The 114,083-nt window shown below is 45.1% G+C and carries 103 protein-coding genes; 49 read left to right on the forward strand and 54 right to left on the reverse strand.

Annotated elements, in window-relative coordinates:
• Positions 1 to 475: 475 nt before the first annotated feature.
• The 7 genes from GF309_11505 to GF309_11535 form a co-directional block, all read right to left on the reverse strand.
• Positions 476 to 613, reverse strand: coding sequence for a hypothetical protein (locus GF309_11505; GenBank protein ID MBD3159407.1), 138 nt, complete (start codon positions 611 to 613; stop codon positions 476 to 478).
• 43 nt (positions 614 to 656) lie between these two features.
• On the reverse strand, positions 657 to 1,163 hold the full coding sequence (locus GF309_11510; protein ID MBD3159408.1) for a hypothetical protein: 507 nt from the start codon (positions 1,161 to 1,163) through the stop codon (positions 657 to 659).
• Between the two features lie 2 nt (positions 1,164 to 1,165).
• Positions 1,166 to 1,984: an ABC transporter permease subunit gene (locus GF309_11515; GenBank protein MBD3159409.1), complete on the reverse strand. Its 819-nt coding sequence runs from the start codon at positions 1,982 to 1,984 to the stop codon at positions 1,166 to 1,168.
• The gene (locus GF309_11520; GenBank protein ID MBD3159410.1) at positions 1,977 to 2,549 is read right to left on the reverse strand and encodes a hypothetical protein; all 573 of its coding nucleotides are present in this window, start codon (positions 2,547 to 2,549) and stop codon (positions 1,977 to 1,979) included. Before GF309_11520 ends, GF309_11515 begins: the two co-directional genes overlap by 8 nt.
• A 2-nt stretch (positions 2,550 to 2,551) precedes the next feature.
• Entirely contained in the window at positions 2,552 to 3,466 is a 915-nt protein-coding gene (locus GF309_11525) for an ABC transporter permease subunit (GenBank protein ID MBD3159411.1), read from the reverse strand.
• Positions 3,351 to 4,292: an ATP-binding cassette domain-containing protein gene (locus tag GF309_11530; protein MBD3159412.1), complete on the reverse strand. Its 942-nt coding sequence runs from the start codon at positions 4,290 to 4,292 to the stop codon at positions 3,351 to 3,353. Before GF309_11530 ends, GF309_11525 begins: the two co-directional genes overlap by 116 nt.
• Before the next feature lie 381 nt (positions 4,293 to 4,673).
• Positions 4,674 to 5,282 carry a hypothetical protein gene (locus GF309_11535; protein ID MBD3159413.1) on the reverse strand — a complete coding sequence of 203 codons (609 nt, stop codon included), beginning with the start codon at positions 5,280 to 5,282 and terminating at the stop codon, positions 4,674 to 4,676.
• A 574-nt stretch (positions 5,283 to 5,856) separates the two neighbouring features.
• Between GF309_11535 and GF309_11540 the strand changes: the two genes are divergently transcribed.
• Positions 5,857 to 6,345: a hypothetical protein gene (locus GF309_11540; GenBank protein ID MBD3159414.1), complete on the forward strand. Its 489-nt coding sequence runs from the start codon at positions 5,857 to 5,859 to the stop codon at positions 6,343 to 6,345.
• Between the two features lie 218 nt (positions 6,346 to 6,563).
• Here the strand turns inward: GF309_11540 and GF309_11545 are convergent, their stop codons facing one another.
• Positions 6,564 to 6,920, reverse strand: a complete 357-nt coding sequence (locus GF309_11545; protein MBD3159415.1) for a hypothetical protein — start codon at positions 6,918 to 6,920, stop codon at positions 6,564 to 6,566.
• Between the two features lie 377 nt (positions 6,921 to 7,297).
• Here GF309_11545 and GF309_11550 point away from each other — a divergent pair, with 377 nt between their 5' ends.
• From GF309_11550 to GF309_11580, 7 genes are all read left to right on the forward strand, one after another.
• Positions 7,298 to 8,716 carry a hypothetical protein gene (locus tag GF309_11550; protein ID MBD3159416.1) on the forward strand — a complete coding sequence of 473 codons (1,419 nt, stop codon included), beginning with the start codon at positions 7,298 to 7,300 and terminating at the stop codon, positions 8,714 to 8,716.
• Between the two features lie 23 nt (positions 8,717 to 8,739).
• Positions 8,740 to 9,609 (forward strand): hypothetical protein, encoded by an 870-nt coding sequence (locus tag GF309_11555; protein ID MBD3159417.1) that lies wholly within the window; start codon positions 8,740 to 8,742, stop codon positions 9,607 to 9,609.
• A gap of 220 nt (positions 9,610 to 9,829) precedes the next feature.
• Positions 9,830 to 10,108: a hypothetical protein gene (locus tag GF309_11560; GenBank protein ID MBD3159418.1), complete on the forward strand. Its 279-nt coding sequence runs from the start codon at positions 9,830 to 9,832 to the stop codon at positions 10,106 to 10,108.
• Positions 10,095 to 10,535 (forward strand): PIN domain-containing protein, encoded by a 441-nt coding sequence (locus tag GF309_11565; GenBank protein MBD3159419.1) that lies wholly within the window; start codon positions 10,095 to 10,097, stop codon positions 10,533 to 10,535. The genes GF309_11560 and GF309_11565 overlap by 14 nt, the downstream gene beginning before the upstream one ends.
• A 437-nt stretch (positions 10,536 to 10,972) precedes the next feature.
• A complete protein-coding gene (locus GF309_11570; protein ID MBD3159420.1) occupies positions 10,973 to 12,700 on the forward strand; it encodes a hypothetical protein in 1,728 nt (575 codons plus the stop codon).
• Between the two features lie 378 nt (positions 12,701 to 13,078).
• Complete coding sequence (locus GF309_11575) at positions 13,079 to 13,525, forward strand: hypothetical protein (protein MBD3159421.1); 447 nt, start codon at positions 13,079 to 13,081, stop codon at positions 13,523 to 13,525.
• A gap of 343 nt (positions 13,526 to 13,868) precedes the next feature.
• Positions 13,869 to 14,207: a hypothetical protein gene (locus tag GF309_11580; GenBank protein MBD3159422.1), complete on the forward strand. Its 339-nt coding sequence runs from the start codon at positions 13,869 to 13,871 to the stop codon at positions 14,205 to 14,207.
• A 122-nt stretch (positions 14,208 to 14,329) separates the two neighbouring features.
• On the opposite strand, the gene GF309_11585 is transcribed toward GF309_11580, so the two are convergent.
• The 3 genes from GF309_11585 to GF309_11595 all read right to left on the reverse strand — a co-directional run bounded on the left by GF309_11585 (position 14,330) and on the right by GF309_11595 (position 16,500).
• Positions 14,330 to 15,046 carry a hypothetical protein gene (locus tag GF309_11585; GenBank protein MBD3159423.1) on the reverse strand — a complete coding sequence of 239 codons (717 nt, stop codon included), beginning with the start codon at positions 15,044 to 15,046 and terminating at the stop codon, positions 14,330 to 14,332.
• A gap of 224 nt (positions 15,047 to 15,270) precedes the next feature.
• Entirely contained in the window at positions 15,271 to 15,945 is a 675-nt protein-coding gene (locus GF309_11590; protein ID MBD3159424.1) for a hypothetical protein, read from the reverse strand.
• 141 nt (positions 15,946 to 16,086) lie between these two features.
• Entirely contained in the window at positions 16,087 to 16,500 is a 414-nt protein-coding gene (locus GF309_11595; protein MBD3159425.1) for a transcriptional repressor, read from the reverse strand.
• A gap of 66 nt (positions 16,501 to 16,566) precedes the next feature.
• Between GF309_11595 and GF309_11600 the strand changes: the two genes are divergently transcribed.
• Together GF309_11600 and GF309_11605 are read left to right on the forward strand one after the other, a co-directional pair.
• Positions 16,567 to 17,124: a DNA protection protein DPS gene (locus GF309_11600; protein MBD3159426.1), complete on the forward strand. Its 558-nt coding sequence runs from the start codon at positions 16,567 to 16,569 to the stop codon at positions 17,122 to 17,124.
• A 402-nt stretch (positions 17,125 to 17,526) separates the two neighbouring features.
• On the forward strand, positions 17,527 to 18,060 hold the full coding sequence (locus GF309_11605; GenBank protein MBD3159427.1) for a PIN domain-containing protein: 534 nt from the start codon (positions 17,527 to 17,529) through the stop codon (positions 18,058 to 18,060).
• Positions 18,061 to 18,168: 108 nt separating this feature from the next.
• On the opposite strand, the gene GF309_11610 is transcribed toward GF309_11605, so the two are convergent.
• Positions 18,169 to 18,765 (reverse strand): hypothetical protein, encoded by a 597-nt coding sequence (locus tag GF309_11610; protein ID MBD3159428.1) that lies wholly within the window; start codon positions 18,763 to 18,765, stop codon positions 18,169 to 18,171.
• Positions 18,766 to 18,887: 122 nt separating this feature from the next.
• Between GF309_11610 and GF309_11615 the strand changes: the two genes are divergently transcribed.
• The 4 genes from GF309_11615 (at position 18,888) to GF309_11630 (ending at position 21,338) form a co-directional block, all read left to right on the forward strand.
• Positions 18,888 to 19,202, forward strand: a complete 315-nt coding sequence (locus GF309_11615) for a hypothetical protein (GenBank protein MBD3159429.1) — start codon at positions 18,888 to 18,890, stop codon at positions 19,200 to 19,202.
• Positions 19,203 to 19,484: 282 nt separating this feature from the next.
• On the forward strand, positions 19,485 to 20,327 hold the full coding sequence (locus GF309_11620) for a DUF362 domain-containing protein (GenBank protein MBD3159430.1): 843 nt from the start codon (positions 19,485 to 19,487) through the stop codon (positions 20,325 to 20,327).
• A gap of 7 nt (positions 20,328 to 20,334) precedes the next feature.
• Positions 20,335 to 20,952: a SagB/ThcOx family dehydrogenase gene (locus GF309_11625; GenBank protein ID MBD3159431.1), complete on the forward strand. Its 618-nt coding sequence runs from the start codon at positions 20,335 to 20,337 to the stop codon at positions 20,950 to 20,952.
• A gap of 143 nt (positions 20,953 to 21,095) precedes the next feature.
• The gene (locus GF309_11630) at positions 21,096 to 21,338 is read left to right on the forward strand and encodes a hypothetical protein (GenBank protein ID MBD3159432.1); all 243 of its coding nucleotides are present in this window, start codon (positions 21,096 to 21,098) and stop codon (positions 21,336 to 21,338) included.
• Positions 21,339 to 21,420: 82 nt separating this feature from the next.
• On the opposite strand, the gene GF309_11635 is transcribed toward GF309_11630, so the two are convergent.
• The gene (locus tag GF309_11635; GenBank protein MBD3159433.1) at positions 21,421 to 22,185 is read right to left on the reverse strand and encodes a hypothetical protein; all 765 of its coding nucleotides are present in this window, start codon (positions 22,183 to 22,185) and stop codon (positions 21,421 to 21,423) included.
• A gap of 381 nt (positions 22,186 to 22,566) precedes the next feature.
• Here GF309_11635 and GF309_11640 point away from each other — a divergent pair, with 381 nt between their 5' ends.
• A complete protein-coding gene (locus tag GF309_11640) occupies positions 22,567 to 23,787 on the forward strand; it encodes a hypothetical protein (protein MBD3159434.1) in 1,221 nt (406 codons plus the stop codon).
• A 255-nt stretch (positions 23,788 to 24,042) separates the two neighbouring features.
• Here the strand turns inward: GF309_11640 and GF309_11645 are convergent, their stop codons facing one another.
• On the reverse strand, positions 24,043 to 24,807 hold the full coding sequence (locus GF309_11645; GenBank protein MBD3159435.1) for a hypothetical protein: 765 nt from the start codon (positions 24,805 to 24,807) through the stop codon (positions 24,043 to 24,045).
• A gap of 310 nt (positions 24,808 to 25,117) precedes the next feature.
• Positions 25,118 to 26,509, reverse strand: a complete 1,392-nt coding sequence (locus tag GF309_11650) for an amidohydrolase (protein MBD3159436.1) — start codon at positions 26,507 to 26,509, stop codon at positions 25,118 to 25,120.
• A 153-nt stretch (positions 26,510 to 26,662) separates the two neighbouring features.
• Between GF309_11650 and GF309_11655 the strand changes: the two genes are divergently transcribed.
• From GF309_11655 to GF309_11670, 4 genes are all read left to right on the forward strand, one after another.
• On the forward strand, positions 26,663 to 27,160 hold the full coding sequence (locus GF309_11655; protein ID MBD3159437.1) for a hypothetical protein: 498 nt from the start codon (positions 26,663 to 26,665) through the stop codon (positions 27,158 to 27,160).
• Positions 27,161 to 27,535: 375 nt separating this feature from the next.
• A complete protein-coding gene (locus tag GF309_11660; protein MBD3159438.1) occupies positions 27,536 to 27,682 on the forward strand; it encodes a hypothetical protein in 147 nt (48 codons plus the stop codon).
• Positions 27,683 to 27,722: 40 nt separating this feature from the next.
• Positions 27,723 to 28,424 (forward strand): MarR family transcriptional regulator, encoded by a 702-nt coding sequence (locus GF309_11665; GenBank protein MBD3159439.1) that lies wholly within the window; start codon positions 27,723 to 27,725, stop codon positions 28,422 to 28,424.
• A 27-nt stretch (positions 28,425 to 28,451) separates the two neighbouring features.
• A complete protein-coding gene (locus tag GF309_11670; protein ID MBD3159440.1) occupies positions 28,452 to 30,083 on the forward strand; it encodes a hypothetical protein in 1,632 nt (543 codons plus the stop codon).
• Between the two features lie 35 nt (positions 30,084 to 30,118).
• Here GF309_11670 and GF309_11675 read toward each other — a convergent pair whose 3' ends face one another.
• Entirely contained in the window at positions 30,119 to 32,542 is a 2,424-nt protein-coding gene (locus GF309_11675; GenBank protein ID MBD3159441.1) for a tetratricopeptide repeat protein, read from the reverse strand.
• Positions 32,543 to 32,931: 389 nt separating this feature from the next.
• On the opposite strand from GF309_11675, the gene GF309_11680 reads away from it, so the two are divergent.
• The 3 genes from GF309_11680 to GF309_11690 all read left to right on the forward strand — a co-directional run bounded on the left by GF309_11680 (position 32,932) and on the right by GF309_11690 (position 36,577).
• A complete protein-coding gene (locus tag GF309_11680; protein MBD3159442.1) occupies positions 32,932 to 33,012 on the forward strand; it encodes a hypothetical protein in 81 nt (26 codons plus the stop codon).
• A gap of 526 nt (positions 33,013 to 33,538) precedes the next feature.
• Positions 33,539 to 35,365: a hypothetical protein gene (locus GF309_11685; protein ID MBD3159443.1), complete on the forward strand. Its 1,827-nt coding sequence runs from the start codon at positions 33,539 to 33,541 to the stop codon at positions 35,363 to 35,365.
• Positions 35,366 to 35,368: 3 nt separating this feature from the next.
• The gene (locus GF309_11690; protein MBD3159444.1) at positions 35,369 to 36,577 is read left to right on the forward strand and encodes a hypothetical protein; all 1,209 of its coding nucleotides are present in this window, start codon (positions 35,369 to 35,371) and stop codon (positions 36,575 to 36,577) included.
• A gap of 115 nt (positions 36,578 to 36,692) precedes the next feature.
• Here the strand turns inward: GF309_11690 and GF309_11695 are convergent, their stop codons facing one another.
• On the reverse strand, positions 36,693 to 36,842 hold the full coding sequence (locus GF309_11695; GenBank protein ID MBD3159445.1) for a hypothetical protein: 150 nt from the start codon (positions 36,840 to 36,842) through the stop codon (positions 36,693 to 36,695).
• 157 nt (positions 36,843 to 36,999) lie between these two features.
• The gene (locus GF309_11700; GenBank protein MBD3159446.1) at positions 37,000 to 37,179 is read right to left on the reverse strand and encodes a hypothetical protein; all 180 of its coding nucleotides are present in this window, start codon (positions 37,177 to 37,179) and stop codon (positions 37,000 to 37,002) included.
• Positions 37,180 to 37,374: 195 nt separating this feature from the next.
• On the opposite strand from GF309_11700, the gene cadA reads away from it, so the two are divergent.
• A complete protein-coding gene (gene cadA / locus GF309_11705; GenBank protein ID MBD3159447.1) occupies positions 37,375 to 39,318 on the forward strand; it encodes a cadmium-translocating P-type ATPase in 1,944 nt (647 codons plus the stop codon).
• A gap of 103 nt (positions 39,319 to 39,421) precedes the next feature.
• Here the strand turns inward: cadA and GF309_11710 are convergent, their stop codons facing one another.
• Positions 39,422 to 45,316 (reverse strand): hypothetical protein, encoded by a 5,895-nt coding sequence (locus tag GF309_11710; protein MBD3159448.1) that lies wholly within the window; start codon positions 45,314 to 45,316, stop codon positions 39,422 to 39,424.
• A gap of 259 nt (positions 45,317 to 45,575) precedes the next feature.
• Positions 45,576 to 50,276 carry a hypothetical protein gene (locus tag GF309_11715; protein MBD3159449.1) on the reverse strand — a complete coding sequence of 1,567 codons (4,701 nt, stop codon included), beginning with the start codon at positions 50,274 to 50,276 and terminating at the stop codon, positions 45,576 to 45,578.
• A gap of 221 nt (positions 50,277 to 50,497) precedes the next feature.
• Here GF309_11715 and GF309_11720 point away from each other — a divergent pair, with 221 nt between their 5' ends.
• The gene (locus tag GF309_11720; GenBank protein MBD3159450.1) at positions 50,498 to 51,571 is read left to right on the forward strand and encodes a GTP-binding protein; all 1,074 of its coding nucleotides are present in this window, start codon (positions 50,498 to 50,500) and stop codon (positions 51,569 to 51,571) included.
• A gap of 132 nt (positions 51,572 to 51,703) precedes the next feature.
• Here the strand turns inward: GF309_11720 and GF309_11725 are convergent, their stop codons facing one another.
• From GF309_11725 to GF309_11735, 3 genes are all read right to left on the reverse strand, one after another.
• Entirely contained in the window at positions 51,704 to 51,991 is a 288-nt protein-coding gene (locus GF309_11725; GenBank protein ID MBD3159451.1) for a helix-turn-helix domain-containing protein, read from the reverse strand.
• A 194-nt stretch (positions 51,992 to 52,185) separates the two neighbouring features.
• Positions 52,186 to 52,437: a hypothetical protein gene (locus GF309_11730; protein ID MBD3159452.1), complete on the reverse strand. Its 252-nt coding sequence runs from the start codon at positions 52,435 to 52,437 to the stop codon at positions 52,186 to 52,188.
• A gap of 117 nt (positions 52,438 to 52,554) precedes the next feature.
• Positions 52,555 to 53,415 carry an epoxyqueuosine reductase gene (locus GF309_11735; GenBank protein MBD3159453.1) on the reverse strand — a complete coding sequence of 287 codons (861 nt, stop codon included), beginning with the start codon at positions 53,413 to 53,415 and terminating at the stop codon, positions 52,555 to 52,557.
• Between the two features lie 117 nt (positions 53,416 to 53,532).
• Here GF309_11735 and GF309_11740 point away from each other — a divergent pair, with 117 nt between their 5' ends.
• Positions 53,533 to 54,396 (forward strand): hypothetical protein, encoded by an 864-nt coding sequence (locus GF309_11740; protein MBD3159454.1) that lies wholly within the window; start codon positions 53,533 to 53,535, stop codon positions 54,394 to 54,396.
• A 54-nt stretch (positions 54,397 to 54,450) separates the two neighbouring features.
• Here the strand turns inward: GF309_11740 and GF309_11745 are convergent, their stop codons facing one another.
• The 5 genes from GF309_11745 to pdhA form a co-directional block, all read right to left on the reverse strand.
• Positions 54,451 to 55,215 carry a glucose 1-dehydrogenase gene (locus tag GF309_11745; GenBank protein MBD3159455.1) on the reverse strand — a complete coding sequence of 255 codons (765 nt, stop codon included), beginning with the start codon at positions 55,213 to 55,215 and terminating at the stop codon, positions 54,451 to 54,453.
• Between the two features lie 139 nt (positions 55,216 to 55,354).
• Positions 55,355 to 56,764, reverse strand: a complete 1,410-nt coding sequence (lpdA, locus tag GF309_11750) for a dihydrolipoyl dehydrogenase (protein MBD3159456.1) — start codon at positions 56,762 to 56,764, stop codon at positions 55,355 to 55,357.
• Between the two features lie 3 nt (positions 56,765 to 56,767).
• Entirely contained in the window at positions 56,768 to 58,000 is a 1,233-nt protein-coding gene (locus tag GF309_11755) for a hypothetical protein (protein ID MBD3159457.1), read from the reverse strand.
• A 14-nt stretch (positions 58,001 to 58,014) separates the two neighbouring features.
• Positions 58,015 to 58,992, reverse strand: coding sequence for an alpha-ketoacid dehydrogenase subunit beta (locus GF309_11760; protein ID MBD3159458.1), 978 nt, complete (start codon positions 58,990 to 58,992; stop codon positions 58,015 to 58,017).
• A 5-nt stretch (positions 58,993 to 58,997) separates the two neighbouring features.
• Positions 58,998 to 60,101: a pyruvate dehydrogenase (acetyl-transferring) E1 component subunit alpha gene (gene pdhA, locus GF309_11765; protein ID MBD3159459.1), complete on the reverse strand. Its 1,104-nt coding sequence runs from the start codon at positions 60,099 to 60,101 to the stop codon at positions 58,998 to 59,000.
• Between the two features lie 306 nt (positions 60,102 to 60,407).
• Between pdhA and GF309_11770 the strand changes: the two genes are divergently transcribed.
• Positions 60,408 to 66,248 carry a hypothetical protein gene (locus tag GF309_11770; GenBank protein ID MBD3159460.1) on the forward strand — a complete coding sequence of 1,947 codons (5,841 nt, stop codon included), beginning with the start codon at positions 60,408 to 60,410 and terminating at the stop codon, positions 66,246 to 66,248.
• Positions 66,249 to 66,334: 86 nt separating this feature from the next.
• Here the strand turns inward: GF309_11770 and GF309_11775 are convergent, their stop codons facing one another.
• Together GF309_11775 and GF309_11780 are read right to left on the reverse strand one after the other, a co-directional pair.
• Entirely contained in the window at positions 66,335 to 67,300 is a 966-nt protein-coding gene (locus GF309_11775; protein ID MBD3159461.1) for a hypothetical protein, read from the reverse strand.
• A 128-nt stretch (positions 67,301 to 67,428) separates the two neighbouring features.
• Entirely contained in the window at positions 67,429 to 68,268 is an 840-nt protein-coding gene (locus GF309_11780) for a hypothetical protein (GenBank protein MBD3159462.1), read from the reverse strand.
• A 90-nt stretch (positions 68,269 to 68,358) separates the two neighbouring features.
• On the opposite strand from GF309_11780, the gene GF309_11785 reads away from it, so the two are divergent.
• The gene (locus GF309_11785) at positions 68,359 to 69,306 is read left to right on the forward strand and encodes a hypothetical protein (protein ID MBD3159463.1); all 948 of its coding nucleotides are present in this window, start codon (positions 68,359 to 68,361) and stop codon (positions 69,304 to 69,306) included.
• A gap of 16 nt (positions 69,307 to 69,322) precedes the next feature.
• Here the strand turns inward: GF309_11785 and GF309_11790 are convergent, their stop codons facing one another.
• Entirely contained in the window at positions 69,323 to 70,123 is an 801-nt protein-coding gene (locus GF309_11790; GenBank protein MBD3159464.1) for an SDR family oxidoreductase, read from the reverse strand.
• A 164-nt stretch (positions 70,124 to 70,287) separates the two neighbouring features.
• Between GF309_11790 and GF309_11795 the strand changes: the two genes are divergently transcribed.
• The 3 genes from GF309_11795 to GF309_11805 all read left to right on the forward strand — a co-directional run bounded on the left by GF309_11795 (position 70,288) and on the right by GF309_11805 (position 73,963).
• The gene (locus GF309_11795; protein MBD3159465.1) at positions 70,288 to 71,280 is read left to right on the forward strand and encodes a hypothetical protein; all 993 of its coding nucleotides are present in this window, start codon (positions 70,288 to 70,290) and stop codon (positions 71,278 to 71,280) included.
• Positions 71,281 to 71,345: 65 nt separating this feature from the next.
• Entirely contained in the window at positions 71,346 to 73,070 is a 1,725-nt protein-coding gene (locus tag GF309_11800; protein ID MBD3159466.1) for a 2-oxoacid:acceptor oxidoreductase subunit alpha, read from the forward strand.
• Between the two features lie 14 nt (positions 73,071 to 73,084).
• On the forward strand, positions 73,085 to 73,963 hold the full coding sequence (locus tag GF309_11805) for a 2-oxoacid ferredoxin oxidoreductase (GenBank protein MBD3159467.1): 879 nt from the start codon (positions 73,085 to 73,087) through the stop codon (positions 73,961 to 73,963).
• Positions 73,964 to 73,981: 18 nt separating this feature from the next.
• Here GF309_11805 and GF309_11810 read toward each other — a convergent pair whose 3' ends face one another.
• Both GF309_11810 and GF309_11815 read right to left on the reverse strand, forming a co-directional pair.
• A complete protein-coding gene (locus GF309_11810) occupies positions 73,982 to 75,328 on the reverse strand; it encodes a reductive dehalogenase (protein MBD3159468.1) in 1,347 nt (448 codons plus the stop codon).
• 107 nt (positions 75,329 to 75,435) lie between these two features.
• Positions 75,436 to 75,918, reverse strand: a complete 483-nt coding sequence (locus GF309_11815; protein MBD3159469.1) for a hypothetical protein — start codon at positions 75,916 to 75,918, stop codon at positions 75,436 to 75,438.
• Positions 75,919 to 76,108: 190 nt separating this feature from the next.
• Here GF309_11815 and GF309_11820 point away from each other — a divergent pair, with 190 nt between their 5' ends.
• The 4 genes from GF309_11820 (at position 76,109) to GF309_11835 (ending at position 78,682) form a co-directional block, all read left to right on the forward strand.
• On the forward strand, positions 76,109 to 76,537 hold the full coding sequence (locus GF309_11820) for a hypothetical protein (GenBank protein MBD3159470.1): 429 nt from the start codon (positions 76,109 to 76,111) through the stop codon (positions 76,535 to 76,537).
• A gap of 233 nt (positions 76,538 to 76,770) precedes the next feature.
• On the forward strand, positions 76,771 to 77,115 hold the full coding sequence (locus GF309_11825) for a 4Fe-4S dicluster domain-containing protein (protein ID MBD3159471.1): 345 nt from the start codon (positions 76,771 to 76,773) through the stop codon (positions 77,113 to 77,115).
• A gap of 23 nt (positions 77,116 to 77,138) precedes the next feature.
• Positions 77,139 to 78,416, forward strand: a complete 1,278-nt coding sequence (locus GF309_11830) for an acyl-CoA dehydrogenase (protein MBD3159472.1) — start codon at positions 77,139 to 77,141, stop codon at positions 78,414 to 78,416.
• Positions 78,417 to 78,511: 95 nt separating this feature from the next.
• The gene (locus GF309_11835) at positions 78,512 to 78,682 is read left to right on the forward strand and encodes a hypothetical protein (protein MBD3159473.1); all 171 of its coding nucleotides are present in this window, start codon (positions 78,512 to 78,514) and stop codon (positions 78,680 to 78,682) included.
• Positions 78,683 to 78,690: 8 nt separating this feature from the next.
• Here GF309_11835 and GF309_11840 read toward each other — a convergent pair whose 3' ends face one another.
• Positions 78,691 to 79,248 carry a nitroreductase gene (locus GF309_11840; GenBank protein ID MBD3159474.1) on the reverse strand — a complete coding sequence of 186 codons (558 nt, stop codon included), beginning with the start codon at positions 79,246 to 79,248 and terminating at the stop codon, positions 78,691 to 78,693.
• Between the two features lie 107 nt (positions 79,249 to 79,355).
• Between GF309_11840 and GF309_11845 the strand changes: the two genes are divergently transcribed.
• The 4 genes from GF309_11845 (at position 79,356) to GF309_11860 (ending at position 82,727) form a co-directional block, all read left to right on the forward strand.
• The gene (locus tag GF309_11845; protein ID MBD3159475.1) at positions 79,356 to 79,718 is read left to right on the forward strand and encodes a hypothetical protein; all 363 of its coding nucleotides are present in this window, start codon (positions 79,356 to 79,358) and stop codon (positions 79,716 to 79,718) included.
• Between the two features lie 65 nt (positions 79,719 to 79,783).
• Complete coding sequence (locus tag GF309_11850; GenBank protein MBD3159476.1) at positions 79,784 to 80,929, forward strand: hypothetical protein; 1,146 nt, start codon at positions 79,784 to 79,786, stop codon at positions 80,927 to 80,929.
• Positions 80,930 to 81,067: 138 nt separating this feature from the next.
• Positions 81,068 to 81,802 carry an MBL fold metallo-hydrolase gene (locus GF309_11855; GenBank protein MBD3159477.1) on the forward strand — a complete coding sequence of 245 codons (735 nt, stop codon included), beginning with the start codon at positions 81,068 to 81,070 and terminating at the stop codon, positions 81,800 to 81,802.
• A gap of 22 nt (positions 81,803 to 81,824) precedes the next feature.
• Positions 81,825 to 82,727, forward strand: a complete 903-nt coding sequence (locus GF309_11860) for a hypothetical protein (GenBank protein ID MBD3159478.1) — start codon at positions 81,825 to 81,827, stop codon at positions 82,725 to 82,727.
• Here the strand turns inward: GF309_11860 and GF309_11865 are convergent.
• From GF309_11865 to GF309_11900, 8 genes are all read right to left on the reverse strand, one after another.
• Positions 82,724 to 83,752: a hypothetical protein gene (locus GF309_11865; protein MBD3159479.1), complete on the reverse strand. Its 1,029-nt coding sequence runs from the start codon at positions 83,750 to 83,752 to the stop codon at positions 82,724 to 82,726. The two genes, GF309_11860 and GF309_11865, sit on opposite strands and share 4 nt — an antisense overlap.
• Positions 83,753 to 83,769: 17 nt before the next feature.
• Positions 83,770 to 84,432 carry a DUF47 family protein gene (locus GF309_11870; GenBank protein ID MBD3159480.1) on the reverse strand — a complete coding sequence of 221 codons (663 nt, stop codon included), beginning with the start codon at positions 84,430 to 84,432 and terminating at the stop codon, positions 83,770 to 83,772.
• 203 nt (positions 84,433 to 84,635) lie between these two features.
• Positions 84,636 to 86,417 carry an alanine--tRNA ligase gene (locus GF309_11875; protein MBD3159481.1) on the reverse strand — a complete coding sequence of 594 codons (1,782 nt, stop codon included), beginning with the start codon at positions 86,415 to 86,417 and terminating at the stop codon, positions 84,636 to 84,638.
• 123 nt (positions 86,418 to 86,540) lie between these two features.
• Positions 86,541 to 87,056, reverse strand: a complete 516-nt coding sequence (locus GF309_11880; GenBank protein ID MBD3159482.1) for a hypothetical protein — start codon at positions 87,054 to 87,056, stop codon at positions 86,541 to 86,543.
• Positions 87,057 to 87,267: 211 nt separating this feature from the next.
• Positions 87,268 to 88,569 (reverse strand): hypothetical protein, encoded by a 1,302-nt coding sequence (locus tag GF309_11885; GenBank protein MBD3159483.1) that lies wholly within the window; start codon positions 88,567 to 88,569, stop codon positions 87,268 to 87,270.
• A gap of 97 nt (positions 88,570 to 88,666) precedes the next feature.
• Positions 88,667 to 90,142, reverse strand: coding sequence for a hypothetical protein (locus tag GF309_11890; GenBank protein ID MBD3159484.1), 1,476 nt, complete (start codon positions 90,140 to 90,142; stop codon positions 88,667 to 88,669).
• Between the two features lie 153 nt (positions 90,143 to 90,295).
• A complete protein-coding gene (locus tag GF309_11895; protein MBD3159485.1) occupies positions 90,296 to 91,600 on the reverse strand; it encodes a hypothetical protein in 1,305 nt (434 codons plus the stop codon).
• Positions 91,601 to 91,757: 157 nt separating this feature from the next.
• Positions 91,758 to 92,651 (reverse strand): hypothetical protein, encoded by an 894-nt coding sequence (locus tag GF309_11900; protein ID MBD3159486.1) that lies wholly within the window; start codon positions 92,649 to 92,651, stop codon positions 91,758 to 91,760.
• Between the two features lie 134 nt (positions 92,652 to 92,785).
• Between GF309_11900 and GF309_11905 the strand changes: the two genes are divergently transcribed.
• The gene (locus GF309_11905) at positions 92,786 to 94,450 is read left to right on the forward strand and encodes an FAD-binding protein (GenBank protein ID MBD3159487.1); all 1,665 of its coding nucleotides are present in this window, start codon (positions 92,786 to 92,788) and stop codon (positions 94,448 to 94,450) included.
• A 9-nt stretch (positions 94,451 to 94,459) separates the two neighbouring features.
• Here GF309_11905 and GF309_11910 read toward each other — a convergent pair whose 3' ends face one another.
• The 6 genes from GF309_11910 to GF309_11935 all read right to left on the reverse strand — a co-directional run bounded on the left by GF309_11910 (position 94,460) and on the right by GF309_11935 (position 97,559).
• Positions 94,460 to 94,753 carry a hypothetical protein gene (locus GF309_11910; protein ID MBD3159488.1) on the reverse strand — a complete coding sequence of 98 codons (294 nt, stop codon included), beginning with the start codon at positions 94,751 to 94,753 and terminating at the stop codon, positions 94,460 to 94,462.
• A gap of 124 nt (positions 94,754 to 94,877) precedes the next feature.
• A complete protein-coding gene (locus tag GF309_11915; protein MBD3159489.1) occupies positions 94,878 to 95,261 on the reverse strand; it encodes a hypothetical protein in 384 nt (127 codons plus the stop codon).
• 147 nt (positions 95,262 to 95,408) lie between these two features.
• Complete coding sequence (locus GF309_11920) at positions 95,409 to 95,771, reverse strand: 4Fe-4S dicluster domain-containing protein (protein ID MBD3159490.1); 363 nt, start codon at positions 95,769 to 95,771, stop codon at positions 95,409 to 95,411.
• 7 nt (positions 95,772 to 95,778) lie between these two features.
• Positions 95,779 to 96,741 carry an NADH-quinone oxidoreductase subunit H gene (locus GF309_11925; GenBank protein ID MBD3159491.1) on the reverse strand — a complete coding sequence of 321 codons (963 nt, stop codon included), beginning with the start codon at positions 96,739 to 96,741 and terminating at the stop codon, positions 95,779 to 95,781.
• Positions 96,742 to 96,748: 7 nt separating this feature from the next.
• Complete coding sequence (locus GF309_11930) at positions 96,749 to 97,222, reverse strand: NADH-quinone oxidoreductase subunit B (GenBank protein MBD3159492.1); 474 nt, start codon at positions 97,220 to 97,222, stop codon at positions 96,749 to 96,751.
• Between the two features lies 1 nt (position 97,223).
• The gene (locus GF309_11935) at positions 97,224 to 97,559 is read right to left on the reverse strand and encodes a hypothetical protein (protein ID MBD3159493.1); all 336 of its coding nucleotides are present in this window, start codon (positions 97,557 to 97,559) and stop codon (positions 97,224 to 97,226) included.
• A gap of 186 nt (positions 97,560 to 97,745) precedes the next feature.
• Here GF309_11935 and GF309_11940 point away from each other — a divergent pair, with 186 nt between their 5' ends.
• The 8 genes from GF309_11940 to GF309_11975 all read left to right on the forward strand — a co-directional run bounded on the left by GF309_11940 (position 97,746) and on the right by GF309_11975 (position 105,190).
• On the forward strand, positions 97,746 to 98,000 hold the full coding sequence (locus tag GF309_11940) for a hypothetical protein (GenBank protein ID MBD3159494.1): 255 nt from the start codon (positions 97,746 to 97,748) through the stop codon (positions 97,998 to 98,000).
• A complete protein-coding gene (locus GF309_11945; GenBank protein MBD3159495.1) occupies positions 98,000 to 98,287 on the forward strand; it encodes a hypothetical protein in 288 nt (95 codons plus the stop codon). The genes GF309_11940 and GF309_11945 overlap by 1 nt, the downstream gene beginning before the upstream one ends.
• A complete protein-coding gene (locus GF309_11950) occupies positions 98,284 to 98,598 on the forward strand; it encodes a hypothetical protein (protein ID MBD3159496.1) in 315 nt (104 codons plus the stop codon). Before GF309_11945 ends, GF309_11950 begins: the two co-directional genes overlap by 4 nt.
• Positions 98,599 to 100,053 carry an NADH-quinone oxidoreductase subunit M gene (locus GF309_11955; GenBank protein MBD3159497.1) on the forward strand — a complete coding sequence of 485 codons (1,455 nt, stop codon included), beginning with the start codon at positions 98,599 to 98,601 and terminating at the stop codon, positions 100,051 to 100,053.
• Between the two features lie 14 nt (positions 100,054 to 100,067).
• Complete coding sequence (locus GF309_11960; protein ID MBD3159498.1) at positions 100,068 to 102,101, forward strand: NADH-quinone oxidoreductase subunit L; 2,034 nt, start codon at positions 100,068 to 100,070, stop codon at positions 102,099 to 102,101.
• Complete coding sequence (locus tag GF309_11965; protein ID MBD3159499.1) at positions 102,102 to 103,589, forward strand: NADH-quinone oxidoreductase subunit M; 1,488 nt, start codon at positions 102,102 to 102,104, stop codon at positions 103,587 to 103,589.
• A 222-nt stretch (positions 103,590 to 103,811) separates the two neighbouring features.
• Positions 103,812 to 104,621 carry a 2-oxoacid:ferredoxin oxidoreductase subunit beta gene (locus GF309_11970; protein ID MBD3159500.1) on the forward strand — a complete coding sequence of 270 codons (810 nt, stop codon included), beginning with the start codon at positions 103,812 to 103,814 and terminating at the stop codon, positions 104,619 to 104,621.
• Positions 104,622 to 104,626: 5 nt separating this feature from the next.
• Positions 104,627 to 105,190, forward strand: a complete 564-nt coding sequence (locus GF309_11975) for a 2-oxoacid:ferredoxin oxidoreductase subunit gamma (protein MBD3159501.1) — start codon at positions 104,627 to 104,629, stop codon at positions 105,188 to 105,190.
• Between the two features lie 142 nt (positions 105,191 to 105,332).
• Here GF309_11975 and GF309_11980 read toward each other — a convergent pair whose 3' ends face one another.
• The 5 genes from GF309_11980 to GF309_12000 form a co-directional block, all read right to left on the reverse strand.
• The gene (locus tag GF309_11980) at positions 105,333 to 106,553 is read right to left on the reverse strand and encodes an NADH dehydrogenase subunit (GenBank protein MBD3159502.1); all 1,221 of its coding nucleotides are present in this window, start codon (positions 106,551 to 106,553) and stop codon (positions 105,333 to 105,335) included.
• 1 nt (position 106,554) lies between these two features.
• Positions 106,555 to 107,175 (reverse strand): hypothetical protein, encoded by a 621-nt coding sequence (locus GF309_11985; GenBank protein MBD3159503.1) that lies wholly within the window; start codon positions 107,173 to 107,175, stop codon positions 106,555 to 106,557.
• A 239-nt stretch (positions 107,176 to 107,414) separates the two neighbouring features.
• On the reverse strand, positions 107,415 to 108,185 hold the full coding sequence (locus GF309_11990; protein ID MBD3159504.1) for a 2-hydroxyglutaryl-CoA dehydratase: 771 nt from the start codon (positions 108,183 to 108,185) through the stop codon (positions 107,415 to 107,417).
• 10 nt (positions 108,186 to 108,195) lie between these two features.
• Positions 108,196 to 109,413: a 2-hydroxyglutaryl-CoA dehydratase gene (locus tag GF309_11995; protein MBD3159505.1), complete on the reverse strand. Its 1,218-nt coding sequence runs from the start codon at positions 109,411 to 109,413 to the stop codon at positions 108,196 to 108,198.
• 3 nt (positions 109,414 to 109,416) lie between these two features.
• Entirely contained in the window at positions 109,417 to 110,619 is a 1,203-nt protein-coding gene (locus GF309_12000) for a hypothetical protein (GenBank protein ID MBD3159506.1), read from the reverse strand.
• A gap of 174 nt (positions 110,620 to 110,793) precedes the next feature.
• On the opposite strand from GF309_12000, the gene GF309_12005 reads away from it, so the two are divergent.
• Positions 110,794 to 112,542, forward strand: coding sequence for an AMP-binding protein (locus GF309_12005; GenBank protein ID MBD3159507.1), 1,749 nt, complete (start codon positions 110,794 to 110,796; stop codon positions 112,540 to 112,542).
• Between the two features lie 133 nt (positions 112,543 to 112,675).
• Here the strand turns inward: GF309_12005 and GF309_12010 are convergent, their stop codons facing one another.
• Positions 112,676 to 112,846 (reverse strand): hypothetical protein, encoded by a 171-nt coding sequence (locus tag GF309_12010; GenBank protein ID MBD3159508.1) that lies wholly within the window; start codon positions 112,844 to 112,846, stop codon positions 112,676 to 112,678.
• A 452-nt stretch (positions 112,847 to 113,298) separates the two neighbouring features.
• On the opposite strand from GF309_12010, the gene GF309_12015 reads away from it, so the two are divergent.
• A partial coding sequence (locus tag GF309_12015) for a hypothetical protein (GenBank protein MBD3159509.1) occupies positions 113,299 to 114,083 on the forward strand: 785 nt, incomplete at its 3' end.

The raw sequence follows: 114,083 nt of genomic DNA on the forward strand, positions 1-114,083 counted from the left end.
AAAAGTTTGCACGTCGTTTTGTTGATACAGTTGTTAAGCCCAAGAGCGTAGAATCTCGGAAGATTTGGATAGACCGCGTAATCAATGATTTTGATTATGTAATGCATGAAATCATCGGAGTGGAGCGATCGAAGTAGCGCTTCATTATCTAAGGAAAAACTAGGCTATATGATTAACATATTCTTTCCTCTCTAATCCCCAAAGAAATCAGAGTAAGACTAGGCTTTACCATTGCACACAGACCGAAAGTATGACTCGTGCTGCACCTAGAGTTGTCAAGATTTGAGCGTAACCTCAGAAAACAGTACCTCCATCCTCAGCATCTATTTTATTTTAGTAATGCAGTTTCAAACCAAGAAGAGCTGATGTGTCGTATCTTTGTTCATTTCTCATTGATCTGGCTTCAAGATACTTCATGAGTATTGAGAGATGTATGACTATCTCTTGCTTTTTCCATAAGGCCACTTGGTCACCGTCATCCTTCTCGATAATATTGCTCGATTATTTCATAGGTGAGCACTACCTCGCCATCAAATTCTACATAGTTTTCCTGGATGATTCCCTCTTCACAGATTAGCTCTGGTATGTCATCAAAACCGCGCTCGGATAGCAATCTATGAGCTTCGGATACTGCTATGATATCAAGATAGACTGGGTCATCGTTGCAAATCAGGAATCCGAAGATGGCCTTTCACTTTAAGCAATATCATCCCCGCGATTCCTAATGCAGTAACAACTAGCCCAACATGAAAAGCACCGGTGTGAGGGAGCGGCCTACTGATGTGAACATCCCAATAAACAGTCTCGTTATGTGTGGGGGTGAACAGAATGGCATATAATCCGGGGTGAGGAATCTCGATTATACCTGAGTAATTCGAGAGCACTTCAAACGACATAAGTGGGTCAGTCCCTTCTAGAGATCTATTTTCCAATGCGGAGGTCAAATCGTCATAGTCCAATACATAGACTTGAAGTCCGCTGCTATTGTAGGTCGAGATGTTTACATGAATATTCCCAACGGCTCCGAAAACTGTTCCCTCGTAGGTACCATAGTCGACAAAGCTACCTGGACCAAAACTTCCGGATGGGATGAAAGAGACTAGCAAGAAGGTGATCCCAATAATCGTCACCAGTTTGGTTATTCTTCCTATAGCTGACGCCATGCTCAGATTTCCACCTTCTCGAATAGAACGACACTTGCCGCCAAGGCAAGGACGCCAATAAGCATCGCGCCGACTATGCCGACGTACACGTCTGTAATCTGTGGTACTACGAGCCCTCCTGCGACATAGCTGCTCGCTAGGGATATTGGGTTGAGGACAGCCCGTACTGTGCTTGGTGTGGCCTGCGAACCAGCGACCATTTGTGCGGCGTACCAGAGGATAATTCCTATGATTGCAGTGGCCGCACCATTTCTGGTCGCGATTGATATCAGCGTGGTTCCTGACGCAAGGAGTATGATAAACGCCCATAGTGCAGATGTTACAAGCAATATGGAAAAGGCATCTTTGCTGCCAGGAATGAACAGGAATATCATCGAAAGCGAAGCGAACGTTGCAATTGTTCCTAGCACAACAATGACCCCGGAGACCTTGACCATCAATAGGGTGGAACGTTGAATGGGATAGGACAAATATGTTTGCAGCGTCCCATCTTCAAAACGTCCTGCCAGAGTGGATGCTAGGAACAGCGGGATAAGGAAAGCTAGGATCTGGGCGAATCCAAGGGCTGATGATGCATACGCTGATGCCGTAACCGTCCGTCTATATTCGGAAACAGCTTCAATTGCTGCCGTACCATTCCATGTTGGCCCAGTTTCGATATACACCCCAATATGGCTTCCAAATATTCCAATGGTACTGGCAAATGCAATAGCGAGGAAAATCGCAACTATTCCTTCAACAACCGGAAACGAATAGAACTGGTTGAACTCCAGCTCCCAGATTTCTCGCAGGTTTTCAGGTGGTCGCTTCATATTACACATCTCCCCTCACTGTGGGTTCTCCTCTTTTTCCGAGAATGCTAAGTCGTATTTTTCCTGTCGATTCCCCTCTAGGTGTCTCCTCAATCCTATCAGCTCTTCTTGGTATGTAGGAGAGTATCGCACCCCCCGCAACGAACAAAATACCTGGGATTAGAGCGTTCATGTGTGGGTTTGTTCTTTGGATGTCTATACTGACGCTGATTGTGTTGTTATGAGATGGAGTGACAAGGATCGCGTAGACTCCCGGTGATGGAAGCTCAACACGGCCGTTGTAGTGGGTGATGTTTTCCATCATAGCAACAGGATTTGTCTGTTCCAAAGAGCCATTTTCAAGAACGCTCAGGGTATCCTCCGAGTCGAAAATGTAGAGAGAGAAGCTCTTGTTGGTGCGCCCTTCCGCCCGTACATAGATAGCATCAGTCGTTCTGAAAAGGCGTCCTTTGTACATCCCACTATCTATGGAAGTACCGAGCCCGAAACTGCCTGCCCCCAGAAAGGAGACAAGGAGCAAGGTTATGCCAAGAGTTACCATGAGCCAGCCTGCACGGGTTTGCATGGACACCATCGTTACACCTCCATTCTTTCAAAAGCCAGCATGCTCAGAACAAGGATTGCTATGCCGACTAGGAACGGCCCCAACAGTGAGCCAGCAATCTCCCATGTCAGAAGAGTGTTCGCTTCTCCTCTAATCGCTTCTGTAATGATTGCTACTGGGTTTATGATCCTCTTAATCGACTCCGGAACGATATCCATATTGACGATAGCAAGAGCCCCAGTCCATCCTAGCATCCCTGCAGCAGCACTGGGCATGGTCTGTCTTGCAATGAGAGAAATCAGTATACCTACTGAAGTTACGACAAGTACGAACACCGAGAACGCTACACTAAGAGCAAGAAAAGGAAGAAATTGTATTCCGCCAGGGATATAGATGTAAACTGCGGCAAGAGATAGCACCATAGCGGGAATACCGGTTAGAAGCAGTATCATACCAACTTTTGTCAGGAGGATACGAGAGCGGCTTAGTGGATAGCTGAGAAGGGTCTGCAGTATACCGTCTTCGAAGCTTCGTGCCAGGCTGAAAGCAGTTAAGGCGGGAATCAACAGGGCAAAGACTGAGACCAAGCTTGAAAGAGCCATGGCGTACGCAAGTGCCCCTCCTTCCAAGAATGCGTAGTATCGTTCAATCAGTTGAGAGCCATCCCACAGGGGACCTAGACTGAGCTCTAACCCCACAGACGCGTTGCCAACAGATATGCCCCTGCTGGCTGCCATAAACAACGTAATAGCCACGATGCTTTCGAGGATTGGAAAATGATAGGTGTACTTGAATTCAAGTTCGATTATCGGGTGAACTTTCTCGTGTTCCTTACTCACGTTTAGCAAGCTCCTTGAAAGCGACCTCAAGATTGCCAGCTTGTTCAACCGCATAGAGCTTGATATCCAACGAATCTGCAACATTCTCGATATCTGCCTGAATATCATCAATCCCCCTTGACTCTAAAGTAAAGGTGATGGAGCTCCCTCCAGACACTCTGGGTTTTCTTACCCCGGGAATCTGTTTGACAGCCTCGATAAGCCGTACAGCATCTGAGGTTACGATGCGGAACGTATTCGATGTGTACTTCTCGATGACACCTCTGGTGTCACCCTTTTCTATTATCTTCCCCTTGTCTATGAACGCGACCTGATGACAGATCCGCTCAAGGTCGGAGAGGATGTGGGAACATACGAAAAAGGAGATATCACGTTCGTTGTGAAGATTGACAATAAGGTTCATGACATCCTCGCGTCCGGTCACATCCAGATTCGATGTGGGCTCATCAAGAAACACAACTTCGGGAGAACCAATCAGAGCCTGGGCGATCCCCAGTCGCTGATACATACCTGCCGAAAGATTACCGATTTCTCTATTCTTCGCATAGTCAAGACTAACGTTTGTCAGCAGCTCCTCGGCCGATGTGTTGCTTCGGTAAATCTTGGCCACCTTATTGAGATATTCTATAACCTGCATCGACTTGGGATATGCAGGCTTTTCATGAAGGACACCGATTCTCCTCCTAATTTCAAGCGAGCTCTCTGCGATGTCAAGACCGAGTACTTTGGCAGTGCCGCCGTCCGACCTGATGAGACCAAGCAATACCCGAAGCAGTGTGGTCTTTCCGGCCCCATTCGGGCCAATAAGACCGAAAATCCCGGGTTCGACATCTAGATTGATACTATCAAGAGCTCTTACATCAACAAAGCTCTTTACCAAACTCCCAACTGATACTGTTGTTTTTCGCATAACCCAACACCCACATATTTTCATTTTGTGCTTAACTAATAAGCAGTTTGGCTCATCTCTATTGATACAAGCGCATTCATTTTCATTTCAGACAACTCATGACCATCATTATTAATTCTGTAATTACATAGTTCCCTTACCGTCTGCTTTAGTATCTCCACCCGGATAGCACCATGAATATTTTATTATGGATATTTATCCGATTTAGAATTGCGGGATGTTTTCCTAACTTCTCGTTTGGACTACATTTTCTATTTCTTGTGCCTTTCAAATTCGACATACCACTTTTTGAAAAAAGAAAATCGTGGAATTGGAGAAATATGGCATCCTTCAATTCCCCGATAGATAAACTCTATCTGTTTCATCCTCAATGCTTTGCCCATCTATTTGGATTTGGTTCTTCCGTTACCACTGCCAGGTTATCTTGTCAACGTATAATATTGCTTTTTGATCTGGCTTGTCGCCATTCTTGCAGACACGACCATTGAATGATGTATATCCTCTAAACTCCACACAGAATAGGTAATCGTCACTGGGACTATCAATCGAAAAGCTCGAAGGATTCAATTCCGATATTGTCCCAGAAAACGATTTATACTCAAAATTCATCCTGCTAAAGGACCAAACTTTTGCTTTCCAAAGCTCATTCTTGGTATCGGCATCTCGAATCACAAACCACACTTCTACTAGCGCCGTACTTCCAATACCATCTGCCTCTACAAATGCATAGAGTCTGATGTCCGCTGTCATTTTGAAACTATGGCTACCCGATATATCTTCATCGACTGCACCAACCCACGCACCACCGCCGGTTTGGAATCCCAAACCATGAGACCAGACCCCCACCTTCTCGTAGTAGGGCCAATCTTGTGCAGAACTGCCAAATTGCGCCCAATGCCCCCCGTCATCATAGTTACTGCTCATCTGACCGGAACCGGCAAAAACTGGTTGCGGGGTCATTGAAAGGACTACGGCTAGAACTATAATTGTCACTCCAATATTCCTCTTGTTCATATTGTCACTTCGTGGTGAATCAACACGCTTGAAATTATGTTTCCACAATTACTTTGCAAGCTTCTCCAACCCACATCTACCCTTTATTGTAATCTCCATTAAATCTTTGTACGAATAAAGAGAATGCGTTGGTAAGATGCACTATGCTTACGAAGATGATTGATAGAATGCGAAATAGTACTGAATGCAGTTTACCCGTGAAATCAAGTTCTCATTGAATCCTATCTTTCTAGGCTCTAAGTCGCTTTTTTGGTTTCTCAACTCCTGATTAATATTTTTGGCTCAGGTTTTGTCATCAAAATGAGCTCCATTACTTTGATTCTTTGTTCCTCCTTAGTTTGTTGGATACTAATGTCCGAGGCGAGCAGACCGAAAATATAGCTCGTGCAACACCTAGAGTTGTCAAGATTTGAGCGGAACCTCAGAAAAGCAGTACCTCCATCCTCAGCATCTATTTTATTTTAGTAGAGTTGATTTTTGTAAGAAGAGCTGATTTTGCATGTCACGTTGCTTAGAAGCAAACCTCACAAAAGACAGATAACCTGAAACTCCCAATTCTAACCGAGGGGTGCCATTGTCCGAGGAGCGTTCGCCGTGGGATCCGTGTTATTTCTTGGTCATTCCACTGACCATTATGCTGATTATAGGAGTATCCTATGTGATCTATGAATCTACCCGTCCGTACTACTATATCGAGTCGAATCACACCGTTTGGAAAGTTACAGATAGCGAAGCGGACACTGTGCTATGGAATGGGAGTCGGTATTGGACGGGAGAACAACCACGGATTTACAGTACCACATTCCCGGTCGATTCATCAGATCGCATCATCGCCCTGAATGTCACTGTTATCCAAGGCAGCCTTGACATTACTATCTATCCCAGTCTGGGCCATTTTGACAGACGCTCTTTCGACACTGTTGCTGAGTGGCGGAATATCACACACCTAGTATCCTCCGTAGACATTACTGCGAGTTCTCCTGTAATAGCTCTGACTGGTCGTGAGAATTCCACAGAGATTGAAGCCCTCATCATCGGGTACTGTGTGGTAGAGGAAACCTGACTGATAAACCGGAAGTATGACTCGTGCTGCACATGGAAACCTCCCTTGCATCGCCCGATTCTCCTGAGCCTGCTTGTGGGTAATGTCCTTATCAAGATAACCTGTTTCTTACAGTTTTAGGAACTGCGTGAAACTTCTGTGTTCCACCGTTCCCCTGCCAGCGTCACCGCCCCCAAGATACTTCTCAGCTCCTGAGTTAGCAAGGGCTTTGTCCGCGTTCACTGGAATGGGATTCCTCCCGCGGTCCAGGCTTCCGTCTCCTGTCGTTGTCCCGGGTCATCATTCCCGGCGACAGCGAGGTTTTCCACAGTTTTTGCCACGGCGTGGTCATGATCACCCATCCCAGCTTTATCACCGCCGCCGAGATGGCCCATTACAGACGAGGTGAACAGCCGCGGACTCTCCAGAGCTCGATGAAGCTCCTGTATGGAGAGTGGGGACTTCTGTTTAGAAGAACGAGTCTTCCTTGCAGCTTTCGGCCGCTTGCGTCGTGTTACAACACTAGCCCACTTGCCTAGTCCTACTGAAACGAATTCTCGTACCGGGCCTAATAAAGTCCTACCGCCTTCGGTCACAGTAGCACTTACGGGAAATCTTACAGATATCTTACAATCTTCGACTCGGATTTCTTAGGATTTTTGTAAAAATTGCCTATTCTTGATTTTCACTTCAGAAACTTTCATAGCTGTGCTTTGTGGAACGGTAAAACCATGTTCGGTACATGGCTATTGTCTTCACTACCAATTCGCCTTTTCAGGTACTTTCCTGTCGCATTGTCCATTATGAATTGTTGTCCGAATGTTTAGATTAGACTTTGAAGTATTTGATGTCTCTCCAAGTTGTTTCTTCCCTAGACTCAGAGATGGCTTAGATTGGGGCTCTTGGTGGCTTCTAGCGCGACCTTGGAGGCTTTATATTATCCAAATCTAACATCCTACACAGTTTGGTAAAGATGAGTTTCGTATTGAGCAAAAATGATATTATTTCAGTTGTAATGGCCATAATCATCTTCTTTCCCCTGTTAATGGTCGGAGATACTGATTATGGTTTGGAGCCTATTCCCCCTCTAGAAACAAGGGGAAATCAGCAACAGCAGTTGAGCGGCTCTTTGAACACTAGCATGCCGTATGTAATCAACCGTACAGGTGATCGATGCTCGGTTTTGACGAATGTTGAGGATATTTCCTATTTGGAGCAATCTGTTCCGCCACGACTCGAGTTCAAAGAGATTCATTACTCTTATAGTGAATTAACCGCACAAGTGCAAAGAGGTCATGAGGAGCTAGAATCCACCCAGACTACAACATCATATCGTAGTGTCGATATAGTAGTGACCATACCCTCCGTCTGGAGCAGAACCGAGACGATTGACATTCAATATGATATATACTTGGTTGGTTACTATTCTGCGTATTTCACTTTGGCTTTTACAAGCTACGATGAGCCAAACACGCAGGATCAAGAAATTTGTGATAGCAAATCGGTGCATCTAACAGACTACCACAATGCAGAAACTCTTACCGTTACAATTCCCAAAACATCTATCGGCCTCAAGGAAGCAGAAGCAGAAGTATATGGCAATGCCTACTATGATGACGGGGGGATAACCCCGTATTCATCTGATGTTGGGATTGAAATCGCGGGGTCAAGTGATTACATCTCCTATACTGACAACACTGGTTATACTAATATGCAGAGATACGGTGTGGGTGATTGGTATAACCTGCTACCTCCGTTGGATGACATGACCACAGCATCAAGCAATCCTGATTATTATTGGGAAGGCATGTCCGATGACGGCTTCAATATCCATTATTTCAGAAGATTGTACCATCCCGAATACTACGGTGTTTACTATCAAGCTGCAATAATCATCGATGGCTTCGATTACTTTTTCCCTCCTGATGTGGGTCGGTTCCTAAATGAAGAGGTCAATAGTTTGATGACATATGTTCTTGATTCATCGACCAAACACACAAGGAATGCGGACATATATTCCAGAGACCGTGGTTGGGAAGGTGTATGTGATGAATTCGCAATTGTGTTTGTATCGTTTTGCCGTTCTGTTGGCATTCCTGCAAGGTATATCGCCGCTACTGGAGTCAATGCTACTGGACACTCCAAAGGACATGCTTGGGCTGAGTTCTGGGATGGTTATGACTGGATTCATGCAGATCCTACTTGGGATGTGACCGACAATCCTCAGTGCTATGAGAATGGCGGTCTTTATTGGAATACTATCAGAATCTATACAGAGGGTGATGATGCAAAGAGCACATTCTATGATTTCGATCAATTATCACATGATGGACGATTAGTCACCTTGGATTTCTACCATGACGTACTTTATGATGGTAGTAATGTCTATTGAATCAATCAAAAGTGGTGAGGTGGATGAAGGCCAATCGATTATCAATGTTATTGTTTGTCTTATTCCTAGTTTACTCATTGGTGCCCGTAACTGTACTGGCTAACCAACTACCAAGTTCCAATACTGCTAGTCTAGTAGTTGCTGGCAAGACCATCACCTTCAATGGTTGGGACCTGAACAGTCGGGGACCTGGATCAACCATTATACAAGCTGATAACTGGGATAGTTATGAGACCATTGCAGACAATTTCAACAATTCTTTGCTCTTTGGTGGACAAACTCCTTGGAATAACTACGCAGCTTTCTCCGGTCTCAATAGCACTCACTTCTCTCAGATCCTGTTCAATTGTACTGAAGAATTTGGTACCATCGTGAATCTTGATGTCAACTCAAGTTCATACCTGCGAGAATCACTGAAGACTGCGATTTCCTCTCTCTTTACCCTCAATGAATCATCAGAGTTCTGTTTCAGACCCTTCAGCGAGGATAACCTTCTGATACCGTTTTTGTGGGATCGCAGCTATACGGGAGGCTCTTTGGTGATGGGTGATATTGGTTTTTCACACTTCAAACATGAAAATGCGAGTGTTTTGGTAAATGAATCCCACTGGGAATTCGCCTTGAAGATCAACACCACTGTAGCATGTTATCCATCCCCATCCGATCCTATTTACTCCTTCACAGAGCTTTCTTGTATCGTGTGTGTCTCACTCGATGGCACAATCATCGCAATTGAACATCTTGTACCGCCATGCGGGGTTGATCCCACTACGACGACAACCACAGAAACAACCACCCCTGTGGGCATACATCCGCTGCATGCTCTTGGAATTGGTGCCGCGGTAGGTGCCGTGGTGGTCATTGTCATTTTCTATGTCAAGAAGCAGAAGTAAAATAGTCGCGAGGTGTTCAGCTCACCGCTACTACTGTCTGAGGCGAGCAGACCGAAAATATAGCTCGTGCGGTACCTAGAGTTGTCAAGATTTGAGCCAAACCTCAGTGAAACGGTACCTCCATCCTCAGCATTTCAATTAGTTTTGCAGTTTTGTCTGTATTAATCAATTTCTACAGGCTTATATGCGCTTTTGGTAACTCAGTTACCGGGTGTGTTCAGTGTCGACAGTGAAGTTTGACCTGCAAGATGATTTGGAGGAGCTACAGGCTCGCCTTTATCTCGACACCGGGAAGCGGCTCACCAAGAAAGAAATCTTGGAACTGGTTTTCAGAATCGGCACGGAAAACTACGATCGTATCGTTAGTGAAATACAAGCGGGGGAGGTTCCCCTGACCGATGAGACCATCCAAGAGATTCTCTCCTTGGCTGAGGACTTGGGACCCGGTAGTGAGGATCTTTCATCGCGAGTTGATGAAATAGTATATGGTGGCAGCTGAAATGGCTGTTCTTCTGGATAGCAACGTAATCATTGCTATGCTCAACTCGCGCGACAAGAACCATAGCAGAGCTGGCGAGCTTCTCACGAAGCTGAAGCAGCCGGAGTATGGCATGCGCATAACAATTGACTACGTTCTCGATGAAGTGCTAACCACTTTGTGGAACCATACTCACCGAAGATCCATTGTAGAAAAGGCATACAACCTCATCTGCAGCAGGCCTGATTTCATCAAATTTTCCCAAGTCGGGTTTGATGTCCTCGATATAGCTTGGGAAACATGGATGAAGTTCGCAAGTTGGCCTGAGAAACCATTTAGCTTTACAGACTGCTGTATCATCGCATTCATGGACAAGAACGATATCGAGCATTTGGCAACTTACGATTCTGATTTTGATGGACTTGTGTCAATAATATCCAATAGATAGACCATCCCCGGCGAGCAGACCGAAAATATAACTCGTGCGCACCTAGAGTTGTCAAGATTTGAGCGAAACCTCAGAAAAGCAGTACCTCCATCCTCAGCATGCATATTTGTAATGTGAACTGTATAGCATCATTTGCAAGCCTAGAATTTCCGTTACCCTTCTACTATAATCTTGATTTTTCAAACCCTATGGCTTACCAAATCGCACAAAAATAATACCAATTTCTAACCGTCTCTTCAAACATCCATATGACCCATTCTTTTGCATTGATTAGGGCAGTTTCTTTACCTAAATCCTTATTCAATGTCTGCTGCTGTAAAGTGGCCGGCTCTTTTTTTAGAAGACTCAGCTGTTGCTTACTCTCTCTTTCACGAAAGAAGCTATGGTTTTATGGATTTTCAGCTATTAATTTAATAATCGTGGATGGAGATACATATATGACAAGGGCAAAGATTCTTGCTTTACTACTCATGTTTCAGATTGTGGTTCTCCTGATTCCGACGGAACAAATAGGGATATATAATCCTACAATCACAGAAAAAAGACCACATGAAATGGTGAACCAAGAATCATTCGCACATGCTGATGAGCATTCCGCACTGCAAGATTCATCTAATGCAATGAAAATATCTGCAGAACGGGCGGGTAAACGGGTAGAAGATTTCAACCAGATACATTGGAAGTCTATCGACTGCAGAAGGCCATCAGGTCATGCTCCTTGGGAAATAGGTTCTTCTCATAATGAATTTCACTCCCCTATAGGATTGAATTCTCAAGATAATCAGACAGATTCTGAGGAACCAATTACAGTTGTTGGTGAATATGTTACTATGACCAATGCAGAGGACTCAATTCTGGCAGCATATGAGCACGATGACAATCATGGACAGGAGCACGATGGCATATTTTGTGATGACACAGGTTTCTACCCTTATACCATAACCAATAGCTACGCTACACCTGAGATGTCGCCTGCAAAAGACGCTCATTGGTTTATTAAGAAGAGTTACTCTGTGCTTGCATTTGAATTGGTCAATCCATCTTGGGCTGACATACATCTTTACCTTGATGTTGAACGGGACCAAGATATTTATTCTCGCTACCTAACGTTCTACTTGGATGGCAGTCTAACACATCAATATGTGATTGGTTCAGGTGGATTTCACGGTGCCGTGGTTTTTTCTTATGCAAGTCCAGGTCATCACAAGGTAGAAATAGCCGTTAACTATTGTGGATGGAAAGACCATCAATGGAAACTCACCTATGTCCAACCCTTCAATCCAGTCCTGTTTGCAAATCCTGTTCCAATTTACGATTTTTGGGAATACTTCCCACATGGATCGTATCCTACTCTAGAATGGAAAGTCCGAGCAGGCTTTGACACATACATCCATTTTGATACTGACGTTATGTCAGGTTCCAGTTATGATATCAAACTGTACATCAATAACCAATACAGGGCTACTATTGATGCAGGAGGAGCTCATGCACTGATTTTGGGAGCGTATACAGATGACCAACCCATGAATGTAAAGATGAAGATAATGTCATCGTCTAATACATACTATGGAACGAAAATCGATTACATGACTGTAAGTCATCGTGTAGTGACGCTAGAGATTGATTACATGGTAGATCAGAACCAGAATTCCCTTGTTCCAATTGATGACATCTTCAGTATGGCAAGCTATGTACGTTCGTACTACATTATGCATGGATATGCAAGATGTGATTACTTGGTTGATGACCAGATTCCGTGGGATGAAGGGACGACATGGCCTTCCGAATTCCAACAAACCTTTGAAACCTACTGTGATTATAAGACCGGTGATTACGAATGGGTATTTGTGGCAAACCGGGGCACCGGTGACTACAGTAACTCGTGGGGGTTTTGGGATCCTAACAAGCCCAACCCCCCTCATGAACCCAACTATGGAATAGCAATCTTTGCAGTTCATTGTACTTCATTGGACAGTCTCAAACTCGTTTTGATGCACGAGTTCGGTCACAGTGCAGGAATAATATACTGGCCAAACGGCGAAGAAATCTACTGTGGCAACTATTACTGTTGCATGGCCAGGATATTCTTGAATATAGGACCAAATCCATGGTATTGCATATTCCACTGGTCTCTTCGAGACTATCCATTTACACCTCAAGACTAGTATCGGACTAGTACCAACTAAGGAACCTGTGCGAAGCAAAGTATGCCCTTAGATATAGTCAAACGGATATAGCACGGCCTCTTGACTTCGCAATTTCCTAGTAACTGCACCTCGCATTCGTTCTTCCAATCTATGCGCACCTCCATCAATGACTTTCTCATTCCATTTCCGGATTGGACAAAAAGACGGATAGACTAGAAAAGGAGTTATTATGAATCGTGTTACATCTCTTGGAAAACTGCTCAGTACCATTTTCATTTAGAATACATTAAGTTATAAGACGTTCATTTTGTTCATGGTTTTTTGAGTTCAATCGTCAGATAGATTTATCTCAAGACAATGCTTTCACAAAGCATGAAGATGCAGGAAGGGGCGCAAGTGCCGGTAACTGAAAAGAATGAGGGAGCCAATGTCCAAGACAGCTCTCACAGATTTTTACGCCCGCTAATTTTACCGGTACTAATACAGGTCATTCGTGGCGTGTTGTGCATCGCGTTTGACTACTGGCTAGGTATACGGGGCCTACCAAATAGACCTCCAGGAGGACCAGTTGTTGCGGTCTACATTCCCCCCATTTTCTTCTTACTTGGAGGTCTCGATGTCCTCTTAGCGATATTGCTGCTACGCTTCAAGGAGCACAGAGCGATCTTCTATTCTTTGGTTCTATGGAACATCCTACTGGCCTTTGCACCTGTCTGGTTTCCCATTGGCGCCCTTTTTGTATACGACTGGTTCCTCTCGGCCCTAAGTCTTAGTATCTGTGTCTTGTCCCTTCTTCACCTCGTTCTACTATTCCGGGAACAACTCAGGATAGAGAACCTGTGATACATAGCCCGGAGAACTTGGCAGTCCTAGGACCAAGCAAGTTGAGGAGTACAACGAGACGATAGAGCGTTTCAAGGCCATCACTGAGCTGATTTGGAGGAAACGATGATATTACTGCACGATTTCGTCCAAGAGAAGAAATCCGTGTTACTTGAGGCTCGAATCAAGTTGGGAGCTGCTTCTCAGGAACCTCAGTGAAACAGTACCTCCATCCTCAGCATCTGTTTTATTTTAGTAATGCAGTTTCAAAACAAGAAGAGGTAATATTCTATCCTGCAATTACCTGCAAGGGTCATCTTTGATTTTTCTTTGATACCCGTGTCTAAGCCTGAATCCTGAAATCTTGACCTTCTTCGAGACCCTGATATCTGCATTCATAAGATACAGACCCATTGATGCTTATTTTGTATGTTCACTGAACCATGCATACAGAAGCAAAGCAATGCCGATAATAATCAGCATAATTGCAGTAAGTCCAATAGAGAACCATGGAGCTAGTGTGAGGAAGATAATTGCAGTAATAACTCCCCCGATTAATATTACAGCTCCCGTGGTTTTCATATGTTGCGGAAATCGGATTACAATTCCAATCGCAATAATAGCCACAATTAAAGCAAATAGAGGTGGGCTGATTAACACGATTGGATATTCCGAACCCACAGGAGTGGTAGGCTCTTGTTGAAGCATATTGTCATTTCCTCTTAATTTGGCTATATTTGTAATATATAAATGCACTCGCCAAGACAATACAACTACTGGTGTTGTACTATCTCAGCGAGTTAATCTACGCTTCCACCTCCCCCTCTATTCTGGATTTCCATTTAGCAACCATTTTGGAAGATCCATGGGGTTTGGTATGGTTGGTAGAACTGGCGGGAGAATAGACCCAGGTGAATCAACATATACCCAGCCAATTGCTTCTTTTGAATGATAGAGCCAGACAAGCCCATAGTTTTGATACCATGCGACCTCTGACCAAGCCCAGGCTTGCATCTTGAAACCTTGGGGTACGCGTACGCCTACTGCGAAATCTGCGTAGTCTGTGAAAATCTGGCTCCAACCGATTGGACCTGTGGCGCCATCAAGTGTCCACTTAAAGTATCGATAGTTGTCATCAGTACTTTCTTCGTACGCTATGCTCATTTTTGGAAGGGTTAACGAAAAAGTGATGCCCTCGTATTCAAACGAAAAAGAACTTTGGGTATATTTGAATCCTGCCTTTGGCCTATGATTCGACGGTACTTCTTCTGCATCTAACGGGACAGATACATAAACCACTGCTTTCAGTGGGAAAACCCAGAAATCGTTTTTATACTTAGTATCCTCAATTGTTACTTTCATTGAATAGTAATCCCATTCATCGTCTTGCTCACCGGTATCCTGCTTCAAGACAACAGAAACTTTCAGTTGACTACCTTCATCGTAATTGCTATCGATAATCTCATCATCTGCTCTCGCTAAAGGCATCATAAGGACGAAAAGCAAGCAAACGAAAATACATATTCTCTTTACTTTTTTCACACCTATTCCTCTCCTATATACATCCGATAGTGATTTGATGATTTTCCCTTATCATAATTGACCTTTTTTTCTTCTTATAGAGTAAGTCTTTGGAAAAATATGCTTGAATGCTTCAGCTAGTTGATATTGTACAAATCTATCTTAACTGACAGGTTAGAATGCCATTCTGAGTAATTCGTTGAGCTTGACGAATCTCTGTTATCATTTTAGATATTTGTCTTCTGCTATTGCTTGTCGTCGGGCTCATCATCCCAGATTTTTGTTATCTTCCATGGCCCCGAGTACTTCATCAGGAGAAGACCCACTACTAGCTGAATAGGTGCTGGCCCCACCCATACCAAGTGCCCTGTTGTCATAATATACCTCATCACATATCCAAAGGTCACTAATGTCATGAATGTGGGTACGAGCAATGTCAGAGGGCCCAATATGAGTGCAGAATGCTTTGAAGCCTCATCCTTGCAGAATCTAACGATTTGGATGGCGAAAAATACATTGAACATCCAGAGGGGTGAAGAAGTCAGAATCTCATTGAGACTGCGAAGACGGAACTCGCTACTGTAGACCCCGAATATACGCGTTTCGTCGCTTGAGGTTCCTGGACCTAGAGCCCACATCATTGCATACACGGATACCCTAATTTCAGGTCCTCTTGATGATAGTTGATATGCGTAGCAGTACGATCCAAGAGGGGCTAGGAGCGTAACCAAGAACATTATTGCAGCAATTTGCCACGGGGTTAGCGATTTCCCCCACTGTTTCAAATCCCCCCTTTCAACTGGCCTTGGATTGCCAGCTACATGTCTTTGCTTAAGAACATAATGACAAACCTTGCTGAATGTCTTCTCCTTTGGAGTTGTTTCATAAGTGTCACTCTTTATCCTCGCACATTGGTTCAAAATGAAAGGATGAAATCGTATGACATCATTGTTTCATCACCGCTACTACTATCCCCGGCGAGCAGACCGAACGTATGACTCGTGCTGCACCTAGAGTTACCTCGAGTTGATGAAAACACAGCCAATGACAAATAACGCCGGTTATTTCTCAACCATGACAAGGAGGTCTTTTGCATTGACACCAGTTTTTTTCTGGATTTTCTCTATTAACTCTTCAAGAATCTGTTTTACTTCTTCGTCTTCAATATCCACTATCCTCCCATTTGTGTCTACAAAATTCACATGAAGCGCCGGATTAACTTCGTAGTGAGTTTCCCCTCTGAAAGAAAAACCACGCACAATTTCGAGTTCTTCAAATTTTCCTAGATTTTTGAGAATTGTGGACTGGCTTACATGAGGATGATCTTTCCAAACTGCATCACAGATTTCTGAGAATGAAGGATGGTGTTCTCCTAGATTCTCTATGACTCTCAGCAATGCAAGGCGTTGTGGGGTTAGTCGGAGTCCATGTTCTCTAAGGCGATCAATCATACTTTCCAGGAATTCTTTGGCCATGATACTCGATTCCGATGCAATTATTTAATAGAAGTAAGTTCTATATAAAAGTAAGGTGAAATAATAATGGCAAGAGTTGCAAGAGAGATGGTTGAGAAGGCTGGAGTCGACGTTGACGAGCTTCTTGATCTTCTTGTAAAGAATGCTTCTGCTGAACTGACGACATACTATTATTATACCATTCTTCGAGCCAATCTAATTGGTCTTGAGGGTGAGGGTGTCAAGGAGATTGCAGAGGCAGCTCGTATTGAAGACAGAAATCATTTCGAGGCATTGGTTCCGCGCATCTACGAGCTTGGTGGCGAACTACCGGAGGACATGGTAGACTTCCATAACATCTCAGCATGTCCCCCTGCAAAGCTTCCCGAAGATCCTACAGACGTTCACGAAATTCTGAAAGTCTTAGTGGGTGCCGAACGATGTGCAGTAAGAGGGTACACTGAAATCTGTAATATGACGGCAGGAAAAGATCACAGAACCTACGAATTATCCCTTGCTATCCTCAACGAAGAAGTGGAACACGAATCTTGGTTCTCAGAGTTTCTTGGGGAAGGACCATCAGGGCACTTCATGCGTCGAGGAGAAACTTCTCCCTTCGTACGGAAGTTTCTACCCGAATACTAACACCTAGTGTTTGACGCATTCAATGAAGAGAGTTGAATTACTCTCTTCCATATTTTTCTTGGGTTTTGTCTGGCCTTTGTATATCACAGCTATTGGTTTCTAGCCTAGTCCTGACTGGAGTTTCTTCATTGTACATGTCCAGGATTGTTTTGTTGATGCGAATCTTCCGTCAGCGGGTTGTCTCCTACTTAATTCTAATATCCTAGACCCGACAATAATTTCTGTGTACAACACAGTCATTATGTTTATTACTGTAAGCACAGAGGAATCCCTAGAACATGACAACTATATCAATCAAGGAAAGAACTCGGCGGGAGCTGTTGAGAATCGCTGGTGAGATTCAACAGAAAACCAAAGAGCGGGTTGACTTCGACACCGTCATTCAGACATTAGTCGAAGTGTATGATAGGCAGAGAGTCGACGTTGAAGCTTGGAATGAATTTGTCACCCCACTGGAGGGGGTGGATTTCAAATCTGCCTATGACGACCTCATCTCTGAGAGGCGCAGTGATAATGAGTGAGGTCCAAAAGGTTCTGGTTCTTGATGCCGGTGTTTTGCTTGCGCTGGCTCTCGGTGAACCATCTACAGAGCATCTTACGAAACGGATGCCTTCAGAAGAGAATCGTTATGCCTGTACTGAGCTTGGCTTAACTGAATTGACCTATATCCTCTGCAGGAAACTAGACTGGAAGTCTGCTTGGCATGAGACCGAGAACCTGATCCGCTCATCGGTCGTTCGAATTATTCCAACCGGGTTTGTCTGGAGAGAAGCTGCAAAAATCAAATGCCAGGTTCCTATTGCTTTGCCTGATTGTTTCACAATTGGTGCTTCTCGTGTGTTGGATGGACTACCCGTCTTTGCTCGAAAAGAAGCTGAAATTGTGAACGCCATCGAGACTGGCCTGCTTACTGACGATATGCAATTTCTTGAATAGTCTACTAGTTTGCCTATCAGAATACACCTTTCCCTTCACTTCCTTCCGTTCGAGGTGAGCAGACCGAAAAATACTGTACTTGAACTACGGAATGTATCGTAACGGGCATCAATGCGCATCAGTACTCTGTAGGCAATCATACCCTGTCCTATTCCCTTCTTCATACTCTCGTATCTCATTGTCGATGATCCTCTCAATCGTCCAAGCGACACAGGCAGGGTTGAAGTCACAATAGCGCATAGTGTTCACTTCAGTGAGAAGATTCTTTGTATACTGTGGAATGTTTGCTAAAACAGAGAAATCGTCACTGAAACAGAATCTACAAAGCTGGGCGGCTTGTTCCGCGCCGCATCGCTCCTCGATATAGGCTACCTCACTTATCACGGCATGTGTCTTGCCGCCGCCCGGGAATATGCAGACAAAGAAACGTATATTGAATCTGCTGGCTATGTGCCAGAACTTGTCACGAAGAGGATTGACGCTATCTGGCTCCGGTTCATATGAGATATCTCTCATCACAACGGCTCTATACCCTCGTTTGTTCAGATGGCTCATGACCAATTTACGAAAGTCCTGTGTTATGCTTGGGTATCCCGGACCAAGCAGGAAGACTCCGAATTCTCCTTTAGCCTGATGTATATGTTCGTCCCACTCATCAGCTATTTTCTTCATCGCTTCAGTTATCCGTACATACTCTCCTGCCATCAGTTTTCCCCTTGGGTTTCCACCATGTATTTCGAAAAGGAAAATATTAAGTGCCTAAATAACATATATGTAACTATAAGTAACGTTATCGTTGCTTACGTCGAATGAATAGGGTCTACAAAATGAAAACAATGGAAATCTTCAAGGCAGTGCTTAGCAAGAAATACGCGATTGAGGTGCTCAAAGCGCTTGCTGGTGATGACAGGTCATTCACGGGGATAAAAGAGCATACCTCTGCTGAACATAACACCCAAATCGATAGAGTGTTGAAATTCCTAGTCCGCCTTGCTCTTGTCAGCCATATCGTTCAGCAGATGGGACCAAAAGAAGTCTCATTCTACAGAATAACTCAGAGAGGGGAAGATATCTTGAAGCTGTATCGAATGATGAAAGAAAGCGCAGAAGATGAACTAGCTATTGCTTCTTCTGCAGCGTAGCAATTATCTATACCCGAGGCGATCAGACCGAACGCATGACTCGTGCCGCACCTAGAGTTGCCAAGATTTGGGCAGAACCTTAGTGAAACAGTACCTCCATCCTCAGCATTTCTTGGTTTGTTTTTCAATTAAATCTCAAAGAAGAGCTGATGTGCTGTATCAGTATCAATTGATCTTGACACTGTTTTTATGAACGAACCTCAGTCTTTGTGAATGGGCCTTTAATCAGTGATGAAGTGGTAACTCATTCTATGATTCTAAAATTTAAATGTCTAACACCTCATGCATAGAGCCATGTCTTTGGTGTCTGTTGTAACGGGAGAACGTGGTACTGAACCCGTATTTAGAGCAATTGACCTGATACCGTTCGAGGATACCCTTGAGCCCTATGAAACTGTCTTGGTAAAACCAAATCTGATCACAGGTCACACCTTCGAGACTGGGATAACAACTGACCCCATAGTGGTCGAAGCGGTAATCATGAAGATCATGGATCTTGACAAGAAGGCTATAGTGGTTGAAACAGAGGGTGGAATCACATCGCCAGACGAAGCGATTGTTGAGACAGGTATGATGGATGTGATTGAGCGACTCGGTTCTGAGTACATCAACATGGGCAAGCTTGACGATAAGGTTGAACTGGAGGTAGAGAAACCTCGGGCAATTGAGGAATTCAAGGTAGCCCGAATTGCAGTGGAATCAGCTATCATCACGGTACCATCCATGAAGACGCTGAGTCATACAACAATCACTATGGGACTAAAGAACATGTTCGGCATGCTCACCACACGTAACAAGTATTCCATGCACAAACTGGGCACGAACAACTTCGTCTACGATATCTGCAAAACCCTCCCCCCCACACTCAGTGTCATCGACGGGTTCTTCGGCAAGTCTGGTGGTGGTCCGTGGAGTGGCAAACCGGTGAAGATGGAAACAATCATAGCTAGTGTCGATCCGGTAGCTGCAGATGCAACGGCTGCAAGGTGCATCGGGGTCGATCCCTATACTATAGACCATGTCCGCTGGCTCTATGAGGCGGGCATGGGTGAAATCACTGATATAGAGGTTGTGGGCGATGGCATTGATGCTGTTTATCAGGAGTGGGAACTGAATACGGAGTAGATGTAAAATGGATCCAATCAGCTTACCCACGCCTGAGAAAAGCGGTGGAAAGCCCCTGCTGGAAGCCCTGCAACTCAGAAAGACCACCCGGCAAATCAGTTCGAAAGAGATCCCGCTACAGGTTCTGTCGAATCTCCTCTGGGCGGCTTTTGGAATCAATCGTGAGAAGGCGTCCTTTGGCAAGCCCGGTCGTACTGCTCCATCAGCAAGTAACTCACAGGAAATCGACCTCTATGTCGCTTTGAAGGACGGTCTCTATCTGTACGAGGCATTCCCTCATCGGCTTGCTCCTGTTACCGATGGGGACTTTCGCACATTGTCCATCTACCGTGGAGCATCAAGGCTAACAAAGCATGCCCCGGTGAACATTTTCTATATCGCAGACCTTACATGTTATGATACTGGACCTGACCAACCTGACCCCCATATTGGAGAACCCGAAGTTCAGAAATCGTATTATTATACGGATACGGGATTCATCGCACAGAACGTCAATCTCTTTGCCGCTTCAGAAGGATTAGCCGCATGGTTTCACAACTGTGACAGAGATAGGATTAGAGCCAAATTCGATTTGCGTCCTACTCAGCGAGTCCTTTTCGCACAGACAGTAGGGTACCCCCCATGAGCATCCATCGTATGATAAGTCTTTGAAAATTAATACAAGAATGAGATTATCGGAGAGCCAGTATCTCCTAATTCAGCTCGTAGCTCGCCATTTCCATTTTTCATGAACCAAATTCTTATTTCGTTTCAGGTTCCGTAGTGTTCATGCCGTCCAAACTCGCTCAGAAAGCAACGAAACTGATGGAAGCGCAACGGGGTCACTGTGCTCAGGCGATATTTACCACGTTTGGTGAAGACATCAGCGGAGGAAAAGTAGACTTTGACACCTGCATGAAGATATCCGCTTGGAATCTTCACAAGGGCAAGACTCTCGTGATGGGTACATCAGCTCACCGCTACTACTGTCCGAGACGAGCAGACCGAAAACGGTGCTGGTGCGGTACATAGAGTTGCCACTACCAGACCATTACAAAGAAGACAAGACTCCCAAGTATTGCTTTTGGGAAGCCGAAGCACTCCCGAATTTGCTTCAGATTCCTACAAACCCGTATGTGGGTATCTCCAGTAATGCTTCCACACGCTCCGGAGGAAGCGCGCCCGGAAGGTCTTGTTTGTTGGCAATGCCGATTATTTTGGCTTTCGAAGCTTCTTCCTTCAGAAGATTCACCAACTTCTTGCTTTGCAGAACGTTCTCCAGAGTACTATCGGTAACTACTACACCCACCTGTGCACCAGAAATCATCTTTCCCCACAGATTGCTGAACCCGGATTGCCTTCCTATTTCCCATAGAACTATGTTTACATCATCTGATTCTACTGGGAGATTTTTAATCAAATCCTCTCTTCCAGTAGCAGTGTCAGATGAGGGTGTTCCTCCCTTAAGCAGACTCACCAATGTTGTCTTTCCTACGCCTGGAAAACCGATAACTATGACCTTTGCTCGCGCACCTTGCAAGTCACATATAGACTCGTAACGTGAATGTGTTGATGTTGCTGATACCTTGCTGCTTCTTCTGAGTGCATCCGCAAACATCTTGGTCTTCTCAATCGTATCCTCTTTGTCATCTGTTTTGTCAGCTACCAAGAAAACGATATGATTTGAATCTACTATACAGTACACTGCATGAGTCGGGAACTCCCTGTGTTTGACTTGCCCTTCCAAATCACTTGTTGGACATGAGTCAATCAGGCGGCGGAGAGAATCCATGAGATCTCCGTTCAATGATGGCTGTCGAAGCTCCATTGAATCAAGAAGCTCGCCTGCCCTGTTCAGGATGTACACTCCGTACCACATTCAATTTCGCCTTTTGCCACCTTTTTCTCATACTGCTATATTAACGTTTCAAGCAGACCGAACGTATGACTCGTGCAACACCTAGAGTTGCTACGATTTGGTGAAGACCTCAAGAAGCAGTACCTCCATCCTCAGCATCTATCCTGCTAATGTATTTGTAAAAGAAGAGATTATTTATAGAGTGGTATCTCGTGAAACTCTAGTGTTCACTCGCTTTCGGATGCCCCTAACTCTGATACCTGTGTCCCTGAAGCGTAGTCCCTGCTTTGCAGTATGATATGCTCATGTAGGAGATGTACTGATTATCCGCTGCAATTTCCTTCGTAATTTTCTAGGTACTCTTATATGTAGTGACACGGACAGTAATGTGGGGATTTGTAATTGATACAACATAAGCAGATTTCTATCTTTGTGATTTCTTGGTTAGTTCTAATCATGGGTATAGCTACTTCAGCTCCTCCTATGAATGCTAACGAAGATATAGTTGAGGTAATTCCTTTGCAGGATCAGAGCAACATTCTCATTCGAAAGGCATCTGAGACTGCTAATGATAAGGGAATACCTCTAGTATTCTACACGCCAGAACCCAAAATGGCTGAACAAAATCATCTGACATATCGAAATAAACTCAACCTAGAAACGAACGAAACTGAGAGAATCTTGATTTCCAACAGTACTAACACTGAGTATCTAAGGAAATATACAGTAGTAGAGCCTGGAAATATCTACAGGCAAGTAGTGTATAAATCTGATATTGATACTTCTTCGTGGTTTGATGATGCTCTAGCCAATGAAATTGACAAGCTACGGAAGAAATACAGAAGTATCGAATTCGGAATGGAGCTCGCGCAGTATCAAGGCGACGGATCAGCTATACTCCAACACTGGCAGTGGGAGAAAACATCAGTGGAGTTGATTTCCAGTTTGGATGACAATGGCAACGGGTGGACATACGAATCCAGCTACGCATGGGACCTCTGGGCATCTGTTGCTGACGTTGACCTTAATGAACGCTACTGGATGTTTGAGTGGATTGTCGCATCTTCTGTTGATGATGGAGATTATGAGTGTCAATTTGGGATTGGCAACCGGGTTGGACCATGGGTATCCAGTCGATATATCAAGAATGATGCGGCAGCTTATGGCCGAACAGAGCAATTGCATAGACATCAGCCTTCAGATTCAACAGGGACGTTTTCATATAGCATTAGTACTGGAATCCAAGCAACAACAACTGGTCCACAAGTCATGTTCGGCGCTAGCGCTACTTGGACGGGTCCGGATGTATCAATAGTCGATAACTCGCTTAAGAGCCAAGACTACACAGAGTGGACAGAAGCTTTCAGAGGGCCTAATTACTCAACGTATCCGTTCTGGTCCGGCCCATGTTCCGCGTCTCATAACACATATGAATCCTACAGAACTGCTCAATGGATGCATGACGCAGATGATGAGACGGGAGAATGGATTCAGGATACAGAAACGACTGTATCATGGCATACTGATGTACATTTCTATAATCTTTTCATCATTGTATGGGATAGCCACTATCACTACAATACTGATAATGAATGGACTTGGGAAAAAATCACAAATAACTAGAGAACCTCTAGTATCGGAGGAAAAGGCCAGCTTTTCCTCCAAACCCTTTCTATTGATGGAGTCAAATACAACCAATAGTGTATCATCACCAATCGTGACTAAACGCAGGTCGCTGCGTTCAAGGTTGTCATTCAGAACCGGATTCATTCCAATCTTTTTCTTATCACTGTAATTAAATATGTGGGTTGATAGTGGATATCCAGCGTAACGCTCTTGGTTTTACAATCTAATAACACACGATGTAGAGTCCAGCTATTAGAACAGAAGTCTGGCCACGGTGCCATTCCTATCAACCGGGGTTAGGTCCTCTTCAAACCCGTTTGAGGCTGCCCCTTCAAGCCCAATCATATACGAATCGGGATTGAACCGACTGAAAGGGACCAATAATCTCAGCGTATCATTTTCGACAGAAACGGGAAGGCCGGGTTCTGAGACGGTTCCGTCCTCATAGTAGAGACTAATGATATGAGAATCGGTATGGCCCTCTTCAATACCTCTTGAGACGATTATCAGCCAATAGCCATAGGGCAAGGAATCATTGTTTTCTTGTATACTCCCAGCCACCTGCATTTCAATGGCAACGTAGATTCCATCCCGATACGAGGTGATCTGTACTATATCGCAATTCGGATCTGATACGTCTCCTTCAGGATCCGTGTGGGTGATATTGGTCCGGTGGACTGGCATGCGACCAATGAAGAAAATACTGGGAATCCCGATGACGATAACGATAATTAGAATCAAAATCCACATTCTAGGTAACTTCGGCCTGAGAAATGACCATATTGATTGTTCGCCTACAGATTCAAATGGCTCTTCAATTGCTCCTCCCCAGTTTTGGCGATACCTGTTCAAAATATAAGTGACTATCAGAACCACGACGAAAATCGTAAAGAGCACACCCACGATTGCGATTTGAGACTGAGGTTCTAATTCGACTCTCGTCACCGCGATTGTGGCTTGAGGCTTGGAACAATGATGTGTAGCTTGGAACTCTGATTTTTCCCATTTTGCTGCCATCTCAAACAGGATTATCTCCACCCGTAATAATTTTATTTACATTCCCCCAAAAAACTTTTGCCGTCCTTTCTTCATCGATTGGAATTTCTATTGCCACTTGCCGGGCAGTCCAATCATCCAGACATCTTCTCCATCTTGTGTCTCACCGGGTTTCCTTAAATATAATGTCTAAAGAGTTAATCTTCAAGTAACTGTTCAGCTCACCACTACTAATGTCCGAGGCGAGCAGACCGAAAGTATGACTCGCGCTGCACCTAGAGTTGCCAGGATTTGGTGTACCCCCTCAGACCCGCTAAAATGCCAGTCTAGGTTATCTGGCCGCTTCTGCGGCCTCCTTTGCTGTTTCCAAGGGTGGCTTGAGGTCGTCGGGTACCGCTGGTTCGTATTCTCGGCCATGCTTCCTCTCTTCAAACTCCTCATGTGCCTTCTCCAATAATCCCGGCTTCGTGATTAGGTCAAGTGCCGAAGCAGCGATTACTTTGGCAGAGAAAATCAAGGACTTGTGACCGATACTCATCCCGTTGAGCGCCACGTTCTGCCAGGAATGACCTGGAATGCCAAGCACCCATGTTGCTGTATTGAACTCCATCGTAGGTGTTACCCAGCTTACGTCTGCAACATCAGTGGATCCTGGCATGACCATGCCTTCATCCCATGGGTCCGGTATAGATCTATCCATCAGTACATCCATCAGGTCCTCCCAGCCGGGCCGCTTGGTCTGTCTCAACGCTGCCCTCTTCTCTTCCTTCGAGATGGTGTCTGAGAGTTCCTTTGCAAATTTCATCTCCTCATCTGTATACTCCGGAGCCCCAATATCTCTCATGTTTGCTGTGACTATCTCACTGAGCTTCTTGTTTGGCAGCACATTGTAAGTACCTTCTAGGAATTCAACCTCATGGGTTGTTCGGGCCATCAAATCTGCACCGTCTGCTATTTTCAAGACCCAATCATAGATATGGTCTACTTGCTCACGCTCGGGAGCTCGCACATAGAACCATGTCCGAGCATAGGCGGGTACAACATTAGGCTGCATGCCCCCTTTCTCAATGACATAGTGGATACGTGCTTCCTGTACCACATGTTCTCGCATGTAGTTGACACCGGCGTTCATGAGTTCAACGGCATCCAAGGCGCTTCGCCCTCGATCTGGTGAGGCAGCTGCATGTGTTGAAAAACCATGGAAGTGGAATTTCACCGAATTCACCGCAAGTGAGCTTCCTACTCCGGCCCAGTTCATAGCCCCTGGGTGATGACTAAGCGCAGCATCAACATCATCGAACAGTCCATCTCTTACCATGAACATCTTGCCACTGTAGTTCTCCTCTGCTGGGCAACCAAAGAATTTGACTGTGCCATCGATACCATCCTTTTCCATGACGGTTTTGACTGCGATAGCTGCTGCCATTCCCGATACCCCATGGATATTATGACCACACCCGTGTCCTGGTGCCCCCTCCTTAATCGGCTCCTCGTGGGTTACTGGTTTCTGGGAGAGCCCGGGTAATGCATCATATTCTCCCATTATACCGATTACGGGTTCCCCATTTCCATATGACGCCACAAATGCTGTTGGCATGCCGGCAACCTTACGATTAACCTCGAATCCATATTCCTCCAATGTATCAGCAATCAGGGCTGCTGACTTGAATTCTTGAAGTCCGAGCTCAGCAAATTCCCAGACCTTGTCACTGACTTCAATCATGTGTGCTTCATTTTGGGCAATCCAATCCCATGCCGTTTCTTTACACAATCCTTTTCACTCCTAAGTTAAACAAACGAATGTCTCGACTCTGCCAAAACCGATACTTGAAGGTATTGTCTCGCTGTGGTAACTGAATCCCAAAGGTGAATGAAATTGAGCGTGAACAAAGAAGAAGGAGAAGACGGGGGACACTATGACTATTTCCCAGAAAAAATCGGTGCTGTTCTAGCGGTATGTTCCTTTGTATTTCCTAACTGGTTTCAATATGACCCCTCTCATATCACAATCTGGGCTGGCGGCTGGATGCTTCAGATTCGTAATTTGCAATACACATCCTCTATTGCGTTTCACATTGCGAACTTTGGTCCACTCTTGCCACTGATGATATTCATCGGCGGTCCACAGATTCTCTTTGCATACTTCATATATCGTGTTTATGAGCGCAAATCAACAGTAAGGAAAGCTTTCGCGGTGGGCAGTCTTGGATTCATTCCTCCTATGATACTCAACATACCGAACCTGCTCTACGATTTCACATCTCCGGGTTTTCCCTTCTGGCCCATTTTTCCGATTCCTTTGACTCTTCTTCTTGGCTATGTACTGATTAACCGAACTCCCCCACCTGAAGATACTCCCGGTTGGTTACAATGAGCAGGGTGATATAGATTCTAAAAAAGCTTTTTCGAATTAGAAACAAACCAGCTATGGGTCGACTATGGATACAAGTCAAAAGGTCCCCTCCCTCCCAGCTTTCTATGGCATGACAATTGTCGTCTGCCATATCCGTAACATGCGCGTCCACGTTAAAGCTCCTTTTTGAAGTATATAAGGTGTCGTTGGTGGATATTCCGCCCACAGAATGCTCTTAGAAAAACTCTAATCGGGATTTTTCGCATCCTACAGCTATGGTGTTTGACCCGATACATCGACCCGGAAACAAACAGGAACTATTATAATCTTGACAGCTGTATTTTGTTTCCGGAACTTTCCTAGGTACTACCGATTTGGAATGGCGGTTGTTGATGAATGGCCATTGAAACCATGGGGGATTCAATTGAAGGAGCCGCAGGCCATTCGGCCTACAACTCCGGCAAGGGACAAGCCCTTACCATGGCGGGTCTTCGGGATCTCCAGGAATCACCATCTCACCTCCTCAACGTTCTGAGACGATGATTGGAAGGAACACATAGGAAACAGCAGGTTCGAAGTTCCTATGTATGACCGTAGTTCGGCTCAGCGGCCGAAGTTCAGAGACTATGCAGTAGAGGTTACTAACATGTCAGAGAAAGCGCAGATTGCCACAGTTGGAAAACACGAGACCGGAAGGCTGGAATTTGTTCTATACCGGACGCAATCGGACAAACTGATTATGCTCCATACTGAAACAACACAGAAGCAAGCAAAGAACATCAAAGAGAAGGTGGAGAGGCGCCTCCCGGTAGAGCTCGTAGACGTTGAACCATGGGACTACCATGATGTCTTAGGGAAGGCTCTGGATGTCGCTTACAGGAATCGGGATTGTGATCTGCGGTTCAATCCGTCTCTTGGAACAAGGGTCATGACTTCTGCCCTGATTATGGCAGCAATGTTCACGAATTCACTAGTGTATCTCGTTAAGGAACAAAACGGAAAACCGGTGGATGTTGTAGAGGTGCTACCCATAAGACGCACCATGTTAACCCAACCAAAGAAGAATATTCTAAAGAAGCTGTTATCAGAAGGGGACTGTGTTCCGAGTCAGAGAGAACTCGGTTCACGGACAAGCTTGGCTGCATCCACTATAAGCGGACATGTCAGAGATCTCGAAGATGCGGGATACATCAGGCGCTCCAAGGGGGCGGAAGGGAATGTGATTTGCATTACCGATCTGGGTAGAATCGTGCTAAGGGTGGCTCAACATTGGAAGGAGCTGTGAAGCTCTAAGCTGCTTGGTGGAATTCTAATGGATGAAGACGTACTGCTTCAGCTTTGGCAGGAGGTGGTAGATTCAACGGAACACCGTTTCGATTTGACCTGTCCACACAGAACTCCTGATTTGTCTCCGGATATAGATTCTTCCAAGAAAAAAGCAGTTTGGCATATCGAGGTGTCCAAAGGGAAAATCCTGTATCCCGAAGGCCTGTCTCTTTCAAATCCTCTTCTTAAGGGGGTTCTTGCGCGAGAAGCGTGCCGAATCAGTTTGCCCCCCTCGCTGCAGAGTGAGAAGGCAAGAATGGATATTGCTTGCGAATACGGGCGACAAGTTGTTGATGATGCTGTTGCTGACCAATGGCTCTCTTTGTGGAAAGAGGCTAGTCCTATCGTCAAACTACATGATGGAACAAAATATCGACCACACACATTCTTCGATATTCTGTGGCATCTTGGTAAGGAAACCGCGTTCAATGGAATGATTTCTCGAATATCCCGAATGGATAAACATCGAATTGTAATCGACTTTCGTGACTGGGTAGAGTGGTTTCTCAGGTATGTCCTTGAATATGAACGACCTCTTTCGGAAACTGAAGCTAGTATAGTCGATATCCTTCTGACAAATCCAGAGGCTGACGGACAAGCACTTGCAGAACGTACGGATATTAGCCCTCGGTGGGCGAGATCCATTTGCAAGAAAATGAAAGAGCGCGGGCAGTTGATGGAGTTTGATGTGGTAGTCTATTCAAAAATCGGGATTCGGGCGTTTCAGGTTATATTACTATCCGATATCAACGGGCAAGAAGATTGCTCCTATCTAATTGAAGACTGTCCGTTTGTATTCTCGAACTCATCTATCCTGACAGGCGGGAGGGGTTTGCATGCGACCCTTTGCATGCCTGACAATCCGGAGAACCTCACGCATCTTGACAATCTCTTGGATATTGCGAAAAGTCACGGGTTGAGGGTATTCATCTTTGAACGTCAGAAATCGGGTAACTGGTTGAATCTGAATGATTACGAGTCAAACACAGGATCTTGGTCAATTGATTGGGAGAGTATACGCATGGAGGGCCAGATGCTGCAACGGGAGGATCTCTCCTTTGTATATCCAGAACTACAGCTTTCTGACCCCGATAAAAATATAGAACTTGACGAAACCGATATTCGACTGCTGTCAGAGTTTGAAAAGGGGAAAAAGACGGCTAGGAGTCTGCAGAACACCTTAGGCATTAGAATGGACACCATTCTAGAGCGGCTTGAGCGTCTTAGAGATGCTGACGTCATCAGGAAATCTTGGGAAGTACATCATATCGGACTCATTGAGGAGACTATTGTATTCACGGAGGACGAGAAAGCAATGAATTGTACTGCTGCCCTCTCACTGCGTTTGCCCCGTTGCTTTGTTGATTATGATCAGGACGAGAGATTGTTCATGCGGATCAGATTGCCCCGTGGTGGAGCATTTGGGCTTGCCGATGCCCTTGAACCAATCAACTCGCTGTCTGGTATCCATCTAATTGGCGATAGACTATGGGGACGATGGCACCTCAGTGATTGGATTGATGAATGGAATCCCAAAACCGGCCAATGGAGACCTACAACCAAGAATCTTAGTCGTTGGTATCATTCAATGGAAACCGGAACGAAAGATGTTTTCTGATACCATTCATGTATTCTTTCCGTGACTAAGAGATTCTACGTTTCATCATTGTCGAAATCGTCTGCCAGATTGAGTCGGATCCCCACATTGTCCTCAGTAGCAGAATCAGGCTCCAACATTTGTTCAATCTGTCCACCAAGTACTTCAATCCATTTTTCGATCGGGATTTTCTTATCTAATGCCTCTATGACTCTTAGTCCTGCAAGAGCGGGTTTATAGCTTGGATAGATATTGAGAGCAGCTTCGAACTGTTCTTTCGCCTTGTCAAATTCCCGATGATACAGATATACACGTCCCAATCTGACCCGATTGTCTATGTTATTCGGATTAATCTCTATGGCCTTCTCAAATTCGGTTTTTGCAGCACCCAGGCTCTCTTTTCTCGCAAGAATATCCCCCAGCATGATGTGTAACGCCCCACCTTTTGGTGTTACCTTGATGGCCTTGCGAGCGTACTCCTCTGCTTCATCGTACTCACCTTTTTCTAAGTGCATGTCCGCCAAGATTCTGAAGACTCTGTCTGAACTCTTGTATTTTGCCAGATTCGATTCAGCAAATAAGATAGTTTTTTCGAGATCGCCCTTCTTTCGGTATACCAAACATAGATCGTGAATGTAATTGGCTTCATTAGGATTCAAATCTATAGCTTTTTGGAATGCAAATTCAGCTAAATCCAGTATGTTCCTATTAGAGTAAAACATTCCAACTTGTCTCCATTCAGTGTCCCCGGCTTTTTCCTTTTCCATTCTTTTTTCAATCAGATCCGTTCCTTCCTGCAATCTCTCATCAAGAGACATCATCCCTGCTTTCATTAGAAGAAACTCCATGTTATTGGGCTGGAAGCTGCAGGCTTTTTCGAAGCATTCCAAAGCTCCACTGAAGTCCTTTCCATTTGCCAGAACCACACCTTTTGTGTACCAGACCTCCTCACTATCTGGGTACTTCGAAAGATGGTTGTCGAGGAGCGCTAGTGCACGGTCTGGTTCACTCTTGTGTTGATACAACTTAGCAGTCAATGCTACTACAGATCCATCGTCAGGAGCCATTTGATGTGCCTGCTGGAGGTTGTCAATCCCCTCATCAATACCCCCCCTGTCTATGAGGATTTGTGCCTTACATTTATAGAGCTCATGGGATTTTATAGTCTGAGCATCTTTCTCCAATGCCTTCAGTAACCTATCCACTCCCCGTGCAATGGATTCCTGAGTCCCCGTCCTTTTCTTGAGCATGTATAGTGTCCTGTAAAACGCTGCAACTACAAAAGGGATAATTCTGGATTCAGAAATCGCAGAGTATATCGTTAGAGCTGCTGCTAAATCACCTAGCTGCTTGTATCTACTGGCCTTCTCCATCAGGTATATCACTTTCATTGGAAATGGTATGTCGGAATCGCTTCTAACCTTCTTCAGCAATTCCATGACCTCATTCATTGTCAATGCGGAGAACATATCCGCCGTAAAATGAGTTAGTAATGACCATAGGTGAAACATTTCTAGTTCTTGTCTGGATTCTATCCGCCGCCTTGTCCTACGGGGTCTCCGACTCTCCTTGATGAATGCTTCAGGCTGAGGGGTATAGTCAAAATCCTCTTTGGTGACTCTGGCGTTGAATATTCTATCTAAAAGAAACTCCAGTGATTTCGTTGAAACACTATGCTTCTCTGCAAGGTCAGCGATTTTCCCTTTAGGTTCCTCCTGTAGCTCCGTTCTCACATTCTCAATCCATGATTGAGATACGAAGATAGGGGGCCTCCAGAAGGACATTATATCGTTCCCTGCATGTGATTGCACGTATTTGTAGAGCGCATCCTTTGGGATTCCGGTCTTGTCTGAAACCTCCTCTATCTCTAGAATGCGGGCTTGGTCAAGCCATGAACGAATCTCCTCGATTTCCTTCCTCATGTTTCGAATTTTACCGTCATGGAAAAGCAGTTGAAGACGTTCATTATCTAGTAGCCATCTGATGTCATCCTCCTCGATTTGCTTACCTGCGATGGCTGAGATTTCCACCATTCCGTTTTCTTTCAGCTCATTTAGAATACGGCTCCTCAAAATTCTCTCCGAATATATGACAGCGTTTGCCTTGATTGCAGCATCTGGCAACGCCTCCGCGAGATTCAAGATAACGTTCTTGGGAAGATTCATCCGGTCAACCATATCGTCCACTTGCACAACTGGACCGTCTCTGATTTCCCTCTCTAGACTACGAGCAGCCTTATCACGATGGAATATCACCTTTGTGTCCGCTGAAACCAGAAAATTCCCTGACTCTTCCACTAGATCTATTACCTTCGAAGGTTCCCAGTCAAACTCCTTCATCGGCTCTTCAATTGGGACTTCGGATTTTTCCTCAAATTGAAGTTCCAAGTATTTCTCCAGCTTCTTTCTGCTCCGGCCAAATATGAAAGATATCAGTACAACAGCTGCTAGTTTGATTCCATGACTTGGATTCATACCCATCACATCATGTATGTGAAGTAGAAGAAAAGGATAAACCCGGCGGAGAATAAAATACGCACCCGCGAATAGTACCGTGGTATCCGAGCGTTATTCTAATGCGTTTGCCCTAGAAGGATTACTTGTTGTCTTAATGTGGGAATTCTATAGGGCAACATTTTTGCTTTTCTCACCTGATTCACATCCATATCCCCGGCTGCATGCGGAGTTTGGCATTCAAACAAGTAGGATTAAATGCTATGAATCCCGATTCTAACCAGCTCACCCTGAGGCAACTCCTAGAGCAGGTTAGTCATGGTTTCGTTTTCTTCCTGTCGAGTTTTTCGAATGCGACAAATAATACTGCTAGCTCCAATTAAAGGAATGGCTTCTTTGTTGAGGGTGATCATAATATCCTTCTGAACAACAACACTTCAAGTTACAACTCCCGGGATGGTTTTCACATCGAATCAAGCAGTAGTGATTTGATATGAAATGTGGCTACCCATAACGCTCGATATGGCATCTGTCTCACCAAGCGGAGTGCACGCAATATGGTCTTCTTGAATAAATCGGGTATAATGGGGAAGCCAATGGTTTTGATAATGAAACGACGTACCCATTCAATGGTTATGAGCCTGGTAGGTTATCTAGCATGTTCCTCGAACGGGAACTCCCGCGAGGGTGCCCTCGTACAATGGGGCGAACCGAGTTACTTCATACAGGAGATGTAGTTCTCTTTTCATTATCACCTTTGTCACACCTAGACCGTATGCTGCATGGAATTCAATACAGTAGCATAGTAAAGAAGGCTATTGACGAGAAGCTTGCCAAATCATAGCTGTTATACCGCCCATCAAAGACTGAGAATCTTATCATTATCTCAGCTGAAACTACCATCTTGCTCCTTTGAGGCTCCTTAAATACCCTACCAAGATTTTATATGACTTAATCGTTGTAATTTTGATTTGAGTGGATAGGTAGGTAGCACATCTAGCTAATCCTAGGAGATGAACTTTCGTGAGAAATCGGATTGTTTTTACCCTTACTTTTGTTGGGATTTTATGCCTGTTGCCTATGACTGCGAATAGACCGAGGACTCTTGGCGGTCATGTAATGCAGGATAATGAAAAAGCCCTTGCTCAGACGAGCCATCCCCCCTTCAACATCACAAGCAATGATGATTTTGCATCGATGGGGTGGCCTGGCTCGGGAACTGCTGAGGATCCTTATGTTATAGGTGATGTTCTCATAGAAGATGAAAATCTTTGCGTTTATGTAACCAATACCACGGCGTATTTTAGAATTGTGGATTCAGTTTTCAGAGGAAGTGGAAAGGGGATTTCGTTCCAGAACGTTACTCATGCAACAATTTCCAACTGTTCAATGGAGCAGTTGAGTCAAGGTATCGATATCTGGGAATGTAACCACTCAGAAGTGGTTGATTGTGTGTTTCAAGATATGAGCTATACAGCTTTTTCTGCTTTCGATGTAGAACATTTCAACTTCACCCAAAACGAAATACAGAATGCTACTCAAGGCGCAAGCTTGGGGTACTCTCTGGATGTATCAGTAACTCATAACCAAATGAGTGATTGCGAGTGGGGAGGAATTTCTGTCCTTTCTGATGGGAATGGCTCCGTGATTGCTCATAATGAAGTCGTAGGAGTAGAAGAGGCGGGTCTTGGTTGGGGCGGAATATCTGTAGAGTGGGGTTCTAATTGGATTGTTGAATCAAACATAATAATGGCTTCGACCGCAGGGATTGCTCTCTCGAATTCTGATGATAATTTGATTTTAGAAAATACAATACGAAATGTCTCTTCCCCCATATTACTGACAGATTCCAGTTCAAACACTATCGATTCAAACACTATTGAGAATTGCCCTTCGGGGATTTACTCACTTGAGGGAGATGATAATACCATTTCCAACAATGAGTTTGATTCAATATACTATCAAGGGATACATCTGCGGTATTCTGTCTCATGCACAGTAGCTGACAATTCAATGTATCATGGCATAATCATCACTGGGGACTCTCCTTCCTCGTGGAACCATGATGTTACTGGAAATACGTTGCCAGACGGGGAGCTGATGTATGTATCGGGAAAAAGCGATTTACTACTTGATGGCTCAAATGTGTCGCAGTTGATAATTGCGAACTCCGACAATGTGACTGTTAAGAATGCAAAGCTCATTGATGCTGTGAGGGGTGCGACGATAGCATATTCAGAGGGGTGTTCACTCATTGGATCAACAATCGTGAGTAATTTGAATTCGGGAGTCGAGGTATGGTATTGTCAAGATATCGTGCTTGATCAGAACAACATTACAGACAATACCAAGGGACGGTATGGACGATACGGAGGCATTGCATTATGGAACTCAGATGGGGTGAACATAACTCGAAGCGTCATCTACAACAATACTGGTCATGGTATCCGTATGTTCGACTGTGATGACTGTTTTGTCTATAATAACTGGATATCCAACAATACCGATTATGGTGTTTATCTAGGGGAAGGCAAAGATAATACCATATTTGGAAATGCTATTGGGTGGAATGAAGCCGGGAATGCCTACGATGATGGAACAGACAACCAGTGGGATAATGGTGAAGATTTCGGAAACTGGTGGAGCAACTACAATGATACAGAGACCTATGAGATAGAGGGAGACGCGGACAGTGAAGACAGATATCCTAATTCTCTCAACGAACTTTCCCTCACGATTCCCATTGCTGAAGAAGAGACCATTGATTGGGCTGTCCCAGTGATTGTGTTGGTGGGGGGAGCGGCTGTCGTTATCATAATAGTAGCTCTCCTCAAAAGAAGAGGTAGCTAAGACATGAGCGACCCCCCCGAATCAAGGTCCACCATAATTACCATACTATCAATTGCGCATCTGCTAGTCTTTGTTGTACCTGGAGTTGTTACAAATGGACCATTCCCACCGGCAATGGATGTTTCTCAGAACTACGATGAACATGAAGCTATAACTATTGTAGATGAATCTGATTTCACATTATACGGGTTTACAGGAGCTGGAACTGCCGAAGACCCCTATATTATTCAAAATCTCAGCATTGTTTCGAATATGTACTGTATTTCGATTGATTTATCGTATGAAGACGTACACTTCGAAATAAAGAACTGCTATTTGCGTTCAACCGCCGATTATGTTTCCTGTGTGTATATCAGAGATTCACTCAATTTTTCTTTGAATGGCTTGTATGTTGAAGATGGTACGCATGGGATTAACTTGGAACACTGCCAATTTGCCACTATTACCGCCTGCAGAGTCTTTGACGCAGGTACGAACTATCGCATGCAGGGTTGCGAGTACGTAGAAATGGAATCCTGTGTATCCGCAGCCGGGACTACTGGCATCGCTATTTCAAACACCGATATGTCTGAATATGTGAGTAATCGTTTCTATTCAAACACTAACCTTGGCATGCTAATCGAGCACTATTCCCACAATAATACAATTTATGGGAATTACTTCGGCTGGAATGTACCACTTTTGGAGGCCTTAGAGCCTGAATATGTTGAAGACAATGGCTACAATAATTCCTGGGATGATGGAGTATCGCAAGGGAATTACTACTCAAACTATGACGGTTCTGGCTCGAAACAAATCCAGGGAGATGCGGATGGTATCGATCATTTTCCGTCCGGGCTTGATGATTCAGTAGCACCAGAAATCCAACCGGTAAGTGATATACATCTCGATGTTGATGAGCAAGACACAACCGTAGTTGCCGAAGCTTCGGATGAGTTTCCTCTCACCTTTCAATGCTATCTTGATGGTGCTATCCATGATGAGGGATACTGGATGTTCAATGCTGTTGCAACAGAGGTAGAGATGACTAAATATGGGTCTCACAATTTCACAATTCTATTCACAGATGCAGCTGGAAATTCTGCTTCTGCGGAAATCGAGATTCAGAAAGATGCTCCATTTCCTTGGCATATTGGAATGGCCATAGCTTCTGCAGCTGTTATTTCAGCACTCGTACTTGTTGAGATTCGTGATCGTAGACAGACCTCCTAACGCCTTCAAGCACTTGCTGAGTGAAGGAATCACCTGTCATCGTTCCATCTTCTTGGTTACTCCATCTACGCGGAAGCAAATGCTACGATACAGGCTGCTGCAATCAAACCAATGATCATTGTCCCGGGCATCGCTTTCCAGAAAGATTCTTCGAAGTTCCACCGAAGTTGGCACTTATGCTTCCGAAAGCTACCGCGAATACGACACCAAGGAAAATAGCTACGATGATGTAGCAACCTTCTAAGACTTCTGTTTTTGATGTCATCGGAATCCTATTGCTATTCCAATTCTTATCTTAAATATATAGCCTTTACCAAAACAAACCATCGACTAATTATCTCTTTAGGACTTCTTCTCGGAAGAATGTTTGTGCTATCTTAACCCTTACCTCCTAATTGGACTTTGTCGCCACTATTCTGACATCACAAGCACATGGCGACATTTCGGGATTTGTCGCGCGTCCTTTTGATTCCACCAGTTCCTATCTCTACAAGGTTTTCCCTTTGGGTTTGTAAACCCCAATGCGAGTATTTGATGCCTTCTTTACTCATAACCTCTATCCCTCCACTTTCTGTTATTCCAGTGTATCCTTCTACGTTCATTGTTATGCCCCTTACTGATAGTGGATTAACACACTACACTACTGATTGACCCTCCCTTAACTATAATTTATATGTGTTTGATTGAAATGGTAATTTCTTAGGAGAATAGGAAAAGTGTCTGAAAAAGGTGATAACACCTCAAAAACCCCTCACAATGAAGGTAAACAGCATAATCAAGAGGACCATCACCGAAAGATGATGCAGGATTTCAAGCGACGTTTCTTTGGTTCACTTGTAGCCACAGTTCCAATTCTGACATTATCTCCAACTGTTCAAGGGTTCCTCGGAATCGAATTCCAGTTTCTCGGATCATTGTATGTTCTGTTTGGCATCTCAGCATTAGTCTACTTCTGGGGTGGGTACCCTTTTCTCAAGGGTCTTGTAGATGAGTTGCGCGATGGGCAACCCGGAATGATGACGCTAATCTCCGTTGCAATCACCGTTGCGTTTGGATACAGCTCTGCGGTGGTCCTCGGGCTTCAGGGCTCCCTATTCTTCTGGGAACTTGTCACGCTAATTGACATCATGCTACTTGGCCATTGGATTGAGATGCGATCGGTGTTGGGTGCTTCTCGTGCATTGGAGGAGCTTGTGAAAGTCCTGCCGTCAGATGCCCATCTTGTGAAGGATGGTTCAATTGAAGATGTGAGTGTCGAGGAATTAGAACTTGGAGATATCGTGCTTGTACGCCCGGCTGAGAAAATCCCTGTTGATGGCGTCATAATTGAGGGGGCATCAAACGTCAATCAGGCCATGCTCACTGGCGAATCCAAGCCAGTTTCCAAATCAAAGGGAGACGAGGTTATTGGAGGCTCAATCAACCAAGAAGGATCGCTACGAATAGAAGTACAGAAGACTGGCAAAGATACCTATCTAAATCAAGTTGTTGACATGGTTCGCCAAGCACAGGAAAGCAAGTCAAAGACCCAGGACTTAGCGAATCGAGCCGCTTTCTGGCTGACCATCATCTCTCTTTCAGTTGGAGGAGTTACCCTTGCATCATGGGCGTTTCTAGGCGCGAACTTTGGTTTTGCCATTGAGCGGGCAGCTACAGTAATGGTCATAACGTGCCCCCACGCTCTCGGTTTAGCCATCCCGCTTGTGGTAGCCGTATCAACCTCTCTAGCTGCCAAGTCTGGCCTTCTGATTCGCGATAGACAGGCCTTTGAACGCGCCCGTGACATAGAAGCAGTCATGTTCGACAAAACTGGTACGCTAACAGAGGGCTCCTTTGGGGTTACAGATGTCATCTCGCTTGGTGATATGAGTGAAGAAGAGCTTCTTCAAAAAGCGGCATCAATAGAAACACATTCGGAGCATCTCTTGGCTCGTGGTATTACGGAGAGCGCGAAGGATCGCGATTTACCGCTACTTGATGTTGATGATTTTGAAGCCATTCCAGGAAAAGGTGTAGCTGGAGTAGTAGAAGGTGAAGAAATCAAAATCATAAGCCCCGAGTACCTCAAAGAACTAACGGGGGGATTCGAAAATGAGAAGATTGAGTCTGTTGAAAAACAGGGTAAGACCGTTGTCTACATTGTGAAAAACGAAGAACCAATCGGAGCATTAGCGCTGGCTGACAGAATACGGGACGAATCGCGTGAAGCTATCAATGCTCTGGAGGCACAAGGAATCAAGTGTCTTATGCTCACGGGAGATAACAAACACGTGGCGGAATGGGTAGCAGAAGAGCTTGGTCTTGACGATTTCTATGCTGAAGTCCTTCCGGATGAGAAAGCAGACCAAATCAAGAAGGCCCAAGAAGCATATGGTTCGGTTGCTATGGTTGGGGATGGTGTTAATGATGCTCCTGCACTTGCCCAGGCTGACGTAGGTATTGCGATTGGTGCTGGGACCGATGTTGCGGTAGAAACCGCAGACATAGTCCTCGTGAAGAACGATCCACGGGATGTGGTGGATATTCTTGGGCTTTCCCAAAGAACCTATTCCAAAATGATTCAGAATCTTGCTTGGGCCACAGGCTACAATGCATTTGCAATACCATTAGCTGCGGGAATTCTTGCGGGATTCGGTATTCTTCCTGGGCCTGCCTTTGGCGCAATTGTGATGAGCCTTAGCACAGTAATTGTTGCCATCAATGCTAAACGTCTCGAAAAACCATCTTCTGAGACACAATGAGAACCACTCCTGGAGATCTCATCGCCTCACCTCTGCAGTATGTCACAGGTCTCCGGTTCAGAGGAGCTTGGATCCATGTAATGTAACTGTGTATGGGATGGTACTATGCTAGTGGGCTACTCGGGAGATCTTGGAACCCATCATTCACGGTATGTTCTTCTTCTATAGCACCGTTTTCCAATGCATCCATTATGATGGAATAGGCCTTTCGGTCTTCGATGCCGCGTGTTGCCAGACTCTGAACTAGATTCTGTAGAAGAAATCCATCTGCTTCAATTCTTTCTGTACCCTCTTCAACAAATTGTAATTGGTCTGGGAGAGTTGATGCATTAGCAACTCTGTGTTTCTTCAATAGCCTTGCATCCAAGATGTCATCAAACAGCTCGTCAAACTGCCTCTTGGTTTCGGAATCAAGCACTTCAGAGGGTGTCTCTTGGTAGACATCTTTCCAGATAGAAGCGATTTCTTGAGCAAATAGTTTCATCTTCTCCTTCTGTGAGTCACTCGGCTCTCGCAGAACAATGAATGCGCATATGAGATTCTCAGTGGCTACTATCCGGATTAAATCGGATATGGGGGTTACATCCCACTCCTCATAGGGAGACGCAAGGTCAAATTCGGCTTTGAATTGCGTTATCGCCGATATGAATGCCGATATCACCGTATCATCAAGACCCTTCTTGATAATTCGTGAATAAAGCGGAACACCACTCTTTGTGTGAAGGATTAATACTCCGAGCAGATTCTGTGCATCCGCGAAAATTCTCTTGATGCGGTTTTGCTCACTAATCTCTTCCTGCTTCTTTCTTCTGTAAATCACATAGGCTCCATAGGCAACAACCAGTCCCACTCCTATGATAGAGGGTGGCACTACGTATGTCGTGATAAATCGACTCATTATTTCTCCTTCACTCAAGTATGGAGTTAAAGCATATGTCCCAGAACTTTCTTCCATGAAATGGTTGGGTTTATCCATTCTGATTTCGAGATGATAGTCTTGGTTATCTGCGGATGGCATTGTGAAGATAGCCACATATATGCCGTTACTTCCTTCAGAGAATGCCCCTTGTTCCATCAATCCGCTTTCTGAGCCAAATATCAGATAGGTGACCGTAGCGTTTGAAACGGGTCTATTCGTATCTTTCTCGTAAATCCGAATGCGTAGGGTCTTCTCCCTTCCTGCAATGTCAGTCAATTCGTCAAGAATTGAAATACTGACTGGAACCTCGTCAACCCTGAACTCAAGCGTTGAGCTACCTGCCACATATCCTGTTTTGGAGAACGTGAAGATAGCTGAATGAGCGCCAAGACTTGTTGGGGTCAGGTTGATTCTGTACAACCCTGCTCCTTGGTAGAACACCTGAATCCAATCGCTATCAATTCCCGATACGGAAATATCTGCCTCACTGATACCTGTTCGATTCGCATCAATAAGATAGTAGTAGTCTAAGCTGTATGTATGATTGTATAGAAGATCGTCTTGTAAAGTTAAGTCGGTAATTCTAGTGTCGACATTCTCTACCGTCAGTTTGAATTCACGTATTTTGGATTCGTGATTCTCCTTGTTCACTTCGATGTTAATGGTCCAGGATCCTGTGCAACAGGTGTCAAATATGACATTGTAGATTTCGCCAGAAGCCGTAATGGCGAAAGAGGGACCATATGGTTGAATCAGGGCAATACTGACATTAGCTCCTGTGATATTTTGATTCAAATCCGTCCGGGCGTACACCATTTCTAGGTTGAATGGTTCAGAGAAGTTCACCGCTGCTGATCCACTACTTCGTAGGAATTCGAGATTGGTTGGTATCTCTTTCGCAAGCAAGCTGAAACCAACTGTCGAGTTCTGATAATTGGTCAGACTGGCTCTTAGTAGAATCGAGTACGACCCAATTTCGCTTGGATCAAGAATGACTTGGTATACTCCATCACCCAGTTCCTTGATATCTGAAACACCCAGCCCTCCAGGAGCATTCAACACTGATATAGTGGCATTCTCAAGCCTATTGAGATCCTCATCTACAAATGTTAGGTTTACCGTCTGAGTCAAATCAAAGGCGATTGTGTTTGATGTTGTTGAAGACGTAAGGCTCGTAGGTATTTCACTTATTGTCAACGAGAAGGTCGTGAATTGCGTCTTATGATTCGTGAGACTTGCTTTAATGACAATCGTGTACGTATCGGCCAAAGTGGATGTTAGAAGAATGCTGTAGTATCCATCATCAAGTTCTTCGGTTGTACCGATGCTTATCCCGATTTCTGGTGATACACTGGAAACCGTGACGTTGGCACTGAACAAACCATATCCTGAGATGTTTACATATCTTACAACCAGATTGTATGACTGACCAAATCGTATGCTGTCTGCTGTTCCATTCTGACGAATCAGTGTTGTGCCAACCTCGTCAACATTCAGTGAGAATGAATCATAGCCAGACAGGTAATTCCCCTTAGAGGCTGAGAACGTTAGAAGATATGATCCAAAGAGCATTGGCCTGATGATCAGTGAATAATTACCATCACCATAATCGGTAGCAGTGGAGATGTCTAGCTCTGCAGGCGGGTTCTCAGCTGTGATAGTGCCCCCTGACACCCCTGTTCCGAACTCGTCCTTGAAAACAAGCCCAAGTATGAGTTGCTCTTCAACCGAGATTGTCACGCTTGATACATTGAGGGTCAACGAAGTAGGAATCTCGGTGACGGTGAGCGTGAAGGTTGCGTATTGCACTTTGTGATTCGTGTAATTGGCTTCTATGAGCGTATTATACGTGTCAGTTGATGTAGCATTCAAAAGAATGGAATAGTATCCTTCTCCCAAGTCATGAGTAATGCCAATGTCCAACCCAGTTTCAGGTGTCACGCTCACAATTGACACCCAGGCCCCTTCAATACCATAGCCTGAGCTATTTACATAGCGCACAACAAGATTGTATGTTTCCCCAAAAGGCAATGTGGCTGCTGTCCCATTCTCTCGAGTCAGACTTGTATCAACAGCATCGACTACCAGTGAAAAGGAATCTACTGCACTCTTGTAGTTCGATTTTGATGCCGAGAATGTTAACAGGTATGTTCCAAAGTACATCGGGTCGATGACAAGGGAGTAGTTACCATCACCATAGTCTGTAACTGATGAAATTTCGAGGTCTGCAGGTGGGCTTTCAGGGGTAATAGTAGCCCCAGATACTCCTGTTCCTGATTCATCTTCAAAAGACAAGCCAAGAACGAATTGATCATATATGGAGATTGTTTCACTAGTAACGTTGAGCGTCAATGTTGTGGGAACTTCTGTTACGGTGAGCGTGAATGTACCATACTGGGTCTCATGATTCGTCTTGGTAGCCTTAATCACAATGGTGTACGTTGTCGTATTTGACGCGGTAAAGAGAATGGAGTAGTATCCGTCTCCGACATCGGTTGCTAAATCATATCCAAGTCCTGTTGAAGGTTCTGCATTTTCGATACTAATGTTGGCTCCTTCCAGACCAGAACCCGTAGAGTTCTCGTACTGAACTACATATCTGTAGTCAAGACCGTATCTCACAAAGCATGCAGTGCCATTGACCTGCGTGAGTATGGTTCCTGTTTCATTGACAATGAGTGTGAAGGAATCGGATTGAGAATGATGGAACTTCTTTGAAGATTCAACCGTGACAATATACGTTCCAGATTGCCGCCCCGTAATTGCTACTTGATAGTCTCCGGAGCCTTGCGGTACAACAGAACCAATATCTAAACCACCTGTAGTCCCACTGTACTCAAATTCGATTGTTGCTTCCTCAATGCCTGTCCCATTCGAGAATCGATAGGACACATTCAGCGTATACGGTTCATTCATACCGCTTTCTGCGGGAACATCTTGAGGAGCATCTATTTCCATCTGAGTTGTGTATGTGGCAACAATGTGGAAGGTACAATTCGTGGTATCATAGAACGGTTTTGATGTTTGCACAAGAACTGTGAAGTTCCCCCCACCTGATAGCGAAGTATCAAAATCGCCTTCCCACCAGTTCTTAATTACATTGGGGGCAAACTGTACTGAATCTCCTGACCAGTTTCCGATTACTATCGCATCATCATCCATCAGATACTCGCCAGTGTAGCCATTTTGAAAACGAAGCACATTCGTGATAGTCTGCCCTACATCACCTTCCACGATGCCATATTCGGGGGTCAGAACGGCGATATGGTATAGTGAGAATGATGATGACATGTAAGCGATCTCAGACCCATTTGACCATCTCATCTCGATATGCCATTCGCCTGCGGTTGTGTTCATCGCACCGAAAGCTACCGAGCTAGTGTTTAGGGATCCCTCTACTGCGGAAGAGCTCGATTCGTACCACCAAACTGAGTTATTGGGAAGATACCATGTTAGATTCACTGGGTCCGATAAAACGGGTATATCTGATACTGTTCCTATCTCAACAGATGCTCTAGTGATATTATCTGGTCTAAATTCGTTGGCTGTGATCCAACCGGACGGATCTGCATATTTCTGTGTGGTGAGTGATTTTCCATAGTTTGGCGATTCAAGCCTAACCTCCCACCATCCTAGGGAGGAAAGGAGTGGAGTAGGAATGTGGAGTTTGCCTTGGGTTATCGTGCATCCTACGGTTACATCACTAAGGAATGGATTATAGACCGTCAGATTTTCCCAGTCGGGGGGATACCTGATTGTCACATTGAAATCTTGGTAATCCCCCTGCGTTCCGACGTATGTATGCAAAATCAGTTCGGCACTTTGATTGTAATAGACGGTGTAACTCACCCCTGTCTCTTCTGCATTTGTTGTCCAGCTCGAATTGAGAAATCGATGTTCTAGCAAGCGTGCTTCATAACCGAATGAGATACTGACATTCGAAGTGAAAGCTATTTCTAGCTGTTCAACTGACCAATACCCGGTCTTGAGTATCGTTGCACTTCCATTTCCTAGGGAACCGGTGGCTGATGTGGTCTCGTTTCCAGCATGAAATTCGAAATTGACTTCCTCAAAAGAGGGTGGATTGAGTCCAGTAAATGAAATATCGTCGATTTGTGTTCTTATGTAAATGGTATTGATGAAACCGTTTGATAAGCTATCATTATTGTAATCCTCATCTGCATTCAATGCCATTGTCTCATCTATTACGATGCCAACAGCAAACTCCAGGGTATTTCCTGGATTCCCAATGTTGACAGGAACATCACCTGTTTCTATCCATACATTTCTCTGAGTGAGATTTGGAAGGCTCTGACTCCATACAGAAGACCCATTAACGAATACTTTCAGCGAGCAATCACCGGGATCAGTAGCCCCACCTGGCCCGTACAATGGCCCCCTTACGTACATGTATCGGAGATTTAGCGTGAAATTTTTGGTATATGGTGCATTGGTGATATTCTGTTTCCAGAGAATCTTCGTTCCTGCTTCGTGAGTGAATTGTCTTCCACTTGGCCCCACCTTTCTTCCCTGGTTTTCAACTATCACAAATCCATCATCGTCATAACCAGCGATTTGTTCTTGTTCGGTATTTGTTGTTGTTCTATCGGCCCTCCATCCATAAGGATAGTATATTGGTGTATCATTCACTATCACGTATTCTCCCGGAATCCCGTCATCGAAGGTACCATTTACTGCATACCTTCTTTCTAAATTCCAGATATCAGTCCTTGCTTCACTAGCTAGCCAACCATTCGTAGTGTCAATACCTAGGGTAGTATTCGTATTCAAGTTGGTGTCTGTCCTTGCATTTGTGAACCCTGTTGAAATGAAACCAGATTGCTCAACATCTGCAGGATTGAGAATTCCTTCCAAGGTTGAATCGGACAAAATGTTGGTTCTTGGAGGCATTGAGATATTTTCGCTATCTTGTCTTGTAATCTCGTCAAATTCTTTAGCTCTTGACCTTGAAACATTCGCTACATCATTCATGTGAAATCCGCGATTATAGCTATCAGTTACGCACAATGATAGAACAACTAGGAATCCTATGACAACGAATCTCCGTGATGGGCACAATTCGATATTTTCCTCCTCAGAGCCAAATGATCATATACGAACGGGCTTCAATATATTCGTAATTTGACCATATAGAATTTTGTCTCGTCTATAGTTACCCTTTTTGATGTTTTTACCATTTGTGCTGTCTATCACATCTTTACTGCGAGAAGTAGTGAGTTGGAAAACAAATATCCAGATTTTTTGGAATTGCTGTAAAACTTACTCCGTCAAGAAGCACCGAGTTTGATGCTCTTTTTGGCTATGGTAGTCAACCGTTCTAGGAGCCTCGATATCTTTCGGGTGCGGCTCCATCCTTTTCGACTATTGCGCCTTTCTGCAAAGCTTCCATTACGACACTGAACGCCTTTCGTTCTTCAATGCCGCAGTTCACCAAACTCTGTGCCAGCTTATATAGTTCGAAACTATCTGTATCGATTCCCTCAAGCCCATCTTCAAGGCATTTGAGTTCATCGGGAAGCTGTTGCGAATCGCCTACTTTGTGAGTCTTGAGTAGTGATGCGTCAAGTATATCATCGAACAATTCGTCGAATTGCGTCCTTGTAGTCGAATCAATGACTTCCGATGGAGTTTCTCTATAGACATCTTGCCAGACAGAGATCACCTCTCGCGTGAACATCTTCATCTTCTCTTTCTGTGCATCACTTGGTTCGCGCAAGACGATGAATGCACATATCAGATTCTTCGTGGCTATTATCCTAATCAAATCTGAAATGGGGGTTACACTCCATTCTTCGTAGGGTTGTGCCAGGTCAAATTCGGACTTGAACTGAGTAATCGCTGATATGAACGCGGAGATTACTGTATCGTCAAGCCCTTCCTTGATGATTCTGGAGTAGACGGGAATACCGCTGTCTTTGTTGAGAATCAACACTCCAAGCAGGTTGTGAACATCTGTGAAAATCCTCTTGATACGATTCTGCTCGATGATTTCCTCTTGTCTTTTTCTTTTATATAAAATATAGCCGCGGTACACGACCAACAAACCTGCCAACATAATGGATGAGGGGAGCACGTAGGTTGTGATGACACGACTCATAAGAGCCTCTTCGCTTAGATACGGGGTCACATCAAAACTTCCAGAATCCTGCTCCAATACATGGTACGGTTTATCCAATCTGATTTCGATACGGTAGTCTTGATTGTCTGCGGGAGGCATGGTAAATGTAGTCGAATAGATACCGTCCTCTTCTTCATTGAATGTTCCCTGTTTCCACAATCCCCTCTCTGAGCCAAACATAAGATATGTGAGTGTTGCGTTTGATACAGGGGTGTCTCTATCGACTTCATAGACACGGATTCTAAGTGTTTTTTCTTCTCCTGCAATATCAGTTAGTTCATCAAGTACTGAAATCCCTACTGTAACTTCATCAACATGGAATTCGAGAAGTGATGTTTGAGATGCATAACCTGTTTTGGAGAAGGTGAAGATAGTAGAATGGGTGCCTAGGCTTGTTGGGGTTAAATTGATTCTGTATAATCCGTTCCCCTGATAGAATACCTCAATCCAGTCATCATCTATGCCTGCTGCTGAAACATCTGCCCCGTTGATTCCTGACCTGTTCGAGCTAATACGATAGCTGTAGTCCAAGCTGTAGGTATGACCATAGAGCAAATCCTCCTGCAAAGTCAAATCTGTAATTCTAGTTTGGATGCTCTGCACTGTTAGTTTGAATTCGCCAGTCTTGGTTTCATAGTTTCCCTTTGCTACTTCGATATTAAGTGTCCATGATCCTATCTTCGACGTATCAAACGAAATTCTATAGATGTCGCCGATTTGTTCAAGTGTGAATAAAGGACCATTTGACTGCCCGAGAGTTACACTGACATTCGCCTCGGTGATATTTTGATTCAAATCTGTCCTTGCATAAACCATTTCCAAGGCATATGTTTCGGAGTAATTAACGGAAGCCGATGCGCCATTGTCTAAGAATACCAGAGCGGTTGGAATCTCCTCAACAAGAAGACTGAAACCAACTGTTGAATTCTGATAATTCTGCAAACTAGCTCTTAGAAGGATTGAGTATGATCCAACCTCAGTTGGATCAAGAACCACCGAGTAGTTGCCTTGACTTAGATTCTCGATTTGCAGAACTTCGAGACCCTCGGGCAGGTTGAGTACTGATATGGTGGCACCTTCGAGGCCGTTGCTGTTCTCATCCACGAATGTGAGATTCACAGTCTGCGTTAAATCAACGGCGATTGTGCTACTGGAAGGTGAGGCTGTAAGACTTGTAGGAATTTCACTTACAGTAATGGAGAAGGTCTTGTACTGCGTCTCATGATTTGTCAGATTTGCTTTTGCTACAATAGTATATGTATCGGAAGAGAACCCAGTCAAGAGAATGGAATAGAATCCATCTTCCAGACTGTTTGTTTCACCAACCTCAAGACCTGAAGATGGATCGATATCGACGATAGTTACGTTGGCTCCCTCTAGCCCACCCCCGGACGAGTTCTCGTATTGAACAACATATCTGTAGCTCAAACCTAACTTGACAACATCCCCTGTCCCATTCAGCTGAATGAGATTTGTTCCAGTTTCATCGACTACCAAGGTGAAGTCCTCAGACCCCGAATAATAGAAGTTTTTTGAAGCTTCAATTGTCACAACATAAGTACCGGATTGTCTGCCAATCATCGTTACCTGATATTCCCCCGTGGATTGAGGAATCGGGGAATAAACCTCCAAACCATCGGTAGGACCTGAATAGTCAACGTTAATGGTTGCTCCTCCAATGCCTGTATCATTTGATAGCGAGTACGATACATTGACCGTATAATTCTCGTTCAATCCAGTTTCTGCTGGAATATCTGAAGGAGCATCAGTTTCCATTTGGGTTTGGTAAGTGGCAACAATGTAGAACGTACAGTTCACGCCATCATAGAATGGTTTTGATGCTTGTACAAGAACCGTGAAGTTACCACCTTCCACAAGTGAAGTATCAAAATCCCCTTCCCACCAATTCTTCAGTACATTCGGAGCGAATTGAACTGAATCTCCCGACCAGTTTCCCAGTAGCGTGGCATCATCGCTCATCAAATACTCTCCTGTATACCCGTTTTGAAAGCGGAGAATACTAGTTACTGTTTGTCCAACATCTCCCTCCACAACGTTGTATTCAGCTGATAGGATGCCAATGTGAATCAGTGAGAATGAAGCTGTTGTGTAAGCCACCTCTGATCCATTTATCCACTCAACTTCGATATACCACTGGCCTGCAGTAGTATTAGTTGTGCCAAAAGTTAGGGAGCTGGAGTTCAGGGATCCCTCTATTCCTGCAGTACTTGATTCAGACCACCAGATTGTACCGTTTGGAAGGTACCAAGTGAGGTTTACTGAGTCTGATATAACCGGGGTTTCCGTTTCAGTTCCAATTTCAACAGTTGCCCTGGTAATATTTCCAGGTCTGAATTCAGTGGCCGTTATCCAATCAGAACCATCTACATATTCCTGTGAATTCAGTGATTTAGCATAGTTGGGTGACTGAAACGCAATTTTCCACCAGCCAAGCGAATCAAAAAGGGAAGTTGGAATGACAAGCATGCCTTGTGTTACTATACAGTCGGAAGTTACATCATTTAGAAAAGGGTCGTAGATTGTCTCATTCTCCCAGTCATCCGGATACCTGATTGTTACATTGAAGTTTTCATAATCGCCCCTGGTTCCCAAATATGTGTGCAATATTAGTTCTGCACTTTGATTGGGATATACACTGTACGACACTCCCTGCTTTTCTATGCTTGTCGTCCAACTTGAGTTGAGAAATCTATGCTCCAGTAAATCCACATTATAGCTGAATGAGATGCTTACGTTTGAAGTAAAAGTAATATCCAACTGTTCAGTTGACCAGTATTCAGACTTCTGAATTGTCCTACTTGCATTTCCCGAGGATCCCGTAACGGCGGTAGTTTCATTACCTGCATGGAACCTGAAATCCACTTCTTCAAAATATGGGGGGCTGATTCCAGTGAATGCAATATCATCAAGGTTCACTGTTATGTACCTTGTATTATCGAGGCCGTCCTCAGAACCATCTTGGTCATAATCTGATTCTGAATTAAGTTCAAGTTTGTCGTCGATTAGAATGCCTATAGCAAATTCCAATGTGTCCGTTGCGTTAGGAATGTTGAAGGGGATGTCACCTGTCTCTATCCATATTTCTCTCTCACTGACGACTGTAAGCATCTGTTTCCATACGACAGAACCATTGATGAAGACATTCAGCGAACAATTTCCTCCAATATTATACTCACCCCCGGGCCGGTCTATTGGCCCTCTCACATACCGATACCTGAAATTCAACGTGAAGTTCTCAGTATATGGCACATTGGTTATATTCTGTTCCCAACGAATCTTGGTTCCCGCGGTATGCTCGTATTTTGTCGGACTACCCGCAAGCGGTGTTCCTCGGTTTTCTACAATGGCAAATCCAGCGTCGTTATAGCCTGCAACCTGTGTGGTCTCAGTATTAGTCGTTGTTCTATTCACTCTCCAGCCATAGGGATAGTAGACCGGAGTGTCATTCTGAACTTTGTACTGTCCAGGCACTCCATCATCGAAGGTGCCGTTGACAACATATCTTCTTTCAAGATTCCAGATATCAGCTGAAGCCTTGCTAGCTACCCAGTTGTTCGCAATATCAATACCGAGTGTAGTGTTTGTATTAAAGCTGCTATCTGTTCTCGCGTTTTTAAATCCGGTCGAAATGAAACCAGATTGCTCAACATCTGCAGGATTGAGAATCCCTGTAGAACCAGAATCGGAAAGGGTATTTTCCCCCGTGGGAGTTGGAATGTCCTCCTTTTCTTTCGTGTCTCGGGAATCGAAATCCTGTAGATTTTCGTTCGTCCTATTGAATCCATCACTAAGTGGGAGATTGAGGTTACTACTATCGAATACAGATAGGGCTACAATAGCAACTACCCCCATAACAGCGAATTTCCGGAGTGTCTCCAATTCCGTGTCGTCCTCCTCGAGGCCAACTAACGATATCAGAACCCGATTGAATTGAAGCAAAATCTAAATATATAGTAATTTGTCTTGTATACTTCGTCGGTTTTTCGATTTCTGCTATTTGAAGAAACCAGGTTGTTTCTGTTTTCATCAAATTGAAAGACCACAAACACAATACTCCTATATACTTTCTAAACAAAATATCGACCGCGCCGCCTTTCGCAATGGAGGAGATGAGTCTAATGACGGAAGGCATCCGCAGGCAGTTCAAAATATGCCTGATTGGAGACGGATACGTAGGAAAGACGTCGATAAGACGACAGTATCTGGGTTCTGGCTTCAAGGCGAGTTATCTTCCAACGTTGGGTGTAGATTTTGCCCATACAACCGTAACTTATGATGATACTAGAACTCAGCTTGTAATTTGGGATATTGCCGGTCAACCTCTTTTCAAGAGTTTACGCAAACGATATTATCAGGGTTGTAGTGGTATTATTCTCGTATATTCCGTCGTAGATCGTGTAACTTTTGATAATGCTTCGAAGTGGCTTGTTGAAGCTCATGGCTTTATCGGCGAATTACCGCCAGTCATTGTGGCGGCGAACAAAATCGATCTTCGGAATACGCGGCCGGAAAGGGAGATTGTGTCTCCTGCAGAGGGTAAGGCATTTACACAGAAGTTTAGTGAGGAGTTGGACACGGAAGCAGTATTCATTGAAACTTCAGCTTTGACAGGGGAGAACATTGACGAAGCTTTCATGAAATTGACCGAAATGATGTTTCAACAAACTGAGAAGTCTCGTAGAGCGGCGACAGCAGAAGCAACCACATCTGGGGAAACGGAATCATCTTCTGCAGTTTCATCATCTCCAGATGCTACTGCCACTCAGCTTCCTGATTTAGACCCTGTCACTTCTTTGGTAAGAGATTCTGAGGTTTTGAAACAGGACGAGATTGGAAAACAAATGGCCGAGCTGCTTGAGCTTCGCAAAGAACTCAGAAATGCTGAAGATGAACTGGCAAACGCTGTTTCAGACTACGAGACAAAACTCCTCACCCTTAGAAACACTGTACATGTCAAGAAGATGATGTACGAACACTTGAAGCGTCAAATCAGTGAGACAAGAGATGAATGGGCAGAAGCGTATGATGAGTACGTGGAAACGGATGAAAAGAAGAAAAAAGCGATTGAAGAGCGAAGTCAGCAAATTGAGCATCTACGAAGGGAAATTGACAAGCTTGGGAAACGGATACGAACTCGCGTTAGTGATTTGAACCTAAAGAAATTGGCAGAGTGAAATGTTGACATCAATCGCGATTTCACTTGCCCGAGTTCCAGCAAACAGACCGAAAATAGCACTGTAGTTGCCAATTTGGTTACGTTTGATTTTCAAGAGATTCATTCTAGGCGATTGGAAGTGTATTGGGGCCTAGAGTTTGAAGACAATCTTGTTTTTCTTTACTGAGCAGATTTTCTTCAGACCATGTTTTCCAGCTTCGTATTCTGCTTCGATAATACCTACTTCTTCAAGTATTTTGACCTGAGCGCTTGAGTTTGCCTCTGTCATATCGAGCCTCTTTGCAATCTCTGTGATCATCATTGGTCCCTCTTCTTGCAGGAGCCGTATGATTTTGAGGCGGGACGCAGTACCTAAAGCACTGCCAACTGCTATAATGTCATCTCCAGTAAGTTCTAGTGTATCATTCGAGGAAGGCATAAACCTGATTTTGTCGCTACTATTAGATAAAACTTTTCATATGCTTGTCAATTCAGTTAGATGAAAACTTTTTATATTCGTGCTATGTATGGATGTGTCTCTCGGTGTAGCTAGGCGCCGTATACAATGTTCTAGATTAATCAAGGGATCATATTCATACTTCTGTATCTCGACTGAATTCTACATTGGAGAAACTACCCAAGCACAAAATCCGGTGGATACATGACGAAGTACTGCACAACGATTGACAGGATTATGCCACTCATGACAAGACTTCGCCCTTTTCCAATGTTAGCCTCAGTAAACCATAATATGGCCCCTGCTAGAACTACAATCGCTCCCGAAATTCTGCCTATGAGGATTAGAAAGTCCCAGATTTCGACGAAGTAGGTTGAAATCATCTCTGCGAATCGACTCAAGGGGCTTAGTATTTTGAGATACTGCATGATTTGAACCTATTATTGGTTTCTGCCAGATGATTTAAACACCCACAAGAGAATTCAGCATCACGACTGTCATCTTGGCTTGAATGGCCGTTTCTTCCGGGAGGATTTCATGATTTTTCAGGTGTTCCGTGATGAACTTCTTGGAATCCCGGACTCACACGGTACCCCAACTTGGCACAATCCACATGCATCAGACCCAAAGCCATATCCTTCTTTTGCCCTCTTCCTTGCTTTCTCCAAATGCTCCACGCATTTTCCTTTGTTATGACCTTCTTCAGAAATCGCACCAACAGGACATCGGTCAATGCAATCAGTACATGAATTGTCGACAAAGAACAAACAGTATTCTCTATGGTCTGAATAGGGTCGTTTGGAAGGGGGGATTTTTGCTTCCACAATTACTGACCCACATCGCATGGCTTTTCCAAGAGGAGTAATCAAACCATCACAAAGGCCAAATGTACCTAGACCAGCCGCATAAGCTGCATGACGTTCTGACCAAGTAGATGCATAACTATAATCCTCGGAGAATTTCTCGCGGAACTCTGGCATGAGAACTGGAGCAACTGCCCGATAACCTTGCTCAGATAGAGAATCCACCACGTATTCTCTTAACTTATTGTTGACTTCCTCGCCGAATACTTTTGCTCGCATCCACTTTTCTGAAGGAAACGTTGTTCTTTTCCTTTGGCTCATCTTCGTAGCCTCAGTCTGGGGAAGAATCCAAGTCAAAAGAGTAAGATCTGAAGCCTCGAGCTGAGCTCGTGGAAACTTCTGGAGAAACGCTTCTTTTGGTGTGAGCATGAAATCTCCTATATCTTCTTTGTAGAATTTGTATAGTGGGTCTGCTCCATTCGAGAAACCCATCAGAGGATTGGCCCAGGCTTTTTCATCTGTACCCTCTCCCAGGGAGTTGATTGGTGATTCCTGAATGAATGTCTGAACACGGTTACGCAGCCAGTCTTTTGAAATAGCCATTGTATAGTTTTCTCTCCACAGTATTTCCGAAAAGGAACTACTACATTAGAGTTCAACTATCTCCCCCTTATCCAGACCACTAGTAAAACATCCCGGCTGAGTAAGTGTCCTTATAGCATGGATATGCGTACAAGAAAATGGGAAATACGGATGTGCGACTTGCTCGGACTCAACTTCAGTCACCCAATCAATACGAAAATTTCACTTGACCTATTCCAGCTTCGTGGAAAAGAGAATCCTGATGGTTGGGGGGTGGCCTATTATCGTGAGAATAAACTCCACGTGATAAAGGAACCAATGCCTTCAATCAAGAGTTTGTTATTCGATTTCGTAGAAGATTACCCTCGGACTTGCACCCTTATCTCTCATGTCCGTCGTTCAACACGTGGAGGGAAACGCTATGCTAACACCCACCCATTTTACAGAGAGCTTAGTATCGGCTCCCACGTACAGGAATATGCATTTGCACATAATGGCACCTTACAGGATGTATCATCCCTTACATCCGATTTCTACAAGCCTGTTGGTGAGACTGACTCAGAGCGAGCGTTTTGCTACCTTCTGGACACTATTAGACAGCGGTCCATTGAAAGCTGGGGTTCTCGAGAATTCGCTCTAATTGAGAGCCTATTGCAGGATATGAACACCCCCGATAACACACTAAATTGCCTCTTTTCAAACGGGAATATGCTGTTCTGTTATTCAGATGAAAACGATCACAATGCTGGATTACGGTTTCTTTCGCTATCGAAAACATCCCGGAGTTTTGAATTACGAGATGAAGACAAACAATATGGCGAGGTGAAGGTGGGAACCTCACTAGTTGATGGCATTGAAGAGCCAAACATACAAGGCGTACTTGTTTCAACACGTCGGCTAGGGAATCATGACTGGACTGAATTCAGAGGCGGAGAAATGATTGTTTTCAAGAATGGGAAAATGGTCTATCCATTCGACAAAAAGAATAGTCGGGACCTGTAATTGCCCCGACCAACCTTCTACACTAATTTGGTTTCGAAACCGAAAATGATGTGGCTAAAGCGCTGTCCAGCCGCCGTCTATGAACAGGGTTTCACCAGTCATGTAGTCTGAAGCTGGTGATGCGAGGTAGATCAGAGCTCCTTGAAGATCGAAAGGCTCTCCTACCCTTCCAAGGGCTGTTCTTGACTTGATGAGCTGCCTTGCCTGTTCATCGTCCAGAATATCTTCCGTCATCTCGCTCGGGAAGAATCCTGGGGCTATCGCATTCACGTTGATGTTGTATGGTGCCCATTCAATTGCAAACGCCCGTGTGAGATTGATGACGGCTGCTTTTGATGCATAGTAGGGTGCAGCATGGAACTTGTCGCCCACAGCTCCGTAAATCGATGCGATATTGATCATCTTGCCGAAATCTTGCTCTATCATTTGTCTTGCAGCTGTTCTAGCTGTAAGAAACACGCCTGTGAGATTGACATCTATGACCTTTTTCCAAACATCGAGTGGCATATCCACTGACGGTTCCATAGCTGCTATTCCTGCGTTATTGACCATAATCTCCAGTGAACCAAATTCTTCAACGGCCGCATCGACCATGTTGATGACTTGGTCTTCTTTAGTTACGTCTGTCTCTACTGGTAAAACTCTGACATCATCATTTTTTTCCATGATTTTTTCTGCATTTTCAACAAGTCGTTCGTATCGTCTTGCGGCAATCACAACATTGGCTCCAGCTTCTGCTAGCGCCTCCGCAAAATCAACACCAAGACCCGAGGAAGCACCGGTGACTATGGCAGTATCACCTTCAATTCCGAAACACATCTCTGTGATATCTCGAGGCATTGTTATCACGGTTACAGTTAGTTAACTATGTTTAATAATATTGGCCTTTGCCCTTTTCCAATTGAATCTCCTCTATCAGAATTGCCCCTTCTCTGAAACCATGATATATTCTGGTTTTCTACCTGTTCATTACGTGAATGGCTTCACCCCGAACCGAACCGACGGCCTCCATGATCATCTCTGGGAGGGTGGGATGGGGATGAACAGTGAATGCCAAATCTTCTGCTACAGCTCCCATCTCCAGAGCTAGAGAGACTTCACTGATCAAATCTGAAGCATCAGGTCCGATGATTTGTACACCAAGGATTACGCCTGTTCCTTCTTCTGCTACGACCTTCACGAAACCGTCAGTTTCGGCCTCGGTCATAGCCCGACCAGAAGCAGAGAAAGGCGCTCTGCCAGTGACTACCTCATATCCTCCTTCTCTGGCTTCTTCTTCTGTCATTCCTGCATAGGCGATTTCGGGATCAGTGAATACGACTCCCGGCATTGCTCGAAAATCAGCTTCAGATTCTTCTCCAGCGATGACCTCTGCTGCTATTACACCCTGTTTTGTTGCACGATGGGCCAAGAATGGGGGACCAGTACAGTCTCCGACGGCATAGTAGTGTGGGACATTGGTTTGCTGTTTATCGTTGATTGAGATAAACCCGTGATTGTCGGTTTCTATTCCCATATTTTCAAGATCTATGTCATCAGAACTAGCTTCTTTTCCATCTGATGCAATGATTTGGGTGGCCTTTACTTCCCGGGTTTCATCATCGACACTCACATGAACAATGGCTTGTCCGTTCTTGCTCGCTGTCACCTCTTGAATGACAGCTCCCATAACAACATCTATGCCTAGTTTCTCCATGCTCCTTTTCAGAAAACGCCCAAGCTGGGAATCTATTTCCTCTAACAACACCTTTCGTTCCCCAATCAGTGTGACTTTTGAACCGAATTTGGCATAGATTGTAGCAAGCTCCAGAGCAACATAGCCATCTCCCAGTACCACCAGGGAGTTTGGGATCTCCTCCATGTTCAGAGCATCACGAACGCCTAGTATCTTAACTGCGTCACTTCCACTTCTCTCGAATGTTCTGAGAGCGGCTCCTGTGGCTATGATTATATCTTTGGCCTTGACTACCTCAGTTTCTTCGTCACCAGAAGTAATCTCGACCTCTTGGGTTTCGATAAGGCGAGCGGTACCCATAATCACATCGACCTTGTTAGCTTTGAGCAACTGCTTTACCCCACCAACAAGCTTCTTTTGGATTCCATCTTTCCAGCTATGAAGTTTCTTGGGATCAAGGGTCGTATTTTCAACTTCAATACCCATCTCTTTTGCTTCGTGAGCAATTTTATGGTAGAGCCCACTGGCAGAAACAAGCGCCTTCGATGGTATACATCCCCAGTTCAGGCATTCCCCGCCGATATTTTCTTTTTCTACGAGGAGTACATCTTTTCCAAGCTGAGCCGATCTGATTGCAGCTGGATATCCTCCAGGTCCTCCACCTATTACCAGAACATCAATTTCACGTACCATAATCTATTCCCCCAGCAGAAGCATTGCGGGATTTTCCATATACTCGATCACTTTGTTGGTGAATCTTGCCACAACCGCCCCATCTACAACTCTGTGATCGACGGACATCGAGAGAAACAAAGTTGGCCGAATAGCGATTTCCGGTCCGTCTTCCCCCTCAACAACAACGGGACGGAGCTTCTTTCTCATTACACCAAGAATGCCCACCTCAGGCCAGTTGATTATCGGTGTTGCCATGGTCCCTCCTATACTACCAACAGATGTTATGGTGAACGTTCCTTCCTGCACATCGTCAAGTGTCAATTCTCCGGATCTTGCCTTCTTCGCAACTGTTTCAATCTCTTCAGCCAGCTCCCACACACTCTTCTTGTCTGCATTCTTGATGACTGGAACCATCAACCCCTCTTCAGTATCCACTGCTATTCCAATATTGTAGTACTGCTTCACTACAATCTCCTCGTTTTCCTCATCAAGGGTGGAATTAAGCATTGGAAATTCTTTGAGAGCGGGTATCAGGGCTTTGATAATCAGAGGCAGATATGTGATATTGACCTCTCGTTCTTTTTCCATGGGTTCGGCTTGTTCTCTGAGCTTGTCTAGGGCTGTCATATCCACTTCATCAAAGTAGGTGAAATGGGCTGCTCTGTCCTTTGACTTCCGAAGCCGACGTGCAATGGCCCGTCTTGTTCCTCTAAGCGGGATTCTTTCTTCACGTTGAGAATACTTTGGCTCCTCGGTTGTTCTTTCACGCTGCTTCATTGCTTTCTTGTAATTCTCTAGATCTTCTTGTCTCACTCGACCCGCTGGTCCAGTACCTGGCACATCGTGTAAATCGATGCCTGCTTCTCTAGCTCGTCTACGAACCGCAGGGGCAGCAAGCACCTTCTCAGTCTTTTTTCGAGATTTTGACTTGCTTTTGAATGGAGCAGTGGGCTTAAACAGAGAATCATCCTTTTCTTCAGTGACGGGTTTCTCCTTTGGTTTCTCTTCCACTTTGTCCGTTGTTTCTATTTTGACAAGTGTCTCACCAACACTAACAATATCTCCTTCTTCCTTCTCCAGCGATTTCACTTCGCCATCGACCGGGCTGGTTATTTCCACATTGACCTTCTCAGTATTGACTTCGACTACAAGTTGTTCCTCCTCTACCGAATCACCTGGCGAGATATGCCACAGCATAATCTCACCTTCTTGCACACCTTCACCGATATCCGCGAATCTTAGCTCATAAATCATCTATTTTCACTCCTCTAAAAGTTGTATACTCGTTGAACTCCTTCCAAAACTCTAGCTGGTGTCGGAAGATAATCCTCTTCTTGCACAAACGGGAATGGAGTATCAAATCCCGCTACTCGTACTATTGGACCTTCCATGTATTCTATCCATTTCTCGGCGACCAATGCCGAAAGCTCAGCCCCAAAACCCGTTGTTTTCGGTGCTTCTGTAACACTAACAACTCTTCCAGTTTTCGTGACTGACTCTTCAATGGTCTCTATATCAAGTGGCATCAGAGTCCGAAGATCCACGACTTCACACTCGATTCCGTGCTTCTCAGACGCTTCCTCTGCACTGTCCAATGCGACATGCAACATTGAGCCATATGAAATGACTGTGACGTCACTTCCTTTCCTAGCGATTTTAGCATTTCCAAGCGGTATGCTATATTCATCATCAGGGACCTCTTCTCTGAATGCTCTGTAGAGCCTTTTGGGCTCCATGAATAAGACTGGATCTGGATCCTTGATGCTGGACATTAGCAACCCTTTGGCATCATGTGGTCCACTTGGAACAACCACTTTGATTCCTGGAGTGTGGGTGAAGTAGGCTTCCGGACTCTGGCTATGATAGATTGCCCCTCCAACTCCACCACCATATGGAGCTCTAATTGTCACCGGAGTCTCAAAGAGCCCCCCGCTTCGATACCTGAACTTGGATAGCTCCGACATAATCTGATCGAAGCCGGGCCAGATGAAATCTATGAACTGAATCTCCGGTACTGGAATCAAACCATTCAACGCCAACCCGATTGAGAAACCAAGCACACCACTTTCATTCAACGGCGTATCTATTACACGTTCAGAACCAAACTCCTCGATCAAACCCTCAGTTGCCCTAAATACACCACCATTGACCCCAATGTCCTCTCCCAAGAGGATTATCCGGTCATCTTCGGCCATCACGTCTCGAAGAGTGCTTCTTATGCTCTCAACCATTGTACGGTCCGACATAACCTTCACCCCTCCTCGATACCCTTGAGTTGTTCGAATTGCTCGCTGAGATGCCATGGCATCTCTCTGAAAACATCAGTAAACATTTTCTCAGTTGATGCTTTCTTCTTCGAAGCTCCCTGTTTTATGAGTCTCTTGATTTTCTCATCGTATTCTTCACGAATACTTTCTTCTTCTTTCTCAGTGAATACTCCTTCCCGGATGAGATAAAGCTTGAATCTCTTAATGGGATCTTTTTGTTTCCATTTCTCTACTTCCTCCTCTGGACGATACCTCGACGGATCATCTGAGGAAGTATGCGGACCAAGGCGGTAGGTGAGATTCTCAATAAGAGTGGGTCCTTCACCGTTTCTAGCTCTCTTAGCAGCTTCCTGTACCGTACTATAGACAGCTAGTATATCATTACCGTCTACTCTGATTCCTGGCATGCCATATGCTTGAGCTTTATCTGCAATAGTTTCAGCGGCCGTTTGCCGTTCATCAGGTAGGGAAATAGCATACTGGTTGTTCTGACAGATGAGCACCGAAGGGGTTTTGAACACGCCAGCGAAGTTCATTCCCGAATGGAAATCGTTGCTGCTCGTTGCTCCTTCACCAAAGAATGCTACTGTGATTGCATCTTCTCCCCGATACCTGGCTGCATATGCAGCTCCGACTGCATGAATGATCTGTGTTCCTATTGGAGCAGAGGGATTAACGAATCTATATTTGGGATGCCCAAAGAGTCCTGGAAGCCGTCTTCCCTTGTGTGGATCGTCCTCATTACCAAAGTACTGATTGATTATGTCGCCAAGCGGCATTCCACGATAGATGGCTGCTCCGTGTTCCCTGTATGCTGGGAAAACCCAGTCTGAGGATTTGAGAGCAGCTACAGCTCCCACGTGTGCTTCTTGCCCTGTAGTAGGGATATGAAAGCCGATTCTCCCTTGTCTCTGCAGGCGCATACCCTTCTCATCTAGGGTGCGAACAGCTATCATCGTTTTGTACCATTTCGTTAGTTCCTCTGGCGATATACTCAGTTCAAAATCTGATTTCACTGAACCATCTGGTTCGAGTATCTGCTTCATACCATCACCCAATTTTCTGCTTCCTACGTGATGCGTCTTCAAACTTGGAATAGCACCAACATTACGATATTATTAACTATTGTTAACTTATTAAGTTTGCTGCTGATACACCTGACGTTTCTCTTAGAATGAATTCAGAATCCAAGATGGTTTGTGGATTGTTTGCATAAACAAGATATTATATATAAAATCCCATGTAACAATGGTTAATCACTACCTTAGGCAGCGTTATAAAAAATGAAATGAGGATTGGAGTTGCACGCTAAATCTGAAATTCGACGGTTTGTAATCTTATTTGTCCCCATACTGCTTACAGCTGGGCTATTTCTCCCACATTTTCGTGGTTTGTTGAATTACTCTCAGAACTGGTCAGAAGAAGAACAACCATTGCAGAGTGATTCTGATGTCCCTACTACCTTTGATTCTACTAATACGGCAGCAGATGGTGAGACTTTGGAAGGCATCCTTGACCCTGTACTGGTAGAACAAGCCGGTTACTATTCCAGTAGTAACCAAACGGGGAGGACTGATACTGGTGTTGGCACTTCTCAGAATCTTACAATTGATGAGCAAAACCAATGGATAGGCAGCAGGGCCGAGCTAGACGTATATTCCTTGAATAGGCTTTACGTACGGAACGGTTCATTCAATGATGGAATTGCTGGAAAAAATCAGAATCCTCCACCAACCGATTACTACCCGTATGGGTGGACAGCAAATAGTGATGATGGGGGGACGCAAGAGAATCAATTTGCAGCGTACGAGCAGCAGTCGGATCCTTACGTAACCGTTGAAAACCAAGCTGTAGAAGGTGGCCTCTTTTCAGACTACTATGATCACAACACAGGAACGTATGTGGTTTGGCGTCAAACGGTAGAGAATGCTCCATTTACTACGGATTTCATCTTTTCTTTCAACTATCTCTACTTCAGTGGGCCATTGTACCGAACAGGTGGCGATGATCCGGGTGGAGATGCATGGTTAACCATTGCAGTTGATGGTTCTATTGTTTGGAATCAGAGCCTATTGTCTCTTGGGAGCAGAAACACTTGGTACAATACAGGTGACGTACAATTGAGTCTTCCTTCTGTGGGTGACTCTTTCACATTCTCTATTGGTCTCTATATCGCTGATGGAATGCGTCTCTACTCAAATCGTGACTACGATAATGATGGCGTCAATGATGGAACAGGAAATGCTGCTTCAATCATTGCACACTTGGATGATGTTAGTCTTATTGGGAGTGCCCCTCCAAGCTTTGAATCAGTTGAGCTACAGTTCAGAGCAGGAACCCAAACAACCGACATTAACGGCGTAAATGGAGTTGGAAACGCCACAATCATCAACAGCAATTTCTGGACTTCTGATCCGCTTGAAGTTGAAATTCTATCAAATACCAGCGTGGAAGTTCAGTATCGTAGCAGGCTCCTCTCTCATAGATTCATCAACTCAAGTTGGTCAACGGATGAATCAAAACCTGGAGTTGCCTTTTCTGTTCTTTCTGGTGAAAGCCCTGAGATGACATTATTTGCCTATGTCGGGTTAGTAGACCCTTACGAAGATTTCTATGTCAATTTCATATATCCTGAAGACTGGAACAATGCTACCGTTCTCAATCCATTTCTTTCTGATGTGACTTCTGATACCACTTCATCTGAGGGACTGCTTACCATTCCCACCGAGCTCCTTTCAGTTCTGGGTTGGTGGAAAATTTCGTTTGAATCTCCAAATTATTTACAGCAGAAAGAAGTTGAGATGTTCAATGAGGATTCTTGGACTTCAACGACAATGCTTAGACCAAGCAATACAAGTCGAGTATCTGTCGAGATTGGTTCATCCAGCTCCGCCCCGATTCTTTCTTCTGAGGTAAATGTGACTTGGTTCCAACCGAATGGCACTATGTGGTCGGAGCAACAGATTCTGAATCTTACGGGGCGTATCGGTTCGACATCGCCTTTATTGTTTGGCCCTTTGAATACGTCAGCTGGTTTATGGACTGTCACTATTGCATGGACAAATGGGACAGAAGTGGCCTATGGCACAACCGATTTCGATTTCTATCGGACAGCAACACTAGAGCCCATTTACGATTCCTTGTCGGCTGATTTTGGTGATGTCATTTCTAATTCTTTCCGTTACAAAGATGAAGAAACCGGAGAGGACTTACTGGAAACCGATGCAAGTCTCTCGGCCAATTGGTCAACAACTACCGTGATCCTTTCTCCCAACTTCGTCAGAAACTGGTGGGAAGGCGACTTCGATACTGGGCTTGTTGGCGGCGGTACATTTCGAGTGTATGTTAACGCCTCAAAACCGTATTATGAGAATGTATCAGCCTCTTTTACGGTTGAGTCGACCTACGAGACAACTGCGGCAATAATAGCGCCAGCGACCGAAACCGTCGAAATCTATCCAAATGATACGATTCAAGTCACAGTGAATTACACCCGTCAAAACGGTCTGGGGATTGAGGGCGGCAGTTTAGAGATTACATATACGAGTACAGAAGAGGGACTCAACTGGCACTCGGTTCAAGACTACAATAATGGGAGTTACTCCATCTCCATCTTGGCGAATACTTCAGCAATATATACCATGACAGCTACCCTATCAAAGGCCGCTCATTATCCGGCATCTGACTCCTTTACTCTCATAGTCAATGAATTACCCACCCAGATTAGCCGGCTGAATGGCACTGCCGACACAGTTGAGTTTGGAAAATCGTACCATCTCTCCTTGAGATACTCCAATGCCTCTGGCTATGGACTAGCAGGAGCCACGGTCAGTATTGTAGGTGTGAGTCCGTTTGGATTGAATGTGACAGAAATCCTCGACCGAGGAGAAGGATACTACTCGTTGCAACTCCTACCTGAATCAGCTGATTTATACACTATCCTGATTGAACTCAATATAAAGAACTACGAGTCACAAACAACCACTTTCTCATTGAATGTTGAAGAAATAGGCACAAGTCTTCTAGTTTCAGAAACAAGTTCAGCTGCTCCCGTGAATCAGTCATATACCCTTCAGCTTCAATATTTAGATAGTGATTCTGTGGGTCTCAATGGGGCACAGCTAGAACTCCTGAATCCCGACGATTATGTTTCACGTTCATCTTTCTTCGACTTAGGAGGAGGCTTCTACAACGTAACACTAAATTCGAGCGAAGTTGGAACCTATGATTTGCTTTTCAGGGCAAGCCTACCCAATTATCAGAACTCCTCTCAGTCATTCACCCTTGTAGTTACTGTCATACCCGCCCAAGTGCGCCTAGCCTGTGAAATTGCCTCTCTCAGTACACAACATGGTGAGACGGTTGAAGCATATGCATTCTATGAACGAACGGACATGGCTGTAAACATCACCGGGGCGACCATTAGTGTTTCACCTAGTGCGTCGATAGGACTGGATATTGTGGTGAATGACTACGGGAGCTACTATGGCCTTGAACTGACCGGATATCAGTTGGGTTCTTGGCAGCTCACTATCACAGCCAACAAGTCGGATTATCAATCGGCGACTACATCCTTGATACTGGAGGTCGAAGCCATTGCAAGCAGTGTGGATATCGTAAATATCGATGGTCTGCCTGTTGAGAGGGGTTTGAATGAAAGCTTTGAAGTAAGGTTCTATTACTCTCGGGTGAATGGATCCGGAATACCTGATGCCTTGGTGAATCTAAGCTATTCTAGTGATACCAGAGGTTTGAATTGGTCACTTCCAGTGGACTATGGGAACGGAACATACTCAATCTCTGTCAGGATCAATATAGCTTCAACATATTCTGTCAATGTTATCAGCAGCAAACAGTTCTACACTACTTCCTTTGATTCTTTCACGACTGTTGTCAATGAAATCAATACCGAGATTTCCATACTGAATGGTACCACAGGTAAAGCTCGTTTCGGAGAATCTTTCAATCTCGCACTTATGTACACAAATGCGTCCGGCTATGGTCTTGGGGGCGCTTCTGTGAATATCCTAAGTGTTGAACCTTCATCTTCTCTAGCTCCTACGACTGTGAATGACCTTGGTGATGGTTGCTATACTTTGGTTTTAGACTTTGAAAGCGCGGGAACTTATAGTCTAACGATTGAGACTAATCTTACTAACCACGAGGCCCAGATTGTTACATTCACAATCACAGTTAGCGAAATCCCTACTGTATTGAGAGCCATTGAATCGAGTGTAACTCTGGCGATAGATCTCTCGTATACGCTTACTCTCTCCCTAGAAGATGATACTGGATTTGGACTCTCGGGTGCGGAACTCGAGCTAGTGAATCAGCCATCTGCTGTAACAAGTTCGGACTGGGTGGATACTGGCAGTGGAGACTACAATGTGACGCTTGCAGCTGACGAGGTCGGAGTGTACGATCTCCTTTTCAGAGCACAGCTAGCAAACTATCAGAACTCAACAGAAACTTTCACTCTACTTGTGACTCTCATACCGTCGGAAATCCGGGTTGCTAATCAAGTCTCATCTCTGACCGTAGACTATGCAGAGAAAAACGAGATTATAGTATTCTTCACGCGTACTGATTTCGTTCAAAATATCTCTGACGCTGATATTAGTGCTTCAGCAGACACCTCTGAGGTTGATATTTCCACAGTATTCGAAGAAGATGGATACTACTTCATCCGTTTTGTTAGCTATCAACTCAGTCCTTGGCAATTGTCAATCACTGCGAACAAAACCAATCATCGGGCAGACACGAACGTGATTCTGATACAGACAGATACAATCGATACTGTTCTTGAGGGTGGCAATCCCGCTGAGGACCTTTTGTATATGCGACCTTATAATCTAACATTCAGTTATCTTTTCCAGGCCAACCAAAGTGGTATACCCTTGTCGATAATGACGCCAACCGGGGAAGCAGCTTCTTGGGTCACGAGCACACAGAAAGTACCAGGTCAATTTTCAGTGAACTTAACACCGGAATCTCTTGGCTCACACGTTGTTACACTACTCTTTGAGCGTGAAGGATTTGAAACACGCCAGTTCAGACTCTCATTCAATGTAGTACCAGTTCCCATTGAGGTTGTTTTCGTTCAGGGCCTTACTGGTTATGAGGGAAGTTCTTACGATCTTATGGTACAAGTACGAGAAGTTGACACCCAGATACCTGTAACAGGAGCAAGTGTTACGTATCGCCTATTCGATTCACAAGGAATAGGAAGCGAACCTGTTTCCATGGAAGAAACCGAAAGCGGTACCTATGTTGCTCAATTAACCATGCCGGACTCGCGAGATTCCTATACAATCAGAATACAGGTTGAAGCTCGGAACTACGATTTGGAAAGTAATGCAACAGCCGATGTGGTTCCACAAACCGAGCTTGGCACTCTGGTTGTGCGAACAGTTTCGGAGAATATCGTTCCTGTCTTAGGTGTACTTGGGTTAACAATTGGTCTGGTGGCACGGAGCCTGTACAAGAAGCGTAGAGTGCGGCAGAACCTTGAGGCTCTGGCTGTCAAGAAACGATTCGATGATGCAAACAAACTGCTGGGAGTTATTATCCTTCACAAGGAAAGCGGCATACCCATCTACTCCAAAATGCTCCGAAAAGGTGTGGACGAAGGAATCATCTCAGCTTTCATAACTGCCATACGGAATTTCAAAATGGAGTTTGGGCTGAATGGGCAAACAAAGGAGGAAGGGAAGCTCCTTCCAATATCTGATTTGATTCGAGCTGTCTCAATGCAGAATCTAGTTTTCGCCTTCATAACAGTGGACAGCCCCTCGCAACAACAGCGGAGAAACATGATGGATTTCGCAAATTCGGTCGCTGAAACCTTCGATCAAGCTTTCAGTGATACGCCAACAGAAGTACTCGATCCTGATACGAAATCCACCATCAGCACACTCCTTCAGGATATAATGGATGTTGTCCTACTCAGAAGATACAGACTCAGGGATGATGCAACACTCTCAAAGGCAGACGAGTGCATTAAGCGTGGTGTGTCAGAATTTGATGACTCTGAGTTCTTACTTGATGAGCTTGCGGCATCGATAGCCGAATGTGGCCTTGAGGAAGGGAGAGCATATGTATCCATCCTTGATGCTGTCAATGATAATGTCTTGGTACCAACTGCTGAAGAAGTCTACACAAAAACATCCGATGAAGACGAATTCGTTGAGGAAGTTGAAACTCTGTTGCGAGACAGGAATGGAACTGGCATGTGATTCAAGGGGATAGGAAATCCGGAAAAAAAGACCTGTCCGGAGCGGTGCTATGCTCCGGATTTTTGTCTTCTAAACTATTTGAGGGTTCATCCTTTGCGCTTGACTGCTAGGATGACCAGGACAACTAGTGTAATGCCGCCACCAAGGATTGCCAACTGAGTGTAGTCGATACCTAAACCACCATCTCCAGGTCCGTTGCCGGTGGTCTCGCCACCGTCACTTACAGTGGAGACTCCGATGGTTGGATCGTATTCTAGTGTCTCGTTGCCAAAGTATTCGAAAGCCAGATAGACTGACTTACCAGATTCTCCTTCGGGACCTTGACCGTATGTTCCGCGGACCTGAACTTGATGTTCACCCGCAGAGGCTTCCTCAGCGTATTCCATGAAAGCTCCACCGAATTCAAACTTATTACCTTCTTTGGCAAATTCTGATGGTTCACGGTTGCCTTGGTTTTCCCCATGTTCACTTTCAGAGATAGTGAACTGAAAGACAAGGATTGAATCCTCTTGAGCCCACTCCCAGCCATCAACTACGAGGTCGAACTTCATCTGGTCAGGGTTCTCCATGTCCATATGCACTCGAATCTGAATCGTTGCATCGAAATCAGGTCTGCCTGGTCCTGGAGCATCACCCGGAGTGGTGAATGTCTCAGTAGTGGTGAAATTGAAGTGGACCGCAGTGATATTTCCGCCACTATCTTCCTCAGTCTCGAAACCACTGAATTCCCATCCACTAGACGGTAGTGCGAAGGGAGCACCTACAACGCTGTCATTTTCTGGATCATATGACCCGTCAGTATTGTTGTCAGTAGCCTCAAAGAGCTTCAGGAACATTACATGATAGTCTGCCCCTGGATCACTAGTATTCCACCAATGAAAATGCGGGACCTGGTTCATTGCTGTCACTTTGACAGAGATTTCATCAGTACTCAGCTCAACCATACCTTGGCTATGCTGATATTGCATTCCGTTGCCTTGTGCTGTCACAAGCGGCAATGATGCCACCAGCGCAAACAGAGCCAACGCCATGATTGTTTTCTTGTGCTTCATCATCAATCACACAAAATGATTACTCAAATTGGTATATAATATTTTAGTTCGATATTTGTGTAAATACCACCTCGAGATTCCTCGAACTCCTTTCGAATCTCCACGAAACAGTGTTCTACTGCAATTGACTAAAATGACGCGGTGGCAAGTATGGCCAAAAGAACAAGGTTTGCATTTGTAGAAACCAGTGTAACAATTGCAGCTCGAGAGATACGAACTTCTTTCGCTCTTGCAACCGATACAGTAAGAATCAGTGTACTCCATGAAATGATGAACGTAAGGAGCAGAGTAAGCGGCCAACCTGTAAGTGCCTGCGTTGGAGGGCTAGAATACCAAAGAAGCTCAACAAAAGTATGCGGAAGGTATGATAGAGGAACGGAAAGAAAGAGTGCTGGATTGTATTCTCGTTTTCCCAATACAGGAATCGAGATTGCTTCGACAACGAGATATGTCAGTATCCAAGACAGAATAGATGCCAGAATTGTCATTCCTGGTTCAAATGTCCCCTCTAAAAAGAACAGAAGGAATGGAAGTAACCCGACTTCTGAGGCCAAGTAGCCATATCCACCTAGAAGAATCAACATTTCAAGGACAAATCTGTATGGATCCTTCTGCACTCTTCCAATCAACTTATCTAACGCTATTAGTTCCACTGCTTTTTGAGCTGAGGATTCCTTGCCCTCGTGGTTAGCTGCCCAGAATAGTTGATCTTCTCCTTGCTGGATGAGTTTGTATGCTGCCTCTCCTAGTTGTGTGAGGGAATACTGCTTGTTTCCGCCTTTTTCTAAGAGGGGTTCATCCGCCTTCAGGAGGATATCGAGATGATGATAGAGAGTACCGGCCTCTACTCCCAACTCTGTTAGGTCCGTATAGCTTATTTCTCGATGATTTCCAGCCATGAGGATGATTTTTCGCCTGATGGAGTGTGAAAGTGCATTGAACATCTGATCCATCAATTCACTATCCATCTCGAAGTCTCACCTTTTGTTTGGCCAGCTCGTATGCTTTCTATCAAGAAGGTTTATTGGCTAATTCCTAATGAAACTATATGTTGTAAGATGCGGTCGCGTGCTATCCTCTTATGGGTTCTGTCCCTCACGGTATTGCTGGGACTCTTCCCTTTGGCTTCCAGAGGCAACAACATCTTCTACAGTCTTGGTGCGCAAGGATTAGACTGCGAAAATGGTGCATTCAGGCTCATGCTCAGCAAAGATGGTGGCCCGCATTATCGTTTCTTTGATCGTATAACGAACAAAACGGAATATCATCTGAAACTCGTTCGTCTTTTCGAGTTCGAAGATACAAACGGAGATGGTGTTTATTCTCAGGTTTCTGATACCATCCTTCCGCCTCCGATTAGCTTACAGAGTGGTAATTGGGTATTCAAGGACTTCACCTATGAGGAGCAGAATGGCTCCATTCAGGAGCTTCAATTTCACCTGAACGGTAGCGATTTCTCCCCTGCTCAAACATCGCTCAAAATAGGTCTTCGGCACTATGTTGATGCAACAAACACGTCAATTGTGAAATTCGACATAATCATTTCCGGATGGCAGTGGTCGAGAGGAAATAGCGGACTTTGTCTAGCCGGAGTTGTTGGGTCAAGTGCTCGTGGAAATGGTTCTATCTCAACACCTAACACCACCCAGAAGTCCACTATGATAGGTTTTGAATCTGCTTTTGTTTCGTATCCTGCCAATGCATCTTTCGATTCCAATTTCGCGCAGGTGAACGTATCCGTTGGAGGTTTTCCTGAACAAGGTGATGGCCAAGGTGTGTTGTTCTGTTTTCCCAACTTTGGTGATAATCAGCTGTCCTATGATCCCACAATTGGCTTGGAAGAACTGTCCACTACCACAACAACTACCACTTCATCTCCGACAACTACCACTATCACTACCACAAGGCCTCCTTCAAGCATACTTGGGGCTGAACGCTTCCTGCTCCTAGCTGCTGGAACAACAGCTGTCGTTGGTGTATTGGTTTTGGCCGCTTCGCGAGATTAGCCAGCTGTAGCAACCATCAACTAATTTCTATGTCATCCCGGTCGAAAAGAACCCGGCCCTCCATTCCCCCTGCAACTGTTATGGTTTCTCCACTTATGTGTCCGGCCATTACATCCGAGGCTAGCATCACCATAACATTTGCAATATCTGAAGGTGTTGCAACCTTCTGCATTGGGATAGTCTGCAGTATTCTTGTCATAATTTCAGGATCCTGTAGAGTTGATTCCGCCATGGGTGTCATGGTCCATCCAGGATTCACAAGGTTAACTCTCCCATGTGGAGCCAGCTGCACGATTTCGTTCTTCAAGCTCATCATCAATCCGTGCATTGCTGCCTTTGAGGATGCATAGTCCGCATATTTGGCTTCACCAAAGAGCCCTGCTGTCGATCCCACTAAAATGAGCGAAGCCGAATCGTCTGGATGTCTCTTGAGATTCCTGAAGAAATGTTTCGCACAAAGAAAAACGCCTGTAAGATTGACACTCATGGTTTCTTGCCATTGCTCAAGTGATATCTCATGGATCTGCGCAGGACCATGAGCAATACCCGCATTGGCAACTAAGACATCTATTCGCCCAAACTGGGACTCTGCTTCAGCAAAGAGATTCATTACAGAATCTTCATCTGCAACATTGACTTGTATAAGAGCGACTCTGTTTGGTTTCCTTTCATGTAACTCTTCTAATGTTTCGCGGTTCGTGTGATACGTGGCTGTTACTTTGGTACCTTCACCGAGAAACGCTTTGAGAGTTTGTTTGCCGATTCCGCCGGAAGCACCAGTCACCATGATATGTTTATCTTGAAGACCCAAGTTCATGCATTTGACCTCAGCAGTACAACAGAGTATAGTATCTAATTGAAACAAAAGAACAATGCTTGAAATCTATATGGTTCCTACGATTCTGATTCAACCTAAAGAAATTAGAAGGCTGTTATCTTCTAACCAAGCTATCATCTAATCGCGATAAGGGGCCCGACTACATGGAAGTGAACAGAATCCTATCGATTTGGAGGCCTGGTATGTATCACGGCTCTCCCAGAATGCGCAACTATTTCGAGGGTTGGTATTTCAAGCTCGTAGACCAGTCTGAAGAGACGATTTATGCAGTGATCCCCGGGGTCTCTTTCAGTAATGGTGGTAAACCAAATCATTCGTTCATACAGGTACTCAACGGACAGACTGCGGAATCACAGTATCATAGATTCACTGTTGAAGATTTTAGGTATTCAAAGACGGCTTTCGCCATATCCGTTGGCAGAAATCACTTCAATGCAGATGGAATCTCGCTTGATTTACAAGAAGACCAAAACAGGATTCAGGGGTCGCTTTCTTTCGGGGATCTAATTCCTTGGCCAGTTTCCCTCCTTTCACCGGGCGCAATGGGTGTTTTCCAGTTTATCCCTCGTATGGAATGCTATCATGGTATTCTCGGCTTTGATCATAGGATTGATGGAACCCTCAATATTGGAAAATCAGAGATTGATTTCACTGGCGGTCGTGGATACATCGAAAAGGACTGGGGAGCAGGCTTTCCAGAAGCTTGGATATGGATGCAAAGCAACCACTTTGAGGAAACAGGTGTTTCCTTCACCTCTTCCATCGCCAAAATCCCTTGGCTAGGTTCCAGCTTTGCGGGCTTTCTTATTGGCCTACTTTATGATGGAACTGTCTACACTTTCGCTACGTATACCGGTGCACAAGTAACCAATTTGAGAGTCTCAGAAAACGAGGTTCGCTTCTGGGTTTCTGATACCACTCATGGTATCATGGTACGTGCTGCACGTGCTCAGGGAGGAGAGCTTCGATCACCTGTTTTAGGTGAAATGAGTGGACGGATTATTGAGAGCTTGACTGCTCATATTGACATTCGATTCTACAGGTTTGAAGGAAATGAAACAAGGCTGCTATTCTCAGGGACTGGTCGGAATGCAGGTCTCGAGGTTGTTGGTGATACCAATGAGCTCATCATGTAGCCTATTGTTGTTGTGTTTTCATTACTCTTAAGAGCATCAGAGGAAATTGATGAACAGATATAGGAGTGACTAGCTTGAAGAAGGGAATCTCCATCGTCCTATCGGGTGCAGCGGGTCAGGGAATAGCAACTGTTGAAGATTTTTTGGTTTCTATTTTGAAACGTTCTGGATTCAATGTCTTTTCAACGCGTGAGTTCATGTCGCGTATTCGCGGTGGAACGAATTCAACACAGATTCGTGTGGGAGAAGGCAATATCTATTCGTACTCAGAACAATCAGATATTGTCATTCCACTGAACAAACGAGCACTTCCCCACCTGAACAAATACGGCCGGATTAATGATTCCACACTTGTTGTTGGTGAAGCAGAAAACATCACCAGCGACATACATCTCCCTTCGAATCAGATTCTTGAGGTACCATTCACGGGTATAGCCGAAGAAGTGGGCGGCAGAATCTACTCCAATACAGTTGCCGTTGGGCTCCTTGCGGCGGTTTTTGATGTCGATGAAGACATTGCAACAGAGTACTTGACTGAGCGATTCGAATCGAAAGGCGAAGACATTGTCAAGGATAATATTCAGGCATACCGGCAAGGTCACGAAATCGGTGTATCGAAGCTTGTAGAACGCATAGATGCAATCGATGTTATTTCTGACGAGTCGGTAAGGGATCATATGCTGATAAACGGTGGTGAAGCTGTAGGTCTCGGGGCTATTGCAGGAGGCTGCAATTTCATCTCGTCTTATCCGATGTCGCCCTCAACAGCTGTTCTCGTCTTTCTGTCCAATCAATCTCAGGAATTTGGCATAGTCGTGGATCAAGCTGAGAGCGAGATATCTGCTATCAACAAGGGCTTAGGTGCCTGGTATGCTGGAGGCAGGGCGATGGTAACAACCTCTGGTGGGGGTTTCGCGCTAATGGTAGAAGGCCTCAGTCTAGCTGGGATGATGGAAAGTCCTATGGTAATTCATCTTGCGCAACGTCCCGGGCCCGCAACAGGCCTTCCAACCAGAACTGAACAGGGCGACCTTCTTTTTGCGCTCCATGCTGGTCATGGCGAGTTTCCGAGAATCATATTAGCTCCAGGGACTTTCGAGGATGGATTCCACCTTACGCAGAAGGCCTTCAATTTAGCTGACGAATATCAAGTTCCCGTGATAGTACTAACAGATCAGTATCTGATGGATTCGCATGGTAATATTCCGGTACTGGATCTTTCTGACATTTCGGTTGAGAAACACATCCAGAAAACAACTGGCGATTATACGCGCTACGAGATGACCAATAGCGGCGTTTCGCCTCGTGGGATTCCTGGATATGGCGAGGGTCTTGTGGTTGCAGATAGTGATGAACATGATGAAGCGGGTCACATAACCGAAGATCTGGATTTGCGAATCGAGATGGTTGATAAGCGAATGAAGAAGAAACTAGAGTTGCTTCGAGAAGCAGCTATACCTCCAGAATATGTTGGTCCCGAAGAATACGATGCTCTTGCTATTGCTTGGGGAACTAATTACAATGTTGTTGTGGAAGCGCTTGAAAGAGCGGAGAGAGACGATATTGGTTTTCTTCATTTCAAACAAGTATATCCACTTCACGAAAGCGTCTCACAGTATCTGAATGATGCTGATCGAGTGGCTTTGTTGGAAAACTCTTCCACGGCACAATTCGCAACTGTTCTTTTGAATGAAACAGGCTACAAAATTACCAAAGAAAATTGCCTTTTGAAGTATAGCGGATTGCCCTTCTCTGTCGAAGAGGTTACGAGATTCTTGGAGGAGTTGTAAGGGAGGCTATGAAAATGAAAGCAGACGATTTCGAAATTATGGATGACGTTGATTACGATATTGCTTGGTGTCCTGGATGCGGAAACTTTGGAATACGAAAAGCTCTCAAAGATGCGCTGGCTGAGCTGGACATATCTCCACAAGAACTGGTGATGGTCTCAGGCATTGGTCAAGCTGCAAAGATTCCACATTATGTTAAAACAAACGTATTCAACGGACTGCATGGTCGGTCTCTCCCATCAGCCTTGGCAATCAAGGCATCCAATCCGAACCTCACAGTTATTGCTGAAAGTGGCGATGGTTGTATGTATGGAGAGGGAGGCAACCATTTTACGCATACCATTCTCCGTAACCCGAATATAGCCATGTTCGTGCATGATAACATGGTGTATGGATTAACCAAAGGTCAAGCCTCACCTACAAGCCAACGGGGATTTGAAACTTCGTTGCAAAAAGCAGACCGTGGTGGCTGGACCAATACCCAGTTCAATCCACTTGCCCAAGCTATTTCCTTAGGCGCGTCTTTTGTAGCACGAGCTTTCATTGGTGACCAAGAGGAAACAAAGGACTTGATGAAGAAGGCTATCCGACACAAAGGCTTCGCATTGCTGGACATCTTGCAACCATGTGTAACCTATAACGATGTTAACACATATGGCTGGTTCAGCAAGAATACGTACTATCTTGATGATGCGTATGATGCAACCGATCAGAATGTAGCATTCGAGAAGGCATTAGACATGAGTAAACTTGCTCTTGGTGTGTTCTATCAAGACCCCTCAAAACCGACCTTCTCAGAGACATCTGGGGTATATGATGCAGACGACCGCCCCCTCTTCAAGCGAGACCTAGATAAAGACAAGCTGGAATCTCTGATTGCTTCCATGAAATGAATCTTCGGCTTGTAGCATCTACTCGTACTGCTGCCATGCTTTCCGAGAGTTCTCCTGTACACCGTGACCTAGTAAATTATCGAGTCTAACCAAGAATCCATTGAGCTGGGGGATATGCTTGGCAATCCAGTGGATTATCCGTAGCTGAATACCGGGTTCCCTATTATATGGACAGGAGCGGATGCAGTTAGAGCAATCACCACCGTTCTCAATCCAAAATTCGTAACAGCTTTCTACATCGACATACCACTTGAATACACCTGGATTGTTAGAACGGGTTTCGCCTTTCCATGTTCGCTCCCTGCCATAGGGAATTGATTGAGACGGACAATGCTTTGCGCACTTGTCGCAGATTTCACAGAATCGGATTACTGATTCACAGAACTGATAATCGGGCTGGTCAGTCTCTAATGGCATATCTGTTAGAACCTTGCACAACCTTACACGAGGGCCGTATTCCTCTGTTATCAAGAGCCCGTGTCGACCATATTGCCCCAGTCCTGTATCAATAGCTAATGGAACGCTTAATCCCACGTCATTCCCACAAGGAATAGCGTTGTACCCCAATCGGTTAATAAACGCAGAGAGCATGATTTCGACAAAAGCCATCTTGGAGTACCCTAAGACCGAGGCCGCCGCACATGGCATCGCTGGTGAAGTGTTGATACCTTCATAGTCCATCTCGATAGCCATGACTATCGCTCTAGCGTATTCTTCAGGGACATTGTATGGTTCCCCCTTTCTATTGGTGCTATAGAGCCAATTTCTATCGAGTTCTGCGACCCCGACAAGGTCAGCTCCAAAGAATTTAGCTGCTTTCTTGACGAACCTGGTGATTCCACTCCAATTTCCTTCTATTTTCCCTCTTTCTTCTGAGGGTTGGGCCGTTGCAGGTGTGATTTTGTGTCTATTATCATAAAGTTTCCAAGCAGCCATAACGAGCTCATGTTCTATTCTTGAGTAGCCCGGCAAATCCTTTGCTATCATCTCATGAGCTTTGGAATACACAGACTGCTTGTAACAGCTGAATGATTTGTCATTAACTACGCGTGCGAATATGTTGTCTTTCTCAGGAAAGGGAGTGTATTCATCTGAAACATGGTAAGGTGATTTCTTTTGTCCATGTTTTCCATCATCTTTGGATGTTTTCGTTCCTTTCTCTTTCTGTGGAAACTGTGCGATTGCATCTGTGGGGCAGGCTCGTATACAGCTTAAACACCCGGTACACTTCTGCTCATCAATGACTGGATATCCTACTCCCTCATCGAAGGTCAGAGGAGCATTTTTCGTGTGAATCATTTCGCAAGCATCTACACATTTCAGATTACAGACTTGTGGATTGCACAGCTCTTCCTCTACAAACACCTGATAGACCTCATCATTGGCTGGCTATGCTGCAGCGAAGCAACTGATTAATGAATTGTTCATGGAATGAAATGCTTAGAGTAGCGACAATGGATTTGTCTTTGGAGCTAGCCCGATGCTTTCCATAGAATACGTGGATAGAGATCGACGAGAACCTGTGGCCAATCTCCAATTGAGCGGAGGAAAAGATCCGCCTTCAAAGCAACGTCATCATCAATTCTTAGTTCATCCAATTTTGGACATTCGAATAATGGCGAGATATCCACACTCTCTAACGGATTCATATCCAGCGCAAGCTCTGTAAGATTCTGACAATCGGCTAAAGGCGAAAGATCAATTCTCTTAATGAGATTATCAGAAAGACTCAGCATTTCCAGTTTCTTGCATTTACTCAACGGGGATAGATCTAATTCGCCTATTCTGTTATGACGAAGACACAGTACTTCCAGATTTTCAGCCCAGACAAGTGGAAGCAAATCTATCTCTGCGATATCTCGAAGGTCTAAGTTAATGACTTCCTCGTCTGTATCAAATTCTACTTTCTTGTCGATGCCTGCTGCCGTAGTATAGGCGATGAACATATCCGCCAAGATTTGGAGACCTCCGTTACCGATGCTTCCTGATGCGGCGTTACCGATTCATATGCATGTTCACTTAAAACTCAACCTCTCTCAAATCCTATAGAAATTATTAAGACTGATCCGTTTTCTATAGATTAAGCAAAACTCTCATATCACTACAGACCAATTGAATAGAGTCTAACTCATGAGATGAATTACTATGACTAATGACCCCCTCAAAGATGCTCTGGAACAGATGCCTGTTGATTTTCTTAAGCACGCTCTAGATGCTTTCCCCATGGAGTTCTCGATTATCGATGCTAATGATGAGGTGCTGTTTTGGAATCAACACGAATCTCGTATCTTCCGTAGACCATATGGTGTGCTTGGACGGGATGTTCGAAATTGCCACCCTGAAAAGAGCCTAGACAAGGTACTGGACGTTATTGAAGCCTTAAGAAGTGGTGAACGTGATCATGTAGATTTCTGGATCGACCTTCCGGAGGATGATAAACCCCGAAAGCTGTTTATTCGGTACTTCGCTATTAGAGATGACGAGGGCAACTACCTTGGGACTCTTGAGGCTACTCTGAACTTAACGCCGCTACAGTCCATTACTGGCGAGAACAGGCTTGGTGATTTCAAATAAGAGCGATACGCTATTGCGGGTTTGGTTTCAAGAATAGGCAAATCTTACAAAAATCCTAAAAAATCCGAGCGGAAGAGTGTGAATATCTGTAATATTCGACAACTTATAGAGTCTTTATGATTTCGGGTTTTTTCTGCTGGCAGGAAAAGGATGGAACACAGAAGATTCATGCAGTTCCTAGAGCTGTAAGAAATGGGTTATGTCTATAAGCCTGAATCCGCACACCACTTTTTGTGACTATAGATTCCGACTACCGCGAAACATGGCGTGTGATAGATCGCCGATATACTTGCGATGTCTGGCAACATCCCGAAGAAGATGGTGTGATTTATGGCACCCGAGTGGGAATTCACAGAGATTCTTGCACATTTTGTATGAAGTGCATCGATGTTTGCCCCACTAATGTCTTTGAGTATCAATCTGATTCTAATGGATTTAGAGTAGTGGTTCCCACTAGGGAAGATGATTGTATAGACTGTTTGGCGTGTGAGATGGTCTGTCCTACAGATGCAATTTCAATTGAATCGCGTGCGGGGTCAGAATCAACCCTCAAGGCTTTATTGGATGGTGAGGAATAACTCAGGTCAAGAGGCTGAGCTGGTTGTTTGATGTTGTGCTCACAGAAGAGGAGAAAGCAATAAGAAACGAAGTACGCGAATTTGTTCGGGATCAGGTGGACAGGTCACTCATTCTCGCTATGGATTCAAAGGAAAAGGAATATCCATATGAATTCATTGAGGCCGCTGGAAAGGCGAATCTGCTTGGTTTACGATTTCCTGAAGAGTATGGCGGAAGGGGACTCGATTGGACAAGTGAGCTTGTTGCGTTAGAAGAAATTGGGGTTCTTGGGATTGCCCTAGGATGTGCCTATTCTTTGCCTTCAATTGTAGGCGAATCTCTAGATAAATTCGGTACTAAGGCTCAGAAAGAGGAGTACCTTGCACCAACCTTGGCTGGTGAAAAAATCTGTGCGGAAGGCCTTACCGAACCTCGCAGTGGATCTGATTTCTTTGGCACCATAACTACGGCAGTTAGAAATGAAGACGGTTTCTTGCTAAATGGTGAGAAACGATTTGTAGCCGGCGGTGTTGGAGCTGACTACTTCTTGATTTATGCGAAAACAGATTTCGAAGCACCACCTCACAAGTCGCTGAGCGCATTTATCGTTGAGCGCGATTCTGGAATAGAGGTCAATGAGGAATATGAGCTGATGGGCTGTAGGGGTATGGGCGCAGCGCGAATTTCTATGCAGGATGTCCAGATTCCTGCGGAGAATCTTATTGGTGAGCTCAATAATGGTGCTGCAGTATTCAATGCCATGATGGTTCCTGAAAGGTTAACCTCTGCAGCTGGCCCTATTGGTATGGGTCGTGCAGCTTTGGAGATAGCAGTACGCTATGCTGACAAACGTGAAGCCTTTGGAAGAGCATTACGGAAGTTCGAAGGGATTTCCTTCAAAATCGCGGATTGCGCCACCAAACTAGACGCTGCTAGGGGTCTGGTATACCGTGCTGGAAAGGTTGCTGATACTGGTCAATGGTGTAGAAAAGAGGTTTCTATGGCAAAAGCATTTGGCACTGAAGCTGGACTGGAAGCAGTGGATGAATCAATGCAAATCCTTGGCGGCATCGGCTATACTGACGTATATCCCATTGAGCGCCTGTTTCGGGATGCACGACTGGCTACGATTTGGACCGGTAGCAACGAGGTTCAGAGGCTCATAATTCAGAATGAAGTCGTGAAAGAGGTGCTTTCTGAAGACACTTCAATGAAACGAAACATCGAGATGGATACACCTGGGGCTCATAAAGAAGAGGAAAAGGTGTTCAAGGAAAATCCAAAGAAGTATTATCCGTCAGATATGCGTGAAGAAGGCTGAAACCTCCATAGATACTACCTTAACAACATTGCATTTGCCATAAAACACTAATACGGAGGTTGTTAACAATAGTTAAAAGATATGGTGTTATCACGATGACAAAAATGGTTTGCAAAATCTGTGGAGAAGAAACTGATGTACCGGTACATTGCGGAAAGGAGATGCACAAGGAAGGGGATCAGCTAGTTTGTTGGATGGGGTCGGCATGTGGTGAACAGCCAATCCCTCAACATTGTGGAGAAACCATGATGGTACAACGGGGCTGAGAAAAACTCTACCAACCGTTCCGGTGGACAATCTCTGATAGTGTCCTTCTGCTGGAACGGGATTCTTCTTTTTTCCTAGTCTCAGCATCAAGTTTATCCAAGTCGTCCTGATAGCCAAAGAAGACCACTGTGGTGATTCGGAAATCATCTGGAATCCCAGTAATCTCTTTGAGCTTGGCTTCATCCCAACCTGCTGTGGGATGTCCCATCAACCCAAGATGAACTGCTTGGAGTAACATATTTTCAACAGCTAATCCACAGTCCATCATGAAATACGGTAAGCCGTGTGCTGGACATCCAGCATCCTCCTTGGCGGCAACGATTATCATAACGGGCGCGTCCTTGGCCCAGCTATTTCCTCTGCTCAAACCTTCATGGGCTTCGGTTAATGCTTCTTCGTCTGCGAGTACAACGAAATTCCATGCTTGTGTGTTGCTACATGAAGGTGCCCAGCGTCCAGCCTGCAAAATGGATTGTAGTTTCTCCTCTGCAACAGGTTTGTTTGAATACGCTCTACCGCTATGGCGTTCTTTAATTTCTTCGAGTAGAAGTTCTGATGAATCCATGATATTTCCCTGTTCAGAGTAGAATCAATAAGTAAAACTTTATCGACCTCCCCGTTCTGCTAGTTAGACTGATGAACAAAAGAACACTGTAAGGGAGATTTGCTGAATTGCAGTTAATTGCTATCATGGATGCTGTAGTAAGCTTGGCATCAATTTTTCTAGGACTGGGGTCAGGTTATGTCATTGGTGGTCTCAAGGATGCCGGGCGATTGGAACGAATAGCGCTTGGCGGATTGATATCGATTGTTGGCGGTGTGTTAATCTCTTTGCTATTTGGTACGTATCTTATGATGCGTCTACCTCCAATTCCCTTACAAATTGCTGCGTTTGCTGTGGGTACAATTGCAGGAGGAATATGGCACTGGCAGACTCCGGTTACCAGAGATCCTAAGCGCCATATTATCTTCGAGCTTGATGATGATGAAGAGTTCGAACGGGAAATCGAAGAAGCTTTTGAAACCGAAAAATAGCCAAGTATATAATTCGGGTCCCTCATCTTCTAGCAAGTCACGTCTACCATGGAGGCACCACCAAATTGTTGTCTAAATCTGGAATCGCTCTAATACTGCTCGGAATCTTGGCTGCAACAGTGCTTGTTTCCCCTACTACTGCTCAACCAGCTGGCTGGAGTGGGGATGATAACCTGGCTTTCCAGCTTACTGTAAATGGCGTTTCGGCAGCCGAATCCGATGCCAACAATCCAATTCCCGTCGATGCTCACGAGGACATAAACATGCTCCTTGAGATACAGACTGGCGACAATCTGACTCTGAAGAGCGGTCTCTTTTCAATGAAATATCTCGGCTTTAACATCCTTGAACAAGATTTCAACATCGATACTGTGGTGCCTGCTGGAACTACGGTGGATATCTTGAATTCCACTATCCCTACCAGCGAGTTGGTTTCATTTGGCAATATCAGTTTGGTAAGCGGAACGTTAACAGGTAGATTGAATCTCACTTATTCTCTGCTTGAATCACCCTCTGAGAACACTACTGTATCAGAAAGTTTTGTTGTTAGACTGGGTCCCACGGGGGCCGCAGCAATCTTCTCTGTAAGTGGACTATTGACTGCGGGATTCACCGTGATGTCAATCTTTTCAATCCTTCTGGCACTTGATGAGTTTCAGCAGGGAATACTCGGAGCTATGAAGGTTCGAAGCGCTGAAAGTGATGATGAATTGCGCTCTTTTCCAAGACCCGTGATATTGAGGCGAATCAAAAAGGATCGGGAGAAAATTTCGAAAAATGAGCTGATTGAACGTGTTCGGAAAGTCATTGAGAATGAATGGCATCCACGAGAAGAAGCGGCGGAAATGGCCGATAAGGTTTCAGCGAAGGCTCCTCGAGCTCTGAATATCGTAGGGTTTGGATCCAAGGTTCCAGTTGGTACTCTTGCAAAGAAACTTGACTTGAAACCAGATGAAGGCGGTGCACTTGCCGCTGCTCTGACTGACCTAGGAATTCTCCAGACAAAGACTGTGAAAGTACCACTTTTCAAGGTGATGTTGGCTGGGGCCACTCTTGCCGGATCTTATGTTAGCTGGAATCAAATATTCGGCGGTGTGACACCTTCTTGGGTTGATGTGCTTCTACTTACAGCTGGTGGCTTGGTCGTATCCGTCCTCATTGCCTACATCTTCAAATGGTTGGCAAGGATGCCAGAACTAGGATATGAGTAGAGGACCCATGTTTGGGAATCATCCCAATTGCCGAGAAGTTGTGATACTCGAGCTCAGCAACGAGTGCTTCCAAAACTATGATAATATGGTGGGTCTTTATTATTATCAGATACTCTCGGAGAAAGGAAACTACTGACTATGACACGTAAAGAAGAGGCTATCAAATGGGAAAATGATGATATACGAGTTCTTGTGCCCTATTCAGCAGCGGGTATCAGTACATCGATCGCCATTGAATCGAAAAAGCAACAAGATATTTTGGTAATTGACGCTGGAGATGGTACTCTGAGAGACCTTTTTGAAATCTATGGGCAGTCAATAGTTGATAGGCTAGTAGCAATGGCCATAACCCATGGCCACTTCGATCATATGGGGGGATTACATAGCATACTCGGCTTTCTTAGAATGCTTGAAAGAACCGAGCCTATTGATATTTTAGCACCTTATGATTCGATTGAAGTCAAAGGTTGTGTTGATACCTTCAAGAACTGTTATTCTTCCACAACCGACTTTGATATTCGATTACAGGAATTGCGGCCAAATGCTGAATTTACTACGGACCTCTTCACTGCAAAGGCTTTCGAAGTAGAACATTTTGGGAAGGAATCACAACCACCTGGATCATTGATGCCTAGCTTCGCATACAGGCTTCAAATTCACGGTACTACTATAGCCTATAGCGGTGATACAAAGATATGTGATGGCGTGCGAAATGCAATTGACGGAGCTGATTTGGCACTTGTTGAAGCAACGCGAAAAGAAGAACCTGAGCGCGATTTTAGGGTCCACCTTTCAAAAGATGAAGCTGTTTCATTGGGTCAGCTAGCCAAAGAATATGTTTTGATCCATCAATTACCCCATGACAGTAAGTAGCATTGAACTCGGATAGATTTCTATGATGAAACTAGACGGCGTGATAGTAGATGCCCGAGTTGTTGAGCTTGCACTTGCATATCTGGCGTCACCTAGAGAATCTGTTCTCTCTGAACTAGCATCCTCTCCAGGCGCCATAAAGACACATGTTCATGCTCGCCGCTTTGGGAATACAGATGATTCCGCTCTTGATTTTTGGAAATCCATTTTGGATGACGCCAGCAGGGATCAACCCGGTTGTGAAGAACGCATTCAATCAAATCTTGCCTATTTGGAATCCCACGAATCTACAGTTCTTAGTGCAATCCGAGAAATAGAGGAATATTTGCCTGTGAATTACAAGTTCCAAACCCGCTTGAATCTTATTCTGGGCTATGATATCGGGATTGTTTCACAAGGAGAAGCCATGTTGAATATTGCTCATTCTCATTTCTCACATGACAGAAGGGAATTAGTTTACCTGATTATGCACGAGCTCCATCATGTTGCCTATACTGACTATCATCCCATCTACTCGCTAGATGAGTTGGAAACCACAGATGATTTTGTGCGGATTATTCGATATTCTACACACTTAGAAGGGTTAGGTGTTTATGCACCACTCAATAGACGTATTGAAGAGAATGGCCTTGGACATGAGGATTATCAGTTTCTACTTGATTCCCACGAGTGTAGTTCTCGGGTTGAGAAATACTTCGAAATATTTGAGGAACTAAACAGAGAAGACAACCGTGAGTTGAAGGATTCCGACTTCGAAATCATGGACCAAATGAGCGGTAAAGGGAGTAGACTCTGGTATGTTACCGGCGCACATATGTGTAAAGTGATTGATGAAGAGATTGGTCGGAAGGCCCTAACGAACACTATCATCGATGGTCCCGATAGTTTCTTTGAAACATATAGGACGACTAGGGACCGCCACTAAAATAGGAGATTAATCACATACAAACATCCCATGGCGAAGCCTGCAGATATAGGAACGGTAATGATCCATGAAATGATGATGTCTCTAATCTGTTTCTTCTGTATGTCGGTCTGTTCTACCCATCCTACTGCAATGAGTGCAGCAACCAGAACATGGGTTCCACTCAAAGGGAGCCCCAGAATCGTCCCGATGAACATAACGATGGATACTGCTACACTTGCAGATAAAGCGGAAGAAGGTGAAAGGCTAACAATTTCCGTAGATACTGTTTGAATCACTTTTCTGCCCACCACTATCAGCCCAACCCCCATTCCAATTCCTCCGATTAGTAGTGGAATTACAACTCCTGGGATAGCAAGAACTCCAATATAGTATACGGTGTTGAACTCCGGGAGCGCCACAAGTGGAGCAATTGCGTTGGCGACATCATTGCCACCCCTGCTAAGAGAAGTGATAATCAGGAATATTGCCAAACCGTAAGCTGCTATCTGTTCCTGCCTTTCACGTGCATATAATCCACTAGCTCGATGCTGAGCTTTTCGTATGACGAAGAAAAATGCGGCAGCAATCACGAAACCAATCAGCGGCGAGACAATCCACCCAAGAAATACCTGAAGGAGAACCCAGGCATTTACGCTGTGTAATCCCCAGCCTTGCAATCCGATAAATGGTGCGATGACACATACACCAATTACAGAACCTACTACACACTGTGTCGTGCTGATGGGAACTCCATGTGATACAGATGCCAGGATCAACCAGATTGCCATGGATATGAGAATAGCGCATACCATCTGCATCGTAAGAGTTCTTCCGCTTATCAATTCTGAACCTACTTTCTCTGATACTGCACTACCCATGAATACAGCTCCTATTATATTCACGATAGCGCCGAGCGAAACCGCGGTTCCCAGCGAAAAGACATGGGCTCCTACAGCTGGACTCATTGTTTCATCATTGCTTCCAATTGCGAAAGCCACAAAGAAACCGATTGAGAGCAACCCGACTAGGGCGAGAAATGCCACTGCTAACCCTCCAGCCCCTACGAGTATTTGACAGCGAGGGCACGAATGAAATCAGCACATTTCTCTGCAGTTATCGCCACTTCGAGAACGGCTCTTGCAACAATACGTAGATACTGAAGCTCAGTAGGATTTCGTTCCGTATCTGATAACAGATGGCCAAGGAATTCGAATTTGATGTCCCTTGCTTTTTCCCGCACTTTAGAAACTTCATGGGAGTATTTGACCGATTTCTCAAAATCTTCAAAGAGGTACTTGATGGCGTCTTGAAGGATATCTGTCGTTTTCCAACATTTCTCCGCAATATCTCTAATTTCTGAGGGCGGTTCGATGTCCTTACATATGGCCATTATCCGGATGGCTTCTTCTGCCGCATCGACGATATTATCCATGAGGTTAGTTAGTGTGTGTCTTTCTTGGGTTTGCTGAGGTAGATATGCACGCTTCGAAAAGATGTTTTCAACAAGCCGGTCTCGCATCTGATCACTTTCTCGCTCGATTACGATGATTTCATGTCTAATTTCGAGCAAGGTCTCGATGTCTCCGTAACCCCAGGACCTAGAGGCAACGCAAAGCTTTGCACTGGCGCTTTGTAGAGCTTTACTCAAATCCAAGATTATTTCGTCTGCTTTTTCCTGAAGATCCTTTTTTCCTACACCGAATATTCTTGAGAATGTTCCCATTTCTGGTCACTTCCATAGTACGTCTACATTACATGTGCAATCTTGGCTTGGATGCTACAACTCAGCGAGAATGGCTCGCGATCATTGCGATTACTCTCTGAATGAATCTGAGCAGAGCCAGTTTGCATCTCTGTCTTCATAGATTGCCTTTTGAATATAACCCTATTTGAGAGTTGGACTGAATTGTTTTGCCATCTGATGAATTAGTCCTTATCCTGTAGGAATGCATAGATTCTAACAAGACCTGCACCGATGCTCTCCTGTTTTGATATCCTGAAGTGCCCTAATTCTCCGGTTGTATCTACATGAGGTCCGCCGCAAAGCTCCTTGCTAAAGTCTCCTACAGAATAAACAGATACTCTGTCCCCATAGCTTTCCTTGAAGAAGGCTAAGGCTCCCTGTTCAACGGCCTCATGATACGGCATGAATTCGTGTTTCACGTCCCTATCCTTCTCAATCTGTTCATTGACCAGTTGTTCAACTTCTTTCAGTTCTTCATCCGTAAGCTTCCGGGGGAAGGTGAAATCGAATCTCAGCCGCTCTGCGGTGATATTGCTGCCATTCTGCTTTACTTTGTCACCCAATACTTTCCTTAGTGCTGCCTGTAAAAGATGTGTTGCGGTATGGAGTTTCGTTGTCTCCTCACTATGGTCAGCCAAACCGCCCTTGAATTTCTCTTCGGCACCTGCTTTCGATACTTCCTTGTGCTCTTTCTGTTCCTCACGGAATGTTTCCATGTCTATATCAATACCTTCCTCAGCAGCCAGTTCCTTCGTCATTTCGATTGGGAGCCCAAAGCTCTGGTACAGCAGTGCCGCGTCTTCTCCAGTTATGGTGCCTGTATTCTCCAAAATGCGATTGAACTTCTTGAGCGCACGGCGAAGCGTCTTGCTGAATTTCTTCTCTTCTCGTTCAAGATTCTTCATGATGAAGTCCTTATTTCGTTCCACCTCATCATATGGCTCCTTGTAAATATCGATTACAAGCTTTGCAAGCTTCTTGGTGAAATCCTGTGATATCCCCAGTTTGCCCGCATGCTGTATACTACGTCGTATAAGTCGTCGCACAACATATCCATGCTCTTTGTTTGACGGGATGATTTTGCGGTCATCTCCCATAATCATGACGGCTGCTTTGATGTGATCAGAGATGATTCTTATTCTACGGATGTCTTCGTCTGAGAATTCTTCCTTTTCGCTCATTGATTTGATTTTCTCAACAAGTGGAGCCATATTCTCAATTTCGTATACTGTTTGCTTTCCTTGAAGCATAGCGGCTGTTCTTTCAAGCCCCATTCCTGTGTCGATGTTTTTCTGGTCAAGGACTTCATATTTGCCACCCTCAGTCTTGCTATATTCCATGAATACATCGTTCCACACTTCTACGAAATGGCCGCAGTTGCATCCCGGTTTACATTCCGGACCACATTTCGGAATCTCTTCTACTTCGATGAACATCTCACTACAGGGTCCGCATGGCCCCGTCTTTCCTGCTGGCCCCCACCAATTGTCTTCTTTTGGCAGATAATAGATGCGTTCTTTTGGTACACCAATTTCTCTCCAGATTTCTGCGGACTCTTCATCCCTTGGGGCGTTTTCGTCTCCCTCAAACAGGGTCACGTAGAGCTTCTCTGAATCGAATCCCAGCCAGTCATTTGATGTGAGAAACTCGTAGCTCCATCGAATCGCTTCTTCTTTCCAGTAATCACCTAGGCTCCAGTTACCAAGCATCTCGAAAAAGGTGAGATGTGTTGTATCACCCACTTCTTCGATATCGGTGGTTCTGATACATTTCTGGCAATTCGCAAGTCGTGTTCCCATCGGATGCTTTTGTCCCAACAGATAGGGTACGAGCGGATGCATACCTGCTGTTGTGAATAAAACGGTAGGATCATGTTCAGGCATAAGTGAAGCAGATCCTATGATGGCATGGTCTTTCTCTTTGAAGAACTCAAGATACTTGTTCCGCAACTCATCTACGCGCAATTTGCCATCACCTATGTATCAATCTGCCAAGAATTTTGTACGATTTTAACGCTTATGATTTGGTGTTTGCGAAAATCCACAATGCATTCAACTGTCAGAGGATACAGTTTCCTTCATGTTCAGCTACAACAGTATAAGGCCCGAAGGTGTCATCCTGTAGCGATGAATTCTCTCGGGAATCCAAGGGTAGCGATCCAACCAATCGAGGAAGCGGTCATTCGAAACAATATCGGCGTTCTTGCGTTTAGCGAGACGCAAAATCATCGCATCGTCATCTGTACCGCTACTAGCCTCCAAGACTTTCCTCCGTCGCACAAGGGCATCAAGAACGCCTGGGTCTTCTACTTTGTACTTCAGAGCAGCTGAAACAACAGCTATGGGTTTGTATCCTGCATTTCTAAGACTCCGATCTGCTAAGGCGATGTTCCTAGCCTGTGGTGTCCCACTATATGACAAATAGTACGCAACGTTATTACCATCCACAACAAGTTCTCTTCTGCTCCGTGTCCGATGTTCACGCTGCTGGTTACGCCTTCTGCAGACCCGTACGTGCTTGTCAAGTTCATATCGGTCAAACAACCTTCCGCAGTAAGGACATCTTGCTCTCTTTGGCACGGTTATACAACCACGATGATTCAGGGTGGACCATCACTCGATTTGGCCTCTTTTCCTCTCTAAAACAGTTACGTTTCGTAAAAATCCCTGAACATCCCAGAAGACAAACTTCAAGTAAACGAGTTACTAGTTATCTCTTGAATAGAGCAGCTATTCATTCAACAAAGGCGTCCAGGCTCCGTTTGTGTCTACCCTCCCGGCGGACATGGCGGGCATGGGCGCCACCCTGCTTTCTCTACAAGAAGAACGATATGAGCAGCAACCATCCTGTTCCTACGGCGAGATGGATCAAACCTACCAGCGTCCCAATTTTCACGAATTCTATGAACGCTATGTGGTTGCCTTCCCTCTCAGAAAATCCAATCGCTACCATGTTGGCGGGAGATCCGAGTGGTGTGAATATATACCCCCCAATGTTAACAGCAAAAACTAGAGCAAGAGGGAGGACAGGGCTTATGGCTGTGAATTGATTGGCTATGGGTGCCAGCACTGCTGAAACAGGGAGGTTATCCAGAAAAGCAGATAGAATCGCGGGAATCCATATCATGAATACTGTTGCTATCACGGGGTTATCTCCAACAATCCCTGCTATGCCCACACCAAGATCGTCGATGATTCCTGTCAGTTCTAAGGCTGATACGAGACCGAAGAGGCCCACAAGAAAGAAAACTGTGCTCCAACCAACTTCTGACAAAAACGCTGTAGCCCTATCATGTGCAAGAATGAGCAGGGCTGAGGCAACCATTAGGGCTATCATAGATGGTTGAATCTGTAATGATGGCCCCAGTGCGAAGCCAAGCACCAATATTCCAAACCCAATGACAGAGGCATAAAAGTCACGCCGGCTCTTTATCATGGTTGCTGGGTCTACCCTGAATAGGAGGTCTACATGCATGGGGTCTGCAGTCCCAAACTCCTTTTCGTAATACTTCATGAAAATTGGGAGCGTGATCAGAAGCAGAATTACTGCAAGCGGCATGAAAACGATGAAGAGCATACCCGCATCGAGATTCGTCTCTCCTGCAATTACCAGATTTGGGACGGCTCCCACAATCGATGGAATCGATGCGAAATTACACACGATCGCCTCGGAGATGAGATAGGGTTTGAAGTCTATATCCAGGGCCTTGCAGACTTGGATTGTAAGTGGGGCCATGATGAGCATGGTTGATGTGGTATCGAGGAAGAGAGAAGTAACAAACACAAAAATGAGGAATGTTCTGTAGAGGTCTTTGTGCACACCTCTGCTCGGCTTTGAGAGCGTCAGAGCTAGGAACTGGAATACCCCGGATCCACCTGCAACAGCAACGATGATCATCATCGCTGTTACAAACATGATGGTGCCCCATTCAACATGTTCCAGCAAGATGACGAATGTTGGTGGATTCTCGTAGCCTAGTTGAAAGGCAGCCCAGAACACAACACCGATGATGGTCATCCCCAGCAGGGACATCCCTGTGCGATTGACCTTCTCGGTTGAAATAACAAGGTACGTGCCCACGAAGACTGCCAATACTGCTATAGCTAGAGCATCCATTTCTTCTCACTCGGTGGATTGGGTTCGTTCTTATCTGATTATCGGCCTAACTAGGACTAAAACCATTGTATTGCTTGCTGCAAAGGATATCCTATTCTTACCGTGATAAAATTCCTCGAACGCGATTTAACAATCGGGTTAGTATCCCTTCCCGTTCTTTTTCTGATGGTTTCCCATTTCCTCGCAGGTCCGGTAAGATGATAACCAAGAATCCTACAACACAGATTACGACACCACCGAGAAGGATGGGAAGCAGACTGAAGAATTCAATCAACAGAATCCATACAACACCGAAAGTTAGATGGAACACACCAGCCAGGGTTCCTGCTTTGGCAAAGTCGGCGAATGAAATGGGGTCGTGTTCTCGTTCGGATGCTGCAATGGCGACCATATTGCTGGGGGATCCTAGTGGGGTGAGTATATTGCCGCCAACGTTCACTGCATAAACGAGTGCGAGCGGAAGAAGGGGACTGACTGCAGTGAATCTCAGGGCAACCGGTGCAAGCACAGCTGAAACCGGTAGATTGTCGAGAAAAGCCGAGAGTACCGCCGGGATGGTGACCATGAAGACGACTGCTATAACTGTGTTGTCTCCAATCACATCAACCAATACATCCCCTAGAAGATCGATGATTCCTACAATCTCCAATGCACCGACCATGCCAAATAAGCCAACAAGGAAGAATATTGTGCTCCATCCAACCTCTTCGAGGAACTCGTTTGCTCGATCATGGGCCAGAATCAACAATCCTGCAGCAACAAGAAGAGCGACCATCGATGCCTCGATACCCAGTAGCGGCTTCAGAATGAAGCCTGTGATGAGCACAGCGAAAGCAATAATGGACGCGTAGAAATCCCGTCGCGACTTTATCATGGTAGCAGGTCGAATACGAAAGAGGAGGTCAACCCGCTGGGGGTCTGTTGGAACAAATGCATCACTGAAATAGCGTGTGAGAATCAACCATGTAACGAGAAAGAGGATAAATGAAAGGGGCATGAAGGTGAGGAACAGATTCCCCGCGTCAATGTTGGCTTCTTTTGCTATGACGATATTAGGTACTGCTCCCACGATAGACGGAATAGAGCCGATATTGGCTACTATTGCTTCAGATATCAGTAAGGGTTTGAAATCCATATCGAGTGCTTGACAGACCTGCACTGTGAGAGGAGCCATTATGAGTATCGTGGATACGTTATCAACAAACAGCGATATTGCGAATACGAAAAGCAAGAATATTGTGTAGAGTTTCTTGTACACTCCTTCACTGGGACCAGCTAGACGCAGAGCAAGGTACTGGAACATCCCCGACCCACCTGCAACAGCAACCACGATAAACATGCTTGTCACAAAGAGGATAGTAGGCCATTCTATGGTCTCGACAACGTGCACGAACGAGATATGTACATCTGGCACAAGCGTACTACCGATCCAGAAGACGATTCCCACAAGGGCTAGCCCCAGGAGACTGGTGCCTGTTCTATCGACCTTCTCGGTTGAAATTGCAGCATAGATTCCAATGAACACGACAATGACTGCAATTGATAACAGGTCCATCATATCATTCCTCAGCATATAGGGATGGGAGAGTGACCGATATGGGGATTACTCTGCTTAGAGATACTCTGCACCTTTCATTAATGTACCGACGTATCAGTGGATTTCTTGCGTCTTTAAGGAATTTCGAGGAATCTCACGCTTTCAAATGAGGAACCGAAATATATTCTGTTAGATTAGAAGCATAGAAAGTACGAGAAGCCACACTGAACCGATTGCCAAATGAATCAATCCCACGATAGTGCCGATTTTCGCGAACTCAGCGAGGGTTACTGGATTCCTCTCTCTTTCTGAATGATCTAACACAACCATATTGGCAGGAGATCCTAGCGGGGTAAACAGATTACCTCCTACGTTAACCGCGAGAATTAGTGCTAGGGGAATAACAGGTGTCAAAACAACAAGATCTAGGGCAACTGGTGCTAATACCGCAGAGACTGGAAGGTTGTTGAGAACTGCTGATAGGCTGGACGGAAACCAGACCATGAAGAGTACAGCGAGGAAGGAATTGTTCCCAACGGCTGCTTGAAGCCATACACCTAGCTCTTGGATGAATCCTACCACACCCAATGCCTCTACGAGGCCGAACACGCCCACCAAAAAGAATACGGTGCTCCATCCAATTTCGCTCAGGAATTCAGATGCCCTTTCGTGCGCCATGACAAGAAGTGCTGCTGCAACCAGAAGAGCAATCATTGCAGGTTGGATACCCGTAGTGGATCCTAGGACAAATCCAGTAATCAGGACTGCAAATGCTATGATTGATGCGTAGAAATCACGTTTGGATTTGATCATGGTAGCGGGCTTCAGTCTTTTAACGAGTTCCATGCTGGCCTTGTCAGTGTCACCAAACTCTTCCTCAAAGTAGTAGAGCACAACAAACCACGTTACGATCAATAACAACGCGGACAGCGGCATCATGGAGAAAAATAGCAAACCAGCATTGAGATTAGTTTCCTCAGTTATGATGATGTTGACTACTCCACCAACAACAGACGGTGTTGAGCCGATATTACAGACGAGTGCTTCAGACATGAGAAACGGTTTGAAATTGATATCAAGAACCTTACACACTTGGATGGTTAGAGGCACCATGATAATCATGATAGTTGTTTTTGGCAGAATCAATGATAGAATCCATACGAATAGCAAGAAGGTACGAAATAACGATTTGTAGTCCCCACCACCCAGTTGTGCCAGCCGCAAGGCGATATACTGAAACATGCCAGAACCGCCAGCTACAGCAACCACAATCATCATCGAGGCAACGAAGAGAATAGTGGTCCAGGGAATTCCGCCTACGAGATTCTCAAAACTGAGTTGTGGGTCGGGTTGGCCTAAGGAACTTAACCAGAATACTACCCCTATGATTGCTAGTCCGAACAGTGACATGCCTGTCCTGTTGACCTTCTCTGTGGCGATGACCAGATAGGTCACGGCAAATACAATCAAGACTACGATTCCTAGTGTATCCATATGGAGCGCGAGCCTCCTTCTTCAATGTGGCTGGTGCGTTTTCTTTCTGCTTTCAGCTATGAGATACCATATAGACAGTCTTACAGGTACTAATGTTTTGCCTTCGAGATACCTTCTCTCAGATTAGGTGCCTGCGACTGTGTGTTACAAGCATTGCTCAATCAGGATATGGTATTCCTTTACAGATATTGCCTTTGACAAAATGAGTTAGGGCTACATCTGTGCTTTGGATTTCGATTTCTGCAACGGCTTGGTCAACAAAGGTATCGTATTTATCGGTAGGCGGTCGACAATAGCCTATTGGAGCTGTCACTGCTGTTATACCGTTGGTTTTGGTCGCACTTCGGACATGGCTATGACCCGAAATAGTGAGAAACACACGTTTGTCATTCAGGAGCAGTTCACCTGTGCTCTTCGCTCCCATATATGCAGAAAAGAAATCCCATGGCAATCTGTTCTTGTACACAACTAGGTCTTCAAACGGCAGATGATGAGACACGCAAACAATCCTACCCACATCGTCAGGAAGATTCTCTAAATCATACTTCAATTTCCTGTTCATCAACTGTGTGACTTCCTGATCGTTCATCGTCCAGTCGATATTGTAGTAATCCCGCCAGACTGCTCCATTGTACTCCTTCTGTCTGTAGGCTTCCATCGGGATATCAAGTTGCTCTACGCGGAAGGAGTAATCGGACCATCCCAAAGTACCAATGAAAGCTACTGAATCATGAATATAGGGCTCGTCAGGCAAATGCATCCAGCCGGCTTCTCGGCACACACGACCTATCTTCTTGGAATATTTTTCGAGTGATGTTGCCTTTTCTGAAAACCAAACGTCGTGATTTCCCGCAACAAAGAGGTTGATACAATCATCGATTCTGAGAGACGCGAGTGATTCTCCCAATGCGTCAAGTCGATCACTGATATCGCCTGCAATAACGAACGCATCTGGATCTGCTTCTTCAACTCTGTGTCTTATTCCTTCGACTAGCTGCTTGTCTTTTCCGTGTGGCCTGACATGAATATCTGATACTGCAGCAATCTTCATCACTTGCACCTTAACAGAGGCTTTTGATTGGGGCAGGGATAAGCTTGAGGCGGTTAAGCCATTCAATTTATGCTGGGTAGTGTGGTACTTGTGTTCAAACCATTGATTTGATATGTTTGTTTTGTTCTGGAAGCATGCTGAACTTGGTGGCAATTAGAATGGGCAAAAGGATTACTGCTGAAAAGGTGCCTGCACCTTCAGAATCAGAAATGAAGACAGTAACAGATACAGAGCAGATCAATGATGTTTACGCCTTGTATCTTGATGACGAAAGCCATTCCTTTGATGGTGAAACGGAGCGGCTAATCTTTCCAACTACAGAAGCACAAGTTGCAGATGAACTCCGGAAGGCCTATGAGAATGGCACTCCCCTAACTATACAGGGTGGGCGAACCGGTCTTACTGGAGCTGCAGTACCCCTTGGAGGAACTACACTCAATTTCGAGGAAATGGATAAGATTCTCTATATGAACTACTATCCCGATGAAGACCATTATTCCATAACTGCTGAACCGGGTGTGCTTCTGGAAGACCTTGTTAAAGCCATCACTTCGAAAAACCTTGATGAACTAAAGGGGAAGGGAGATTCGCCCAATCAAGAAGCATTAGAGCGGTTCTTGAATGATGATCGCGAAATATCCTTCCTTGTGGACCCTACAGAGACAAGTGCCTGGTTAGGTGGAATCGTTGCATGTAATGCCTCTGGTGCTCGTACATTCAAGTATGGGGCAGTACGGGACTGGGTGAAGCGTATTCGTGTTCTGCTACCCAACGGTGATGCTTTGGATATTCGGCGTGGTGAGGTCTTCGCTGAAGATGGAGTCTTCGAAATAGAGCTCAGTGATGATTCAGTTGTCAAGGTGAAGATTCCTGATTATGAGATGCCACGCACGAAGAATGCTGCAGGTCTCTATGCTAAGCCAGATATGGACCTCATCGACCTCTTTATTGGATGTGAGGGTATTCTTGGGGCGATCACTGAGGTTGAGCTGATTCTAGCCGAATTACCTCCCAACATCATGACTGTCATGGCCTTCTTCCCGAGCGAAGAGCAAGCGGTTGATTTCGTTTATGAGATGCGAGAACCCGATTGTGCGGTACCTCCTGAATTCATTGAATATTTTGGGCCATATGCTCTTGATATGATCCGCCAAAAGGCGGGAGATGCGAGCATAAAAGTCCCCGCGCTTACAGAGGAAATAAAAGCTGTCGTCTTCTTCGAATTTGCTTATGCCGAGGAAGAGATGGAAGAGAAGGTTATGGCCTTGGAAGAGATTCTGAACAAACATGGGTCCTCCTCTGAATCTAGTTGGGCTGGATTGGACTATCGAGAGCTGGAGAAGATGAAGACGGTCCGCCACTTTGTTCCTGAGAGCGTCAATTCAATGATTGCCATGCGCAAGGCACGATATGAGAAAGTACACAAGATTGGCACAGATATGGCTGTTCCTGACGAAGCTCTTCGTGAGTACCTAGCTTTCTACCGTGAGGTTCTGGAAGAACAAGGCATGGAGTATGTGATTTTTGGCCATATTGGAGATAATCACCTGCATGTGAATATGATTCCTCGTAACAATGAGGAGGTAGAACAAGGCATGGAAAACTACCGTCTGTTCGCAGAACGAGCAGTTGAGCTGGGTGGAACCGTTGCAGCCGAACACGGAATTGGCAAACTCAAACGTCAGTTTCTGGAAATAATGTATGGTGAAGAAGGCATTTCTGAAATGCAAGCTGTCAAGAAAGCTTTGGATCCCAAATGGCTGCTAAATCAAGGGAATATGGTGTCTATACCTGAGTAGGTAAGTTCATCATTCCTGCTTTCCGGCTTGAGCCAAAACCTGCCGTTCCACTTCCATCATTTTCGCAAAAATCTCGGGTTTCTCCTTGCGGAGGATGCTCCGATTCTTTACCCCAAGGCACTCCCAATATTCCTGAATAGCCTGTTTGAATGCTTTGGGGGTTTCCTCCTTCTGTTCTTGGAGCCTCGCGAGGATTTCTCCTGTCATTTCATCTACTGATTTCTTCTTGATTTTTATCCGTGCCCAGAAATCGCAATTTTTCCCACGGCAGGGCCCACCTACCATAACGCACCAATCTTCCATTAGTCATCATTCCAGAGCAGTAATCCCGTGGTAGTGATGTTTATCTTTAAGAATTGGCGTGACGGTACTATCTTCTGGGTTACAAAAAGAATAGAGATTGACTTGGTACTGTTATGATCCGATTTTATTCTAAAATCCGATATTCAACATGAAGCCCCTCGGCTTTCCACCAGATTTCCTGCAGATACTGTACATATCCTCGGGTCACTTTGTCCTCTTTGAATTTGTTATCGCTAACACAGTCGTATTCCTTCGTTAAGCATTTCACGCACCAATGACAATCGGACCAGAGCTTGACCTGTGTATCTTCAAACTCTAATGATTGGATTTTGTCTAGTGCTCTCAGAATAGCCATCAGTTTCATTTGTCGGGATGTTGTTCCGCTTGAAGTTCCTCTATCTGAAATCTCGATTGATTCACCGGTGATAGGATCTTCGTGCTCGACATTGTACTGCCACACTCCATATCCTGCGGTACAGTCACCGCTCGTGTACGCTTTGATGACCACTGTCCCATCACTCTGGTGGAATAATGCCACTTGGCTACATGAGTGTTATTTATTTCTGTTAGAAACGGTACGGGAGTATCAGAATTGAGTAGCAAAGCGGATTCCCCTCTAGCGAAAGGAATTGAATTCCATACCTATCGAATTAGCCTACTCTTCTTCGTCTTCCTCAGTTATATTCTCGTAGTAGAAGATCATACTATCTGTGTCGTATCCAGCGAGTTCATACTCTTCACTCATGCTGATTGCATCTACTGGACATGTATCAGCACACTGGCCACAGAAGAGACACCGGTGCTGCAGATAGATTATCGTTGCTTCATCACGCCGCCCTTCCATCTTTATGGCTTCTCCGGGACAGATTCGCTCACAGGCACCGCATCCGATGCAGGTTTTCATATCCCATACAGGTCGCCCTCTGAAATCCTTGGGCACTTCCTTACGTTCGAAGGGATATTTCAGTGTCGAGGCTTTTCGGAAGAGTTCTTTCAACGCATCTGTTAGCAACTTCATCTCAAACTCACCAGCGAATACCGAACTGTATCAGAATTATTTGTAGCACAGCAATTGGAATTGCATATTTCCACATGCCCTCTTCCATCTGTTCTATTCGTAATCGAGCAAAAGATGCCCGCAATACTGACAGTAGAACAACCACGAAGATCGTTTTAAGGAGGAAGCTGACTATAGGCGGGAGAAACAGGATTGGTTGAGGACCTCCAAGATAAAGAGCTGCCGCTAGAGCTGATACCAGAACAATTTCTAGGTTCTTTCCTAATCGGATAAGAGCAAGCTTTCTACCACTGTATTCTGTCTTCCATCCTGCCACAATTTCTGTTTTAGCATGTGGAATATCAAAGGGGATGAATTCCAATTCTGCAAGTAGAGAAACAATCAGGACACTAAAGCCAATTGGTTGTAGGAATATGAACCACATTGAGTTGTTTAACTGCCATTGTGCGATATTGCTAATGGAGAGACTTCCCGCAACAAGTGCCGGCCCAATCATTGCTAATCCCATCGGGATTTCATATCCCACCATCTGCAGTGCAGCACGAGCACTCCCTATGGTAGAGAATCTATTCATTGAGGAATAGCCACCGAGAAAAATCACAATCATGATGAGTGTGAACATGAACATCATGATTAGCAAGTCCCCTTCAAACGAAATGATGCTGGTTGGTCCTGAAATTGGAACAAGAAAAAGTGCAGTAAGCGGAATTGCAAAGAATGCTATTGGGGCCAAACCGAAAATACGGCTATCAGCTGCATCCGGAGTTAAGTCTTCTTTCTGCAACAACTTGAGGAAATCAGCAAATGGTTGCAGGATACCTTTTGGACCCGTGTGTAGTGGTCCAATCCTTTTTTGAACACTTGCGACTGCTTTTCGATCTATCCATTCGTAGAAAAATGCTAAGAGGACTACGAAAAGGATTCCCGGAAAAACGAAGATTTGAATCGCTGAGATGATTTCATTAATCATTCTTGACTTACTCCTCGATTTTTGGAGCCGTTTCAGGTTCCTTGTTTTCGTGAGTTTGTTTTCCTTGCTTCAATTTCGCAAGCAATTTCGTAACGCCATCGATTATTGCTTCAGGTTTTGGTGGGCAGCCTGGTACGTATGCATCTACAGGAATCACGTGGTCGACCCCTCCACAAACGCTGTAACACCCTTGGAATGGCGCACCACTACTGGCACAGGTTCCAACCGCCACTACGAATTTGGGTTCAGCCATCTGTTCATAGATGCGCTTCAGCCGTTTTTCATTCTGTAGTGTAACAGGTCCAGTTACAACCAAGATATCTGCATGTCGAGGACTTCCTTTCAATACGGCCCCGAATCTCTCGAGGTCGAAACTCGGCATAAGAGCGGCTACTATTTCAATGTCACAGCCGTTACAACCGCCACTTGGAAAATGTAACAACCAAGGACTAGATACTTGAGCCCATTGCAAAATACCCATTCTAGGCAACTCTCCTATAGAATACCAACAGCCAGCTGGCCGCCAACAAAACCATAGAATAGATGATTGGTACCAATCCAACTGCAGGTGATGATGTAGCCAGCATGAATATCAAAACATCGAAGATTAGCAAGTAAATTGCATAGACCAAGAAGTGTTCAATATCTATCTGCAATTCTTCTCTCGGAAAATCTTCTCCGCAAGCATACAGCTCCCCTTTTGCCCCGCTATCTTTAGACGAGACTTTGACTGATATTTTTCCGCTGTACCAGTAAATGACCAGGGCCACGACAATAGATATACTGAAGATAACGGGCAGTAATATGAGGGTCGACATTCTATGCACCCTGTTTGAGAACAATTTCAATGGTATCTTTAAGCTTGCGGTCCGGAAGCTCTATGAATCCCTGAAAAGGCTTAGTACTTATTTGATTTTGCTTTCGATTGAAAAGTCGGTTTTGAGAAGATTTTTATTCTACTGCTAGGCCTGCCGAATTAGCGGTTAGTAACGCAGGAGTTTGCCTTGGCATTAATGGATATCCCCCTCATCATCTTAATGATTCTGGCTTTGGGATTTGCATTGTCAACGGTGGAGACAAGAGACCCCCTTTACAGCATCCTTTCCTTTTGTGCAATGTGCATTACAATTGGTAGCATATTCTGGATTCTGGCAGCTCCCTATGTCGCTATCTTTCAGTTGCTAGTGTACGCAGGAGCTGTTGTGGGGATTTTCCTTGCTGCTATTATGTTGACAACCCGACAGGAGTGCATTGAGTAATGAAATATGATAAAATACAGATTGCGGGCTCAATAGTTGCATTGCTGGCAATTATCATTTTAGGCATATTTTTGATTCAAATCCCCTTCCCAGCCTTCGAATATGCAATCGCTGATGATCATCTGGTTGAGATTACTCAGCCACTGGGTGAGGAAATGAGCGAATTCATGTGGGGGTTCAGAAGTATTGATTTGTTGGGTCAAGCATTCGTTCTGTTTAGCACCGCTGCAGGATCCCTTGCAGTTCTAATCGGGATAGAACACATGGAAGAGGGAGAAACCGAATGATTCCCTTGACATATTTCCTTGCCTTTTCAGCAGGATTGTACATCATCGGTATATACTGCTTGATATCCAAACGCAATTTGATTCGACTTGTCCTAGCAATTGAAATCCTGTTGAATGCTGCCAATGTCAATTTCATAGCTCTTTCATTGTTTTGGAATGAGGGGTTTGTCGACCCGTTTGCCCAGTCCTTAGTGGTGATTTCAATAACCTTGGCTGGTTGTGTGAGCGCTGCAGCCCTTTCACTTGTAATCTATGCTTACGAACACTATGGAACACTGAATGCACGAGAGCTCAGGAGGCTTCGAAAGTAGATGCTGACTCTACCACTCAACATACTATTCATATTCGCAGTGACAACTCCCGCGGTTGGCTATCTGGGAAACAAATATGGTTACAAGAACCTCTGTGGAGTATATGCTTTGATAGGTGTCTTTCTTGCTGGATATGCGGTCTATGATCTTTACTTGGTAGCCTCGGGAGGGGTGTATGTATTCCCATCTGATTTTACACGCCTTTTTGCACATTTCAGAATCGATACGCTTGGCTTTTTCATGGCATTTATCCAGGTTGGTCTAGGTCTCCTTGCCACATTGTATTCTATTAGATATATGGAAGAAAAATGGCCTACTCCACTCTATTACTCCTCGTTATTGGCAATGATAGGCGGAATGATGGGGGTGGTATTTGCTGCTGATTTGTTTACTCTTTTCGTTTTCTGGGAGCTTATGTGCATAAGTTCCTACATGCTTGTAGCATTCGATAGGGAGTGGGAACCAATTGAGGCCGGCTTGAAATATCTCCTCATGAGTGCCGCAGGATCAGCGACTTTTCTTTATGGTATTTCTCTCATCTATGGTTTTGCTGGCTCTCTAGACTTCGTTACCCTTGCGTCAACTCTGGGTCAAGCCCCAATTAATAGGTGGTTCAATTTCACCTATTTGCTCATCTTCGTTGGCCTTGGTATTAAAGCCGCAGTTGTTCCTTTACATACTTGGTTGCCTGATGCTCACTCTGCAGCGCCAACTCCGATATCCGCAATGCTTTCCGGTATTGTTATTGAAACTGGCCTTTATGCCATGTTCCGAGTTTCCTATACTGCCTTGGCCTCTATCCATGTAGAGTGGATGCTAATTTTAGCTGTCTTCAGCATTATTACCATGACTCTTGGCAATCTATCAGCTCTTCTTCAGAAGGATTTGAAGAGATTGCTAGCATATTCCAGTATTGCCCATATTGGATACATGTTAGTTGGGCTATGCATCGGCACTGAACTGGCCTTAACAGGTTCTTTTCTACATATCTTCAATCATGCGCTGATGAAGGGTACAGCTTTTCTTTGCACCGGTGCGATTCTTTACCGGCTGGGGTCCAGGGATTTGGACAAGATAGGTGGCATTGGAAGGAAGATGCCCATCACGGCTACTGCCTTTGGGATTTCTTTACTTGCCTTATCTGGCCTGCCAGGTCTCAACGGATTTGTAAGTGAATTGACACTCGTCCTTTCAACCCTTGAAGAGGACCTCTTATGGCTCGGTATTGCAGTAATCCTCAATACAGCCATATCAGCAGGATACTACCTACGAATCTTCCGTACAATGATACAGTCGCCACCAACCGAGTTAGCTGAGGAAGCTGAAGAGGCGCCTGTAAGTATGCTGGTACCTATCTGTCTGCTAGCCATATTCATTGTAGTTTTTGGTATTTGGCCTGACATAGTGCTCGATTTGGCGAGACAAGCTGCACAGGGACTTCTGGCCGTAATTTAACGGAGAGATAACAAATGCTAATTGATATCAATATACTTGCTTGGTTCACTTGGATATTCCCGCTAGTAGGTGCAGGTATCTCTCTGCTCCTATCCAAAAAGAATCATCGATTTAGCGCCTATGGGGCTGTGTTATTCGGGTTCTTAGGATTCCTCATGGCATTTCTGATGCTTCCGGAGGTTTTCCATCCTGAAGCTATCAATAATACCGCGTTCTGGGTATCACTGCCCGGCGGTGTATCTGTGCCTATAGGCATGCTCGTTGATCCACTTACAATTATCTTGGCCAATATTGTCAGTTTTCTGGCTTTCCTCATACTTGTTTACTCTGTCAAATATGTTGAACATGAACCAGGAAAAACAAGGTACTGGTTCTTCATGTCTCTATTCATCGGCAGCATGCTACTGCTTGTGATGGCGGACAACTTGATTCTCCTATTCGTGGGCTGGAAGATGGTTGGCGTATGCAGTTATGCACTTATCGGCCATTACTACAGCGACGAAAAAGAACATTGGATTGGAGGTCCAGAGCCGTTTTCTTTCCAGAAGCCTTCAAGGGCGGGACTGAAAGCTCTACTGGTTACGACCTTCGGAGACGTTTCGCTTCTTGGCGGAATGATTCTCATCTACATGTATTCGGGAACATTCAACTTCATTCAGCTCTATGAGACGGTCTCCACTTGGGTTCCTGCTATGGCGGCTGATCCCGGAGTACTGACGCTTGCATCTGTTCTGGTTCTTGGTGGTCCAATTGCAAAATCGGCCCAATTCCCACTCCATGAATGGTTGCCTGAAGCCATGGCTGGTCCAACCCCTGTATCTGCATTGATACACGCAGCAACAATGGTGAAGGCTGGTGTGTATTTCGTTGCTCGAATGGCACCAATCTTCTTCTACGGTTATTGGATTGGTGGTTTCTCTGAAGCTGGAACCTTCTTCTTGATTACAGCAGCAGTTGGAGGTTTCACTGCTTTTCTAACTGGCACTCAAGCTATGGTGGCTCTTGAACTGAAAAAGGTACTCGCCTTCTCAACCATGAGCCAAATCGGGTATATGATTCTTGGTCTGGGTGTGGCAGGTTTGAGCCCCGAAGCACTTACTGGTGGCCTTACAGCAGGCATTTTCCATCTTGTAAGTCATGGTATTTTCAAGGCAGCACTATTCCTTACTGCCGGTTTCATTCTTCACGCTACAGGCACCATCTATATGTCTGAAATGAATCTTTCACGAACCCGGACGAAACTGACGTGGGCTGCGATGTGGATAGTAACACTGTCCTTAATGGGGGTTCCACCGCTATCAGGATTCTGGAGTAAAGAAGAAATTCTGACTGTCTGTCTTGACGGCGGTCATTTCATTCTGTTTGCCTTTGCATTATCAACAGTTGCAATCACAGCGTTCTACTCGGTTCGATTTATGGGAATGGTATTCCATGGTCCCCAAGAGGAGAGCTCTTCTCATCACGAGGCTGACCGAATAATGCTCACTCCCTATGCTCTTCTTGCGATCCTTACATTGGGGCTTGGGATAATCGGTCCTTGGTTTGGTGAAGGACTGCATCACATATTCGAGGAGTATTTTGTTCACACACTCGGATTCGAAGTGGTTGCAGAATCCACAGCTATAACCCCATCAATGGCTCTTTCTGAAACAATACCCTTCTTGATGCCCATTCTTTCAATCTCGATGCTTGCTCTTGGAGCACTTCCTGCTTACAGGTTGTATGTTTCAAGAAAGAGTAATCCAAAGGATATCGTTGGCGAGGACGGCATCCTGAAAAAACTCCATTCTTTTCTTTGGAACCGTTGGTACATCAACGCAGCATACTTGGCGATAGTTGACGGAATAATGGCTATGCGAGAACCACTGAAGAAGTATGTTGAACGACCCATTGATCGAGCTTTGAATGACGGTATTCCTAATCTCTTCTCTGCGATAAGTAATAAGGTGAGGAAAATCCAAACAGGAAACTTCTCACTCAATATGCTCTATGTATTCGCTTTCTTGGTATTGGCTGGAATCGTACTCCTATTTACGGGGGTGCCCTGAATGGAGATTCCATTCTTACTGCTTCAGACGGTGCTCATTCCAGCAGTCTCTGTACCGATTATGGGATTGCTTGGCAAGAAAATAGGCAAACGAGTTGGCTGGATTGTAACCGCAGTTCTAGCATACACAACCTTTCTCCTCCTCCTTGGAGGTGTAGATTACTGGGTCAGTGGATCTGCACTCAGCGAACAGTATTTCTGGAGCACAGCACTCTTCGATATCGAGTTCGGATTCTTGGCTGATGGTCTCAGCTATCCTGTTGCCATCATCATGAATATACTATCAATGACGCTTGCTGTGTATTCGATTCGATATGTTGAACATGCCATTGAGGAGCTCTATGGTGATGGGAATGAAGGCATGAATGGGCTTTACTATGGGCTTTTCATGTTCTTCCCGACCGGACTTGTGGGAATGTCATTGGCAACGAACCTGATTGAAATCTACTTATTCCTCGACGTTTTACTGATTCCTCTCTACTTCATCATAAGCTATTTTGGACTCGTAAAGCGACATCGAATTGCAACCATGGTCTTCCTATGGGGTTTCATTGGCGGCTCATTCTTTCTCATAGGCTCTGTAATGGTATACTCACAGATTGGGAGCCTCATGATCAGAGATTTACCAGCTCTCGCAGGGTCGCCTCTAGCATTCTGGGCAGCGATATTCATGCTCATAGGGATTCTCACGAAAATGGCTGCTTTCGGTTTTCATGTGTGGCTACCTTGGGTGCATTCAGGGGCTCCAACACCTGTATCTGGTATATTGACTGTCGTTGTTGGTATCATGAGCTACTTGCTAGGCAGGATATTTGTCCAGAATCTGGCAACTGTTATCCAAGCGCTGTCAACACCACTCATGATTTGGGCATTGATTACTATGCTCTACGGTGGTCTGCTAACCCTTGCCCAAGATGATATCAAACGTTTGTATGCTTGTTCGACAATAAGCCAGACTGCATACTCCCTTCTGGGATTGGCAACTCTTACGACCACGGGAGCCGCTGGAGGTGTATTCTATTTCCTTAGCCATTCCCTCGGCAAGGTCATACTATTCTCCGCTGCTGGGATGGTGATGATCAAGACCGATGTTAGAGACATCAACAAGATGGGAGGACTTGCGAAGAAGATGCCACTTACGGCGACCCTTTGTGTGATGGGTTCTCTAATTCTATCTGCGATTCCACCATTCAGTGGTTTGCAGGCGGAGTGGATTATGTTCATCGGTATTTTTGAACAAGGTATCGCTGCGGGCACTCTTCTCAACATAGCAATACCGGTAGCTGGGATATTCATCACCTTCATTTCCAGTGTCTATACTTTCTGGCCGGTGATGCGGATATTCTTCGGTCCCCTGCCTAAATCACTGGAAGATGTTGAAGAAGCACCACTATCAATGATTGGACCAACTGCGATTCTTGCTCTGATTTCCCTCTTATTTGGTATCTACCCCGAGTTGGTCATGCGGTTCCTATCGGCCGCGTTCTAAGATTCAGTGAGAAGCACAGTGCTGGGGCTCTATCTTGAGCCCCTCATTCTTTCTTTGCATCAGTTTCTGCTTCATAGATTCTGCTGCTGTTTCTGGATGTGTTCAATGATATACCACATCAACAAGTCTTTTATCCCGGAGGTCTTGTAGCCCAATTGTCAGTAAAAGAGAGTCTGAGGCAAAGATATGACCCAAGCACACACTCAAACACTCAAGCACCCAATGGCGAAGTACATACGAGAGGATCGCCAACCATGGATCTATTGCCCTGGATGCAGTATTGGCATTGTCACCAATATGGTTGCACGGGCAATTGATAATCTTGGCTTGAATTACCATGATGTGGTAGTCGTCTCAGGTATCGGTTGCACTGGACGTACTTCCGGGTATTTTGAAACCGGCTCTTTCCATACCACCCATGGCCGGGCTATTGCCTTTGCCAGTGGTGTGAAGATAGCCAATCCTGACCTGGAAGTGATTGTCGTTTCTGGAGATGGAGACATTGCAGCAATCGGAGGTAACCATCTCATCCATGCTTGCCGCCGAAATGTCGACATAACCGTCGTATGTGTTAACAACTTCAACTACGGTATGACAGGTGGCCAGTTCGGACCGACAACCGAGCATGAGAGATACACTCAGACCTCGCCAAAACCGATTGGCAATATCGAACATCCTTTCAACCTTGTGAAGCTGGCTGCATCGTCTGGAGCCACATTTGTTTCACGATGGACTGCCGTACAGGCTCGACGTGCTACCCAGTCGATTGAGAAGGGCATTGCGAAAGACGGTTTCTCCTTTATCGAGATTGTTGGCGCTTGTCCCACTGCTTATGGCAGGCGAAATGACATGGGCGCCGGTGTTGAAATGCACAGACATCTTCTTGAGGTGGCTGAGATACAGAATGGACTTCCTCCACATGAAGCAGAGCTCGATTACGATAACAGAATCATCTGTGGAGAATTCGTAAACATAGAGAAGCCTGAATATACTGACATATTGAAAGCTGCTCGTCAAAAGGTAGATGGGTGATTCAGATGTCACGTTTCGAAGTACGAATGGGCGGTTTCGGAGGACAGGGTATTGTCACCATGGCTGTCGTGCTTGGTGAGACAGTATCTCTGATTGAAGGCAAAGAATGCGTACAAACCCAATCCTATGGCCCTGAAGCCAGAGGTGGAGCAAGCAAGAGCGAGGTGGTAATCAGCGATGATAGAGAGGTTGATTATCCCAAGGTCATAGCTCCTGACGTGTTCATTGCACTGAGCAGAGCTGCTTATCTTTCATACAAGAATGACCTCAAAGAAAATGGAACACTCATCGTTGATGAGGATCTAGTTGAAATCGAGGGCGAGCTTCCAAAGGGCGTCAAAATATACAAAATACGTGCTACCCATATCGCAGATAATGAAGTCGGTTCCAAGCTTGCCACAAACGTCGTCATGCTCGGAGCATTCTCAGCAATCACGGGTGAAGTAACACTCGAAGGATTGAGGGAACGAGTTGCTCAGCGGTGGCCTCGGTTCAAAGAAACCAACCTGAAAGCCCTTAAACTTGGATATGAAGCTGGCGAGAAGGCTGTAGAAGAAGCCGAATCTTGATATCCATGCCATAACTGCTTACATGATTACTTTTACCAGGTTTTACTTGAGACTTGCACTCGTGTAAGAACCTAAGAGAAAAAAGAAACTAGGAGTGGATTCCCGTCATATTAGGCGGGTTCACCACTCAGATTTTTTAGCTTCACTTGTTTTCTTCGTACGCCTTGTTCGCCCGTACTCTGAGCTGCTCCTTGGACACGATTTCAATTGAGTCGTCTTCTGCATCAACAAGAGCAATCCGATCTGTACAGCTGTAACATGGGTCGATCGCAGCCAAGATGATTGGTGCGTCTGCAATTTGGTAGCCTCTTAAGGTATGTTCCATCGAGCACCAATTCGCATGAGTCGGCGCCCTTATCTTAACACGTTCTGGCTTGCTTGTACCATTGGTAACCAAGTAATGCACGAGTTCACCACGTGGTGCTTCATGCCTTGCGACAACCTCGTTTGGATCTACCCTGGGACTCATTCTGGTCTGGATATCTCCGTCAGGTAGGTTCTCAATGAGCCATCGTGACATCTCGATTGCCTGAACAATTTCCTTCAACCGGACAATGGTTCTGCCGGCAACGTCGCACCGGTCTGACAGAATCATATCCCAGTTGCCCGTATCAATTAGATGGGGGTATGCTTGGGTGGGATCGGTGAAACGTACATCTACAGGAACATTACTACCTCTCGCGGTTGGACCTACAGCTCCATGGCTTTTTGCCATTGAAGTCTCAAGGACACCAACATCCTCTACACGATTGAGAAGGCTTCTCTCCTTGATTGCGGTATTGAGATAGTAATCCATCTGTTCCTCAAGCTTATCGAGGCGTTTGAGCAAGCTGTGTGCCAGTTCGTCAGAGATGTCTCTTCTGACTCCACCAATGGAATTCATATCATGGTGAATACGTGCCCCGGATAGATCCTCGAGCATGTCGAGAGACAATTCTCTGTCTCTCCAGGCATACATGAATAAGGTCTCAAATCCGATTTCGTGGGCTGCAACGCCAAACCAGAGCATGTGTGAATGGACTCTGTCCAATTCCCATGTCAGGGTTCTGATGAATTTGGCTCGTTCAGGAGGTTCCTTTTCGGCTGCAAATTCAACTGCTTGAGCATAGTTCCCGTTATGTGTTGCTGAACAGATGCCACAAATCCTAGCTAGCAAGTACAGGTTCTGGGTGTGAAGGTTGCCCTCCGTTGCCTTCTCTATGCCCCTGTGATTGTAGGATATGTTTACTTCGGCGTCGACAATCTGTTCACCATCCAAGATGAGCTTGAACATCCCTGGTTCTTTCAGTGCTGGATGCTGGGGACCAATTGGAATGGTAATTCGTGGGGGTACGAATGTCTCTCTCTCTTCGTTTGAGGTCATCTTATTCCGCCTCCTTTTTTGCTGACGGTACGGGCGGTCGCTTTATTCTCTCTCTGACCCCTCTCGGATCGTCCCAGTCCTTTCTGAGTGGGTGCTCATCCTCGGGCCAGTCTTCGGGAAGTTCCACTCTGTGTTTCCTCTCAAGTCCCACAGGAATAATACCGAACATTTCCCGCAGTTCATTTTCCACGTATTCGAAGGCAGGATACAAATCTACGATTGAAGGGTATTCTGGCTTGTCTCGAGGAACGTTCACCCGAACTGTCAGGGATATGTTTCTATCGTTGAGGAAGAAATGATAACACGCCTGGAGATCATCTCCTAGGTCTCTACCGGAAAGAGTCGAGCATTGCCACACTCCCTGATCTTCTTTCAGGTATTTTGCGAAGTCACGGAATTTGTCTTTCTTCACCTGAATAAAGACGCGGCGTGGTTGTTTGTGAACATAAGAACCCTCCGCGATCACAGTATCTGGGTTGTCATTCATGATCTCATCAAAGAGCTCGTACTCTTTCTCGTGACCGTCCCTATCAGCGGGATGGTGTTCGCCTGGTTCTTGTTTATCACTCATGATAGCAGCCTCTTGGATTTCTCTAATGAACGGTCCTGTTGTATTGTTCATTAGTATCGCCTGGACCACGATAAATTTCGTTGTCGACTGACTGGCTGGAAATCATAGCAGCCGGCAGCCGTTACAGGCCGCAATTGTCGCTTTTTGTAACCCTCATATAATGTTTAGGTTTAACACATATCAAACCACTCATATGGATACGAAAGAAGAAATCCAGAAAACGATCCGGATTCGCTTGACTGGATGTTCTTTGTCTAAACTCGGAATGAGACAGAATGTTGTTGTTCTCTTCACTGGATGGACAGTAGTGCGGCCCCTAAGGCACCCGTGAATTGAGCTTCCTGCGGCACCGAGATGTCTTCACCCAGTGACTTCCCAAGATACTCTACAAAGGCTTGATTAAGCGCTACTCCCCCTGTAGCCACTACTGGTGCAGCAATGCCCACTCGCTTTGACATACTTGCAATTTTGCCTGCCATGGACTGATGGATTCCAGCTGCTATATCTTCGGGTGATTCTCCAGAGCTTATCTGACTGATTACTTCACTTTCAGCAAACACGGTACAGGTACTGCTTATGGAACATGGATTTTGAGACTGAAGGGCTAAGGGTCCCAGCCCCTCTATTGGAACATCCAGCACTCTTGCCATCACTTCAAGAAAGCGGCCCGTTCCAGCTGAGCATTTATCATTGAGCTCAAAATCTGTAGGTCTGCCTTCTGAACCAACTCGTATTGCCTTTGAGTCTTGCCCGCCAACATCTATGACAAGCTGAACATCAGGGAAAATATGATGTACTCCTAGGCTATGACATGTGATTTCTGTTACCTCTCTATCTGCAATAGAAATCAGTTTGCGTCCGTACCCTGTACTAACAACTGGTTGTTCCGTGGCTTCTCCATGAGCCTCCTCTATTTCATCCAAAACGGCCTTTGCTGCATCGTTGGCAGATGCGCCCGTGGGACGTATTGAAGAGGCTAGAATCTGACCGGCACTGTTAATAACGACTCCTTTAGTCGTGGTAGACCCGACGTCAATACCAATGCCCACCTTCTCTCTCATCCCACTTCACCTACTCGATCATCTCTATCAACGCATCGATTCTTGTTTCTATCTGAGCTTCATTGAACAATCGGCTGTCCACCATGTCCCCCTCTATTACCACACCAGGAACACCGGTTCGTTCAGTCACTAAATCCTTTGAGACTAGTTGACCAAGGGAGTACCGCTTACAAGATCTAACCGAAAACATGACAAACCCATCCAAGTGATATTCCTCAATCAGCCCAGCCATTTTGTCTACTTTTGCTCGCAACCCTCTGTTAAGATAGACATTGGAATAGATGTCGACCATGCGATTCAGAATGTCCTCTCCTTCAAGTGAGCCTGTCCAAGCATGAGTGTAGGTATCTGCTGGAAAGACCACCCCTCTCTTGGCTAGGCCGTTGAAGAACTTGTATATGCTAAACCACGGTGGAATATTGTCCCAAAGCAACCGAATCTTCTCATCTCGAATTGCTCCCATACCTTGTTGTATCCGTCCTTCGACTTCGTTGAGGAGTGCTTCATAATACTCCAGAATATGTTCCTTCCCTCTCATTGAAACAACTGGAGCCATTGCAAGAAATCTATCCGCGCAGTTAAGTGGGGATGGCTTATGTTTACATGCTTCAAGTGATTTCGTCCACAAATCGATTGCTTTGGTAGAATTCGATGCCACCTCCTGAAGCTTGTCTTCTTCGAGAGATGTATCAAACTCCTCACCTAGAAAGTCAATGAGCTCTTCAAGACCCGTCCTCACATATTCCCTGTGATGAGATGGTTGCCTTCGTTGAACTGGTGGTGTATCCAAGAGAAAGACGGGTGCACCCGTAAGCTTAGAAACCGCCTCATACCATCGAAGTACGGTTCCACAGATGTTGTTACAGGCGAGCAGTACCTGTGGCTCAGGAAGACCCCCTAATGGGCTATCATCTGGTCTGTCTGTGGAACCAATACCAGCTCTAGCGTATGAACATAGCTCCTGCGAATAACCAAGTTCCTCCGCGAAACCACACACCTCGGGACCAACCTTTTGCGATCCAACAACAGCCGTATACTGCTCTGGGTAGCTAACGCCTAGATTCATTGCCAGTGGAATTTCGACCGGGAAACCAGATGTTACCCACGCAAGCTTGCCTTCTTCGCTTGCAGCTTGCGCCTCCAGCATGTACCTGAACATTGTCTGCTGCAATAGGCTGCTTGACTCAAGTTTTCTGTAAGCCCTTTCTTTACTCTCGTTGCTTGCCAATTCTCAGACCTCCATTTGCGAAGATAGCGTCTCCAAGAAGCTCTGTATTCTTCCTTCTAACCGCGCCTTGTCCGAAAACTCCGCATCGACAGGCAATCTTAGTGTAGTCACACCTACATCTTGTGCAGCCTTCACTAGAGATGGAGTCTCAAATTCATCCGGGTCACAGAATGACATTTCCGTAACAATCAGTCCATCAATAGAGAAGTTACGGAGCAGTTTCTTGAGGAAAGCAATTCTTGTTCTGAGTCCCATCTGTGTTGGTGCTGATGGAGCTTTGAGCGTCATTTCAGCAAGGCCCTTGAATAGATGTCTTTCAAGTTTGGCTGTTGGTTTGAATGTCATCCTGTACCCAAAGGAAAGCAAATCTAGTACAATTGCGGCCTCGGTGGGCTTTGCCACCGCATCAAACAGTTCACCCATACGGATGGGGTCTGTCATCCCTCCTGCAACAACTATTCTTAATGGGGGCGATTTTACTGGAAACGCCATCTCATCCATATGGCCCTGAAGGAGAGATTGTCTTATCTTGGATGCGGTGCTTGGTCGTTTCACTGAATTCTTGACCCTTCGGTAGATGGTTTCTAGCTCTTCTAAGGCGACAACCGATGGTGATTCGAGGAAGGAACACAGTAGTCGTACGAATTCTGTATATGGAAGAATATCCGGTTGAAGCACTCTTGCTGCATAGATTTCTTGACACATATTTCGAAACCATTGGAAGACATTGAGCGCTTTTCTGAGACGCATCATATCAAGTGATCGATAAACAACGCCCTGAATGCTTGCACTCAGTTTCCCCAATTCGCCAGCAAGGTATTCTGCAGATCTTTCCTTGTTTTCAACCACAGGATATCGTACCTGTAGGATATTGTCTCTTGGAAATTCTACCGCCCAGATATCATGGAGATTCTGCATAGAGTCGCACATATTGCTTGGAAAGAGTAAACCCTCAAGATGTGAGAGATTCTCCTGAACTCTTTGGCTTAAGAGGTTCCGGCTAAAAGAGCATGCAAATGTCTGGAGGCTGGATTCAAAACCAGTCGCGGGCTTCTTAGACGCCCTTACAAGGGATGGTAGGGCAGTGTGAGCTACAATCATCTCAAGTGGAGCTCGATGATCAAAATATCCTATTTTGGGAATCTGAGAGTCATCAGAGGTAGGAAGTATCTCCTTAGCTTCCAGCAAGACTTGGTCTCCCTTCAATTTTTTTTATCTCCATTCAATGGCCTAACGTTTCATTGTTACAGCTAGCTGTCTTATTTGTTGTGGGGGACCGACGAAGGAATTATGAGGCATTGTTACTAGACATCAACGATATACCTTGGTCCGTTTGGGGAGAAAAACAGGCCAAGAGAGAAAGTAGAGGAGAAGTACATAATGGAAGAAATGCTATGGCACAAATACAAGTGGCCAGCCGATGCTCTGAAGTCCATAGAGTATCCGGAAGAACCACTTTTTGCGATGCTTGATAGATCTGCTGAGAAGCGCGGTGATCAACCTTTCACATTGTGGGAAGGGGTATCGCGTACTTTTGCGGAGGTACGAGATGATGCGAATAGAATCGCCAATTTTCTAGCCAACAAGGGAATCGGTAAAGGGGATACAGTGGCAGTATTCTTACCTAACACACCTCATTTCCCTGTAGTTTTCTTTGGTATTCTGAAAACGGGTGCACGAATCTGTACTTGCAACCCAATGTACAAGGCTGGCGAGCTCAACCATCAGCTCAATGACAGTGGCGCTGTTGCTGTCTTTGTTCTTGATCATCCGACGTTTACACCTACCTGCTATGAGGCGGTGAAGGATACCGATGTGGAGACCGTTGTAGTGTGCAGTGTCAAACGGTTCCTTCCGAAAATCAAGGCGATTCTTGGAGGGTTACTTGGTAAGATTCCCAAAAGCCCCAGTTATGAGTCCGACAAGACCGTCTTTTACGATCATATACTGGATGAACACGAACCAATTGCCCCTGATGTGGAAGTGGACCCCGATGAGGTTGCTCTCATACTCTATACTGGCGGAACCACAGGAACTCCAAAGGGCGCAGGGCTTACGCACAAAAATATGGTAACAAATGTTCACCAAGTCTACGAGTATGTGAATCTAGACCCCGCTGATATGGATGCTCCCCAGAAAATCGTGTACGGTGAAGAAGTGTTTGTTGGCGCATTGCCATGGTATCACAGCTACGGTTTGACACTTACCTTGTTGATTGCAACAGAATACGCTGGACAACTCATATGCATACCTGATCCGCGAGATGGTGACCCTCCACTATCCGTTCTTCTGGAAGACATTGAGAAGTATGGCGGTACGATTCTGAATGCAGTACCAGCACTGTATGCAGGAATTGTTGAACATCCAAATGTCAATGATTACGACTTGAGCTCCATCAAAATCTGCAGCTCTGGAGCAGCACCTCTTCCTCCAGAACTAGCCAGAAATTTCGAGAAGGTCACTGGTGCTGTCATCTTTGAGGGCTACGGTTTGAGCGAGACGTCACCGGTCACTCATGTTAACCCAACCAACCGCAAGGACAGGAAGTTCGGATCCATTGGGTTGCCTGTTCCAGATACCGTTGCTAAGATTGTTGACATAGAAACAGGAACCCGAGAATTGCCCCCCGGAGAAACTGGTGAAATCGCTATTCATGGCCCCCAAGTGATGAGCGGCTACTGGAACAAGCCTGATGAAACTGAGAACGTAACCCGAGAACTCGAAGGAAAGAGTTTCTTCCTCACTGGTGATATTGGGCATATGGATGAGGAGGGTTTCTTTGTGGTGTCGGATCGGAAGAAGTCAATGATAAACGTGAGTGGATTAAAGGCTTATTCTCGCCAAATAGAAGATACACTGTATGAACATCCGAAGGTGGCCATGGTCGCGGTAATCGGAGTCCCACGCGAAGAGGATCCGAGTAATGAGTTCGTGAAGGCGTTCATCGTTCCTAAGGGAGGGTCTAAGCTGCAACCAGAAGAAATCATAGAATGGGCGAAAGAACGAATGGCTGGATATAAACGGCCTAGGGAAGTGGAGATTGTTGAGTCTCTACCCCTGAGCCAAGTTGGGAAGGTTTTGCATAGAGTACTGAGAGAGCGAGAGCTGAAGAAGAGAGGCATGGACTAAAAGAAGATTCTTCAGGATACGTGAACGGAATTTCAACCAGCGATATCATCAATAACAAGCTGCAGTCATTTGCTTACGCTGTGCTGGTTTTTTTCCGTTCCCCCTTGGTCTATCTGGCTACAAAAGGCATCAATCAAGTCCTCTTGCATATCTTGTGGATTTGTTCTTTCAGAATCTGTACAAAGGTGGGTGCATCAACATCAACAAGCCCAATACCTGCAGGAAAGACAGTCTCTACAAGGCACTGCACCAAGTGCTTTGCTTTCCATGTCCCGGGTTCGTACTTCTGGACATTCGAGGTCATCCATCAGTGCTATATAACTTGATGCTGACTACGCCCATTTTGCTACCTAGGAATATACTCCCCTCTAGCCTATTAAACATCGCCAATGGGAGACACCAATAAGTGCGGTCCATCAAAGGAAGGATGTAAGAGACATAGCGACGGAACCGTGGTTCCGATACCTTTCGATAAATCGAGAGCTACATTTATTAGATAGTGTCCTACCCAAAAACATGCTTGTATGATGTATCTGCATTGGAGAGTATGTAATGCGGAACGTAGCAAGCAACACTTGTTCTGAACCAAGTTGTATGTGCAGTCCTCGGGCCGTGTGCACTTATTCTCCATCTGAATTCTGTCCGAGGAATAGACATGACTAGACGAATCCACCTACGAGAAATCGTGATGACTGCTGTCATCGCTGGAATGATAACGGCACCAGCACAGGGCGTGCACATAGGAGTGGTCATTGTATGAAGTTCCATGTCAAACGGGTGACCAAGTTCCTCTCCATCACGCTTTTGCTGACACTGTTCTTCATGTCGCTTCATGTTGTAACAGCTGTAGGTACTGCCGACGATGAAGACACCGTCTCAACACCGCAGTATATCATGGATTGCTATGATGGTGTGGGGTTTGCGGATCGACCTGGCGAGATATCCGACCTGCAATCGACCCTTGATGCTGTCAGCCTCCTCATGGAAACCGACGAGAAGTGGCCGTACGGTCTATGGCATATGGTAGACGATATTGTAACAAGATACAAGTCTATGCAATCTCCCTATCGTGGCGGTTTTGTACAGGGCAACGTCTCTAGGGATGGTCCAGACTTCAGAATAACCGCACTCATTCTTGAAATGCTGAAAGTTGTTGGACGGTTAGATGAAGTCGATATCGCAATGGTTGAACGTTACTTATGGTCAAGTTTTCGAGAATCCCTTACAATGGATCTCTGGCTGACTGAAGGTCATTTCGACCAAAAGTACTGGGCACTCAGGGCAGCCGCTGCGATAGACAATGTTGAGATTCTGGGCGTCAAGAAGCTGGATTTGGAACGGATTATCGGTCCTGATGCAAACAGGGCTGACTTCCCGGAAGACGAAACCTACCTTCGCTGGGGGGATAGTCTCCTTATTGATGCACTCTGCGATATCTGGGGTTACCTAAACCTCCCCGAGATTCAGGAGGCGATTGCGGACAATATTACAACGTGCTCAAGTATCATTTTCCAGTTGCATGTTGTTGCAGGCTATGGGTT

The sequence above is a fragment of the Candidatus Lokiarchaeota archaeon genome, from assembly GCA_014730275.1.
Lineage (GTDB): Archaea > Asgardarchaeota > Thorarchaeia > Thorarchaeales > Thorarchaeaceae > WJIL01.

Bases quoted from the DNA above. Each gene is read 5' to 3' on its own strand.
- GF309_11515 (MBD3159409.1), bottom strand. From the start codon at position 1,984: ATGTGTAATATGAAGCGACCACCTGAAAACCTGCGAGAAATCTGGGAG.
- GF309_11910 (MBD3159488.1), bottom strand. From the start codon at position 94,753: ATGGAAGATTGGTGCGTTATGGTAGGTGGGCCCTGCCGTGGGAAAAAT.
- GF309_11795 (MBD3159465.1), top strand. From the start codon at position 70,288: ATGGAAGTGAACAGAATCCTATCGATTTGGAGGCCTGGTATGTATCAC.
- GF309_11820 (MBD3159470.1), top strand. From the start codon at position 76,109: ATGACTAATGACCCCCTCAAAGATGCTCTGGAACAGATGCCTGTTGAT.
- GF309_11990 (MBD3159504.1), bottom strand. From the start codon at position 108,185: ATGAGAGAGAAGGTGGGCATTGGTATTGACGTCGGGTCTACCACGACT.
- GF309_11890 (MBD3159484.1), bottom strand. From the start codon at position 90,142: ATGCTGAGGAATGATATGATGGACCTGTTATCAATTGCAGTCATTGTC.
- GF309_11955 (MBD3159497.1), top strand. From the start codon at position 98,599: ATGCTGACTCTACCACTCAACATACTATTCATATTCGCAGTGACAACT.
- lpdA (MBD3159456.1), bottom strand. From the start codon at position 56,764: ATGGTACGTGAAATTGATGTTCTGGTAATAGGTGGAGGACCTGGAGGA.
- GF309_11790 (MBD3159464.1), bottom strand. From the start codon at position 70,123: ATGAACTTGGGTCTTCAAGATAAACATATCATGGTGACTGGTGCTTCC.
- GF309_11900 (MBD3159486.1), bottom strand. From the start codon at position 92,651: ATGAAGATTGCTGCAGTATCAGATATTCATGTCAGGCCACACGGAAAA.
- GF309_11970 (MBD3159500.1), top strand. From the start codon at position 103,812: ATGGCGAAGTACATACGAGAGGATCGCCAACCATGGATCTATTGCCCT.
- GF309_11870 (MBD3159480.1), bottom strand. From the start codon at position 84,432: ATGGGAACATTCTCAAGAATATTCGGTGTAGGAAAAAAGGATCTTCAG.
- GF309_11920 (MBD3159490.1), bottom strand. From the start codon at position 95,771: ATGAAGTTGCTAACAGATGCGTTGAAAGAACTCTTCCGAAAAGCCTCG.
- GF309_11755 (MBD3159457.1), bottom strand. From the start codon at position 58,000: ATGATTTATGAGCTAAGATTCGCGGATATCGGTGAAGGTGTGCAAGAA.
- GF309_11600 (MBD3159426.1), top strand. From the start codon at position 16,567: ATGGCAAGAGTTGCAAGAGAGATGGTTGAGAAGGCTGGAGTCGACGTT.
- GF309_11980 (MBD3159502.1), bottom strand. From the start codon at position 106,553: ATGACCTCAAACGAAGAGAGAGAGACATTCGTACCCCCACGAATTACC.
- GF309_11735 (MBD3159453.1), bottom strand. From the start codon at position 53,415: ATGGCTATTTCAAAAGACTGGCTGCGTAACCGTGTTCAGACATTCATT.
- GF309_11690 (MBD3159444.1), top strand. From the start codon at position 35,369: ATGAGCGACCCCCCCGAATCAAGGTCCACCATAATTACCATACTATCA.
- GF309_11925 (MBD3159491.1), bottom strand. From the start codon at position 96,741: ATGATTAATGAAATCATCTCAGCGATTCAAATCTTCGTTTTTCCGGGA.
- GF309_11785 (MBD3159463.1), top strand. From the start codon at position 68,359: ATGCGGTCGCGTGCTATCCTCTTATGGGTTCTGTCCCTCACGGTATTG.
- GF309_11635 (MBD3159433.1), bottom strand. From the start codon at position 22,185: ATGTGGTACGGAGTGTACATCCTGAACAGGGCAGGCGAGCTTCTTGAT.
- GF309_11695 (MBD3159445.1), bottom strand. From the start codon at position 36,842: ATGACATCAAAAACAGAAGTCTTAGAAGGTTGCTACATCATCGTAGCT.
- GF309_11760 (MBD3159458.1), bottom strand. From the start codon at position 58,992: ATGTCGGACCGTACAATGGTTGAGAGCATAAGAAGCACTCTTCGAGAC.
- GF309_11510 (MBD3159408.1), bottom strand. From the start codon at position 1,163: ATGGCGTCAGCTATAGGAAGAATAACCAAACTGGTGACGATTATTGGG.
- GF309_11950 (MBD3159496.1), top strand. From the start codon at position 98,284: ATGATTCCCTTGACATATTTCCTTGCCTTTTCAGCAGGATTGTACATC.
- GF309_11700 (MBD3159446.1), bottom strand. From the start codon at position 37,179: ATGAACGTAGAAGGATACACTGGAATAACAGAAAGTGGAGGGATAGAG.
- GF309_11975 (MBD3159501.1), top strand. From the start codon at position 104,627: ATGTCACGTTTCGAAGTACGAATGGGCGGTTTCGGAGGACAGGGTATT.
- GF309_11570 (MBD3159420.1), top strand. From the start codon at position 10,973: ATGACAAGGGCAAAGATTCTTGCTTTACTACTCATGTTTCAGATTGTG.
- GF309_11610 (MBD3159428.1), bottom strand. From the start codon at position 18,765: ATGGCAGGAGAGTATGTACGGATAACTGAAGCGATGAAGAAAATAGCT.
- GF309_11725 (MBD3159451.1), bottom strand. From the start codon at position 51,991: ATGCCTTCCTCGAATGATACACTAGAACTTACTGGAGATGACATTATA.
- GF309_11650 (MBD3159436.1), bottom strand. From the start codon at position 26,509: ATGATTGAAGTCAGTGACAAGGTCTGGGAATTTGCTGAGCTCGGACTT.
- GF309_11730 (MBD3159452.1), bottom strand. From the start codon at position 52,437: ATGCAGTATCTCAAAATACTAAGCCCCTTGAGTCGATTCGCAGAGATG.
- GF309_11665 (MBD3159439.1), top strand. From the start codon at position 27,723: ATGTATGACCGTAGTTCGGCTCAGCGGCCGAAGTTCAGAGACTATGCA.
- GF309_11860 (MBD3159478.1), top strand. From the start codon at position 81,825: ATGATGAAACTAGACGGCGTGATAGTAGATGCCCGAGTTGTTGAGCTT.
- GF309_11520 (MBD3159410.1), bottom strand. From the start codon at position 2,549: ATGGTGTCCATGCAAACCCGTGCAGGCTGGCTCATGGTAACTCTTGGC.
- GF309_12005 (MBD3159507.1), top strand. From the start codon at position 110,794: ATGGAAGAAATGCTATGGCACAAATACAAGTGGCCAGCCGATGCTCTG.
- GF309_11555 (MBD3159417.1), top strand. From the start codon at position 8,740: ATGAAGGCCAATCGATTATCAATGTTATTGTTTGTCTTATTCCTAGTT.
- GF309_11620 (MBD3159430.1), top strand. From the start codon at position 19,485: ATGCATAGAGCCATGTCTTTGGTGTCTGTTGTAACGGGAGAACGTGGT.
- GF309_11720 (MBD3159450.1), top strand. From the start codon at position 50,498: ATGGAGGAGATGAGTCTAATGACGGAAGGCATCCGCAGGCAGTTCAAA.
- GF309_11615 (MBD3159429.1), top strand. From the start codon at position 18,888: ATGAAAACAATGGAAATCTTCAAGGCAGTGCTTAGCAAGAAATACGCG.
- GF309_11605 (MBD3159427.1), top strand. From the start codon at position 17,527: ATGATAGGCAGAGAGTCGACGTTGAAGCTTGGAATGAATTTGTCACCC.
- GF309_11595 (MBD3159425.1), bottom strand. From the start codon at position 16,500: ATGGCCAAAGAATTCCTGGAAAGTATGATTGATCGCCTTAGAGAACAT.
- GF309_11905 (MBD3159487.1), top strand. From the start codon at position 92,786: ATGCTGAACTTGGTGGCAATTAGAATGGGCAAAAGGATTACTGCTGAA.
- GF309_11895 (MBD3159485.1), bottom strand. From the start codon at position 91,600: ATGGATACACTAGGAATCGTAGTCTTGATTGTATTTGCCGTGACCTAT.
- GF309_12010 (MBD3159508.1), bottom strand. From the start codon at position 112,846: ATGACCTCGAATGTCCAGAAGTACGAACCCGGGACATGGAAAGCAAAG.
- GF309_11675 (MBD3159441.1), bottom strand. From the start codon at position 32,542: ATGGGTATGAATCCAAGTCATGGAATCAAACTAGCAGCTGTTGTACTG.
- GF309_11960 (MBD3159498.1), top strand. From the start codon at position 100,068: ATGCTAATTGATATCAATATACTTGCTTGGTTCACTTGGATATTCCCG.
- GF309_11670 (MBD3159440.1), top strand. From the start codon at position 28,452: ATGGATGAAGACGTACTGCTTCAGCTTTGGCAGGAGGTGGTAGATTCA.
- GF309_11745 (MBD3159455.1), bottom strand. From the start codon at position 55,215: ATGTGTTTCGGAATTGAAGGTGATACTGCCATAGTCACCGGTGCTTCC.
- GF309_11550 (MBD3159416.1), top strand. From the start codon at position 7,298: ATGAGTTTCGTATTGAGCAAAAATGATATTATTTCAGTTGTAATGGCC.
- GF309_11645 (MBD3159435.1), bottom strand. From the start codon at position 24,807: ATGGCAGCAAAATGGGAAAAATCAGAGTTCCAAGCTACACATCATTGT.
- GF309_11630 (MBD3159432.1), top strand. From the start codon at position 21,096: ATGCCGTCCAAACTCGCTCAGAAAGCAACGAAACTGATGGAAGCGCAA.
- GF309_11780 (MBD3159462.1), bottom strand. From the start codon at position 68,268: ATGGATAGTGAATTGATGGATCAGATGTTCAATGCACTTTCACACTCC.
- GF309_11855 (MBD3159477.1), top strand. From the start codon at position 81,068: ATGACACGTAAAGAAGAGGCTATCAAATGGGAAAATGATGATATACGA.
- GF309_11530 (MBD3159412.1), bottom strand. From the start codon at position 4,292: ATGAAAATATGTGGGTGTTGGGTTATGCGAAAAACAACAGTATCAGTT.
- GF309_11840 (MBD3159474.1), bottom strand. From the start codon at position 79,248: ATGGATTCATCAGAACTTCTACTCGAAGAAATTAAAGAACGCCATAGC.
- GF309_11625 (MBD3159431.1), top strand. From the start codon at position 20,335: ATGGATCCAATCAGCTTACCCACGCCTGAGAAAAGCGGTGGAAAGCCC.
- GF309_11775 (MBD3159461.1), bottom strand. From the start codon at position 67,300: ATGAAGCACAAGAAAACAATCATGGCGTTGGCTCTGTTTGCGCTGGTG.
- GF309_11945 (MBD3159495.1), top strand. From the start codon at position 98,000: ATGAAATATGATAAAATACAGATTGCGGGCTCAATAGTTGCATTGCTG.
- GF309_11535 (MBD3159413.1), bottom strand. From the start codon at position 5,282: ATGAACAAGAGGAATATTGGAGTGACAATTATAGTTCTAGCCGTAGTC.
- GF309_11565 (MBD3159419.1), top strand. From the start codon at position 10,095: ATGGTGGCAGCTGAAATGGCTGTTCTTCTGGATAGCAACGTAATCATT.
- GF309_11885 (MBD3159483.1), bottom strand. From the start codon at position 88,569: ATGGATGCTCTAGCTATAGCAGTATTGGCAGTCTTCGTGGGCACGTAC.
- GF309_11805 (MBD3159467.1), top strand. From the start codon at position 73,085: ATGAAAGCAGACGATTTCGAAATTATGGATGACGTTGATTACGATATT.
- GF309_11935 (MBD3159493.1), bottom strand. From the start codon at position 97,559: ATGTCGACCCTCATATTACTGCCCGTTATCTTCAGTATATCTATTGTC.
- GF309_11930 (MBD3159492.1), bottom strand. From the start codon at position 97,222: ATGGGTATTTTGCAATGGGCTCAAGTATCTAGTCCTTGGTTGTTACAT.
- GF309_11660 (MBD3159438.1), top strand. From the start codon at position 27,536: ATGGCCATTGAAACCATGGGGGATTCAATTGAAGGAGCCGCAGGCCAT.
- GF309_11965 (MBD3159499.1), top strand. From the start codon at position 102,102: ATGGAGATTCCATTCTTACTGCTTCAGACGGTGCTCATTCCAGCAGTC.
- GF309_11985 (MBD3159503.1), bottom strand. From the start codon at position 107,175: ATGAACAATACAACAGGACCGTTCATTAGAGAAATCCAAGAGGCTGCT.
- GF309_11525 (MBD3159411.1), bottom strand. From the start codon at position 3,466: ATGATATTCAGGCAGATATCGAGAATGTTGCAGATTCGTTGGATATCA.
- GF309_11835 (MBD3159473.1), top strand. From the start codon at position 78,512: ATGACAAAAATGGTTTGCAAAATCTGTGGAGAAGAAACTGATGTACCG.
- GF309_11740 (MBD3159454.1), top strand. From the start codon at position 53,533: ATGGATATGCGTACAAGAAAATGGGAAATACGGATGTGCGACTTGCTC.
- cadA (MBD3159447.1), top strand. From the start codon at position 37,375: ATGATGCAGGATTTCAAGCGACGTTTCTTTGGTTCACTTGTAGCCACA.